Annotated in this window: 92 protein-coding genes and 1 tRNA gene (1 of these 93 running past the window's edge); 28 read left to right on the plus strand and 65 right to left on the minus strand. The window is 40.8% G+C overall.

Features of this window, described 5'->3' with window-relative positions:
* The 6 genes from H8B21_RS14065 to xerD form a co-directional block, all read right to left on the minus strand.
* Positions 1-409, minus strand: partial view of a M16 family metallopeptidase gene (locus H8B21_RS14065; protein ID WP_190314400.1) — the start only. 2,444 nt of this gene lie to the left of the window's left edge; only the first 409 of its 2,853 coding nucleotides appear in the window; the start codon lies at positions 407-409; its stop codon lies off the left edge, out of view.
* 194 nt (positions 410-603) lie between these two features.
* A tRNA-Arg gene (locus tag H8B21_RS14070) sits at positions 604-675 on the minus strand.
* Between the two features lie 73 nt (positions 676-748).
* The gene (locus tag H8B21_RS14075; RefSeq protein ID WP_190314401.1) at positions 749-1,393 is read right to left on the minus strand and encodes a hypothetical protein; all 645 of its coding nucleotides are present in this window, start codon (positions 1,391-1,393) and stop codon (positions 749-751) included.
* 13 nt (positions 1,394-1,406) lie between these two features.
* Entirely contained in the window at positions 1,407-3,518 is a 2,112-nt protein-coding gene (locus H8B21_RS14080) for a TonB-dependent receptor (RefSeq protein WP_190314402.1), read from the minus strand.
* A 46-nt stretch (positions 3,519-3,564) separates the two neighbouring features.
* Positions 3,565-3,888 carry a hypothetical protein gene (locus tag H8B21_RS14085; protein WP_190314403.1) on the minus strand — a complete coding sequence of 108 codons (324 nt, stop codon included), beginning with the start codon at positions 3,886-3,888 and terminating at the stop codon, positions 3,565-3,567.
* Positions 3,889-3,962: 74 nt separating this feature from the next.
* On the minus strand, positions 3,963-4,856 hold the full coding sequence (gene xerD, locus H8B21_RS14090) for a site-specific tyrosine recombinase XerD (RefSeq protein ID WP_190314404.1): 894 nt from the start codon (positions 4,854-4,856) through the stop codon (positions 3,963-3,965).
* A 49-nt stretch (positions 4,857-4,905) separates the two neighbouring features.
* On the opposite strand from xerD, the gene nhaA reads away from it, so the two are divergent.
* On the plus strand, positions 4,906-6,081 hold the full coding sequence (gene nhaA, locus H8B21_RS14095; RefSeq protein ID WP_190314405.1) for a Na+/H+ antiporter NhaA: 1,176 nt from the start codon (positions 4,906-4,908) through the stop codon (positions 6,079-6,081).
* A 56-nt stretch (positions 6,082-6,137) separates the two neighbouring features.
* Here nhaA and H8B21_RS14100 read toward each other — a convergent pair whose 3' ends face one another.
* The 4 genes from H8B21_RS14100 to H8B21_RS14115 all read right to left on the minus strand — a co-directional run bounded on the left by H8B21_RS14100 (position 6,138) and on the right by H8B21_RS14115 (position 10,170).
* Complete coding sequence (locus H8B21_RS14100) at positions 6,138-7,049, minus strand: OmpA/MotB family protein (RefSeq protein ID WP_190314406.1); 912 nt, start codon at positions 7,047-7,049, stop codon at positions 6,138-6,140.
* A gap of 75 nt (positions 7,050-7,124) precedes the next feature.
* Positions 7,125-7,766, minus strand: coding sequence for an outer membrane beta-barrel protein (locus tag H8B21_RS14105; RefSeq protein WP_190314407.1), 642 nt, complete (start codon positions 7,764-7,766; stop codon positions 7,125-7,127).
* 21 nt (positions 7,767-7,787) lie between these two features.
* Positions 7,788-8,774 carry a Kelch repeat-containing protein gene (locus H8B21_RS14110; protein WP_190314408.1) on the minus strand — a complete coding sequence of 329 codons (987 nt, stop codon included), beginning with the start codon at positions 8,772-8,774 and terminating at the stop codon, positions 7,788-7,790.
* A gap of 13 nt (positions 8,775-8,787) precedes the next feature.
* A complete protein-coding gene (locus tag H8B21_RS14115; protein ID WP_223815038.1) occupies positions 8,788-10,170 on the minus strand; it encodes a DUF4270 family protein in 1,383 nt (460 codons plus the stop codon).
* Between the two features lie 310 nt (positions 10,171-10,480).
* On the opposite strand from H8B21_RS14115, the gene H8B21_RS14120 reads away from it, so the two are divergent.
* The 10 genes from H8B21_RS14120 (at position 10,481) to H8B21_RS14165 (ending at position 22,686) form a co-directional block, all read left to right on the plus strand.
* Complete coding sequence (locus tag H8B21_RS14120) at positions 10,481-12,001, plus strand: sensor histidine kinase (RefSeq protein ID WP_190314410.1); 1,521 nt, start codon at positions 10,481-10,483, stop codon at positions 11,999-12,001.
* Complete coding sequence (locus H8B21_RS14125) at positions 11,998-12,669, plus strand: response regulator transcription factor (protein ID WP_190314411.1); 672 nt, start codon at positions 11,998-12,000, stop codon at positions 12,667-12,669. Before H8B21_RS14120 ends, H8B21_RS14125 begins: the two co-directional genes overlap by 4 nt.
* 84 nt (positions 12,670-12,753) lie before the next feature.
* Positions 12,754-14,280, plus strand: a complete 1,527-nt coding sequence (locus tag H8B21_RS14130; protein ID WP_190314412.1) for an NAD(P)H-hydrate dehydratase — start codon at positions 12,754-12,756, stop codon at positions 14,278-14,280.
* A gap of 77 nt (positions 14,281-14,357) precedes the next feature.
* On the plus strand, positions 14,358-16,022 hold the full coding sequence (locus tag H8B21_RS14135) for a M1 family metallopeptidase (RefSeq protein WP_223815039.1): 1,665 nt from the start codon (positions 14,358-14,360) through the stop codon (positions 16,020-16,022).
* A 62-nt stretch (positions 16,023-16,084) separates the two neighbouring features.
* On the plus strand, positions 16,085-17,107 hold the full coding sequence (locus H8B21_RS14140; protein WP_105716189.1) for a rod shape-determining protein: 1,023 nt from the start codon (positions 16,085-16,087) through the stop codon (positions 17,105-17,107).
* Positions 17,108-17,268: 161 nt separating this feature from the next.
* Positions 17,269-18,105 (plus strand): rod shape-determining protein MreC, encoded by an 837-nt coding sequence (gene mreC, locus H8B21_RS14145; RefSeq protein WP_190314413.1) that lies wholly within the window; start codon positions 17,269-17,271, stop codon positions 18,103-18,105.
* The gene (locus H8B21_RS14150; RefSeq protein ID WP_190314414.1) at positions 18,098-18,625 is read left to right on the plus strand and encodes a rod shape-determining protein MreD; all 528 of its coding nucleotides are present in this window, start codon (positions 18,098-18,100) and stop codon (positions 18,623-18,625) included. Before mreC ends, H8B21_RS14150 begins: the two co-directional genes overlap by 8 nt.
* 17 nt (positions 18,626-18,642) lie before the next feature.
* On the plus strand, positions 18,643-20,616 hold the full coding sequence (gene mrdA, locus H8B21_RS14155; protein ID WP_190314415.1) for a penicillin-binding protein 2: 1,974 nt from the start codon (positions 18,643-18,645) through the stop codon (positions 20,614-20,616).
* 1 nt (position 20,617) lies between these two features.
* Positions 20,618-21,880 carry a rod shape-determining protein RodA gene (rodA, locus tag H8B21_RS14160; protein WP_223815040.1) on the plus strand — a complete coding sequence of 421 codons (1,263 nt, stop codon included), beginning with the start codon at positions 20,618-20,620 and terminating at the stop codon, positions 21,878-21,880.
* A 107-nt stretch (positions 21,881-21,987) separates the two neighbouring features.
* Positions 21,988-22,686 (plus strand): hypothetical protein, encoded by a 699-nt coding sequence (locus H8B21_RS14165; RefSeq protein ID WP_190314416.1) that lies wholly within the window; start codon positions 21,988-21,990, stop codon positions 22,684-22,686.
* Positions 22,687-22,696: 10 nt separating this feature from the next.
* Here the strand turns inward: H8B21_RS14165 and H8B21_RS14170 are convergent, their stop codons facing one another.
* Genes H8B21_RS14170 through H8B21_RS14180 form a run of 3 tightly spaced genes read right to left on the minus strand, consistent with a single transcriptional unit; the run spans position 22,697 to position 25,016 of the window.
* The gene (locus H8B21_RS14170; RefSeq protein ID WP_190314417.1) at positions 22,697-23,548 is read right to left on the minus strand and encodes a nucleoside phosphorylase; all 852 of its coding nucleotides are present in this window, start codon (positions 23,546-23,548) and stop codon (positions 22,697-22,699) included.
* The gene (locus H8B21_RS14175) at positions 23,545-24,162 is read right to left on the minus strand and encodes an IMPACT family protein (RefSeq protein ID WP_190314418.1); all 618 of its coding nucleotides are present in this window, start codon (positions 24,160-24,162) and stop codon (positions 23,545-23,547) included. The genes H8B21_RS14170 and H8B21_RS14175 overlap by 4 nt, the downstream gene beginning before the upstream one ends.
* A complete protein-coding gene (locus H8B21_RS14180; RefSeq protein ID WP_190314419.1) occupies positions 24,159-25,016 on the minus strand; it encodes a DMT family transporter in 858 nt (285 codons plus the stop codon). Before H8B21_RS14180 ends, H8B21_RS14175 begins: the two co-directional genes overlap by 4 nt.
* Positions 25,017-25,633: 617 nt before the next feature.
* Here H8B21_RS14180 and H8B21_RS14185 point away from each other — a divergent pair.
* The 4 genes from H8B21_RS14185 to aroC are packed head-to-tail and all read left to right on the plus strand — an operon-like array spanning position 25,634 to position 29,970.
* Positions 25,634-26,461 carry a prephenate dehydratase gene (locus H8B21_RS14185; protein ID WP_190314420.1) on the plus strand — a complete coding sequence of 276 codons (828 nt, stop codon included), beginning with the start codon at positions 25,634-25,636 and terminating at the stop codon, positions 26,459-26,461.
* 24 nt (positions 26,462-26,485) lie between these two features.
* Complete coding sequence (locus H8B21_RS14190; protein ID WP_190314421.1) at positions 26,486-27,592, plus strand: chorismate mutase; 1,107 nt, start codon at positions 26,486-26,488, stop codon at positions 27,590-27,592.
* The gene (aroA, locus tag H8B21_RS14195) at positions 27,593-28,849 is read left to right on the plus strand and encodes a 3-phosphoshikimate 1-carboxyvinyltransferase (protein WP_190314422.1); all 1,257 of its coding nucleotides are present in this window, start codon (positions 27,593-27,595) and stop codon (positions 28,847-28,849) included.
* A 32-nt stretch (positions 28,850-28,881) separates the two neighbouring features.
* Positions 28,882-29,970, plus strand: coding sequence for a chorismate synthase (aroC, locus tag H8B21_RS14200; protein ID WP_190314423.1), 1,089 nt, complete (start codon positions 28,882-28,884; stop codon positions 29,968-29,970).
* A 39-nt stretch (positions 29,971-30,009) separates the two neighbouring features.
* Here the strand turns inward: aroC and H8B21_RS14205 are convergent, their stop codons facing one another.
* Positions 30,010-32,427: an alpha-ketoacid dehydrogenase subunit alpha/beta gene (locus H8B21_RS14205; protein WP_190314424.1), complete on the minus strand. Its 2,418-nt coding sequence runs from the start codon at positions 32,425-32,427 to the stop codon at positions 30,010-30,012.
* Positions 32,428-32,563: 136 nt separating this feature from the next.
* On the opposite strand from H8B21_RS14205, the gene purL reads away from it, so the two are divergent.
* The gene (gene purL, locus H8B21_RS14210) at positions 32,564-36,274 is read left to right on the plus strand and encodes a phosphoribosylformylglycinamidine synthase (protein ID WP_190314425.1); all 3,711 of its coding nucleotides are present in this window, start codon (positions 32,564-32,566) and stop codon (positions 36,272-36,274) included.
* Positions 36,275-36,328: 54 nt separating this feature from the next.
* Here purL and H8B21_RS14215 read toward each other — a convergent pair whose 3' ends face one another.
* Both H8B21_RS14215 and H8B21_RS14220 read right to left on the minus strand, forming a co-directional pair.
* Entirely contained in the window at positions 36,329-37,240 is a 912-nt protein-coding gene (locus H8B21_RS14215) for a sugar phosphate isomerase/epimerase family protein (RefSeq protein WP_223815042.1), read from the minus strand.
* 3 nt (positions 37,241-37,243) lie between these two features.
* The gene (locus H8B21_RS14220; protein WP_190314426.1) at positions 37,244-38,566 is read right to left on the minus strand and encodes a Gfo/Idh/MocA family protein; all 1,323 of its coding nucleotides are present in this window, start codon (positions 38,564-38,566) and stop codon (positions 37,244-37,246) included.
* Between the two features lie 338 nt (positions 38,567-38,904).
* Here H8B21_RS14220 and H8B21_RS14225 point away from each other — a divergent pair, with 338 nt between their 5' ends.
* Positions 38,905-39,933 (plus strand): serine hydrolase domain-containing protein, encoded by a 1,029-nt coding sequence (locus H8B21_RS14225; RefSeq protein ID WP_317170399.1) that lies wholly within the window; start codon positions 38,905-38,907, stop codon positions 39,931-39,933.
* 15 nt (positions 39,934-39,948) lie between these two features.
* Here H8B21_RS14225 and H8B21_RS14230 read toward each other — a convergent pair whose 3' ends face one another.
* The 3 genes from H8B21_RS14230 to H8B21_RS14240 all read right to left on the minus strand — a co-directional run bounded on the left by H8B21_RS14230 (position 39,949) and on the right by H8B21_RS14240 (position 43,810).
* Entirely contained in the window at positions 39,949-40,896 is a 948-nt protein-coding gene (locus tag H8B21_RS14230) for a Na/Pi cotransporter family protein (RefSeq protein WP_190314428.1), read from the minus strand.
* A 48-nt stretch (positions 40,897-40,944) separates the two neighbouring features.
* On the minus strand, positions 40,945-41,955 hold the full coding sequence (locus H8B21_RS14235) for a 1-acyl-sn-glycerol-3-phosphate acyltransferase (RefSeq protein ID WP_190314429.1): 1,011 nt from the start codon (positions 41,953-41,955) through the stop codon (positions 40,945-40,947).
* A gap of 64 nt (positions 41,956-42,019) precedes the next feature.
* Entirely contained in the window at positions 42,020-43,810 is a 1,791-nt protein-coding gene (locus H8B21_RS14240; protein ID WP_223815043.1) for an ABC transporter ATP-binding protein, read from the minus strand.
* Positions 43,811-43,975: 165 nt separating this feature from the next.
* On the opposite strand from H8B21_RS14240, the gene kdsB reads away from it, so the two are divergent.
* The 3 genes from kdsB to H8B21_RS14255 are packed head-to-tail and all read left to right on the plus strand — an operon-like array spanning position 43,976 to position 46,164.
* Positions 43,976-44,719 (plus strand): 3-deoxy-manno-octulosonate cytidylyltransferase, encoded by a 744-nt coding sequence (gene kdsB, locus H8B21_RS14245; protein ID WP_190314430.1) that lies wholly within the window; start codon positions 43,976-43,978, stop codon positions 44,717-44,719.
* 17 nt (positions 44,720-44,736) lie between these two features.
* Positions 44,737-45,396 (plus strand): HAD family hydrolase, encoded by a 660-nt coding sequence (locus H8B21_RS14250; protein ID WP_190314431.1) that lies wholly within the window; start codon positions 44,737-44,739, stop codon positions 45,394-45,396.
* A 3-nt stretch (positions 45,397-45,399) separates the two neighbouring features.
* Complete coding sequence (locus H8B21_RS14255) at positions 45,400-46,164, plus strand: sulfite exporter TauE/SafE family protein (RefSeq protein WP_190314432.1); 765 nt, start codon at positions 45,400-45,402, stop codon at positions 46,162-46,164.
* Between the two features lie 65 nt (positions 46,165-46,229).
* Here the strand turns inward: H8B21_RS14255 and H8B21_RS14260 are convergent, their stop codons facing one another.
* Positions 46,230-46,502: a GNAT family N-acetyltransferase gene (locus H8B21_RS14260; protein ID WP_190314433.1), complete on the minus strand. Its 273-nt coding sequence runs from the start codon at positions 46,500-46,502 to the stop codon at positions 46,230-46,232.
* A gap of 130 nt (positions 46,503-46,632) precedes the next feature.
* On the opposite strand from H8B21_RS14260, the gene H8B21_RS14265 reads away from it, so the two are divergent.
* From H8B21_RS14265 to H8B21_RS14275, 3 genes are all read left to right on the plus strand, one after another.
* A complete protein-coding gene (locus H8B21_RS14265) occupies positions 46,633-47,754 on the plus strand; it encodes a CofH family radical SAM protein (RefSeq protein ID WP_190314806.1) in 1,122 nt (373 codons plus the stop codon).
* An 11-nt stretch (positions 47,755-47,765) separates the two neighbouring features.
* On the plus strand, positions 47,766-48,326 hold the full coding sequence (gene scpB, locus H8B21_RS14270; RefSeq protein WP_190314434.1) for an SMC-Scp complex subunit ScpB: 561 nt from the start codon (positions 47,766-47,768) through the stop codon (positions 48,324-48,326).
* Positions 48,327-48,457: 131 nt separating this feature from the next.
* Positions 48,458-48,619 carry a hypothetical protein gene (locus H8B21_RS14275; protein ID WP_165293271.1) on the plus strand — a complete coding sequence of 54 codons (162 nt, stop codon included), beginning with the start codon at positions 48,458-48,460 and terminating at the stop codon, positions 48,617-48,619.
* A gap of 74 nt (positions 48,620-48,693) precedes the next feature.
* Here the strand turns inward: H8B21_RS14275 and H8B21_RS14280 are convergent, their stop codons facing one another.
* The 12 genes from H8B21_RS14280 to H8B21_RS14335 all read right to left on the minus strand — a co-directional run bounded on the left by H8B21_RS14280 (position 48,694) and on the right by H8B21_RS14335 (position 63,025).
* Positions 48,694-49,902: an FISUMP domain-containing protein gene (locus H8B21_RS14280; protein ID WP_190314435.1), complete on the minus strand. Its 1,209-nt coding sequence runs from the start codon at positions 49,900-49,902 to the stop codon at positions 48,694-48,696.
* The gene (locus H8B21_RS14285; protein WP_190314436.1) at positions 49,902-50,924 is read right to left on the minus strand and encodes a DUF6528 family protein; all 1,023 of its coding nucleotides are present in this window, start codon (positions 50,922-50,924) and stop codon (positions 49,902-49,904) included. The genes H8B21_RS14280 and H8B21_RS14285 overlap by 1 nt, the downstream gene beginning before the upstream one ends.
* Before the next feature lie 19 nt (positions 50,925-50,943).
* Positions 50,944-52,527 (minus strand): RagB/SusD family nutrient uptake outer membrane protein, encoded by a 1,584-nt coding sequence (locus H8B21_RS14290; RefSeq protein ID WP_190314437.1) that lies wholly within the window; start codon positions 52,525-52,527, stop codon positions 50,944-50,946.
* 10 nt (positions 52,528-52,537) lie between these two features.
* The gene (locus H8B21_RS14295; RefSeq protein ID WP_223815044.1) at positions 52,538-55,918 is read right to left on the minus strand and encodes a TonB-dependent receptor; all 3,381 of its coding nucleotides are present in this window, start codon (positions 55,916-55,918) and stop codon (positions 52,538-52,540) included.
* A gap of 202 nt (positions 55,919-56,120) precedes the next feature.
* The gene (locus H8B21_RS14300) at positions 56,121-57,233 is read right to left on the minus strand and encodes a FecR family protein (RefSeq protein ID WP_190314438.1); all 1,113 of its coding nucleotides are present in this window, start codon (positions 57,231-57,233) and stop codon (positions 56,121-56,123) included.
* 59 nt (positions 57,234-57,292) lie between these two features.
* Positions 57,293-57,889: an RNA polymerase sigma factor gene (locus tag H8B21_RS14305; protein ID WP_190314439.1), complete on the minus strand. Its 597-nt coding sequence runs from the start codon at positions 57,887-57,889 to the stop codon at positions 57,293-57,295.
* A 131-nt stretch (positions 57,890-58,020) separates the two neighbouring features.
* On the minus strand, positions 58,021-58,350 hold the full coding sequence (locus H8B21_RS14310) for a helix-turn-helix domain-containing protein (RefSeq protein ID WP_190314440.1): 330 nt from the start codon (positions 58,348-58,350) through the stop codon (positions 58,021-58,023).
* A gap of 92 nt (positions 58,351-58,442) precedes the next feature.
* Positions 58,443-59,813 (minus strand): Mur ligase domain-containing protein, encoded by a 1,371-nt coding sequence (locus H8B21_RS14315; RefSeq protein WP_190314441.1) that lies wholly within the window; start codon positions 59,811-59,813, stop codon positions 58,443-58,445.
* Between the two features lie 61 nt (positions 59,814-59,874).
* Positions 59,875-60,714, minus strand: a complete 840-nt coding sequence (gene prmA / locus H8B21_RS14320) for a 50S ribosomal protein L11 methyltransferase (RefSeq protein ID WP_190314442.1) — start codon at positions 60,712-60,714, stop codon at positions 59,875-59,877.
* Entirely contained in the window at positions 60,714-61,484 is a 771-nt protein-coding gene (gene tpiA / locus H8B21_RS14325; RefSeq protein ID WP_190314443.1) for a triose-phosphate isomerase, read from the minus strand. Before tpiA ends, prmA begins: the two co-directional genes overlap by 1 nt.
* A 12-nt stretch (positions 61,485-61,496) precedes the next feature.
* On the minus strand, positions 61,497-62,693 hold the full coding sequence (locus H8B21_RS14330; protein ID WP_223815045.1) for a putative sugar nucleotidyl transferase: 1,197 nt from the start codon (positions 62,691-62,693) through the stop codon (positions 61,497-61,499).
* An 86-nt stretch (positions 62,694-62,779) separates the two neighbouring features.
* A complete protein-coding gene (locus tag H8B21_RS14335; protein ID WP_130139794.1) occupies positions 62,780-63,025 on the minus strand; it encodes a type B 50S ribosomal protein L31 in 246 nt (81 codons plus the stop codon).
* A gap of 133 nt (positions 63,026-63,158) precedes the next feature.
* Between H8B21_RS14335 and lysS the strand changes: the two genes are divergently transcribed.
* A complete protein-coding gene (gene lysS / locus H8B21_RS14340; protein WP_190314445.1) occupies positions 63,159-64,865 on the plus strand; it encodes a lysine--tRNA ligase in 1,707 nt (568 codons plus the stop codon).
* 29 nt (positions 64,866-64,894) lie between these two features.
* On the opposite strand, the gene kdsA is transcribed toward lysS, so the two are convergent.
* Complete coding sequence (kdsA, locus tag H8B21_RS14345; protein ID WP_190314446.1) at positions 64,895-65,710, minus strand: 3-deoxy-8-phosphooctulonate synthase; 816 nt, start codon at positions 65,708-65,710, stop codon at positions 64,895-64,897.
* A 10-nt stretch (positions 65,711-65,720) separates the two neighbouring features.
* Positions 65,721-67,910 carry a DNA helicase RecQ gene (recQ, locus tag H8B21_RS14350; RefSeq protein WP_190314447.1) on the minus strand — a complete coding sequence of 730 codons (2,190 nt, stop codon included), beginning with the start codon at positions 67,908-67,910 and terminating at the stop codon, positions 65,721-65,723.
* Positions 67,911-68,007: 97 nt separating this feature from the next.
* Here recQ and H8B21_RS14355 point away from each other — a divergent pair, with 97 nt between their 5' ends.
* From H8B21_RS14355 to H8B21_RS14365, 3 genes are all read left to right on the plus strand, one after another.
* Positions 68,008-68,970 carry a KpsF/GutQ family sugar-phosphate isomerase gene (locus tag H8B21_RS14355; protein ID WP_380907440.1) on the plus strand — a complete coding sequence of 321 codons (963 nt, stop codon included), beginning with the start codon at positions 68,008-68,010 and terminating at the stop codon, positions 68,968-68,970.
* Between the two features lie 115 nt (positions 68,971-69,085).
* A complete protein-coding gene (locus tag H8B21_RS14360; protein ID WP_190314449.1) occupies positions 69,086-69,463 on the plus strand; it encodes a DUF1573 domain-containing protein in 378 nt (125 codons plus the stop codon).
* A gap of 99 nt (positions 69,464-69,562) precedes the next feature.
* A complete protein-coding gene (locus H8B21_RS14365) occupies positions 69,563-70,765 on the plus strand; it encodes a pyridoxal phosphate-dependent aminotransferase (protein ID WP_190314450.1) in 1,203 nt (400 codons plus the stop codon).
* Between the two features lie 54 nt (positions 70,766-70,819).
* Here H8B21_RS14365 and H8B21_RS14370 read toward each other — a convergent pair whose 3' ends face one another.
* From H8B21_RS14370 to H8B21_RS14520, 31 genes are all read right to left on the minus strand, one after another.
* Positions 70,820-71,596 (minus strand): glucosamine-6-phosphate deaminase, encoded by a 777-nt coding sequence (locus H8B21_RS14370; RefSeq protein WP_190314451.1) that lies wholly within the window; start codon positions 71,594-71,596, stop codon positions 70,820-70,822.
* A 95-nt stretch (positions 71,597-71,691) separates the two neighbouring features.
* Complete coding sequence (locus H8B21_RS14375; protein WP_190314452.1) at positions 71,692-72,756, minus strand: LacI family DNA-binding transcriptional regulator; 1,065 nt, start codon at positions 72,754-72,756, stop codon at positions 71,692-71,694.
* A 196-nt stretch (positions 72,757-72,952) separates the two neighbouring features.
* A complete protein-coding gene (locus H8B21_RS14380) occupies positions 72,953-74,659 on the minus strand; it encodes a GMC oxidoreductase (RefSeq protein ID WP_190314453.1) in 1,707 nt (568 codons plus the stop codon).
* Between the two features lie 101 nt (positions 74,660-74,760).
* Positions 74,761-75,957, minus strand: a complete 1,197-nt coding sequence (locus H8B21_RS14385; RefSeq protein ID WP_190314454.1) for a M20 metallopeptidase family protein — start codon at positions 75,955-75,957, stop codon at positions 74,761-74,763.
* Between the two features lie 14 nt (positions 75,958-75,971).
* Positions 75,972-77,042 carry a dihydrodipicolinate synthase family protein gene (locus H8B21_RS14390; protein ID WP_190314808.1) on the minus strand — a complete coding sequence of 357 codons (1,071 nt, stop codon included), beginning with the start codon at positions 77,040-77,042 and terminating at the stop codon, positions 75,972-75,974.
* A complete protein-coding gene (locus tag H8B21_RS14395) occupies positions 77,042-78,064 on the minus strand; it encodes an NAD-dependent epimerase/dehydratase family protein (RefSeq protein ID WP_190314455.1) in 1,023 nt (340 codons plus the stop codon). Before H8B21_RS14395 ends, H8B21_RS14390 begins: the two co-directional genes overlap by 1 nt.
* A gap of 2 nt (positions 78,065-78,066) precedes the next feature.
* Positions 78,067-79,269, minus strand: a complete 1,203-nt coding sequence (locus H8B21_RS14400) for an Nramp family divalent metal transporter (protein WP_190314456.1) — start codon at positions 79,267-79,269, stop codon at positions 78,067-78,069.
* Positions 79,270-80,802 (minus strand): PQQ-dependent sugar dehydrogenase, encoded by a 1,533-nt coding sequence (locus tag H8B21_RS14405; protein ID WP_223815047.1) that lies wholly within the window; start codon positions 80,800-80,802, stop codon positions 79,270-79,272.
* 35 nt (positions 80,803-80,837) lie between these two features.
* Positions 80,838-82,556 carry a RagB/SusD family nutrient uptake outer membrane protein gene (locus H8B21_RS14410; protein WP_165293290.1) on the minus strand — a complete coding sequence of 573 codons (1,719 nt, stop codon included), beginning with the start codon at positions 82,554-82,556 and terminating at the stop codon, positions 80,838-80,840.
* An 8-nt stretch (positions 82,557-82,564) separates the two neighbouring features.
* Positions 82,565-85,840 (minus strand): SusC/RagA family TonB-linked outer membrane protein, encoded by a 3,276-nt coding sequence (locus H8B21_RS14415; protein ID WP_190314457.1) that lies wholly within the window; start codon positions 85,838-85,840, stop codon positions 82,565-82,567.
* Positions 85,841-86,148: 308 nt separating this feature from the next.
* Entirely contained in the window at positions 86,149-87,219 is a 1,071-nt protein-coding gene (locus H8B21_RS14420; protein ID WP_190314458.1) for a LacI family DNA-binding transcriptional regulator, read from the minus strand.
* A 70-nt stretch (positions 87,220-87,289) separates the two neighbouring features.
* Positions 87,290-88,447: an alpha/beta hydrolase family protein gene (locus tag H8B21_RS14425; protein WP_165293293.1), complete on the minus strand. Its 1,158-nt coding sequence runs from the start codon at positions 88,445-88,447 to the stop codon at positions 87,290-87,292.
* Between the two features lie 35 nt (positions 88,448-88,482).
* Complete coding sequence (locus tag H8B21_RS14430) at positions 88,483-89,970, minus strand: PQQ-dependent sugar dehydrogenase (RefSeq protein ID WP_190314459.1); 1,488 nt, start codon at positions 89,968-89,970, stop codon at positions 88,483-88,485.
* Entirely contained in the window at positions 89,970-91,100 is a 1,131-nt protein-coding gene (locus H8B21_RS14435) for a plastocyanin/azurin family copper-binding protein (protein ID WP_190314460.1), read from the minus strand. The genes H8B21_RS14430 and H8B21_RS14435 overlap by 1 nt, the downstream gene beginning before the upstream one ends.
* Entirely contained in the window at positions 91,097-92,395 is a 1,299-nt protein-coding gene (locus H8B21_RS14440; protein ID WP_190314461.1) for an enolase C-terminal domain-like protein, read from the minus strand. The genes H8B21_RS14435 and H8B21_RS14440 overlap by 4 nt, the downstream gene beginning before the upstream one ends.
* A 102-nt stretch (positions 92,396-92,497) precedes the next feature.
* Complete coding sequence (locus H8B21_RS14445; protein ID WP_190314462.1) at positions 92,498-93,919, minus strand: acetylxylan esterase; 1,422 nt, start codon at positions 93,917-93,919, stop codon at positions 92,498-92,500.
* A 94-nt stretch (positions 93,920-94,013) separates the two neighbouring features.
* Positions 94,014-96,200: a TonB-dependent receptor gene (locus tag H8B21_RS14450; protein WP_190314463.1), complete on the minus strand. Its 2,187-nt coding sequence runs from the start codon at positions 96,198-96,200 to the stop codon at positions 94,014-94,016.
* A 33-nt stretch (positions 96,201-96,233) separates the two neighbouring features.
* Positions 96,234-97,349, minus strand: a complete 1,116-nt coding sequence (locus tag H8B21_RS14455; protein ID WP_190314464.1) for a dienelactone hydrolase family protein — start codon at positions 97,347-97,349, stop codon at positions 96,234-96,236.
* Between the two features lie 184 nt (positions 97,350-97,533).
* A complete protein-coding gene (locus H8B21_RS14460) occupies positions 97,534-98,325 on the minus strand; it encodes a sialate O-acetylesterase (protein WP_190314465.1) in 792 nt (263 codons plus the stop codon).
* The gene (locus H8B21_RS14465; protein WP_190314466.1) at positions 98,315-100,690 is read right to left on the minus strand and encodes a hypothetical protein; all 2,376 of its coding nucleotides are present in this window, start codon (positions 100,688-100,690) and stop codon (positions 98,315-98,317) included. The genes H8B21_RS14460 and H8B21_RS14465 overlap by 11 nt, the downstream gene beginning before the upstream one ends.
* 39 nt (positions 100,691-100,729) lie before the next feature.
* On the minus strand, positions 100,730-102,589 hold the full coding sequence (locus H8B21_RS14470) for a hypothetical protein (protein WP_190314467.1): 1,860 nt from the start codon (positions 102,587-102,589) through the stop codon (positions 100,730-100,732).
* 285 nt (positions 102,590-102,874) lie between these two features.
* Positions 102,875-103,708, minus strand: a complete 834-nt coding sequence (locus H8B21_RS14475; RefSeq protein ID WP_190314468.1) for a DUF5040 domain-containing protein — start codon at positions 103,706-103,708, stop codon at positions 102,875-102,877.
* A 102-nt stretch (positions 103,709-103,810) separates the two neighbouring features.
* Positions 103,811-105,046, minus strand: a complete 1,236-nt coding sequence (locus H8B21_RS14480) for a hypothetical protein (protein ID WP_190314469.1) — start codon at positions 105,044-105,046, stop codon at positions 103,811-103,813.
* Positions 105,047-105,084: 38 nt separating this feature from the next.
* Positions 105,085-106,263, minus strand: coding sequence for a DUF4998 domain-containing protein (locus H8B21_RS20655; protein ID WP_223815048.1), 1,179 nt, complete (start codon positions 106,261-106,263; stop codon positions 105,085-105,087).
* Between the two features lie 17 nt (positions 106,264-106,280).
* The gene (locus tag H8B21_RS14490) at positions 106,281-107,468 is read right to left on the minus strand and encodes a DUF5000 domain-containing lipoprotein (protein ID WP_190314470.1); all 1,188 of its coding nucleotides are present in this window, start codon (positions 107,466-107,468) and stop codon (positions 106,281-106,283) included.
* A 16-nt stretch (positions 107,469-107,484) separates the two neighbouring features.
* Positions 107,485-109,380 carry a RagB/SusD family nutrient uptake outer membrane protein gene (locus H8B21_RS14495; protein ID WP_190314471.1) on the minus strand — a complete coding sequence of 632 codons (1,896 nt, stop codon included), beginning with the start codon at positions 109,378-109,380 and terminating at the stop codon, positions 107,485-107,487.
* Positions 109,381-109,384: 4 nt separating this feature from the next.
* Positions 109,385-112,600, minus strand: coding sequence for a SusC/RagA family TonB-linked outer membrane protein (locus tag H8B21_RS14500; RefSeq protein ID WP_190314472.1), 3,216 nt, complete (start codon positions 112,598-112,600; stop codon positions 109,385-109,387).
* A gap of 424 nt (positions 112,601-113,024) precedes the next feature.
* On the minus strand, positions 113,025-113,186 hold the full coding sequence (locus H8B21_RS14505; RefSeq protein WP_190314473.1) for a hypothetical protein: 162 nt from the start codon (positions 113,184-113,186) through the stop codon (positions 113,025-113,027).
* Positions 113,179-113,376 (minus strand): hypothetical protein, encoded by a 198-nt coding sequence (locus tag H8B21_RS14510; protein ID WP_190314474.1) that lies wholly within the window; start codon positions 113,374-113,376, stop codon positions 113,179-113,181. Before H8B21_RS14510 ends, H8B21_RS14505 begins: the two co-directional genes overlap by 8 nt.
* Positions 113,377-113,412: 36 nt before the next feature.
* Positions 113,413-113,859: a DUF5675 family protein gene (locus H8B21_RS14515; RefSeq protein ID WP_190314475.1), complete on the minus strand. Its 447-nt coding sequence runs from the start codon at positions 113,857-113,859 to the stop codon at positions 113,413-113,415.
* A gap of 18 nt (positions 113,860-113,877) precedes the next feature.
* A complete protein-coding gene (locus tag H8B21_RS14520) occupies positions 113,878-114,510 on the minus strand; it encodes a fibronectin type III domain-containing protein (protein WP_190314476.1) in 633 nt (210 codons plus the stop codon).
* Between the two features lie 150 nt (positions 114,511-114,660).
* On the opposite strand from H8B21_RS14520, the gene H8B21_RS14525 reads away from it, so the two are divergent.
* Complete coding sequence (locus H8B21_RS14525; protein WP_190314477.1) at positions 114,661-114,951, plus strand: hypothetical protein; 291 nt, start codon at positions 114,661-114,663, stop codon at positions 114,949-114,951.
* Positions 114,952-115,343: the final 392 nt, after the last annotated feature.

Raw genomic sequence — 115,343 nt, forward strand, 5'->3', positions numbered from 1 at the left:
CAAAGCCCGTATACGCGTTGAGATCACTTCCGAAGCGCACACCGGCACTTTGTAAATAGTTTACCAACTCATTTTTAGGAAAATGCTTTAAACCATTGAAATTCATGTGCTCCATAAAATGGGCCAAACCCAATTCTTGTTCTGATTCTAAAATAGAACCGACTTTGGTTGCTAAATACATCGTAACTCGATCTTTAGGCTCCGCATTTTTTCGTATGAAATATTGAAAGCCATTTTCCAGTTTACCCGTTTTGACTTCGTGATCAAAAGGCAAAGGAGCCTCCCAAGACAGCGTATCGGCACGGAGAATACTACGTGATTCTTCAAACATCGTCGTTGGGGCAGCTTGACTGAGCTGACATAATCCGGGCAATAAAAATGCTATTGCGATAGGTTTTAATAGATTCATTCGTAATTTAATTTGTTGTTTATAATAACCGAATAGCGTAAACCTACAAAATTTCTACGGTTTTTTCGCATATGTTTCCGCAATATTTCGAATGCAGCATTATATAAAGAATATTATTTGTTATGGAATACATAATTTCAGAAAAGAAAAACAGCGTTTTCGTATTATGAAAACGCTGTTGTTGAAGTTTTTTGTGTCCCCGACGAGATTCGAACTCATATCTTCAGAACCGGAATCTGAAATTCTATCCATTGAACTACGGAGACTGCGCTGGCAAAAATACTATTTTTTACATTACTTTAAAATCGAAATGAGAAATATAAATGCCAACTGCTTTTTTTAATGATCATGCTCGTGCTCATCATCAACTAAATGCACTTCCACTTTTAAATCCAGATCATTCGCTCCGGTAAACTGCGTGAAGTTCGGATTGCTCCAATCGTCAGCAGTAATACTCTCTTTTACACCCGGATTCAAATGGCGTAACACATAACGTAATACGAATGTCTCGGTTTTCTCAACAACGGTCAGATAACCTGTGACACCCACATTCACCCTATTATTGTCTGCAGCTCTATCCGCATATACATATTCCAGCGTTCCCTCAAGACTTGTTGTAGGATTCTTTAGAATAAACGCTTGGTGAATATCATGTCGATCAATAAACGTTTGCCGTGTCTCGCGACCGGCAAAGTCTGTTGCAAACAATTCCAGTCTGTAGGTTTTTCCGACATCCAAGTGCAAGTGTGTTCCTTCCTTCGGAAGCATCTTTTCACCTTCGAATATAGCTTCTACTACTTCTGGGTTGTTAATATCCTTATAATCATAATGGTCGCCGTGTGCCTCACGCTCCACTTCGGTAAAAACCAATTTAGCCGTACCCACTTCCTCTTGATCTTCTTCTGGTGTGGGATCGTCTTTTGAACAAGACGGGGCAAAGAAAAGTATGCTGATTGCTAAAATAAAAAGATTAATCTGTTTCATGATTTTGATAATTTTAAAATTGATAAGAAATTTTTACGTTTACATTTCTACCCATTTGATGGGCGAAATACCGAAAACGATCCATATAGTCCTTGTAGGAACTATTGAATAGATTTTCTACAGACAGCATCACATTCCAGGATGTGTCGGTATTTTTATTCGTTTTGATCTGCTTATTTACCACGACATCAAACAAATGATAAGCAGGCGGCGGCGCCACATAATCCATGCCTTCCTCATATTGCGTTTGTTTTGCCACAAAGCGATGGGCAAATTTGAGGTAGCTCTCCGATTCAGATTCGCCCAGATAAGACAAAGAAAGTGCTTGTTGAAGACGTGCTGATGGAATATAAGGGAGATAACTATCCAATTCTACATTACGGGCACGAACCAGAGATGCGCTTGCGTCATAATGTAATCTATTCAGAAACGCATAGCGTAAACGTAAATCAGCTCCATAAAAGAAAGCATCGTGCTGCTGATAAGCGAACAGCGGAAACGTACCTCGAATCGTTTGACGAACAGCATCTGGGTTGGGTTGTGCATAGATATAACCATACAACATCTGTGCGTACACATCTATCGTTGCCTGGAGACGTTCATCACTCCATATAAAAGCATTTATCCATTTCAGTCCTTTTTCACTGCGGAGATCAGGATTTCCCAATTCATAGGTCGCGCTTCCATGATGCACACCGTCGCTATATAATTCATTGACGGAAGGTGCTCGCCACGCGAGTCCAATATTACTTTTCCAACTTAGTTTTGGCGAAAAATGATAAAGGGTACCGGCTGTCCCTGAAGCGTTGTGAAACCTGCGCGTATCCGTTAGGAGATATTGCTCGATCGTTCCATCGTCCGCAATTATGCTCCGCCGATAACGATACCCTGCGATATCCAAATATTTAAAGTCATAGCGACCACCTATTTCCGCATGCCATCTATCTATATGGAATTGATGTACTGCAAATATTCCTGCTGCGTAGCTATCGAAGTTGGGAATAATAGGCGTCGTACCTGTACCCGGTGTATTATTATTAACCTGTATCAAAGATTGTACGCCTATCGAACTATGCCCTTGCTTCACAACGACATCCAAGCTTTGTGTTGTCAATACCATATCCGCCATGGGGATATCGTCCGATTCTACCCTCCGCAAATCATATTCCCGACGATGGTTCCGTTGCAATCCATATTGCACCTCCAATTTACGGTCGGCCTGAAACCGATGCTCCCAAGAGGCTTTAACTAAATCGTGTGTTACTTTTTGTCGGGGTGCCTCGATCTGATAACTAAAATCGTACGTTTCAAAAGGACGTCCGTAATCTATACGCGCTTGGATATCTTCAACCGTACCAATATGTGCACCCCGAAAGATACCTAACTGTGTCCCAAAATGACTAAAATATAACTCCAGTTGATTTTTGTCCCGTTTATATTGCAGTGTCCCCGCATAATTCAGTTCCTCTATACCCGTGTTACCCAAAAAGTAATCGGCTGTTTTATAATTCCCCAGCTTTTTACCACTTGCCTGCAGGCGCCAACCTAGCCCAGGAAGCACTTTTACGGCACCTTCAAAACGCGCATTTATCGCTCCTCCACGTCCGTTCGACTGCCCTACTAGATCTATATTCCCCATCCATTTCCGGTCTAAATCAATATCGTTTGCCGAGGCTAATATAACACCACCTAAAGCATCTGCTCCATACCGGACACCTTGTGCGCCTTTTACCACCTCCAATTGGTTTGCGGTAAAAGGGTCTATTTCAGGCGCATGTTCGATCCCCCATTGCTGTCCTTCTTGGCGAACACCATTGTTCAAGATGAGAATCCGATTGCTATGGAGCCCATTGATGACGGGCTTCACGATACTGCTTCCCATGCCTATAGTGGATACGCCAGAAATATCCGTTAGTGATTCCGCCAGCGTTTTCCCTTTATTTTCCTGCACTTCTTGCGCAGAAAGACGGTGTACGCTATGGGATAATTCACCGCGACGGCCGATAACTTCCACATCCTGCAAATGGATGGAATCCTGTTTTTTTATCGGGTGTTCCTGTTGCCCGTTACACAAGTTGATAAAAAGCCATAGCATCCCTAATAGGGCTAAGCATTTGTATTGCATTTATTCAAAAAATTTTATGAATGATATAAATCTGAAATTCGTGGATTTATATATATCGGGGCGGGTCTTTGTTCTGCTGCAGACGCTCTGCACCATCCTGACAGGACAAATAGTATAGGCCATTAAACAGGCTTGTGCGCTCTTTTACCGCGACATCGGGTAATAAAGTCTCAAACACAAAATGATGGCTTATTTGATGTAAAACAAACCAACAAAGCGCACATTCATCTGCCTCATGATGTTCTTGATGATCCGAAGACGAACAATCATGATGGTGTGTAATGTCGTGCGTATAGTGAAGCCCACTGCTTGTTGATAAAACAACCAATGTCATGATCACACCTATAAACCGTCCTATCTTTGCTATCATAAGATGGGCACAAAGATACATCAAATGCAATTGTATTGCAAATTAAAATTTACCTAGTTGCATTAAGCTGATATTTATGATCTCGGATGGTATTGCGTAATGACCGATTGTAAATAATCTTTATCGATATGCGTATAAATTTCGGTAGTCGTAATGCTCTCATGGCCGAGCATATCTTGTACCGCACGCAAATCCGCCCCACCTTCTACTAAATGGGAAGCAAACGAATGACGAAAAGTATGCGGACTGATCACTTTTGTCAAGCCGATTTTTTTTACCAGATCTTTGATAATAAGAAATACCATAACACGTGTCAGCTGTTTTCCCCGCCTATTTAGAAATACAATATCTTCATGTCCCATTTGTACCGGGATATGCGGGCGCACCTCTTCAAGATATATTTTCAAGTATTTAATAGCTTGTTGCCCAATAGGGATAAGCCTTTCCTTACTGCCTTTCCCTTCTACTTTGAGAAACTCGACATCTAAGTAAAGGTTGGAAATTTTTAGCGTAACCAATTCAGAAACACGCAGGCCACATCCGTATAATACTTCCAAGATGGCTTTATTGCGCATTCCTTCTAATGTAGATAAATCAATAGCCGCAATCAGTGCATCTATCTCTTCGATATTCAGCACGCTGGGAATTTTACGGTTTAATCTAGGGGACTCCAATAATTCAGTAGGGTTATCTTTTCTGTCATATTCGATCTGGAGAAATGCGAAAAACGTCCTCAATCCCGAAAGGAGCCGAGCCTGTGTAAAAGCTGAAATATTAAAGTCATTGATAAAAACGAGAAATTGTTGTATGAAACGGGTATCTATCTGGCTCAGTTCCGCTTTCTTAAAGCTGCAATATGCTTCCAATTTTTGTACATCATTCAAATAAGCATCTATCGAATGGTTTGATAGATTACGTTCCAATTGCAAGTAGCGCTTGAAATCTTTTTTCACGACGTCCCATTTCATACTCTCAAAGGTACTGAAAACAAATAATTTTCAATAACTTCGCTGCGTTATGGCAAAATTAATCAACCGAAAAGCCCTTAAAGACTTTTTAGATTCAAGTACAGGAGGAGGCATATTATTATTTTTATGCCTTATTTTATCACTAATCATTGCGAACAGTCCATTATCTGAGGCGTTTAATAATTTGCTTGGCACCCATTTGGGATTTGAGAACTCCAGCATCCAGCTCCGATATAGCGTAGCCGATTGGATAAATGATGGGCTGATGGTGATTTTCTTTTTATTGGTAGGGCTAGAGATAAAACGCGAGTTGGTGGAAGGTGAATTATCTTCTCCACGCCAAGCCGCCCTGCCTATATTATCTGCTATCGGAGGCGCTTTGGTTCCTGCACTCATCTACACGTTGTTCAATGCTGGCACGGAAACCCATCACGGTTGGGGTATTCCGATGGCAACGGACATTGCTTTTGCACTTGCTGTTATTTCTATGTTGGGTAAGCGAGTGCCCACAAGCCTCAAGGTTTTCTTAGCTGCTCTGGCTATCGTAGATGACTTACTGGCAATTCTGGTTATTGCTGTTTTCTATTCTACCGAACTTCACTTTACTTATTTACTATATGCAGGCGCCATTTTATTACTTCTCGTAGCATTTAATCGCTTTGGTGTACGAAATTTATGGCTATATCTCGTTCCCGGCATCTTTATTTGGTATTTCATTCATCACTCGGGCATTCATGCTACTATTGCCGGCGTCCTGGTCGCCATGACTATCCCAACTAACGATAGCGATGTTGAATCTCCACTTGAAAAACTAGAGCATGCCATTGCCAAACCGGTCAACTTTATTATTGTTCCCTTATTTGCCATCGCCAATACCGCCATCACCTTCCAAAGTGAGATGATTGGTGGATTGACGTCGAATATGGGTCTCGGCATTATGGTTGGACTTTTTGTTGGTAAAACAATTGGCATCTTTAGCACTTCCTTTGTATGTATAAAATCTGGTCTTGCTCAATTGCCTGATAAAGCAACGTGGGCACATATTGTGGGAGTAGGCATGTTAGCTGGGATCGGTTTTACCATGTCTATTTTTGTCTCACTACTTTCATTTAGTGACCCGTTAAATGTTGAAGAAGCAAAGCTAGCCGTTTTATTAGGATCGTTAGTATCTGGACTCTGCGGTTATTTATTTTTAAAAGCTTTGAGCAAACGACAACAGGTATAAATATAAAACAGGCAAGTTTAACACTTGCCTGTTTTATATTCCAAAAAATCTATTTTTTAAAAACCCGCAGGTTCTACCGGTTCGCCCTGGGCAGGCATTTCCGGTTCTTTGCTTGATTCCGGCGCTTTATCGATCAACTCCATAAACTGATCCAGTTTTGGCGTAATGATAATTTGTGTACGGCGGTTTCTTGCTTTTCCATCAGGTGTTGTATTATCGGCAACAGGATTGTACTCTCCTCGCCCTCCTGCTGTCAGACGTTTCGGTTCAACACCATATTGGTTCTGTAACGCTTGTACAACAGACGAAGCCCGTAATACACTTAAATCCCAGTTGTTTCGAATGTTCTTCTGTGAAATTGGATCGGTGTCTGTGTTACCCTCGATCAACACGTCATATTCTCTGTAATCTTGAATGATCTTCGCAATTTTACTAAGTGTCTCTCCAGCTCTATCAGAGATTTCGTAGCTACCCGAACGGTAAAGCATATTATCAGATAGTGATATATATACCACACCTTTTAATACTTTCACGTCTACGTCCCGCAACTCTTCTCGGCTCAATGAGCGGGTCAAGTTATTTGTCAGCACCATATTAAGCGAATCACTTTTGTTTTTGGTATTCACTAAATGCTGAATGTATCTATTTGACGCATTAATTTCGTCAACCAATTTTGAGATATTGACGTTTCCCTGCGTATTTTGGTTAATACTCATGTCCAACGTTCCCTGCAAACGCTGTAATGCTTCGCGCAAGGATGTGTTGTTTTTGCGCTCGATTTCCAATAACTCTTCTAAATTTTTAACTTTCGTGCGGCTCTCCGCCAGCTCCATCTGGCTTTGTTGATAACGTTCGGTCAAATCCTGATGCTGCATTTGTAATGCGGCATATCTTTTCTTTCCCCCACAGCTAGCGAGGAATAAACCAGAAAGTAGGACGGCCATGATGATTATTCTTCTATTTATCATAAGTTGACAATTTTGTTTCCTAGTATCAAGCCTTGCAAAAGTGATGCCTAAAAAAAATGGAAATAGGGTGTCTCCTTAAAATTCATATCCAATTCCGACCGTATAGGCACGATTTCGTTGCTCATAAGCTGCCTGGCCAGGAGCTAGATCCCTTAACCCACGCTGGTATCCCAGATTTATCAAGTATCCGGATCGAAGCTTGTAACCAAAGCTAACGTTCCAACCAAAATCGACACCTTTTTGGGTACCGCTATCACCGAAAGAAAAACCCTGCTTAGCAGAGCCACTGTAGCTATCCGGAATATAATTTTTGCCGAATAAACCAAACCCCGCATACCCACCTGCTTTCAGAAAAAAGTTACTGGTATCCCGTAAAGGAAGCTTAGCGACTAAATTAACCGGAACCTGAAGCCAATAGGTGTGCTGTCGGACCTCCCGACTACCAAATTCCGATTGGTTAAGCACCGCGCCTAATCCCGTTATAGCCAATCCGCCCTCCGCACCAACGTATTTATTGGGGGATATCATCGCCCAACCCGACACCTGACCATTGTATGTTTTAGAAGCAGATCGTCCCACCCCACTGCTGATGTTTTCCAACAGATAGATGGAGTTGGTGGCGCCCGCGGAAACGCCGTAGTTCAGTTTCCACTCTTGCCCAGCGGCTATATCTAGAAGCGCCGACAGGAAAAAACATAGGGTATATATTTTTTTCATCTTTGATCGTGTTTATTTACATTACCAAGGGTTAGGAATAAACCGCCACATGTCATAAAAAGGTGAAGTACCGCTACGACCTGTCACCACATAAGCCGCTCCATCATGAACAAAAGACACGGCCTGATGTCTCGCCGAGCCTCCAAACGTCTGATGTTCTTCCCAGTAATCTCCCGATACGACGTATCTCCATGTAGAAGTTGTTGGCGAACCATTGTTTGCAGACAACCCTCCGGATATATAGGCATGTCCGTTTAAAACAAATACTGCCGGACTCAATCTTGTCAGATTATAGGTATAATCATCATCACGCCCAGAAAGATCCTCTTTCGGTGTCCATGTCGTTCCATCAAATGAATAGAATGTGGATACGTTCTGGTTATTGCTAGTCCCACCGCCAAGATAAACCAAATCGTTCAGCACAAAAGTGAAAGCGAACGAGCGCTTATTAGGTGTACTTGCAATTTTTGTCCAGGTTCCTCCATTAACATCCGGCGTATAACTATAAAAATCGTTAAAATCCTGTCCATCCATATCTTTTCCGGTACCTACATAACCGACATCCCTCAATGTAAATGCGACCGCACCGTAACGTGCTTCGCCGGCAAAGTCTGTAACCTGTGTCCATTTATCTTCCACAGGATCATACGCATAAAAGTCCTTGAACATCACGTTGGAATTCGTTCCCAATCCCACATAACCCTTTCCGTTCATTACAAAAGATACAGCGTTGTTACGCGCCGAACCAGGGAAGTCTGCCACACGGGTCCAATTTTGCTGCGTAGGGTTAAAACGCCAGGTATCCACAAATCTATTTGAACTTGTGCCGTAACCGGTAGTTAGATACGTATAACCATCTATGGTAAAACTGGCAGCGCCACTTCTTGGAAGCCCCTCAAAATCTGCTCCTTTTGTCCATTCATCAGGGTCATCATCGTCATCAGACGAACATGCCGCACCGGCAAATAACACAACAGTTAGTAAAAGTAATTTAATTAACCAATTCATATTTATTTAGTTTTTAGAATTTTACGTAAAATAATTGCAATTTAATAGCAGGTTTACCATCCCTTACAGCGATTTTCAAATGATCAACAGCGGATAGGAGGCTCGTCGTTGGCAAGGAAAGCAAGAGACTTTCCGCTTCATCATCTACTGTATACCGCAGTTCATTCATGTAACCTGTAAGATCAAACACATATTGCCCGTTTGCTGCACCTCCGGATTGACTACCAACCTGGTAATAGGCTGTCTGCGTATCGCTCTGAAAGCTATTGGGTAAGATGGCAACCGGCGTACCGTATCGATTTGCCCGCATGAGTATAAGCGCATTAGGCGGTGGGAAAATAGATTCTTTTGACTGATCTGTTTCGATAATAAGCTGAGCCTTACTTACCGCCGTTATACCATCGTTAACAAATAGTCTCGCAGAAGGAAACCTTAAACGCGTAACTACCCCAGTAACCCCCTGTACATAAGTGCGGTTTCCGGTTAATGAAGAAGCAAGATTATTGTTTTGATCAGATAAATCAGTCAACGGCGTTCCTTGCCTATCCGTTATAATATGATTAAATTGGTGGGTACTCGCCCCAATAGGAAAGCTGATTACCCCTTCCTCCCGCATGCCGTCACTTTGTCTTTCATGGGAATAATGAACTTCAAATACAATGGAGTCTCTAAATCCTAAAACTACGCCTTCGCTCTCATCGGCTGGCACCAATACCATTCCTTTCAGAAAATTGACAAAATCATCGTTCACCGTCAACCTCGTATCTTCGTTCACCGCCATATCGAACAGCGTCTGCCCCAGTTCGTCATTTAATTTCATCGTTACGACAGTATCTTCCGGGGTATTCGGGCGAGGCCGAAAGGATACCGAGCCCAGTGATTCGCTATCGTACGCAAATTCACGATTGGCTAATAAAGTCGTACCACCACTGGCAAATACCGGATATTCATCGTCTTCCAATGCGATCGGAAATTCGTAAGGCTCTATATCTTCGATAACGCGATGCAAATTTAGCCGAATATATTTCGTGGTATCACCATAAGAATAACCGTTATAAAAAAACCTTACAGATAAGGAATCATAACGTGAATTTTCCGGCAGGCTGCTTAAAGCCAGCTGCTCGTTTGATAACCTAAAGTATGACCGCGATTCCATGCGACCAAAATCCTCGTCGTGTATACGACCAACCAATAATAAACCTTGACCAGTGGTAGGCAATGGATCTAAGAGGAAAGTACTCGCTTCAACGGTCAATGTATCGGCCGCATTAACACCGACTGATTCGTTCGAAAGTCCGATATTCAGTCCATCACCTTTGCAAGCATTAAAAAACTGTACAACAACCAAAACAAGTATCCAAATACTATAGTGATAAACTTCTCTAAGACCGCTCATATTATACTGATTCATCTCTGCTACAAAACTGTAGATATTTAATGTTAACTAAGGTTTCATAGGGTTAAATATGGTTAAATCGAAATACCGAAAGAATTACATTAGAACAAAGACATTAAACACTAACTATCAATAAATTAAGACGGAAAATAAAATCTAAACAAGCTGTTATGCATGCGATATATAGGGATGATAGCGTTAGCACATTCTAAACTTTTTCGTTTTTTTACAACAAAAATGAAGAGCGTGGAATGTCCGGAAGAGAAAATCAAGTGGTCGACAACAGAACCTATAAATATGGAGCGGCATAATGAAACACAGGCTTAGATTATTATTTATCCCACTGATGGCATCGGGAGCCGGCATTGTATGGCTCCTAAGTTCGTGGCTGTATGGCAGCTATAATCAATACATTGAAAATACGGCTTCTACTGCAGAAAGGCAGTTGTTTGACGCTATCCAGGAGTATGTACAAGCGGCATATCATGAAGACAAACAGATTATTAATAAACCTACGTTTCTTTTTGAGAAAGCATTACACGAAGAACTCATTAAAACGTATCCGAACGTATCTGCAGATTCGCTTTCTGAAATCATGGAAAGAATAAAAGACAAGATACTTCCGTCTGAAATTCAACACGATAAACAGCAGAATAGATCAATGCATTTTCCACCAGAATCCAGGAGAACCGCTTTTCCTAAAGGAGATATGCGCATGCCTCCCCGTCCTCACCAACTTCTCCCCGGATTCCTGTTCAGCCACGTGAATTTCGATAGCACATCCTATAACATTTTATATGATCGGTTACGTGGATTACTAAACGAAAACGATTTGAAGATAAATTTTGAACTTGCCATTTTATCTGCAAAAGATGGAAAGTTTATAACGAAAGATGGCAGGATAATATTGCCTGCAGCCGTTAGAACACCCGTAAGATCCCTTTCGGGCACTATCCTGACCACACGTCCCTTACTCATTGATGCTCAACAGCACCAATTTATTACATTGACCCTAACATTGCCATGGCGACAGGCTATATACAGCTTGAGTTGGCAGTTAAGCCTTGCAGTTATTTTAGTACTCACGATCCTGGGATGTTTTGTGTATCTATTTCGAACTATTTTTAAACAAGATAAACTAGCGGAACTTAGAAAAGCATTTGTCAACCAAATGACTCATGAATTAAGGACACCCGTATCTACCGTTTATGCAGCCGTCCAAGCATTGCAAAACTTCACCGAAAAAGAGGATATCGAAAAACGAGCTATGTTTCAGTCCATTGCGCGGGAAGAGCTGGAACATTTATCCGATATGATTGATAACGTGTTGCAAGTCGCTGAGGACGATCATACGACCAGAAAGCAATTACATTACGAACATATCCATATAGAGCAACTCATTTCCAAATGCATCACGCGGGTTAGCGTAGGAAGCTCGATGCAGGACATTCAATTTGATTATGAAAATTTTGTCACGGGACTTCTATACGCTGATAAACTCCATCTGGGTAACGTTATCACCAACCTGTTTGACAACGCTATCAAATATGGCGCAAAAATTATAAAAGTTACTACCCAGGACGTCCGAGGAGGAGAATTTATAGCGATCACCGTTTCAGACGATGGAATCGGAATACCTGACACATACCATGAACTTATATTCGATCCCTTTTTCAGAGTACCGCGAGACGATAATCAACGGGGATTTGGATTAGGGCTAGCTTATGTTAAACAGATTGTCCGGCAACATAAAGGCACGATAAAACTAAAGAGCAAAAAAAATAGCGGAACCACTTTTATTATCAAAATTCCAAAAAACTACCACTTATGATCGACGTCTTACTTGTTGAGGATGAAATTAAACTTGCACAAATCATCATGTTGAGTTTAGAAATAAAAGAGTTTAATGTTCGGTTTGCGTCGACAGCTACCGATGCATTAGATTTATTTCATAAAAAAAAGCCGGATATCATTGTTTTAGATGTCATGATGCCTGGTATGAACGGATTTGCCCTAACTTCAAAAATAAGGGAAGAGGATAATGCTACGCCGATCCTATTTTTGACCGCCTTGACGTCGACCGATGATTTGCTCAACGGTTATAAAGTCGGGGGCAACGATTATCTAAAAAAACCATTTGTTATGGAAGAATTGGTTGCGCGGATTGGCGCGTTAGCTAACATGAAAATGAGAAATATAGCTGCGGATTGCACGAACATCGGCAAGTATGTACTGAATACGAGGCGACAAACACTGCATTTTGGGAATGAAACAATCGACCTATCGTACCGGCAAAGTGTATTGCTCAAAATGCTTTACGAACATCGGAATACCGTGCTTGATCGGGATGTTGTTATAAAAGAGCTCTGGAGTAAAAAACCGGCTAGCCCCAGCCGCAGTCTAGACGTTTTGATATGTCGGCTAAGAAAGAATCTTATAAAAGATCCCCACATACAAATTAAAAATATCAGGGGAATTGGATATAAAATGATGCTATAATCTTCCGCTTTTATATAAGTGTTCATTTGGATCCGATAATAATTGCATGTCAAAGCAAATTTATCTAAGTTTAAATAAAAAACGATGAAGATCCTTTCTACCTCAGCTATGTACAAATGGGAACAAGCCACTATAACGAGCCAAAATCTTGTACCTGCTGACTTAATGGAACGTGCTGCGGGCGCGTTATTTCAAGCGATACAACAATATATTGGCGAACGGCAGGCTTCTTTTTTAATCTTATGTGGTTTCGGTAATAACGGTGGAGACGGATTAGCTGTTGGGAGGATGTTACACGCCGCAGGACATGCCGTTAAAATCTATCTACTTAAACATACATCTTACAGCGCCGAAAGCCAAATCAACCAAGAGCGTCTGCGCGAGATCGGCATACCTATTTATACATTAACAACGGAAAGCCAGCTGGAATTTCCAAAAAAAAGTATAATTATCGATGCTTTATTCGGATACGGTTTGTCCCGTCAGCTGGATAATAGTTGGGAAGAACTTATTAATCAAATCAACACTGCCTCCAATCCTGTTTTATCCGTCGATATCCCTTCGGGACTCTATGCAAATAAGCCTACACCCCTAGAAGCACCGATTATACAAGCAGATATAACATATACTTTTGCCTGTCCCAAACTTAGCCTCTTGTTTCCAAAATATGCCGCGTTTACAGGTAATTTTCAAATATTAGACATTGGTTTAGACAAAAACATATTAGACACGTTACCAACGACTTACCAATATACACAAAAAGAATGCATTCAGCTATTAATACATCCGCTAAAAAAGTTCTCCCATAAGGGGACTTATGGTCATACTTACATCGTTGGAGGACGCTATGGTAGTATCGGAGCTATTATTTTAGCAAGCAAAGCGGCATTAAAAGCAGGGTGCGGATTGGTAACAACCTATATTCCCGCCTGCGGTTATTCCATATTGCAGAGTGCTTTTCCCGAAGCGCAGGTACAAACAGACCCTCTCGAAACCCATATCAGCTTGTTTCCGGAACAACTTGCGGATTATAGCGCCATCGGTATGGGTATGGGCATGGGAACACATCAAGATACGGAAAACGCTTTACGTCAACTATTTGAGCGATTTAAATTAATGTCCGAAACACCCACTTTACTATTCGATGCAGATGCTATAAATATCTTAGCAAAAAATCCTGACTGGCATACCCTCCTCCCATCGAATAGTATTTTGACTCCCCACCCCAAAGAATTGGAGCGTCTAATTGGTTCATGGGAGGATGACTTTGAAAAAATCGAAAAAGTTCGTGATTGGACCATTCGTTATCAACAGATTGTTGTCGTAAAAGGTGCAAATAGTGCTATTGTTTTACCAGACGGCAGCGTACATTTTAATTCTACAGGTAACCCGGGAATGGCTACCGCCGGTAGCGGCGATGTCCTTTCTGGTATTATTGCCTCTTTACTGGCACAACGCTATGCTCCTACAGAAGCCGCCCTGTTAGGTGTATACCTACACGGTCTGGCCGGCGACATTGCCGCAATGTCTATCCATGAAAAAAGTATTACAGCTAGTGACATTGTCGCCCATTTATCGGGTGCTTGGCAACATATTTCTTGTGAACCATGATTTGTGACTTGTGGCTCATGGTGTGTAATTTTCTTAAAATCTTTATCTTTGGAATTCACAAATCCCACTTATCATTGATGAAACTAAACATGCAATACGCTTTATTTCTCCTTCTATTTTTTATTGCCAACGACGGAGCGAAAGCACAGTTAATGAAAGCAAAAGAAATATTTACCAAAGCAGATTCCCTTCGCGGCACACTAACACCTTTTCGGACATGTTATGATATTAAATATTATCATCTAGACGTTAAAGTAGACATAAACAATCGCTTTATATCAGGAAGCAATTTCTTTAGATTTGAATCTGTTGAAGATTTCAAAAGACTACAATTTGATCTTTTTGAAAACCTTTCGGTAGACCGTGTGGAATATCAAGGGAAAGAGCTACCTTTTGAGCGGTCCTACAATGCTGTTTTTGTAGACTTTCCCGACATTATCCAGAAAGGAAAGATCGACTCTTTTAAAGTCTATTATTCCGGCACCCCTATTGCCGCTACCCGCGCACCTTGGGATGGCGGGTTCGATTGGAAAACAGATAGTAAAGGAAAACCTTGGGTAGCTACTGCCTGTCAGGGTCTAGGTGCTAGCGTATGGTGGCCAAATAAAGATCACCAATCAGACGAGGTAGATAGTATGCTGATTTCTGTTGCCGTTCCAAACGAAGTCATGAATGTCTCTAACGGCAGACTAATAAAAACTGAAAAGGTAGATAAATATTACACCAAATACCACTGGAAAGTGTGCAATCCGATAAATAACTACAACGTTGCATTGAATATTGGAGATTACGCCCATGTTACAGAGACTTATGCCGGAGAAAGAGGACCACTTTCTATCGACTACTATGTACTGAAGGAAAACCGAAGCAAGATCAAGCATTTACAAAGAAATGCTAAAGAAACGCTAGAAGCTTTCGAGTATTGGTTTGGACCTTATCCATTTTATGAAGATGGTTATAAATTGGTAGAAACGGCACATCTGGGTATGGAGCATCAAAGTGCCATTGCCTATGGCAATAAATTCCAAAACGGGTATCTGGGTGAAGATAGTTCAGATACGGGCTGGGGTTTAAAATGGGATTTCATTATCGTTCATGAATCCGGTCATGAATGGTTTGGTAACAACATAACAGCAAAGGACCTGGCCGACATGTGGATACACGAGAGTTTCACCAATTATTCCGAAGCACTTTTTATTGATTATCACTATGGAAAAGAGGCTAGTCAAGCATATATAAACGGTAACCGGCAAGGCATTTCGAATGACAAACCGTTGCAGGGTCCTTATGGTGTTAATAAAGAAGGCTCCGGTGATATGTATCTTAAAGGCGGTGTGTTACATAACATGATTCGAACCATCATTGACGATGATGATGCCTGGCGTTCTATTCTTCGCGGACTGAACAATAAATTTTACCATCAAACGGTAGATTATAAAGATATTTTAACCTATCTAAATAGCGAATCGGACATCAACTTTACAAAAGTATTTGAACAATATGTTCAGCATAAAAGCATCCCGGTATTGGAAATCATACAGCGAAATAACGGCAACCTTTTTTGTCGGTGGATCGCTGAAACGCCGGGCTTTAAAATGCCTGTCCATATCGGAAAAAAAGGACAGCCCAAAACACGTTATGAGATCAGTTCTACCTTCCAGACCTTACCCATAAAAGCCGATAGCATAGACGAGTTGGAAATTGATACATTTAATTATTATATAGGGGTGTTGGGGTTGTAGATAAAACCATTTTTTTTACTTAGGTTTGCATTTAAATTTGAAAACAAGATAATATATACTTCATGGGGTTATTTAACTGGTTTACGCAAGAAGTTGCTATCGATTTAGGGACAGCAAACACCCTAATTATACATAATGACAAAGTAGTAGTGGACGAACCTTCTATCGTTGCTTTTGACCGTACCACCAACAAGGTGATTGCTATCGGAAGACAAGCGATGCAGATGGAGGGAAAGACCCACGATAATATAAAAACAGTAAGACCATTGCGCGATGGTGTAATAGCGGATTTCACAGCTGCTGAGCATTTAATCCGCGGGATGGTAAAATTAGTGAACAAAGGCAAGTCTTGGTTTTTTCCTTCCCTGAGAATGGTAGTTTGTATTCCTTCAGGCATTACGGAAGTAGAAAAACGCGCCGTCCGCGATTCAGCTGAAATTGCAGGGGCTAAAGAGGTCTACTTGATTCATGAACCGATGGCGGCGGCCGTTGGCATAGGGATCGATGTTGAAGAGCCGGTCGGCAACATGATCATCGATATTGGTGGCGGTACCACAGAAATTGCTGTTATCGCTCTTTCTGGTATTGTTTGCGACCAATCTATCCGCGTAGCGGGAGACAATTTTGATTCAGACATCGTGCAATACATCCGTCGTCAACATAACATCATGATTGGAGAACGCACGGCAGAGAAAATCAAGATAGAAGTGGGCGCAGCGCTTCCGGAACTGACAGATCCACCAGCAGACTTCGCGGTACAAGGCCGGGATCTCATGACAGGGATTCCAAAACAGATCACCGTATCGTATACGGAGATTGCGCATTGTTTGGATAAATCAATTTCGAAAATCGAGGAGGCTATCCTAAAAGCATTAGAAATTACACCTCCCGAATTATCAGCAGATATATATCAAACTGGTATATACCTCACAGGAGGGGGCGCGTTATTACGAGGTTTAGATAAACGTATACAGGCAAAAACAAAACTTCCAGTGCATGTAGCCGAAGATCCACTACGTGCCGTAGTTAGAGGTACAGGCATAGCGTTGAAAAACATTGGAAGATTTAAATTTTTAATGCAGTAGAAGCATTATAATTCATTGAGGCTGAATTGTATTTAGAACTATAGCCTGTGTCATACTGAGGTCTATCGAAGTATATCAACACTTGCTTATAACACATGTTGTAGATACTTCACAGCGTTTTCTACCTCTTGTTGACAGCTAAATAATAGAAACCAAAACACATGAGAAACCTTTGGCTATTTCTGGTTAGATATAATGCTATATTTTGGTTTATTCTCTTTTTTGTAATATCCATTATCTTAGTTGTGCGTAACAACAATTTCCAACGATCTTCTTTTATCAATTCATCTCATGTTATCATTGGTTCATATTATGAACAAGTGAACTCCTGGAAAAGTTACCTCTCCTTAAATGAAACGAATGAGGAATTGGCTGCTGAAAATGTGTTGTTGAGGCAACAGATCCAAAATCTCCTCCAGGCTGATACTTCTGCAGACACGGTTCATATTGTAGATTCCATCGAACAGGGACGATATGCTTTTATTGTAGCGAATGTTGCCAACAATAGTATCCATAGAAAGAATAATTACCTCACGCTCGACAAGGGATCTGCTGATGGTATAGAGAAAGGTATGGGTGTTATCACCTCCAATGGGGTGGTCGGCGTGGTGCTTCAAACCTCTCCTCATTTCAGTTCTGTTCAGTCGTTATTGCATCCGGACACTAGAATTTCTGTTACGTTGGATAGCTCCGAAGTAATCGGCTCATTGGTCTGGGGAAGCAGCATAGATCCCCGTTACGGAATGGTAAGAGATATCCCGAATCACGTTCAGGTTAAGAAAGGCGAAAAAGTATATACTTCTGGGTTTTCTTTATTTCCGGCAGGCATCCAGGTGGGAAAAATCGTAGAAACAGGCATAACATCTGGAGAGAGCTTTTTAGATTTAAAGATAGAGCTATCTACAAATTTCAGCAATTTACATCATGTATATGTGGTAAAAGATTTATTAATTAAAGAAAAAGAAGAATTAGAAGCTGACAGCCAAGACAATGGGTAGAGTAATCATCATAAATATTGTCCGATTTATTATCATGGTATTGTTACAGGTAGCCTTATTTAAAAATATCGGCTACTACAACGTAGCGACCACTTATCCATATATCTTTTTCATCTTTCTTTTGCCAATAGGATTACCAAATTTATTACTGTTTCTAATTTCCTTTTTAACGGGATTAACCATAGATGCTTTTTACGATTCCGTTGGCGTACATGCTGCAGCATGCGTGGGATTAGCGCTATTTCGCATATTTTTCCATAAGATTACCATAGAAGTCGAACTGAAAGAGTCTTTTAACACACCTTCCTTAGGGATAATGGGCACTAAATGGTTCCTATCCTACGTATTTTTTGGTACATTTGTGCATCATTTCTTTCTTTTTCTTATAGAAACGTTTACGTTCTCTAATTTTCTATATACACTGGCAAGTACTATTTTAAGTAGTATATTTACAACTTGTATCATCCTATTGATGAGTCTGCTGGTCTATAAAAGAAAGTCACGCATTGGTAGCATTTAAATAAGGGCTTTACGTTCATGAATAGTTTTTTCGCTCGTAAATTTGTTATTCAGGGAATTTTTATCACTATAGCGATTGTTATAGTAGCTCGCCTGTTCTATATTCAAGTTATTGACAAAACTTACTTATTGTCAGCTAATAACAATGTATTACGTAAAGTAGTAGTATATCCTGCAAGAGGTGTGGTTTATGACCGAAACGGAAAAGTTCTGGTACAAAACGAACCGGTGTACGATTTGCTGGTGACCCCTATTGAAGCAAAAGAAATTGACACGGCACTTTTATGTCAGTTGATCGACATCGACCGCGAGGGATTCCAAACAAGAATGGATAAAGCTCGTACACATTCACCTTACCGTCCTTCCATATTTGAAAAACAGTTATCTGCAGCAACCTATGCACAGTTGCAAGAGCACTTATACAAATTCCGCGGATTCTATGTACAGAACCGGACAGTTAGAAGTTATCCGGACAGCATTGCACCACAACTTTTAGGATATATCCAAGAGGTAAATGACAAAGATATTGAACGATCCGAAGGCTTTTATCGTCCGGGCGATTATATTGGTGCGACTGGTATTGAGCGTTCTTACGAAGAACTTCTACGTGGACAGCGAGGTGTAAAAAATCAGATGGTAGATGCGCTCAATAGGCCAAAAGGCTCTTTTATGGAGGGTAAGTACGACACGCTTGCAGTGGCAGGAGATGGTTTGGTTTCGACTATTGACCACGATCTACAAATACTGGCGGAAAAGCTCATGAAAAACAAAATGGGCTCCGTTGTCGCCATTGAGCCGGCTACTGGAGAAATCTTAACTTTTGTCAGTGCGCCATCCTACGATCCGAACATGATGGTGGGAAGACAACGTGGCAACAACTACATGAAACTCTTACGGGACGAGACTCGCCCCATGTTTATCCGTCCCATTCAAGCCTCCTATCCTCCCGGATCGGTTTTTAAGGTCGTTGCTGCACTAACGGCACAACAAGCGGGTGTTATCGATGAAAAAACAGTATTTTATTGCCCTGGAGGATATCGTTACGGAGGAGGAAGGGCGATTATGCGATGTACTCACGTAGACGGCGCTACCAGTCTGGTAAAGTCAATACAGACATCCTGCAATACATACTACGGATACACGTACGCACGGATGATCGACTCTCGGGGCATGTCCGGCCCGAAGGCTTACGACCTTTGGCGTGAAGCATTGGGTAAATTTGGTCTAGGTCATACATTGGGCATAGACCTCCCGGGTGAAAAACCAGGTTTAATACCTACTTCCGATTTTTACACCAAGCGTTATGGCAATGATAAATGGCGTTCCAGTTTTAACATTTCCTTATCCATCGGGCAAGGTGAGATGGGCATTACCCCGCTGCAAATGGCTAACATTATGGCTATCGTCGCTAACCGTGGTTTTTATTACCGTCCGCATCTCGTTAAGGCAATTGGTGAAAAAGGAATCGTAAAAGATGAATTTAAGGAAAAAATAAGTGCCGGCGTAGAGGCTAAATACTATGAGCCTGTTATCGAAGGAATGCGTCGCGCTGTGAATGTTCCGGGTGGAACAGGATACCGGGTACGCGTTCCGGGTGTGGAAATGTGTGGAAAGACGGGAACAGTGCAAAATCCACATGGTGAAAACCATGCGGTATTTTTTGCTTTTGCTCCGCGTGAAAACCCTAAAATAGCCATTGCGGTGTTTGTAGAAAATGCCGGGTATGGTGGCGTATGGGCAGGTCCCATTGCCAATATGCTCGTCGAAAAATACCTCAAGGATACGATCTCTTTGCCCAAATACGAGCAAGACCGCATCTTTAATGCCAATTTCCTTCCTAAACCGAAGACTAAAAAGGAAGAGGAATTGAACAAAAGTACCTCAAACAGTAAGAAGCAAACAAGACAACCTGGTACATCAGGAACGCAGGCTACAGAACCGAGACGTGAGCTTTTTGTACATCACAGTCAGATAAGAAAGGGACATCAGTAAAATGAGAGAAAAAAGTTTTTTTGGCCGTATCGACTGGTTCACTATTCTATTGTGGTTCGCTCTTTGCTTAATTGGATGGTTTAATATTTATGCCGCCGTTTACGATCCGGAACAGCCCAGTATTTTTAGTATGGCGACAAACTATGGTAAACAATCTATTTACATTTTCACTGCCCTGATTATTGGATTCAGCATTTTGATTATTGATGCCAAGTTTTTTATTTCGACGTCTCCATTAATCTATATTGTGGTTATTTTATTGTTGATCTTGGTATTGATTATCGGTCGGAATGTCGGCGGGAATCAAGCATGGATACCGCTGGGTAGCTTCCGCTTACAACCTTCCGAGTTTGGTAAATTGGCCACATGTTTACTTCTAGCGTCCTATCTTAGCTCTCAAACAAATAAAAATCCGAATATCAAAACACTCCTTATAGGTGCGTTGATTGTTCTCCTACCTGTCGCATTGGTCATGCTCCAACCCGACACAGGTTCTGCTCTGGCTTTCTTCGCCTTGATTTTTGTCTTTTATCGCGAAGGTTACGTCGGAAACACACTCTTGCTGTTAGGTGGATTAGCTATTCTGTTGTTCATATCTGCACTTCTGGTCAATCAATGGGTGATTATTGGCATCTTGGCACTAATTGCGGGATTGCTGATCTACTCGCTACGAAAAAAAAGAAAATATATTATCAACGTCGGCATACTCTTTCTTGCATGTAGCGTATATGTACTTTGTGTAGACTATGCTTATGAACATGTTTTACAATCACATCAACGTAATCGAATTGATGTTATTTTAGGAAAAATGCACGATCCCCGTGGAGAAGGATACAATCTCAATCAGTCCAAGATAGCCATCGGTTCGGGACAGCTGCTGGGCAAGGGTTTTCTACAAGGGACACAAACTAAATACAAATTCGTTCCAGAACAAAGTACCGATTTTATTTTCTGTACCATCGGAGAAGAATGGGGATTTGTAGGCTCTACCGTACTTATAGCCATCTATCTTACATTGTTGCTTCGTTTAGTAAACATCGCGGAGCGCCAACGAACGGCTTTTGCACGCATTTATGCCTACGGTGTAGCCTCTATTCTATTTTTCCATTTCTTTATCAATATCGGCATGACGATCGGTATAGTCCCCGTTATCGGTATTCCACTACCCTTCATCAGTTACGGAGGTTCTTCTTTATGGAGTTTTACTATTCTCTTATTTATCCTATTGCGATTTGATTCAAGTCGTAAAGGGTTAAACGGGTAATCGTAAAAAAGCCGATTGCGCTCGATCCATTTATGCTATACAATGGGCTAGCTTCTATTTCTTAAATAAATTCGATAACTTTAACGAACGGTACAGCAAAGCACGATATGATAAAAACAATTGTTAAAGAACACCCATTAAAAGATATCACACTCGATTTTGATGACGAAATTACTCCCCCTCCATTTGAGCAGGAAGCGTTACGATCCTATTATGAGGCACATGATAAAACTTGGGAAATCAAAGAGCACGTATCGAAAATAGAAACCGAATTAAAAGATGTAGATGACACCATTGAAGACTTATCATTTCGACGTTTAGGCATTGAACAGGAGCTGGAAATACTAGAAGATTGGCTTGGTGTTACAGAATTGGAGGATAAAGAACTTTTTGACGGTGAAATCACCATTGATATCGGTACCTTTTTTATTACCTGTGATAAACACAACGTGGATATACAAAATCTCTACGAAAAAGTGGTCGACCTGACGGGGATATATAACCGTGATATAGAAAATATATACGAAGATGATGCAGTAATCGAACCTAAATATTTCAATGCACTCGACGAGGTCTACCCTCGCTATGAGGAGGTATCCGTCCATACGGTATCGTTAGATGATGATCATCAAGCGTTTCTAGAGGAATACGGCAAAGTAGAAGAACTTTTCTTTCATTACACTGAGTTAGCGAGAGAGATATTTGACAAATACAAAAACCTAGTTGAAACAACTCAAGTTGTCTATCGTCGGGTCGAGGTAATAGATCAGTTAATAAGAGATAAATTAAAAAGAGAAGGGAAGTAATCAAACCTAGTTAAATCCTTTCCAGCACAAACCGTATAGCCTTGTCTATAACCTCTTTCGGATTATCCAAAAAAGCATCGTGTAGTCTACTTGCAAGAATAGCGTTAATAGAAAGTGCATGGTGTCCAAACATATTTGCTAAAGCATAAACACCTGCCGTTTCCATTTCCAGATTCGTAATAGATCTTCCTTGTAGCTGAAATGCGTTTGCTTTTCGTATAAGATCAGGATACGCATTTCTTGTTCTCATTGACCGGCCTTGCCCATAAAATCCCGGTGTGGTCATTGTTATACCTTTTGGAAGATCCCGAGCTATGCGATTGATCAGTCTTTTACTGGCACTGCCAACATAAGGGGTACAGCCCAATGTGCCAAAATGGTTCATCACGGCATGTTGGATAACTTTTTCTTCTTCCGAATAATTTTTCACATAATACTGCATCAACGCGTCAAGGCCTATCGCATATTCGCTAGCCAAGATAGTCCCCATCCGAATATCACCTTGTATCGAACCGGAGGTTCCGATACGGATAATGTCCAGACTGATTAATTGTTCTTTTAACGTACGTGTTTCAAAGTCAATATTGACCAATGCATCAATTTCATTGAAAACGATATCAATATTATCCGTACCAATCCCGGACGAGATAACAGAGATACGCTTATTTCGCAACACACCTGTATGGGTAATAAATTCACGCTTACCTTTTTTTACATCGATTCGGTCAAAATAACGAGATACTTCTCCCACTCTATCGGGATCGCCCACTAAAACAATAGTGGGTGCCAAATCCTCTGGCAACAGATTAAGGTGATAAATACTTCCGTCGGCATTAAGTATTAGTTCTGAATCAGTTATCATAAAGTATGAAGATATGCATATTGAACACCATCTAACTTGTCGAGTTTCTGGACAACCTGGTTAACTAGTAACTTCCTCACTTCAACATCCATAGAACAGTTGTTATCGAACTCTTGTTTTAAAATAGGCAAATTTTCTTCCTTAACCAAACGCATAACATCATTCATCTGCAAATAATCAAAAGTAATGCGATAAACATCGTTAACTGTTTTCTCCACAATTTCAGCAGCATCCAACGCTTCTTGTGTAGCTGTTTTATAAGCGTTTATCAATCCCGGAACGCCCAATAATGTACCGCCGAAATAACGTACCACCACAACCAATACATTCGTGACATCCTTCGATAATAAGGTGTTTAAAATGGGACGACCTGCGGTTCCCGATGGTTCTCCATCATCGTTCAATCGAAAAATAGAACGATCTGGCGTTAAGCGGTACGCCCAGCAATGATGGCGTGCCTTGGGGTGTAGCGCCTTTAATTCAGCAATGATATCTTTTAGTGTATCTTCATTTTTAAAAGGGTAAGCATAAGCAATGAACTTGCTACCTCTATCCCTAAACAATCCTTCACTTGGCTTTTCAATGGTTAAATATGTATCTTCAAACAAACTCACAGATATGCAATGATTAAAACGGAAATAACAGCTAATAATAACCCTATCTTGTTCAATCGTGTCAGACGTTCACCAAAAAAACCGACACCAACAATCGCTCCTAACAAAATAACACCAATGTTCATCCCAGTAAAGACGACAGACGGACTGTTCGATAATGCTTGATGGGCCTTCATGTAAAACAAGATATTACCAAAGTTAAACAATCCCAAAAGGATTCCCCAAATGACAGACTTAAATTGTATACGTTCTTTCTTGATTGCAATGCGGTAAGTGAGTAAAAGAAAAGAAACGACGATAGCCAAAATAAATATCAGCAACATGGAGTAAGTATAAGGGACTTGTTTATAAAGTGCTACCTTTTTGAATAAAATATCAATAATCCCCATTCCAAAAAAAACCGCCACCGCATAACCCCACGTTCCCTTGCGTTTAACTATACCACCTTTTTTCCATCCAATGGAGCATAGGATAGCCGCAATCCCCACTGCTATACCCAACAATTTGGACACACCTATAGTTTCATGAAAAATAAAAAATGAAGCTAACAATGGGATAAACAACGAAAGACGTTGTGCAATTTCCGTTTTGACTATACCACTGTATTGAATAGCGTACGCAATGCATAAAAATATCAATGGTAGAAGTACCGCTAACGACAAATATAATCCCCATGGTAATGTACTTAACACAACCGTAGTCGCCCCCGGCTTTAAAAACAATAAAGTCGCCAATGCCGCCACGGGATAGTTCCAAACAATTAAATGGAGATGCTGTATCCCACGCTGTTTAGCCAGTTTAATAACAATCGACACCGTGACACTGCACATAACGCTAATGAGTACGTATAACATAGAAAAAACAAAGGAATGAAATTATGTATTCTTCTCCAAACCGGACTAGATCTCAAATATAAACCGGCACCCTAGCCTCATTAAGAGCAGCTTATTTTCAATAATACACATCAATTTACACTTAATAATATATTAAAATAAACCTATTTTTTTCACAAAAAATTAGATATAAAATATCATAAAAAAACGATAAAAAATAAATAATTTTATATAAAATTAAAGTAAAAAAAACACACAATATACTATATAACAAACATTTTAAAAAAAACAATGACACAAAAACAAACATAAAAAACACCATTATTTTTAAGAAAAAATAATCAAAATTTTAACTAAAAAATACTTATTTTTTATATCAAATTCACAGTAAAAAAGCATTTATTTTTAAATTTATTTTGCATATATAAAATAATAATTCTACTTTTGGATTGTAGAATTTGAGACATGATGATACACAACACATACTTTTATTTTGGCAACTTTTACTTTAAAACGTAAAGCCGGGATTTTATGTGTTTGTGTGAATAGACAAAAAGTCCCGGATGATGTTCGGGACTTTTTTTGTAGGACGAGCTCATTGATATCTGAAACACTTAACTCATCAATATAATAATTGGATGAAAACAAAAATTGCAATACAGGGCGTTAAAGCCTCCTTTCACGAAGAAGCCGCTCATAAATATTTCGGCGATGAGGATATCGAAATTTTGGAGTGCGAATCTTTCAAAAAGACCTGTGAGATGCTTAAACATGGCAAAGCGGATTATGTCGTTATGGCCATAGAAAATGCTATTGCGGGCAGCATTTTGCCTAATTACAATCTACTTCGTGATTATAAATTTCACATCATTGGCGAAGTACACTTAAATATACAACAAAACTTGCTGGCATTACCTGGCGCAAAACTTTCAGATATAAAATTCGTTGAATCACACCCGATTGCTATCCGTCAATGCGATGAATTTTTAAGTGAACATCCGGATTGGACAATAAAGGAGGGAATGGATACTGCCGCCTGTGCCAAAAGCATTATCGAAAATAAGCTCACCAATACCGCGGCAATTGCTAGTGTCGCGGCGGCCGAATTATATGGTTTAGAAATCTTGGAAAAAAGAATAGAAACCAATAAGAAAAATGCGACACGTTTTTTAATCTTGTCGAATGAGATCATCGAACAAAAAAATGCAAACAAAGCCTCCCTATCCTTTCAAACAGGAAATGCGGTAGGTGCTTTAGCTAATGTGCTACAATGTTTCTCGGAGCAAAATGTAAATCTAAGCAAAATCCAATCTATGCCTGTAATAGGTCGTCGAAACGAATACGATTTCTATGTAGATGTAGAATGGAAAAAGCAAAGCGACTACGATGCAGCTATCCGCAAAGTATTGAAACACACCATAAATTTCACCATTATGGGGGAATACGTAAAAAACGAAAAAGTATAATATAAAAAGATTAAGTATAAAAATATGAAACATACATTAGATATCGTTCCTTTAAAATCTTGGATAGATACAGGCGATAAACCGTTAATTATTGCAGGGCCGTGCAGTGCGGAGACAGAAGAACAAGTAGTCTCTACCGCACATCTATTGGCAAACACAGGAAAAGTAAACGTGTTACGGGCAGGAATCTGGAAACCCCGTACCCGCCCAGGCGAGTTTGAAGGAATAGGGAACGTAGGTTTGGAATGGCTAAAAAGAGCCAAAGCAGAAACAGGTCTATTGACCGCGACAGAAGTAGCCACAGCTAAACATGTAGAAGAAGCGTTGGCTGCTGGTGTAGACATCCTATGGGTGGGCGCACGTTCTACAGCAAATCCATTTACTGTACAGGAAATTGCCGATGCATTACAAGGTGTTGATGTACCTGTATTAGTTAAAAATCCCGTTAACCCAGACCTTTCTTTATGGATTGGCGCATTAGAACGCATCAACCGCGCCGGTATTAAAAAACTAGGAGCTATCCACCGTGGATTCTCTTCTTTTGAGAAAACTGCTTTCCGTAACGAACCGATGTGGGATTTAGCCGTCCAGTTGAAATCAGCGTGTCCTGAGCTTCCTATCATCAATGACCCTAGCCACATCTGTGGAAATCGCGAACTGCTCCCTTACATTGCACAAAAGGCAATGGATATGGACCAACAGGGTTTGATTGTAGAATCACATATCGATCCTTCGGTAGCGTGGACTGATGCAAAACAACAAGTAACTCCTGCTGCATTAGCAGACTTGATCGACCACTTATCGGTTCGCCATCCAGAATCCAACAATCCAGTTTTCGATGATAAACTTGCCGAATTGCGTCAGCAAATAGATAAGTTAGACGACGCAATCCTAAAGCAAATTGGCGACCGCATGAAAATTGCTGAAAAAATCGGAGAGTACAAACGTGATAATAACGTAACTATCCTACAGGTTAGTCGTTGGGATGAAATCGTAGAAAAAAGAGTTCAACTTGCGAAAGCATTGTCACTTAGCGAAGACTTTGCAACTAAATACCTGGAATTGTTGCACAACGAGTCTATTCGCAAGCAAAATGAAGTGATGAACGCAAAATCTGTGGCGGAGGCATAAATGAGTTCGATACCACTTACACTTCGTCGTCCGTCGAAAGTAATACAAGGCACGGTTCAACTTACTGGTTCCAAATCAGAGAGTAACCGTGCTCTTATTATAAAAGCGCTAAGCCGAGGAGCAGTTAAAGTAGAAAATCTATCCGCTGCCGCTGATACTGTCATTATGAAAAAGGCGCTCACATTGGCGGACACGTCCCGTGAAACGGGAGAATCCGTCACGGTGGATATTGGTCCTGCGGGAACAGCTATGCGTTTCCTTACCTCTTACCTGAATCTGGTAGAAGGCAATTTTATCCTTACCGGTACGGAACGCATGCAACAGCGTCCTATCGGCATCTTGGTAGATGCATTGAAAACACTCGGTGCAAACATTGAATATGAGAAAAAGAGCGGCTTTCCTCCATTGGAAATCAAAGGCGGAATGGTGCAGAAAAAACAGAGCGTCCATATTAAAGGAAATGTCAGTAGTCAATACCTATCGTCTCTCCTCCTTATAGCCGCTTCTCTAAAACAAGGGCTTGTGTTGGAAATTGAAGGAGAACTGACATCTAGGCCTTATGTCACTATGACCTTGGACATGTTGCAGGAAGCTGGAATATCCCATACTTGGATAGACAATACTATTGAAATAGCACCACAGGAATTTAAACCGACAACAATTTATGTTGAACCGGATTGGAGTGCGGCGTCCTATTGGTATGCTATAGTAGCTTTATCTAAAAAAGGAGAAGTCGTGTTACCAGGTTTAAAAGCACACAGCTTACAAGGTGACATCGCCATTGTGGATATCATGACACACTTTGGGGTAGCTAGCTCTTTTCAGGAGGACGGATTACATATTGCAAAGGTTAACGAAGGCACTGATAAGGTACTATTTGATTTTAAGGCGTGTCCGGATTTGGCGCAAACAATCGTCGCATTGGCAGCCGCTATTCGTCGCGATATCTCCATAACGGGTGTGGAAACCTTGAAAATAAAAGAAACAGACCGATTGGCCGCGTTGAAAAACGAAATAGAAAAGTTTGGTGCTACGATAGTCGCTGATGGCGAAACCTATCATATCAAAGCAAAGGAAGCTTACGCGCCAAAACAAGTTACATTTGACACGTATGAAGACCATCGGATGGCCATGGCATTCGCGCCATTGGCATTGATTTTTGACGAAGTAACGATTAACGACCCGGTGGTGGTGGAGAAGTCTTACCCCAATTTTTGGGAACACCTGCAACAACAGGGCTTCACCATCGAGCAATAGGTAAACAGTTAAACAACTAGAAAAATTACATCATGGCAGGAAATTCATTTGGTCACCTTTTTAAGATAACAACCTTTGGCGAATCGCATGGAAAAGCGATTGGTGTTATTATCGATGGTTGCCCCCCCAACATCGATATAGACGAAGATTTCATACAATCGGAGCTGGATAAGCGGAAGCCAGGACAATCTAAAATTACAACGCAACGTAAGGAAAGCGATGTCGCTCAAATCCTATCTGGTGTTTTCGAAGGAAAATCAACAGGTACACCTATTGCCGTTCTGATACCGAATGAAGATCAACGATCTAAAGACTATTCCCATATTGCGGATAAATACCGTCCATCGCATGCCGACTACACCTATCAACAGAAGTATGGTATCCGGGATTATCGTGGTGGTGGACGATCTTCCGCAAGGGAAACAGCGGCACGGGTCGCAGCAGGCGCTATAGCCAAACTATACCTCAAGAGCCAGGGTATTGAAATTTTTGCTCATGTTTCAGCTGTGGGTACGTTGGAAGCTCCCAATTTGGACACCACTAATTTGTCAGCACTACTCGACATACGGGAAAGCAACATTGCCCGCTGTGCAGATCCTGCAACAGCAAATGAAATGATTGCCCTTATTGATTCGATAAGAAAAGCAGGAGACACCATCGGTGGAAAAATATCAACTGTAGTACGCGGCGTACCCGTTGGGCTTGGCGAACCTGTCTTCGATAAATTACATGCGGATCTAGGAAAGGCTATGTTGAGCATTAACGCTGTTCATGGGTTTGAATACGGTTCGGGATTCAGCGGTTCGGAGATGCAAGGTTCCGAACACAACGATATATTCGTAAAAGAAGAAGAACAGGTACGCACCCGCACCAATTTCTCGGGTGGTATCCAAGGCGGTATTTCCAATGGTATGGATATTATGTTCCGTACAGCTTTTAAACCGGTTGCTACGATTATGCGCGATCAGGAAACATTAAACGAGGCTGGTGATAGCACCACTATTTCAGGCAAAGGACGTCACGATCCCTGTGTTGTCTCACGTGCGGTTATTATCGTCGAAGCGATGACAGCATTGGTATTAGCTGACCACCTTCTACGATTTAAAGCCTATAAAGATTAACTGTAGAGACGCCGATACTGCGTCTCTACATAGTTATAATTAAAACAATCTCGGGAATACACTTTCGTTATATTCACTCATCATTTCGTATGCTAATTCAACGACATCATCTACAGATGGTTTTGTAAAATAATCCCCATCAGATCCATACGGTGGACGGTTAGGTTTCGCTGAAAGCGTCCGAGGTTGTCCGTCCAACAGATAATAGCCATTTTGCTTTTCCAATATCTCCTGCATAATAAATGCTGCTGCGCCACCCGGCATATCTTCGTCTACCACCAATAATTTATTGGTTTTCTCTAATGATTGACGGCAAATTTCTGTTCGATCGAAAGGTTGTAAACATTGTGCATCGATAATCTCTAAAGAAATTCCTAGTTTCTCCAGTTCGATGGCTGCTTCCTGCACAACACGCAACGTAGCGCCATAAGACACGACGGTAATATCCCTCCCTTCGCGTATCTGTTCCGCTATCCCAATTGGGACCATAAAATCACCAACATTAGCAGGCATCTTTTCCTTTAATCGGTAGCCGTTGAGACATTCTATTACCAGCGCAGGTTCATCAGATCGCAAAAGTGTATTATACATACCAGCCGCCTGTGTCATATTGCGCGGTACACAAATATGCAAACCACGAAGTCCTCCAAGCAGTACAGTCATAGGTGAGCCAGAATGCCAGATACCCTCTAATCGATGGCCTCGAGTACGGATAATGACAGGTGCTTTCTGCGTTCCTTTCGTGCGATAACTCAAACACGCCAAATCATCACTCAATACCGGCATGGCATAGATCAAATAATCAAGATATTGGATTTCAGCGATGGGGCGTAAACCACGCAATGCCAAGCCAATACCCTTTCCGATAATAGCAGATTCACGGATACCGGTATCAAAAATACGTAATTCGCCAAACTGTTCTTGCAACCCGGCAAAACCTTGGTTAACATCCCCTATTTTTCCAACATCTTCACCAAACGCTACAATACGTTCATCACGCCTAAAATTGGCATCAAAACAAGCATTCAATACCTCTCTACCATCCACAATAGAAACGTCTTCTTCATAATGGGCAGAGATCCCATCTTTTTTTAATGGAGAATCGAGCGTTTCAGAAAATAACTTATCGTTATACCGGCCAAAATTTTGCTCCTGTTTTTGGGTATACCAAGCCATCAATACATCTTTCTCAGACGAATATATCCCCCTTAAATCTCGAATTGCCCTTCTTACATTGGCATAAACTTCTTTCAAAGATGGTTCTGCCAACGACTGTAAGGTCTTTAGTGGCACTTCTGTTATTGGATTTTCAATATCCGATAGCAACGCTATTGCTTCATCTAAATCAACTTGAAGCGTTTTGTGATAATCCGCCCATGCACGTCGCTGTTCCTGACGGACGAATTCTTTGGCTTCTTTTTCCAAATCTTTCAATTCCTCTTCTTGTGCAATACCCGATTGCAACAACCAATCCCGCATCTTCAGATTACAGTCGAATGCATCTTCCCATTCTAGTCGTTCGGCCGATTTATAGCGTTCGTGTGATCCAGATGTAGAATGCCCTTGCGGCTGTGTCAACTCCGTAACATGAACGACGCATGGTACATGCTCCTCTCGGGCGTAACGAGCCGCTTGTTCGTAAACTTCGCATAAAGCTGGATAATCCCAGCCACGCACTTTAAATATCTCAATGCCGTTGCTATCGTTTTCACGTTGAAAACCTTTTAGCACTTCAGATATATCGGCTTTCGCCGTTTGTACCTCATTCGGGACGGATATCCCATAGCCATCATCCCAAACGGAAATAACAACCGGAATTTGCTTTACTGCCGCAGCATTAAGTGTTTCCCAAAAAACGCCTTCTGATGTAGAAGCATTCCCAATGGTACAAAAAACAACTTCTCTTCCTTGGCGCGAAAAGTAGGTCAGATAATCCAGGTTTCGATTTTCCTTATATAATTTAGATGCTAGACCCAGTCCCATAACACGCGCCATCTGTCCGCCCGTTGTCGAAATATCGGAAGCGGAGTTCTTCTGCTCCGTCTGATTTAACCAATTTCCTTCCTTATCAAGCAGTTGTGTAGAAAAATGACAGTTCATTTGCCGTCCGCCGGAGGATATATCAGCTTCCAGATCAGGATTGGCATATAGTTGTGAAAAGAAATGATAAATACTAGATATACCCAAAGCAAAGGCAAATGTTTGATCCCGGTAATAGCCAGAGCGCCAGTCGCCAGGCTGGAATACTTTAGCCAACGCAATTTGCGCGATCTCCTTACCATCACCAAATACTCCGAATTTTGCCTTTCCAGTTAATACCTCCTTGCGACCCGACAGGCTTGCAATCCGGCTTTCAACCGCTAATCTATAATCTTTTAAAATGATTTCACGAAAATCGTCAAAACTGATTTTTGACGTTTCAAAATCACTGTTTATATTCATGGTGATATTAGACATATTTAACCAATGGTTTCAACAAAAGTAATAAAAATATACGTGTTATCGGAAATAGCAGTTAAGATACGCTACATTACTAAAATACTCCGTATATTTGTACTTTGATTTGAAGAACGTTCAAAATACACCATTAGTAATGATTCATTTCTTTATGAACCCAAGCCGCACCGTGTATGGTGTGCAAACCCAAAACGACTTATCGGCAGAAGATGTTTCCAGATTAAACTGGCTCTTCGGAAACGCAAAAAAGCTCGACGAACAGACGTTAGACGACTATTATGTCGGTCCTCGCGCTGCGATGGTAACCCCTTGGAGTACCAATGCTGTTGAAATTACGCAAAACATGGGTATTCAAGGCATTATCCGCATTGAAGAATTTCATCCGGTAGACGAAAACTTCACGGATTTCGACCCGATGATTTCGCAAAAATATGCCGTACTGACACAAGACATGTACACTATCGATATCCAGCCAGAACCTATTCTGGAAATTGACAATATTGATGCATACAATAACTCGGAGGGTTTAGCTTTGAGTCCCGAAGAAGTGGAATATTTAAACAACCTTTCCGAGAAACTCGGACGTAAGCTGACGGACTCCGAAGTTTTTGCGTTTTCACAGGCAAATTCTGAACACTGCCGTCACAAAATATTCAACGGAACCTTTATCATTGACGGTGAAGAGCAACCATGGTCCCTATTCAAGCTGATCAGAAAAACATCTGAAACCAATCCAAATGAAATTGTTTCGGCTTATAAAGATAACGTAGCATTCGTTAAAGGACCAAAGGTTACCCAGTTTGCGCCTAAATCGGCAGACAAGCCGGACTTTTACGAAGAAAAAGCATTTGAATCTGTACTATCGCTTAAAGCCGAAACACATAACTTTCCCACAACCGTAGAGCCATTTGCCGGTGCCGCTACAGGCTCGGGTGGTGAAATCCGTGACCGGTTGGCAGGAGGTCAAGGAGCGTTGCCTTTGGCGGGTACTGCTGTGTATATGACCGCTTACTCACGCCTTGAGTCAGTTTCTACAGAAGACAGATCCTTCGGTTCCGCTCAGGACAGGCCGTGGGAAAATGGCATGAAAGAACGTCCGTGGTTGTATCAAACACCCATGGACATCCTTATTAAGGCATCCAATGGAGCTTCTGACTTTGGCAATAAATTCGGACAGCCTTTGATCGCGGGTTCTGTACTAACCTTTGAACATGAAGAAGGAGGCCGGAAATTAGGCTATGACAAAGTCATCATGCAAGCCGGTGGTGTCGGCTATGGTAAAGCAGACCAAGCGAAAAAACATACACCAAAAACAGGTGATAAAATTGTAATTCTCGGTGGCGAAAACTACCGTATCGGTATGGGGGGTGCGGCGGTATCTTCTGCCGACACAGGTGCTTTCGGTTCGGGTATCGAATTGAACGCCATCCAACGTTCTAATCCCGAAATGCAAAAACGGGCGGCAAATGCTATCCGTGCCTTCGTAGAATCGGACAATAACCCGATCGTTTCGATTCATGACCACGGTGCAGGCGGACACCTCAACTGTTTGTCAGAACTGGTGGAAGAAACCGGCGGGTTAATCGATATGGATAGATTGCCTGTAGGCGACCCTACCCTATCAGCAAAAGAAATCATCGGCAATGAATCCCAAGAGCGCATGGGTTTGGTCATTGCCGACAAAGATATTGAAATACTGAAAAAAGTAGCGGATCGTGAACGTGCACCAATGTATACCGTAGGTGACGTTACGGGAGACCACCGATTTACTTTCCAGTCGAAATCAACTGGAGAAAAACCAATGGATTACGATTTGGCGGACTTCTTTGGTTCTTCTCCAAAAACAGTGATGAAAGACAGCAAGATCGACCGTCAATATGCAGATCTCTCTTACGATGTGAACGAAATTTCCACCTATTTAAGACAGATATTGCAATTGGAAGCTGTTGCTTCTAAAGATTGGTTGACGAACAAAGTAGATCGTTGTGTGGGCGGTCGCGTTGCCAAACAACAATGTGCAGGTCCTTTACAACTTCCATTGAACAACGTGGGTGTTATGGCATTGGACTACAACTCAACAGAAGGTATTGCAACCAGCATCGGCCATTCACCGTTGACGGCTCTGGTTGATCCTGTTGCGGGTTCTCGCAATGCCATTGCTGAAGCCTTGTCGAATTTAGTGTTCGCGCCTATCAAAAATGGTTTAGCTGGTGTATCACTCTCAGCAAACTGGATGTGGCCGTGTAACAACGAAGGGGAAGATGCCCGTTTGTATGAAGCTGTAAAAGGCTGTTCTGACTTTGCCATCGCTTTGGGCATCAATATCCCTACAGGAAAGGACTCGCTATCGATGAAACAAAAATACCCGAATGGCGAAAATGTAATCGCTCCGGGGACATTGATTATCTCTGCCGCAGGTAACTGTACCGATATCAATAAAGTAATTGAGCCGGTATTGTCAAGAAATGCAGGATCTATTTACTATATCAATCTAGCGCAAGATACCTTCAAGCTGGGAGGTTCTTCTTTTGCACAGATAAATAATAAAATCGGTAAGGAAGCACCAACCGTTCAGGATGCTAATTATTTTAAAAAGGCATTCAACGCCATACAGGAAGCCATTCTATCAGGCTATGTAGCTGCAGGACATGATGTAGGATCAGGCGGGCTGATTACGACCTTATTGGAGATGACGTTTGCTGACGTTAACTTGGGTGCACAATACGATTTAAGTGGATTAGGTGAAGCAGATACAGTTAAAGCATTATTCAACGAAAATATCGCTGTTGTATTACAGGCGAAAAATGACACTGCTCTTGAAACGGCGTTATCCCAAGCGGGCATACAGGCCGTGAAAATCGGAAAAGCTATTAACGGAACAGCTGTATCCTTCCAAAATAATGCAGATGAATTTACATTCGACGTAGCGGAAACACGCGATAGCTGGTTTAAAACATCGTTTTTGTTGGACAGTAAACAGTCTAAAAACGGTATGGCCCAAGAGCGTTACAACAACTATAAAAACCAACCACTGAACTATGTATTTCCATCCCAATTTAATGGTAAAAAGCCTACATGTTCAGCAGACCGGACAAAAAGACCAAAAGCAGCCATTATCCGCGAGAAAGGTTCAAACTCCGAAAGAGAGATGGCCAACGCTATGTATCTAGCGGGTTTTGATGTAAAAGATGTTCACATGACCGACTTAATTTCAGGTCGCGAAACGCTAGAAGACATTCAATTTATCGGTACGGTAGGCGGTTTCTCTAATTCCGATGTTTTGGGTTCAGCAAAAGGTTGGGCCGGAGCTTTTCTTTACAACGAGAAAGCGAAAAAGGCATTGGAAAACTTCTTTGCGCGTCCGGATACCATGTCTGTCGGCATCTGTAACGGTTGCCAGTTATTCATGGAATTGGAACTTATCAATCCGGATCACGACGTTCATGGAAAAATGCTCCATAATACATCTCAAAAACACGAATCTAGTTTTGCTTCGGTAAAAATACAAAATAACAACTCCATTATGTTGTCTACTTTGGCAGGCAGCACATTGGGTGTATGGATTTCACACGGCGAAGGTAAGTTTAACCTCCCCCACAGCGAAGATCAATACAACATCGTGGCTAAATATGCTTACGAACAATATCCGCATAATCCAAATGGATCGGATTTCAACACCGCTATGCTTTGTGATAAGACCGGGCGTCACCTCGTGACCATGCCCCATATCGAACGTTCTATCTTCCAGTGGAATTGGGCACATTATCCTGCTGACAGACAGGATGAGGTAAGCCCTTGGTTGGAAGCCTTTGTGAATGCACGCAAATGGTGTGAAAACAATAAATAATAAAAGACCCGCTAGTTGGCGGGTCTTTTTTGTATACTAGAAAAATATATTATATTAATAATACTCCAGTATCTTATCCATTTGCTTCGAAATTTTTTGCAAGTGTTCTCGATCACCCCCACCGACTTCAGCAGTTAACCATTGTCCTTTGTAATTGACCTCTTTTACCGCTTTCATCACTACAGGCCAGTTAATGCTTCCCTCTGTTAGCTCAACATCAAACCCTTTCCAAAGACCTTCTTTATTCATTTTCTCCACGCTAAATTCTTTGATGTGCAATTTGATAATTCGCTTGTTGAGTGTTTCAATCCAATGTTCTGCCCACCCATATCGAAAAATATTACCGATGTCAAAATACCAACCTATAAGTGGATGATCTATTTTGTCAACAAAATCACGTGCTTCGATAGGGCTTAGAATAAAATTGTTCCAAACATTTTCCAGACCTATTTTAATTCCGGTCTTTTCGACGTATGGAATGAGTTTGCGAACGGAATCTATCGCATTATTGTACGCCTTTTCGTAACTTACCTTCTCATTGACGACGCCGGGTACTACCAATACGGTATCCCCACCGAGCTCTTTAGTCTCTTCTAGGGATTTCTTTACTGAATCGATAGTAAATTGGCGGACAGCAGGATCTGGATCAGACAATGGCTTAGACCAGTGATCTTTGTTAATCGTACTGGGAATTTCAATACCAGATTGTGTTTTCGCCTGCAAAAGCTCCTTGATCTCAAATGGCACCGGACTATTGAGTTCGATGCCGTCAAACCCTAGATCTTTTACAAGTTTAAACTTGTCGACCAGTGAGAGTTCTTCTTTAATCATACCAAACTGTAACCCCTTTTTCAACCTTAAGGCTTCGGTAGGGTGCAACGTTTTGGACAACCCAGCTAGAGGAGCCAGTGCCGCACCTCCAACTAGGAATGATAAGGATGTTATAAAATCTTTTCTAATCATCATGTATTAAATTGCAGGGTTAATGCCAGGGATAGCGATGGGTATGTTATACTGGGTATCCCAAGAAAGGTTATTCGGAAATAATACAATATCGGAATTGAGGACTTCTTGAACCGATACCGTTTGCCCAGTGTATCCAGCCATTCTACCAGCAAGAGCCACTTGGTTGGATTTGAACATCCAATCGCCGTCATATTTAGGCTTATTGTTTCGAATGGAGGCGAAAAGCTCATCGTGTTCTTGTTGGTACATGCTTCTAGAAGCTGATTTTTCATAAGCTTTATCATCTGTAAACTTGGTTTCATCGTCATATTTCCAAGGATTCTTGCCACTGATAATATGCTCTCCTGTACGACAATCCACCAGACATTTTCCTTGATCACCAATAAGTTCAACCGCATAAGAAGGAGCCGTGTCATTCTGTTGTCGACAAGAAAAATAGCTCTTCATACCATTTTCATATTCATATATGACAGCAAAGTGATCATACACATTCCCGAATTTGGGATCTGTTCTTTTTTGTCTTCCGCCGCTACCAGTGACTTTGACAGGAAGCTGATCACCAAGAGCCCACTGCATCATATCCAAGCTATGAATAGCCTGTTCCACAATATGATCTCCAGATAACCAGTTGTAATAAAGCCAGTTTCGAAGTTGATATTCAAAGTCACTCCATCCACTTTGTCTCTCTTTATACCATAACTCTCCTGTATTGTAGGAGCTTTCAGCCATTAAGATATTCCCGATTTGTCCGTCAAGAACTTTTCCAAAGGTTTCACGCTTTGGTAAATGATATCGCCAACAAAAACCAGACACCAAAGCAAGCTTTTTTTCCTTGGCTTTTTGTGCACTAGCGATGACGCTCCTAAGTCCAGGGCCATCTACAGCAAAAGGCTTTTCACAGAAGATATGCTTTCCCGCGTTCACTGCTGCTTCCAGATGCGCCGGACGAAAAGCAGGGGGAGCAGCCAATAGAACAACGTCAACATCAGCGTTAATGAGTTTCTGATATGCATCTAGACCGACATATTTATGGTCTTGGGAAACTTGTACCTTATCCCCCATTTTTTCTTGAAGCGTACGGTAGGATTTCTCTAGGTGATCATCGAAAGCATCGGCCATTGCCGTTAGAATGACGTTAGGGTCTGCTAATAAGGCTTCTACTGCCGCCGCCGTTCCTCGTCCGCCACAGCCAACGAGTCCAATTTTAAGGGTATTGCTATTATTTTTCCAAATCCTCTCAGAACCAAAGACCTGGTTTGTGGCTAAGATTCCGCTAGCTGCCGTCATGCCGGCTAATTGTAAAAATTGTCTTCTCGAATAGTTCATTTGTTTTCTGTTTTATGGTTTACCAACTGGGGTTATTTTCCAAATTAGGTTTAAGATTAATATTTTTTTATGGGATAGGCCATAGCAAATCACGTTCATGAATACCTGATTGTAGTAGCTGTTTACCAAAAAAAATATCCTCCTCTCCTGCCTTACTAATCATAAACTTCCATAATGATATCAAATTCTACTATGATATACAAGAATTTCGCTTTTTTTGTATATTAAAAGACTTAATATATAAACTTCGAATAGATTTTATGAAAAGTACTGCCAAAATCATATGTTTTCTGCTTTTATGCGTTGTCTTTTTTCAATCGTGCAAGCTAGGGAGATTCGTGTTCTATAACTTCGCCAATATCACTGATTATAAAATATTCCCCTACCGAACGATAGAAACTTCTTCCTCACCCTTCATCTTTCCCGAGGCGCGACATCCAAAACTGCCGGAAGATATCGAGACCGATAACAATAATGAACCTTTTGATGCTTATTTGGATCGCACCAAAACAGTTGCGTTTTTGGTTATACAAGATGACAGCATACAATATGAAAGATATTTCAACAAATACGCTAAAGAATCCATCGTAGCATCTTTCTCGATGGCAAAATCCATTACATCTATGCTCATCGGTATTGCCATTGAAGAAGGAAAAATCCAATCGGTAAATGAGCCTGTCACCAACTACATTCCGGAATTAAAACCGAACGGGTTTGGCACTGTCACCATAAAACATTTGCTACAAATGACATCGGGGCTGGATTTTAACGAAAGCTACACAAATCCGTTTGGACACGCAGCTACTTTTTATTATGGCACTAACCTCCGAAAAGCAATTAATAAGCTGAAACTAAAAGACGCACCTGGTGAAAAATTTGACTATACCAGTGGAACAACCCAACTTCTCGGGCTCGTACTAGAAAGAGCTCTAAGAACCCAAACGATCAGTTCTTATCTGGAAGAAAAGATTTGGAAACCGCTAGGGATGGAATATGATGCCACGTGGAGTCTCGATCGAAAAAAAGATGGCCTGGAAAAAACGTTCTGTTGCCTAAATGCCCGCGCAAGAGATTTTGCTAAATTGGGAAGGTTATATCTGCGCAACGGGAATTGGGATGGCACACAAATCATTCCTGAACAATGGGTAAAAGCATCTACTAAATTAGATACGGCTGAACATAGCGCCCCTTTCTACCAGTATCAATGGTGGCTGACAAAAAACGCAGAGCAGTTTTACGCACAGGGTATTTTAGGGCAATACATTTTTGTTGATCCTCATAAAAATCTTATTATCGTTCGATTAGGCGAGAAAACAAGCAAAGTAAACTGGCCGAGGCTCATTGCTCAGGTTGCCAACTCGTATTAAAGCAGCTACATCTGTCTACTCCAAGTCCATTGTTGCTTCCTTATACCAACGGTGGTTTCGAAGAATGGCCATCGTAGGACTTAAAAACACATAGAAGAACAGTGACGTTACGGTATTCGAAATCGTAAAGGCTATGGCTACCTGCAATGCAGGTATAGAAGAAAAAGATATTGCTACATTTTCCAGTACTCCGAAAAACGGAAACATAAGCAACACGCCCACAACGTTAAACAAGGATGCCGATAACGCCACCAATCTAGACATGGGTGAAAACCGTAGACTGATGATCAATGCCGTGGAGGTTGTGCCAATATTGGCTCCGATAACTATTGGAATAGCGGCAGACAGATCGATTGTTCCTTGGCTGATCAAAACGATCACCAATCCAACTACAACCGAACTGGATTGTACGATAACCGTAATAACAATACCGTAAAAAATTCCCATTATAGGGCTGCTCGCTTTCGCCAGGATATCAACTAATACTGGATCATCCTTTACCGGTTGCATGGCATCCCCGATAAGTGCTAAAGCAAAGAAAATAAATCCGAAATAAAAGATAGATTTTCCTGCAACGGCGACTTTCCCGGGAATCATGCTGACCAGCGTACCCAACACGATGAAAAAAGGACCTAACAAAGACGATTGAAAAGACACAATCCAAGCAGTCGCTGTTGTACCTATATTTGTTCCCAAGAGGATAAGCAAACTATCCCGAAAGGTAATAATCCCCGTATTCACTAATGAAACAGTCAACGATGAAACAAAGGTACTCGATTGGATAATCCCCGTAACTACGGCGCCCAAAGCAAAACTTCCAAATTTCCATTTAGTTAGTTTTCCAATCCACTTAGAAAGTTTCTCCTCTCCAAAATGTTCAATCTCCTTACTGAAACTTTGCAGCCCGTAAATAAATAACGCAATGGCGGAAATAATCACCATCAACGTTTGTAGCTCTTCCATTTAATGCTAGGTTAAACAACAAAAATACAAAAGTTCCCTATCTTTTCTTTAAACGGAATCTTCCATATTCTCGTTCGGTTCCGTTGTCTCATTCCATGAATTTCGCTTGGGAATATTCGTCTCCGTTTCTGTTACCGCTCGTTGATATCTTACCATGGCGTAAGCCGTTGTAGGCAAAAAAGCAAAGACAAAAAAACCAATCCAAAAACCTGTAAACTTTCCTATTAGAACACTACATAACAAAACAAATATGGGATACGAAAACAATAAAACTGAAAAGAGTAAAGAATCATAGAATATAGTGCCTTCAGTTTTCTTTTTAACGTAATCCCGCCATACACGATAAAACCAGAATTGCGTGTAATATCCTATTTTGGCCGGGATATGCCAAAACCGGCTGTTTTTGGCTTGAGTAAGACCGTCAACCAAAGGACTAGCGACCAGCGCTCCACGGAGATTATGCCGTACATCTCGGATAATATCTGCTGTTCGTACTTGATGCCCGGCTATATATTCGGTCGTATCCAAAGGCGGTAATGCCTCCAATTCTATCGCTTTCGGTACATGTCGGAAAGAATTATAATTTAAAATATAGGTCTGAATTTGCAACGGCAACTCTGCCCTGTAAGAGCGTTCCAATAGCGACGTTAATCCACCGTTCATAAAAGGCTGCAATTCCCAGAGGTTTCGGGATCTGCCTTCGGGAAATATCAGCACATGCTGCCCTGCTGCCAATCGTCGCATGCACTCATCAAATGTAAAATCATTCTTCACCGCAAAGTCTTCGTCGTCGTTCCGTTTATAGACAGGTAACATATATAGCCATCGCAAAATTACATTCGCTATCGGATGTTTAAAAATATCTCCTCTTGCGAGAAAGCAAATTTTTACCGGCGCATACGCTGCAATCACCAAGGCATCAAAAAAAGAGTTAGGGTGATTTGCTATAACAATGGTGGGATAGTTATATAAAGCCAGTTGCAAGTTCTTGGCCTTCAGTTCGGGAGCATACCATTTTAATCCCAAGCGAATAAACAATCGTAATACGGAATAAAACATATCGTTAAAGATATACTTATGTTGTCACCTTTTTCATTGTTTTACAGCAAAAAATAGACCTAAATCATTGCTCCTGCATAGATTTCGTAATTTTCGCGATATTCAGACTATTTGCCATTGCAGTAAAGATACGGTGGTACACGCTGTGGTTGGGGTACAATTCTTCGTGTGTACCGTCTTCTACGATCTGTCCTTTTTCCATCACAACAATATGTTCGGCATCAATAATTTGCGAAATACTGTGCGAAACGATAATCACCGTACGACCTGTTTTAATTGCATCTAAACTATTTTTTATCTGCTCCGTAGCAATCGCGTCTAGATTTGCTGTGGGTTCGTCTAAGAAAATAATAGGTGGATCTTTCAAAAAAAGACGCGCAATGGCAATGCGTTGTTGTTGTCCGCCGGATAATAAATGAGCATCCGAATCATATCCATTGGGTAAATCCAGAATCTGCTCGTGTATATATGCTTTTTTTGCTGCATCTATAATTTCATCCGTAGTCGCATCCGTTTTTCCGTAGCGTATATTTTCCGCAATGCTTCCTTTAAAGATATGATTCTTCTGCAACACTAAGCCGACATGCTCACGCAAATAAGCCGTGTCATAGTCTGCCAAATCTACGCCGTCCAACAGGATCTGTCCTCTAGTCGGGCTGTAGAACTTATCCAACAAATTGATGACTGTGCTTTTCCCTGCCCCAGACAATCCGACCAGCGCGGTATTCTGATTAGGTTGAACCACCATGCTTACATCTTTTAAAGCCTGTAGGCCATTAGGGTAATGAAAATCCACGTTTCTTATTTCAATTAATCCTTTAATTTTTTGCGGACGGTAGTTGCCTGTTGGTTCACGTTGTTCTTCCTCTTCCAAAATACTAAAGAAACCTTCAGAATAGATTAGGGCATCATTGACCTCATCATAAATCCGATGAAGCTGGCGAATAGGTGCGGAAACATTATTAAAAAGAAGAATATGGAACATGATTGCACCGAGACTCATTTGCTCATTCAATACAAAATAGGCAGTTAGTATAATGACAAGCACCACGCCAATCTGTTCAATAAAACTCTTCACACTTTCAAACAGATAGCTTGTCTTGCGTGTCGCCATTTGGTTTTCTGTCATATCGTACTGGATTTTCCGATGCCGCTCGGCTTCAATTTTCTCCCTACCAAATGATTTTATAACAAGAATAGATTCGATCAGATTTATAATCTGGTTGCTCTTGTTTTCACGATACTTACGCATGCTCCTTCGGAAACCAGATAACTTGCGTGCCTGTAATTGGGATACGTAGAAATATACGGGTACAAGTAGCAAACCGACCAGTCCCACATAAAAATTGGCGAGAAACATACAGATCAACGCTACGATTGCATTGCTGAACAGCGGAAGAATATCGATAAAAAAGTTTTGCACTAATCTGGTGAGGCTGCTTATCCCCGAATCAATACGCGTTTGCAACTTACCTGATTCATTTTCCGGTGAGGTAAAAAATGCCATTCGATACGTAAGTATTTTTTCGATAATAGCCTGCGAAAAGTCGCGGGCTATTTCAATCCTCAGTTTCTCCCCATAAAATTTTTGCCCGAATTGCACGGCTGCATATATAACTTCTTTTCCTAATAACACAGCAGCAATAACACCTAGCAGATAAAAGCCTTGAGAAAGTGGTCGATTGTCGACCAGAAGCTCACTAATCGTATCTACGGTATACTTTAGTATAAAGGCATTTACCTGTGCTGCAAAAGAACCAACCAACGTCAATAACAGCGTATAAGCTATTAAGTTCTTATAAGGCTTGGTAAAAGGCAGTATTTTCTTAAATAATTGTGATATGGTCATTACCATTTAAACATATTTTTTGGGAAAAAGTTTAATCATGTTTTCTAGGCTTCTATTCTTCGTGGCTATGTAAAGTTAAGGTATAACAAGGTTAAGAAGTTGATTAATCTCTTGTTAATATAAATTTTGATTATTTTTTTGAGGTAAACAAAGTAATCACTTACTTTGGATATGAGAACAATCGGAATTATCCCGGCAAGATATGAATCATCCCGTTTTCCGGGAAAGCCATTAGTTGATATTGGCGGTAAATCCATGATACAACGTGTTTACGAACAGGTGAAAGGTTGTGCTGGTCTTTCGGAAGTTATTGTCGCTACGGATGACGCCAGAATTGAGGAGCACGTGCGTTCATTTGCCGGAAATGTGATCATGACATCTTCAACCCACCAATCGGGAACAGATCGTTGTGCTGAGGTTGTCTCGAAAATAAGCGGTTTTGATGTAGCTATTAATATTCAAGGCGACGAACCTTTTATAAGTCCGTTGCAAATTGAGCTGTTAAGTAACCTTTTTCAAGATACAGCCACCGAAATAGGAACCTTGATCAAGAAAATCGATAATCCCGATGACCTGTTTAATGAAAGTACGCCGAAAGTGGTGGTCAACTCCAAAAAAGAGGCCATGTATTTTTCGCGACATACTATCCCCTTTCAACGCGGTGCGAAGCAGAACGACTGGATAAATAACTATACCTATTTTAAACATATAGGTATCTATGGTTATCGAGTCGACGTACTAAAGGAGATTACGAAACTTCCTGTGTCTTCCTACGAAAAAGCAGAAGGTTTGGAGCAATTACGGTGGCTAGAAAATGGTTATAAGATCAAAATAGCAGAGACCGAATTTGACACCATCGCCGTCGACCATCCCGAAGATGTCGAGCTTATCAAAAAGAAGTTTTTTAGCCTTTAAAACCGTATCTTTGCCGCATGGATCCATTTGCAGTTATTTTTGACATGGACGGGGTCATCTGTCATACGAATCCCTACCATGCTAAAGCTTTTGAACAATTTTTTGATAAATATAAAATCCCTTATACAGAAAAGGAGTTTGAGGAACATATGTATGGAAAGCATAATAGCTATATTATGACACATTTCTTCAAAAGAGAGATTATAGGGAAAGAATTACAACAATTGGAAGAAGAAAAAGAATCTCTTTTCCGGGAAATCTACCAACAAGAAGTCGTTCCATTACCTCATTATTTGCCATTTCTGGACGACTTAAAATCCGCGGGATTTAAAACAGGTGTGGCGACCTCAGCACCTTTGGCAAATCTAAAATTGATTTTGGATAGCTTACAGATCGACGCCAAGATGGATTCGTTAATGGCAAGTGAAGACGTCTCCCAACATAAACCTCATCCCGAAGTTTATCTAAAATCTGCTGAAAAACTGGGTGTATCACCAAATGCTTGTGTTGTATTTGAAGATTCTTTTTCCGGTGTAACCGCTGCATTAAATGCAGGAATGAAGGTGGTGGGTGTATTGAGTTCCCACAGCCGGGAGGAATTGCCTCCATGTTCTTTATACATCAATGATTATCGCGAAATAAACGCAACGCGCGTATTGAACTTATTACAGCACTAGTTTATGGGCGAAGCACTACAACTTATTTCCTCCTCTTGGGGATGGGTCTTATATTTTGTATGTGCCGTGCTAATAGGTATGTCAAAAACAGGCATCCAGAATATCGGCACGTTGGCCGTTCCTCTATTCGCCTTTCTATTTGGCGCAAAATACTCTACGGGCATCGTACTCATCCTCCTTTGTATTGCAGACTTGGTTGCCGTTATCTATTATAGAAAAGAATTTCTGTGGAAAGAAATAAAGAAATTATTACCCGCTGCACTGTTTGGACTTGTTGTCGGTTTACTCCTCGGGAATTATATTAACGATAAATTATTTAAACTGCTGATTGGTGCATGTATCATTGTGGGAGTAGGTATTATGATCTGGTTGGAAAAGACCTCCCAACAGACGCAAGACAGGCTGACAAAAAATCGATGGTATTCGCCTATTTTCGGGTTCATCCTCGGTTTTTCTACCATGATAGGTAATGCCGCCGGCCCTGCTCTTTCTGTTTATATGCTCTCGAAACGACTGAACAAGATCAGTTTCGCTGCTACCTCCGCCTGGTTTATTATGCTTTTAAATTTCACCAAAATTCCGTTACAGGCGTTTATTTGGCATAACCTTACTTGGTCAGGTTTTTATCTGAACTTATTCGCTATCCCTTTCATTCTTTTAGGAGGCTTCGTAGGTATAAAAATTGTCAAGATCCTTCCAGAGAAGGAATTTCGCATACTTATTATGACACTGGTTGTTATTTCAGCTATACTGCTGATTGTTTTGTGATATCCATGATTCGCTGTTCGTGGTTCGTAACCAGTCACGATTTACGACTCACCGGTTACGAATTATTATGCTAAGACATCCTGTTCGTCCGGATATCGTTCAAATACTGTTTTTGCAAACGAACATGCGGGAACTACTTTCCATTCGTTTTCCCGTGCCTGACGAATAGCCGCCAAAACAAGTTCTTCTGCAATTTTATTACCGCGGTAAAAAGGTTCAACCTCCGCGTGTGAGATCGTCATTACATTATCCTCTACTTGATAAATTAATTCACCAATCTGTACTTCATCATTTAGAGCAAGCCATCTGCCGCTATCTGCTACATGTGTTAATTCCATAATATCAATGTTTTTTAAGATAGTTTACTATATGTTTTCAATTAAATATAACAAAATTTTGGAATAATAGTTCATTAGCTACATAAAGCTTACATTAAAAAAATAAAAATCCTATGTATCTTTGTTGATGATGAATGTAGACAAATTACTTGAGCGTGCACTTAATTTCGAATTCCTATCTAAGGACGAGGGTATTTATCTATACCAACATGCTGCGACAGCAGATTTGACCTATGTTGCCAATACGTTAAGGAAAATACAAGTTCCTCATGGCAAAGTTACTTGGCAAATAGACCGCAATGTCAATACAACCAATGTTTGTATTGCGAACTGTAAATTCTGTAATTTCTTTCGCCGTCCTGGTCATGAAGAAAGCTATATTACCGACATTGGAACATATAAACAGAAAATCGAAGAAACATTTCGATATGGAGGTGACCAATTGCTTTTACAGGGTGGTCATCATCCTGATTTAGGCCTTGAGTTTTACACGACCTTATTCAAGCAACTTAAAGACCTCTACCCTACCCTCAAACTACATTCACTCGGACCACCTGAAGTTGCCCACGTCGCAAAACTAGAAGGACTTCCCCATATTGAAGTACTTCGTGCATTGAAAGAATCAGGATTGGATTCGCTTCCTGGTGCGGGAGCCGAAATACTGAACGACCGGGTGCGCCGGTTAATTTCAAAAGGTAAATGTGGCGGACAGGAGTGGCTGGATGTAATGCGTGCGGCCCATCAAATCAATTTGCCTACATCGGCTACTATGATGTTTGGTCATATTGAAACGATAGAAGAGCGTTTTGAACATCTGGTATGGATTCGCGAAGTTCAACACGAAAAGCCTGTCGATGCTTACGGGTTCATTGCATTTATACCGTGGCCTTTTCAAGATGACGGCACGTTGCTAAAGCGCTTACGGGGCATCACCAATAATGTAAGTAGCGAAGAATATATCCGAATGATTGCATTGAGCCGTATCATGTTACCTAATATTAAGAACATACAAGCCTCGTGGCTTACTGTGGGGAAGAAAACTGCACAACTTTGTTTACATGCGGGAGCCAATGATTTCGGCTCTATTATGATAGAGGAAAATGTAGTTTCCGCTGCAGGTGCACCACATAGATTCACTTCCACGTCTATACAGGAAGCTATCCTAGAAGCTGGGTTCGAACCACAATTACGTACCCAAAAATATGAATTCAGAGAGCTGCCGCAGATGGAAGAACAAGTCATTAACTACTAAAGTATATCGCCGTGAAGGATATATTGCTAAATATAGAGGCTATTATTTTTGCATCCGAAGAGGGCGTCAATGCCAATGACCTAAAACAGGTACTCAAAGATGCATTAGCCATTGATATCAATAAACAAGAGGTATTAGACCTGTTAAAGAAGATAGAGGAAAAATACGACGACGAAGAGCATATCTTCAGTCTTAAAGTTTTCAACAAACATTACCAGTTTTTAACTAAAGAAAAGTACCACGAAGTTGTCAATCAACTTCAAGCACATAAGGACAAAAAGAAACTTAGCCAAGCTGCTTTGGAAACATTGTCCATCATCGCCTATCGACAACCTATCACCAAATTGGAAGTAGAACAAATTCGAGGCGTGAACTGTGATTATTCTATTCAACGGCTGCTGGAAAAAAATCTAATCGAAATTGCCGGGAAAGCGGAAACCATCGGTAAACCTCTCTTATATGCGACCAGCGGGCAATTTATGCAGCACTTCGGTATTAAGTCGGTTAAAGACTTACCCCAGCTAAAAGACATTATCACAGAGGATAATAGTATAGGAAAAGCTGCAAAATAGCTTGCACGCATTTTAACTTGCTGGCTGACAAGCGATAAAAAAACAAAAAAAATTTCAAGTTAGAAGATTCTTGATTATTTTTACGGTCGGTAACAAACAGTAGATTTATCATTTATTAACACGACAAGACTATGATGGCAGCGGCAGAAAAAGAGGTTTTGGTTGAAGAAATTATCAACTTTAACGGTCCGGAGGATGATGCGGATGATGTCTATGATGACGATTTCGAATTAGATGAGATTGATTCTATCGGAGAGTTCGATGATTTCGACGATGACGACGATGATTTTTAATACATGATCACGTAAAGTTGGTGAGAGAGATTAAAAAAGCAGGGTTTTATAAACCCTGCTTTTTTATTTTATGTTTAATAATTTGCTACGCAGCGTAAGCAATGTGCATCCAACGGATTAGCGAGCCCATTGGAAAAGTTCGCATTGCCCGAACCGACCGTTAGTCGCAACGGGTTATTGGGATTAGCTATACCTCTATAAGCTACCCAGTGGTACGAGTACAAACCTTCATCGTTAAAGACACCCGCCGCAGTTCTTCTACCACTCGGCAAGATATTAAACTCAATTTCACTACTCTTATCTTTATATAATGGATAAGCACCACTAGGAAATACGGCGTTCCCTCCGTAACTAAATGTCGTACCTCCCTGCCACAAACCGCCTGCGCTCGTAGGGGCACTTCCCTTTAGATAAGGCCCGACAATTCCCCAATTGGTAAGATTCATTGCATTCACTACGCCCGTTTCTCTGCCCCAAGCGATAATGTACCCCTCCTTGGTATTTGCTACGTCGGCAATAGTATTACCGGCAATACCATATTCCTGTTTGATAGCCACCATTAAATCATACCAGTCGTTCATATTTGGAATGTGCCAACCTTCCGGGCAAGCTCCACGTATTTGTATATTGTACGAATTAGCATAAGTTCCATCTATTACATAAGGATTACCTGCATCATCTACCCCACTACTACCCCATGTATATGGATTTTGTGCTGCTGTAGCATTTGGGATGCCAGTCATCGCTTCATGCCAAGTGTAATTGCGACCGTATAGCGCTCCCTTTTGCGGATCATTGTTATAAATAACACCTAGATTACCCTCCTCTCCAGCTTCATTCAAATTTTCTATCATCCATGTTTTGGCACCATAACGTTTTGTTCTGTAATTCGGTAAGGTGGGCGGAGGCGTAAGGATAGCTATTTCTTTGTATAGCCAACGTGTATAGCTTCTCTTTCCTGTACGTTCAGCCGTAACACCGATACGTTTCACAGGAATATTTCCTCCCTCCTCATGGCCAACAACCGTGATACGACTTGTACCTTCTCCTGCTTTTATGATCAATAAATCCGGTAAAGTCCAGTCGTACGTAACCCCCGGTTCATCGTCCGGAACAAATAAATCAAATTCCACACCTCCGTCAATGGACATAGAGGAAGGAAGCGATGTCTGGATGAAATCTGGTTGTAATACATCCGTAACTTCATCTTTTTCACAGGACAAACTGATCAATAAGACAGTTATGCCCATAATTCCTAAAAATATTTTTTTGGTATTCATCATTATTTGCTTTGTCTATAGGGGTGATCATTTGGATAACTAAATGGATTGTCTATAAACCAACGTGCTTTATACATCCTATAGCCATCCTTGAAGAAAACACTGCTGCCCACCACATTCGTTACCCGATTAGTCCAATACGAATTATTGGGCTCGATAATCAGCGTACCAAAATCTGCGGGACCATCCGATACGGATTTAACATTGCGCTTTGAATAAGGGTGACGCTCAAAGGTCTTAGATGCTATATCAAAGATAAAAATATGGCTTGCAGTGGTGAGATATAACTTATTTTGTCCATATACAGGAGATAGATCGTGGGGAGAAACATCTGGTAATGGGTAAAACTCGGAGTTGACAATTAGTTCCGGATTCTCTGGATCAGTATTGTTATAAGTGTACGTGTACAGATTTTGATCGTCCGTTGCCCATAGGATCTCTCTTTCTTTGTCCCATACCACATTATGTCCAAACGTTAGATTATATCGTTTAATTTCCTTATCCACATATGGATTTGCAGAGTCAACCCGATATAATTTCAGAGCATCTCCATCTGGTGTTCCGGTGGTACTACAGGCAACGACTATGTTGCCGTCCGGCAAGACTTCCGCAGAATGGGGACTGCCTTTTGCGTTGGTGTAAAACATTATTTTTTTGTCCGATATACGTATCAACGCAGCTCCACCACTTGAAGCCGTAAGTAAGATATACTCTTGGTTGTATACCGCTTTTGCCTCGTCTATGTCCCTAAACCAAGCTGCTTGACTACTATTTAGATGTTCGTAAGCTTTCCATTGCCACATGATTCCTTTACTTAACGAATCGACAATTAACGCTTGACTTTCCGATTGTTCACTGATCAATATAGGACGTTCACTGTCCTCCAAGTTAGGTACGGGGTGTTCGTTATCTGCACTATCCCCAAATGGATCAGAAAAATCCAAAAGCGGAAGTTCTTCTCCTTTACAGGATATTAACAACAGTGATAATACGATTAAAAAGCCTTTATTTACTATATTTTTCATGTTCATGATACTTACATATTTATTCGCCCCATCCAGGGTTATTAGGTCTAAGATTAGGGTTCAGTTCCATTTGTGTGGTCGAAACCGGCCACCAATAGTCTCTTCCGGCATCAAACGTACGAGAGATAATGTTTGTACCATCATGTTTCTGTATGGAACCTAACATCACTGCTTCTGCGGTCTTCCAACGACGAATATCGTTGTAATAATACCCTTCTCCGGCGAACTCGATACGTCTTTCATAGCGGATATGTTCGCGTAAGACACCGATATCGTTACTTGGGTAACCTAACGCGGAAGCAGCCGAAAAGCCTGCACGTCTTCGTATTTCACGTATTGTATTATTCCAGATATCCTCTGTTAACTCCCCCAATTCATTTTTAGCTTCCGCATACATCAATAATACATCGGCATAACGTAAAATCATATAGTTGATTTCGGACATATTATCACCGATCTGCGCTTGGGCGGTGGATACAGGTGCCTCATCATAAATACTATATTTCTTGAACGTAAATCCCGTTTGGGGTGTCTTGAAGAGTGTGTTATTACCATCTGCTCTTACAATCTCTCCCATAAAAGTAGCACCCGGATAGACGATCGTCATTTTAAAACGAGGATCCATATTTTCATAAACAGGCGATCCAGCATAGATCGAATTATTACGAGGCCGACCATCTATCATCCAATAGCTATCGATTAAATCCTTTATCGGTGCAGCATTATTGAACTGTCTCAATGTGATATCAAAACTACTTCCCATATTAGGTTCGTTAATATATTGCACATCGAATATACTTTCGACGCCGTTTTCTGCCGATGCAGAAAATAGACTGCGATAATTGCCGTGCAAACTGTAAACACCTAAATCTATAACGTCCTTCGCAGCCGCCGCGGCAGCTTGCCATTTGTTCTCGACACCTTCCGGATTGAGTAATGGGGATGCTTCAAAAAGCAGAAGGCGAGCTTTTAGTGCAAGTGCAGCACCTCGAGTAGGACGACCAAAATCATTTCTGTTGCTATAGCGTGTCGGTAGTAATGTTGCAACTTCATCTAGTTCTTTTATAATAAATTCGACTACTTCTTCGTGTGCTATACGCGGCAGGTTATTTTGTTCCAATTGCGGTTCAGAAAGTATCAAGGGTACATCTTTATAATAGGTAACCAGTATTTGATAGTACAATGCTCTCAAGAACCTAGCTTCTGCTTTCATCTGTGCTATTTCATTACTGGAAAGCAATGTATTCTTGTCGATATTATCCAGTAATGCGTTGCATCTACCGATTCCCCTGTATGCAGCAGTCCATCTACTATTGATAATAGATAAATCAGTCGTATGTGTCCCCAGAGAAATGGCATTCCATCCCATGCGGTTATCATAATTATATGCATTGGGAGAAGCGGATTCTTCCCACAAAATAGATGCGTTACCGTATAAAGATGCTTCACTAAGTACGGCATAGCAACCTGTTAGGCCAGCTCTGGCCGTTTTCTCTCCCAACCAGAAATTTTCTTGGTCGTATCGATCTGTAGGCACTACCGTCAAATTACACGAGGTAGATAATATGGCTGCTATAAGTGAATATAAAATTATCTTCTTCATCGTTGTTTCATTAAAAAGTTAAATTCAAACCCACACTATAGCTTTTCAAATTAGGATATTCATACAAATCTCCTCGGGTGATAGTCATCTCAGGATCCCACATCTTAAAGTTGCTGATTGTCCATAAATTCTGACCACTTAAATAAACCGCCAATTTACTTCCACCCCATCTTTTTAGCCATTCATCAGGTAGGTTAAAGGTTAAAGAAATATTTTTCATTCTTAAATAAGAAGCGTCCCGCAACCAAAAGGTTGAGTTGATAAAGTTCTCGTTGGCATCCGTATAGGTTGTTAACAACGGCAACGTCGAGTTAGGGTTACTTGGCGTCCAAGATTCACGTGCCCAATCATAAGTTACGCCCGCACCGTTATTAAACGGAAAAGCCACGTTTCCGGTAGGATAAACATCGACGTTGGCAACACCTTGAAACTGTGCTTCCAACGAAACGTTTTTATAACCGAATCTCGCACCAAAACCATACGTGTAATCTGGGATCGTACTGCCGGTGACAATTTTATCCTCATCATCAATATAGTTGTCGCCATTATGATTAGCATACTTAATATAGCCAGGTCTTAGCTTAGAACGTGTGCCATATACTGCTTGCGCGTTATCGATTTCTTCCTGTGTTTGATAGTAACCTATTGCGTCGTATAGAAAATAGGAATTGATAGAATATCCTTCTTTAATGATATGTCGACCTGAAATTACCTGTTGCCCATCAATGTCCACGACTTTGTTTTTGACATAACTAACGGAGCCATTTACACTATAGTGAAAATGTCCCTTACTATCTTGGAAATTAGCACCCAGTTCCCATCCTCGGTTATCCACTTTTCCCAAGTTTACAGTTGGCCCTGTCAGACCGCCAACTTGACTTGGGATAGAGATAGCTCGCAAAATATCGAACGTACGTTTATAAAAATAATCTGCTGTAATATTCAATTTATGATCCAACACGCTCATATCGACTCCAGCGTTGTAAGAAAGGGTAGATTCCCATCGTATACTGCGATCTGTCAACGCGGTGATGGCTGCACCGCCAGCAATATTACCTCCAAAGCTATAGTTGTAACTATTGCTTAAGTTCACTACACTATTATAGGCAAATCGACTTACCGCTTGGTTGCCTAGCTTTCCGACAGAGCCTCTGAACTTCAACATATTGATGCTGTTACTCTTGAAGAAGTTTTCCTTGCTGATCATCCAACCAGCAGATAAAGATGGAAAAAAAGACCATTGATTGCCCGATGCGAACATAGACGAGCCGTCATATCGCAAACTACCCTCAAACATATATTTACCTTGATAATCGTAACTTACACGTGAATATATGGATGCCAATTTATCGAGTGTAGAAGTTCCTGTTGCCTGAGCATTTGTTTGGTCTGACAGGGCATTGAGTTCATAGAGCGAATTATCATAGAATCCCCAATTATAAGCTTGGAAATTACGCCCATCATTAACTTGATATTCTTGCCCTACCATGGCATGCACCCTATGATCGCTAAATTGTTGTTCATAATCCAGCCGATGTGACAATGTAAATTGTTTCAATAAAGAATCCCAATCCTTCACACGTGGTGCCGACGCATTGAAATTTCTAACGTCTCCCGTTTTGGGATCTACAGTATACATCTGTGGCAAAAAGTCTTTACTAAAATGGTCTACCCGCCTATATCCCATTGTATTATGGTAGGTAATATTGAAGGGTAGCTTATACTCTAGGTTCAGATTGGTTAAGGTCTCCTGATAATCTCGATAGGTAAACCCCTGCTCCACCTGCATCCGAGGGTTCTCGATATTATTACGTCCCGGTGTATACAACCACGTAGAGCCATAATAATTGTTACGGTGATAATCGGACATAATCGGCAAACCGCGCATGATCGTATTCATCACGGTACCTGTGCCGTAACCGACTTCATTATATTCACGCAAGTTTCCAATAATCCCGGCATTAATTTTCAATCTGGGAGTGGCCTGTGCCGAAACTTTAACGTCAAAAGAATAGCGTTTAGCATCATCGTTATCTCTAAATACTCCTTTCTGATACATGTAACCTCCACCCACAGTAAAATTAAACTGTTCGCTACCGCCTGTTATTCTAGCGTTATGTTGTTGCAACCAACCGTTGCCCATTGTAATATCAAACCAGTTAGATGACGGATAAATAGATGGGTCCTCTGCCATGCCCGCCCTATATTCATCAATTTGTTCCTGAGTATAGCTAATCGCTGTTTTTCCGGAATTTACTTCCGCCCTATTTCGCATTTGCATATATAGAATGGGATCATCCACAACGTCGGGTAAGAAACTGGCCTGCTGCATTCCTCCGTGACTGCGAATATCTACTTTCGTTTTTCCTGCTTTCCCTTTTTTGGACGTAATTAAAACAACGCCATTGGACGCTCTGGAACCGTAGATGGCGGCCGATGCATCCTTTAGTACCGTAATGCTCTCGATGTCCGCGGGATCTATCTCACTCATGTTGTACTCAATTCCGTCTAAGAGTACCAATGGATTAGCATTACTTAACGTATTTACCCCACGGATACGTATAGTTGTCGCATCGCCTCCGGGTTTAGCCCCCGCTTGATTTATCCAGACACCACTTGTACCATACAAAGCCTGCGAAGCATGCGTAATTGTCTGTCTTTCTTTATCCTCCATTTTGACTACCGCGACCGAACCTGTTAAATCACTCCGACGCTGCGTACCATAACCCACAACCACGACCTCGTCTAAATCAGAGAGTTGTTCTTTCAACGTGACCGCAATTTCTCTTTTTCCATTTACTGGAATTTCCTGTGAAGCGAACCCCATATAATTGAATACCAGGACACGCTGTCCATTAGGGATCTCAATCGTATAAGTCCCGTTGGTAGTGGTGGTCGTCCCTATACTGGTGCCTTTCACCGTTATACTAACACCAGAAAGAGGTTCACCATTTTCGTTAGTCACACGCCCACTAACTTTTTGTTCCTGCAGTATTGATGCCCGTTCTGTTTGCAGAACAGTTTTTCTGTCCTGTGGAATACGTTTTATCGCAATAGACTTCCCCTTGATATGATATTCCAAAGGCTTTCCACGCAAAAGTATATTCAAAGCTTCCGATACGTTTAACTCTTTAATCGTTATTGAAACGGGAGTCAAAGCCGATAAATCTTTTTCATCATAGATAAAAGTATAACCGGATTGTTTACTGATATCGACCAGTACTCTCTTTAATTGAGCCTTTTGATGGTCGAGACTCACACGCTGTCCATGCACATTCCCCAAGGAAACCATCATAGAGGCAAAAAATATAACGACAGTCAGTTTCATAGCTAAATAAACATGTGACGGTATTCGATATTTGAATTGATTTCGATGTTTAATGATGTTCATTTTTTATTCATGAACAATACTTCCTTAATAAACAAACGGCACTCCAAAGCATGTTGTTTCCATTCGAGATAATCATTAAGTTTGTATTGTTGGTACATAACTTTGTTAGCTAACACTATTTCTAAAGTTATCCGACATATTTAACTGTTGGGATGTTACGAGCATCTCAACAGTCCTTTGCGGATAACTGCATACATTACTCTTATTTCTTTGCCGTTACCCTCCTTCCTTCTATTATAAATTTGACACCTGTTTTCAGTTCGATAGCCTGCAATACTTCCGATAACTTGGCGTCTCTCGGAATAATAGCGGACAAACGTTTCTTGCCATGAGGCTTCATATTCACTTCAACATCATACCAGCGTTCGATCTTTCGAGCGTACAGTTCCAACGGCTCATCATTCACAATATACAATCCATCTTTCCAGGATGATATTTCTTCTGTATCCACTCTTTTCACCTCTATAGCCTTATTATCCCTCACTACTGCTTGTTGCCCCGTATGAAGTTCTACTTGATTTCCAAATTTGTTGTGCTGCAATCGAATAGTTCCTTCCACTAAAGTCGTTAAAGTCTGCCCTCTATCGCCATAGGCATCAATATTAAAGCTTGTACCCAGCACCTCTATACGTTGTTCACCACTTAAAACGATAAATGGTTTCTGAGCATCGTGAACAACTTCCAGATATACTTCCCCTGAAGTCTCTATCTGACGTTCAGCACCTGTGAACACAGTGGGATATCGAATGGATGAGAACGCATTAAGCCAAGCCTTCGTTCCATCTGGTAACGTTATTTGATACTGACCAGCGACGGGTGTGCGCAATGTCGCCATTTGTACTTTTTCTACTTCTTTTAGCGGCGTGCCATCAGCATAGACAATCGCATTCCCATCATTAATAAGCCCTTCCTGATGACTATTTAATTCAATTTCATCTTGGTCGTCAAAAGATAGGGTTGCACGGTTTGTCCCAGGCATGAAGTCCTGTTCGACAGCAACGACTGGCGTGTTTAGTAACTGTTCTTCCGATATCTTTTTACTCCATAAGATCAAACCAGCTATCAGCACCACGAAAACTATAGCTGCGACGGCACGAATGTATGTTTTGAAAGCTGTTTTTTGTTTAGGTATAGTTAATAAACGATTTTGTAGCGCATACAAATCTTCCTTCACTTCTTTGCTTGTCAACTCGTTCACACTATTATCAATTGACAAATACCAATCTTCAACCCAAGCTTTTTCTTCTTCGGTACAATTTCCTTCCAGATACTTCCTCAAAAGAGTTCTTACTTTTATATGATGTTGGTCAGCCATGATACTTTTCGTTATTTACTGTATAAGACGGATGAAAAGCATCGAGGGGGGTGTCGATTTTAAAGAAACTTGCAATATATGAGGAACAGTATCCACGGAAATGATCCCAGTTTCATGCGTAAGGCGCGCAATGCATCTTTGATATAGCTACGTACACTCTGCTCCGAAAGATTAAGTCTTTGGGAGATTTCTTTATGACTGAGGTATTGTTTGCGGCTCAATTCAAAAATTTCACGTATCCGGGGCGGAAGTTGCAAAAGTACATTTTCAATCTGTTCCTCGAGCATTTTTTCCCGTACACGATGATCTGTGGCTTCATATTGGCTCTCCATTCTCTGGGTTAAAGATTCCAGATAATTAGCCTTCGATTGTTCTTTCGAAATATAATCCAAGATTCTATTCCGTACACTAGCATATAAATAAGACGATAACTTCCCAGTAATCGTCAATGATTCTCTCTTCTGCCATATACCTGCAAAAAGATCATGCACAATGTCTTTTGCTGTTTCCCGATCTCGTAATTTGTTATAAGCATGTAGATATAGAACACCATAATATTGATTGTAAATCTGCCGAAACGCCGATTCATCCCCTTTCTGCAACTCGTGCAGCAGTGTTTTTTCTTCGTTTAAAACATATAGTTTATCTATGGTCATTCACACAATGATAACAAAATATTACAATATGAACAAAGCTAGGGTTTATATATTAATAGCATATTAAGAAATTATGAATCAAAAAAAGAGAGCATAGGTCTATGCTCTCTTTTTTTGATTCAAATACTAAATTATTTTTTATGAAGCTGTTCGTAGAGCTCGATCACTTTCTTTTGTAATTCTATCACCTCAACTTCCCGAGCTTGTAATTTATTATTCAGCTCATCAATTTCGTCTTGTACTTGTCTTTCTTCTTCCGAATCGGATGTAGACAATAACTGAACCAATGACATACCAAATAGTTTAGAAATCTGGTTCAATCTGGATAAGTTCACATCGGTAATCCCCGTTTCAATCTTCGAAAAGGCTGGGATTGAAATGTCTAAACGTTTTGCCACGTCTTCTTGACTCCAGCCTTTTTGATGTCTTAACAGACGAATTTTCTTTCCTAGTGCATTCATTTTGGGTAATTGCTATCTTATTCTGTTAGATAATTCTCTCTTCTTTCAAAAGTAATAAAAAGATACTAAAGAGACTGCATTTTACAGAATAATTAATAATTTTTAAGGAATTTATCTGCAAAACTGACAATATCCATACTATTATGATGAGGCGAAACCATAAATAAAAGATTGAAACCTAACGATTTAAATTTATCTAAATAAACCTCTAAGGAAGGAATATCCGTCAAGAATGTAAAATTTTTATGATTAAAAACTTGCTGAATTTCGGACGATAAATTACTTATTAATATATTTTTCTCCTTTATGGCGTCTTTGTTGATCAAAACCACAGCATAATCGGATTCATCCATGGACTCTCGATAAGTATCCAAAAAACTCCGATTTATAACATCATAGGGATTCAATTCAATGATAGCTACAAGCCCTTGGCTTGGGAATTGCTCCTTAACCGCATGGATACTCGTCCTGAGCTTATACGGCGAATGAAGAAAGTCTTGATATACCACACTTTCATTGTCGCTAGCTACGAACTCTAAATAGCGGATAGAGCTTCTAAAATCTTTGATCGCTTCATAGAAATCAACCCGCTTTACGCCTAACCACTCACAGACTGTATATGCCCCGGCTATATTTGATAGGTTCAATTTCCCAAACACTTGCAAAGGAATACGCTCTTCTCCTAGATGGAGATATGTCACACCTTTGTTAATGGAATATTCAGGTAGTTTATAACCGTGTCGGTTAATATTGCAGTCCGAAGTTGCCTCTACTATCTCTACCAAATTTTGATTATCCTTGTTGTAAATTAACGTACCTTTTGGCACGATAGTATCAATAAATGTCTCAAATTGCTTAAAATACTCTTCCTGTGCCATATTTGCCCTACTCTCATTCCACTCCACCCCACTGATTAAAGCTATGTTAGGGTTAAAAAGATGAAATTTTGAACGGTGATCTATTGGAGATGCGTAATATTCATCTCCTTCTAATAGAATGATCTTGTTATGGGTGGTTAATTTCACTAGCGAATCGAAGCCCTCCAATTGTGCGCCGACAAGATAATCAAAATCCCGTCCCAGTTTCTTGAGCACGTGCATAACCATACTCATGATAGTCGTCTTACCATACGTTCCGGCAATAACTACCCGAGTTTTATCCATGCTTTGTTCATAGATAAATTCAGGAAAAGAGTAAATCTTAATATTTAGCTCTTGCGCACGAAGCAACTCAGGATTCTCACTTTCCGCGTGCATGCCCAAAATTACGGCGTCGATATCCTCTGTTATCTTCTCTGGAAACCAACCCATCGTTTTAGGTAAAAGCCCCGCATTTTTCAATCTGGACTTTGATGGCTCAACAACTTGATCATCAGATCCACTCACTTGATGTCCCTGCTCGGCCAATGAAATGGCTAAGTTGTGCATCACCGCACCGCCAATTGCTATAAAATGAACTCGCATACTTCTTAAAAATAAAAAGTCAAAATCCCACCCATCGGTTTAGGCATTCTCGTCTGTGCAATCATTTCCTAACAAACTTCGCTGCACACCATCTATCCTGCATTTTTTTATGCTGATAGTCAAATCCAACAGATTGTGCTCTTTCTATCAGCATTTCCAGATCTTCCCCATCATAGAAACCGCTAATATACAATTCTCCACCAGACTTCGTGCTTAAACTATATTGCTCCAGTTGTTCCATTAAGATATTACGGTTGATATTGGCAAGAATAACATCAAACACCTTACCTTTCATACGTTCCTCCGATCCTAACTCAGCATCAATAGATCCGATATTATTCCGTATTTTATTCTCGTTTACACTATCTACACAAACTTCATCATAGTCTACTGCCAGAGCGTGTTTTGCTCCACGCATGACAGCCAATATAGCAAGAATCCCCGTACCGCATCCCATATCTAACACTTCCTTACCTTTGAAGTCATTCTCTAAAATATAGGAAAGCATCATCGATGTAGTTTGATGATGCCCAGTTCCAAATGACATTTTAGGATCGATAATAATCTCGTAAGGCATACTGGGTTTCGGTTCATGAAAGGTCGCCCGTACATAACATCTATCATCCACCGTAATCGGCTGAAAGTTACTTTCCCATAGCTCATTCCAATTCTGATCTTCTATTTCTTGGATCATATAACTGATATCAAAGCCTTCCGTTTCGCGTAATAACAACGTCTCTAATGCCTGTAAATCCAAGTTGGCCGTCGGAATGTAAGCTATAAACCCTTGCTCTACATATTCGAAGGTGTCATAGCCAACCGCTCCTAGTGAATCAATCAGCAGGTCTCTCTGCCAATCTTCCATAGTTGGAGAAGTAAACGTAACCGAAGAATACTTCATTATTTCGTATTAAAAACCTTTACAATTTCTAAGAAGTCGCGTGATTTCAAGGATGCTCCCCCGATCAATCCACCATCGATATCCTTTTGTGAAAACAATTCATTTGCATTTGCGGGATTACAACTTCCTCCGTATAGGATGGTCGTTTCATCTGCAATTTTCTGCGTATAATGATTAGCAACCGTTTCACGTATAAAAGCGTGTACCTCTTGGGCTTGCTCGGGAGAAGCAGTTAACCCAGTTCCAATAGCCCATACCGGTTCGTATGCCAACACTACTTTTTCAAAATCTTCACTAGATAAGTGGAACACGCCCTTTTCCAGTTGTGTTTTAATAACATCGAAAACCTGTCCTCCCTCGCGTTCATCTTTCGTTTCTCCAATACAGAAAATAGGTTTTAAACCATTAGCTAGCGCAGCATCTACTTTTTGTGCTAATAAAGCGTCTGTTTCACCGAAATACGCTCTACGCTCTGAGTGACCTAAGATAACATAATCTGCACCTGTAGATTTTACCTGCGCTCCGGATATTTCACCGGTATATGCTCCGGATTCAGCCTGGTGGATATTCTGAGCTCCGACAGCAACGTTGCTTACTGGTTCCGCTAACTTTGCAATGCTGTGCAAATGGATAGCGGGACTACATACTATGACTTCTTGATCGCCCACTACCTCATCTTTCACCATGTTAACAATTTCCGAGAACAAGCTTACACCTTTCTCGTAATCCAAATTCATCTTCCAGTTTCCTGCTACAATGTTTTTTCTCATCGTTTTTTATTGTTATCTATTTTGTATATTAAATTCTTCTCGCCTTGTTAAACAATAAACCTCCCATAGTATACGAAGGTCTGTTTCCTGTACTTCTTCATTTATCATTCTCCCCCGCTCTTTCAACATATCTTCAAATTTATTCCAAACATATGTTTCCTGTTTCTCATCTGTCACCCAAGAAAAGTCCGGCACAAACTTCGGAATAATATTTGACATAGACAGCTGTACACCTACACCTATTACGGCACCTGTTGTAATGGAAGAGTTGATACCGCACATCGAGAAATCACCCATAAAAGTTCCCACTTTTTTTCGTTCTGTTTTCCGCCAATCACCAAGTTTATAATCATACAACTTAATCGCCTGCCAATTGTTTTGAAGATTAGAATTACTTGTACCTGCGCCTAAATTACATCCAGCTCCAATTACAGCGCAACCTAGATACCCATCATGCCCTTTTGCGCTATTTTCCCACATGACCGTATTGTTAACTTCTCCTCCAATAGTAGCTTTTGGCCCCACACTCACATTTGGATACAAACGGCTACCCATCTTCACCCTTGCTCCTTTGCCGATCGCTATCGGGCCTCTCAAATGACTCCCTTGCTCTAACAAGACATCATCTGCAATATAAACAGGACCATCCAACGTATTAAATGTACAACCGAATGCTTCTACATTTGTTCCTACATAGAGGTTATCCCCTATTACCACATTGGAAGGATGCAGTGCTGAGGAAGTTTTATCTTTTGTAAGCAGATTAAAATCAAAGACAATTTGTTTGGCATTTTCTAGATAAATATCTTCTAAAAAGTGAATACTTCGCAGCTCGCCTTCAAAATTATGCACTTTTAACATACTTCTCTCCGGTTGTGGATTCCACTTGCTGACCTTATAGGCTATCCAGTCGCCATCCTTTTCCAACATACACCCATCTTCCAATGTGGTTAGGATATTGATTAAGTCTATTGTGGGACAAAGGTTGGCACGCAAGACTAAATAGGATGCGGGCGATGAGGGTCCATGAAATTTTACCTGAAGGTAGGATTCTGTATAAAAGCTAACTGGAACTCCCAACAGCAATTGCCATTTCTCTTGTAGTGTCAGAATTCCAATTCGAAAAGCTCCCACTGGTCTTGTGAAAGCCATAGGCAATAAATGTTCTCGCCATGGGGCTCGATCATGTAATACGACTTCTAACAGCATAATCCGATAAATTTACATAAAAAAATCCCGACAAGAAGAACCTATCGGGATGAAAGTTATTTATGACCGAAGCCTGTCGCCTAAAATTACTTTTGGTAACGGCTACGGAATTTGTCGATACGTCCAGCAGTATCAACTAATTTCATTTTACCGGTATAGAATGGATGAGAGGTGTGCGAAATCTCCAATTTCACCAATGGATACTCATTACCATCTTCCCAAGTAATAGTTTCTTTTGTGTCTACACATGATTTAGTTACAAAAGAATAGTCGTTAGACATATCTTTGAAAACAACTAATCTGTAGTTTGATGGATGCAGATCTTTTTTCATTTTATCTTATGATTATTATATATTCAACAATTTGAGGTGCAAAGATAATCTATTTCTCCAAATAAAACAAAAGAATATTTTATAGATTTTTTCCTACTTTTGCATTCTCATTTAGCACTTTGAATCATTGAACATGAGCACTGTATTATCGGAACAGGAACAACAGCGTAGACTAAACCTCCAAGCCCTTATCGACTTAGGTATTAACCCTTATCCAGCGGATGAGTTTAAAGTAAATGTCTCCGCTGCAGATATTTTGGAAAATTACGAAAGAGATAAACTAAATTATAAAAATATCCGCTTTGCGGGACGAATGATGAGCCGCCGTATCATGGGGAGTGCCTCATTTATGGAATTGCAGGATGCTACCGGGCGAATCCAGGCTTACGTCAAACGCGATGACATTTGTCCTGGTGAAGACAAGACCTTATATAATACTGTTTTTAAGAAACTGTTGGATATCGGCGATATCATCGGTGTTGACGGGTATGTTTTTACGACACAGACGGGGGAAATCTCGATCCATGTCGAAAAACTCACGGTATTAACAAAATCTCTACGTCCGCTACCTATTGTCAAGGAAGCAGACGGCAAAACGTATGATGCCTTTACCGATCCGGAACAACGTTACCGCATGCGCTATGTAGACTTGATCGTTAATCCGCAAAACCGGGAAATATTCGTCAAACGCACGAAATTATTTAATGCTATGCGGACATTTTTTAATGACGCCGGTTATATGGAAGTAGAGACGCCTATCCTTCAATCCATTCCCGGAGGTGCTGCTGCACGTCCGTTTATGACGCATCATAACGCATTGGATATTCCGTTGTATTTACGTATTGCAAACGAGCTTTATTTAAAGCGCCTTATTGTAGGTGGCTACGATGGCGTATATGAATTTTCGAAAAACTTTCGTAATGAGGGAATGGATCGCACGCATAACCCGGAGTTTACCGCGATGGAAATATATGTAGCGTACAAGGACTATAACTGGATGATGAGCTTTACGGAGCGTTTACTCGAACATTGTGCGCTTGCTGTCAATGGAACAACGAAAGCAACTTTCGGAGAAAACGAAATCGACTTCAAGGCTCCTTACAAACGGGTAACCATGGCCGATGCCATCAAGGAGTTTACGGGTTTTGATATCTTAGGTAAATCGGAATCGGAAATCCGCGAAGCAGCTAAAAATATGGGTATTGCCGTGGACGACACCATGGGAAAAGGTAAGCTGATTGATGAGATTTTCGGAGAGAAATGTGAAGGCAATTATATCCAGCCCACGTTTATCACGGATTATCCTATCGAAATGTCACCGTTGACTAAAAAACACCGGGATAATCCGGAATTGACGGAACGTTTTGAACTCATGGTATGCGGAAAGGAAATTGCCAACGCTTATTCAGAGTTAAATGACCCCATAGATCAACGTGAACGTTTTGAAGAGCAGCTTCGTCTTTCTGAAAAAGGCGATGATGAAGCGATGTTCATCGACCAAGATTTTTTACGCGCGTTGGAATATGGTATGCCTCCTACTTCGGGACTTGGCATTGGGATGGATCGTTTGATTATGTTCCTGACCAACAACGCTTCCATTCAGGAAGTACTCTTTTTCCCGCAGATGCGTCCGGAGAAAAAAGAAATCGTCGTCGAATTGACCGACGATGAAAAACTTCTATTGGCGCAACTTCAGGAAGAACGCAATATCTTAGCTGACGTGAAACAAGCGACAGGATTGAGTGGAAAAAAATGGGATGCTGCGACAAAAAGTTTACGTCAAAAAGATCTGATTAATATTGTTGTTGAAGGAGATAATAAGTTTATCATAAAAAATTAGAGATGTGGAATTCCACATCTTTAATTTTTTTATAAAATCGCTTTGCGGATACGTACTAATTTTTCGAGCAAACTTTCCAACAAATCGAGATGCAACATATTGGCTCCATCCGATTTTGCATTAGCCGGATCAGGATGTGTTTCTATAAATAGACCGTCGGCTCCTACAGCAATAGCTGCCTTGGCAATTGTTCCAATAAGCTCCGGTTTCCCTCCTGTGACGCCCGACGTTTGATTAGGTTGTTGTAGTGAATGTGTGCAATCCATCACCGTTGGCACACCAAAAGCACGCATTTCCGGCAATCCTCGAAAATCTACAATTAGATCCTGATACCCAAATGTATTACCTCTATCTGTTAAAAACACTTTGTCATTTCCGGCATCTTTTACTTTATCTATCGCAAATTTCATCGAAGCGGCAGACAGGAATTGTCCTTTTTTGATATTGACTACTTTTCCCGTTTCCGCAGCCGCCACTAGTAATTCCGTTTGTCTGCACAGAAACGCCGGTATCTGCAATATATCAACATAAGCCGCGGCAACAGCAGCTTCGTGGCTTTCATGTATATCCGTTACTGTCGGCACACCGAACGTCTTACCTACCTTTTCCAGTATCTTTAATGCCTTCTCATCCCCTATGCCCGTAAAAGAATCCGAACGCGAACGGTTGGCTTTTCGATAGGATCCTTTAAAGATATATGGAATCCCATATTTATCTGTAACCGTTACAATCCGTTCGGCAATACGCAAAGCTATTTCCTCTCCTTCAATAGCACAAGGTCCCGCCATTAGAAAAAAAAGCGGGGACTCCCCGTGTTTCATAGCAGGTAAATATTGTTGAATCATATTCTGATTGTTAATTTCCTAATTCAGACATGAATTTAATCCGCATCAACTGGATATCTTCATATGTATAATCATCTTCTCCAAGCTCTTTCAATGCTTCCTGGATAGAATCTACCTCGGCTGTTCGGAAGTAATCGTAAACCTCTTCTTGACGGTCGCTATCAATCATCTCATCCACAAAATACCCGATATTCAGTTTTGTACCGGAATTTACAATAGATTCCACTTCTTTAAGTAAATTTTCATAACTAATCCCCTTAGCGGAAGCGATATCCTCCAAACCAATTTTCCGGTCGATATTCTGTATGATGGAAACTTTCAACGCCGACTTATTCGCGGTACTCTTAATCACAAGATCTAAAGGTCTGTCGATATCGTTGTCGTCGACATACTGTTTAATCAGCTCGACAAATGGTTTCCCAAACTTGAGGGCTTTTCCAGCTCCAACACCATGCATTTGCTTGAGTTCATCCAAACTAACCGGATAATGCGTACACATTTCGTCAAGCGAAGGGTCTTGAAATATCACAAAAGGCGGCAGGGATTTCTGCTTTGCTATTTTCTTTCTTAGATCTTTCAACATCTTCAACAGATCCGTATCCAGCGTTCCTGTACCTTGTACGACTTCTTCGGAACCATCTTCATCCGCTTTTTCCATTATTCTGTTTAGAATAAATTTGATTCCGTATGGATTCGCCAAATATCTTCTGCCATGTTCAGTAAGTGTCAGTAAGCCATAGTGATCAATATCCTTTTTTAGAAAGTCGTTTAATTCTGCTTGTCGGATCAGCGATTTCCAATAATTAACCCCTAAGCTTTTACCTTTTCCGAACAAAGGATGGAGATCATGTTTATACGAAGATACCGGTTGATTGTTTTGTCCAATCATGACATTAATGATATGATGGTCATCAAACTTCTCTCCTTCTTTCTCTATAAAACGCAACACCTCCATTAGATTTTCTTCGGCATCAAAATACGTTTTCGGTGCACGACAGTTATCGCACATATTATTACAGCCTGTCTCGTCAAACTGTTCGCCGAAATAATGCAGGATTTGTTTCCGGCGGCATACCGACGACTCGGAGTAATCAATAACTTCTTTTAGTATCTGCGTCCCTATTTCTCTTTCGGAGACAGGTTTGTCTTTCATGAACTTCGTTAGCTTCTCAATATCCTTTTCAGAATAGAAAGCTAAACAAATACCCTCACCTCCATCACGGCCCGCACGGCCCGTTTCCTGATAATACCCCTCCATCGATTTGGGGATATCATGATGAATTACATACCGAACGTCTGGCTTATCTATCCCCATTCCAAAGGCAATAGTTGCGACGATAACTTCGACATCTTCCATCAAGAACTTATCTTGTGTATCTGCTCGAGTCTTCGCATCTAAACCTGCATGGTAAGGTAACGCCTTTATTCCGTTAATATTAAGCACTTCGGCAATTTCCTCTACCTTTTTGCGGCTGAGACAATATATAATGCCTGTTTTTGCGGCATTGTTCCGGATGAACTTTACGATTTCCTTAACGACATTCTTCTTGGGTCGAACCTCGTAGTATAAATTCGGCCGGTTGAAGGATGACTTAAACAATGTCGCATTGTTCATCTGCAAATTCTTGCGAATATCCGATTGTACTTTTGGCGTAGCAGTTGCTGTCAATGCGATAATAGGAATATTCTCGCCGATCCCGTTAATGACTTGCCTTATTTTACGGTATTCCGGGCGAAAGTCGTGTCCCCATTCTGATATACAATGGGCTTCGTCCACAGCGACGAAAGAAACCTTGATATGCCTTAAAAAATGTGCGTTTTCCTCTTTTGCCAACGACTCCGGCGCCACATAGAGCAACTTTGTTTTGCCTTCTGTCACATCCTTTTTAACTTTTGTTATCTCCCCTTTGTTAAGCGAAGAGTTTAAAAAATGTGCAATGCTGTCATTCCCCCCGAAAGCCCGTAACTGATCTACTTGATTCTTCATGAGCGCTATAAGCGGAGAAATGACAATAGCCGTGCCCTCGCTCATCAGTGCAGGCAATTGATAACAGATGGATTTCCCCCCTCCCGTGGGCATAATAACAAACGTATCTTTCTTATTCAAGATATTCGTTATAATGGCTTCTTGATCTCCTTTAAAGGTATCAAAGCCGAAAAACTCCTGCAAATTGTCAAATAGTGATTTTTCTATTTCCATTGACCTCAAACAAAAATTAGATGGATCCGTGGCTCATTTGAGCGCTAAATAACCTACTTTTGTAGTTATTAAAATAAAATTAACTATTTTTTCTGTGATACACAACATCGATATCAAAAAGACTGCAATAGAAACATTGGAATTGGAGGCTACAGCAATTCAGAAACTAACGCAATTCATTGATGACGATTTTATTAAGGTTGTCAATCAAATATTGGATCTACCAGGCAGGATTATCGTAACGGGCATTGGGAAGAGTGCAATAATTGCACAAAAAATAGTCGCTACCCTAAATTCTACCGGTACTCCCGCCATTTTTATGCATGCAGCAGATGCCGTTCATGGTGATCTGGGCATCATCCAGGAGTACGATCTTATTATTGCACTCTCTAAAAGTGGCAATACCCCCGAAATTAAGGTATTGGTCCCTTTTTTGAAGCAAACGGGCAACACGCTGGTGGCTATGGTGGGTAATATGAATTCTTTTTTAGCACAACATGCAAACTTTATCTTGAATACTTCTGTGGAGCGGGAAGCTTGTCCAAATAACCTGGCTCCTACTACAAGTACAACAGCGCAGTTGGCCATGGGAGACGCTTTAGCCGTGTGTTTACAAACATGTAGACAATTTTCAGATCGTGATTTTGCTAAATATCATCCCGGCGGAGCACTTGGCAAGCAGTTGTATTTAAAAGTTAGCGATCTGTCGGACAACAATGGCAAGCCCGAAGTTTCCCCATCTGCAAGCGTACGCGAAGTGCTTATTACAATCACGAAATATCGTTTAGGTGCTACAGCTGTCATTGATGCTGGAAATATCAAAGGTATCATTACGGACGGCGATATCCGCCGGATGCTGGAAAAATATGAGGACGTATCACATTTAACGGCCAACGACATCATGTCACAAAATCCGAAAGAGATAAAACGGGAAGAATTAGCTGCCGACGCACTCCATACTATGCGCCAGCATAACATATCACAGCTCTTGGTTACCCAAGAGGGGCATTACGAAGGCATAATACACCTACAGGATCTATTAAAAGAAGGCATTATTTAATTATTTCTGTAATATTTTTGTCTATTTCGGGGAATTTGAGCCCCATGCTTTGCTCTATTTGTAATTTTGGCGTATCTTTTGATAATTAATCAGAGAGGTTAAAAGTAATAGTAAGATGAAGAAAAGAACATTAGGAATATTGGCAACGTTTATAGCCGTCATTGGTTTCACGTCCTTGACAGTGGCTATTGGTGAATTCAAATTTGAAAAAGAAACCCACGATTTTGGGAACATCCCCCATAATAAGCCGGCGTCGTACAACTTTAAATTTACCAATACCGGCGACGCCCCTATCATTATCAGCGAGGTAAAACCTTCTTGTGGGTGCTCGGTAGCTGAATTCACGAAGACCCCAGTTAAACCCGGGGAAGGAGGTACTGTAACGGTAACATATAACGCTGCCGCCAAAGGACCTTTTACGAAACAATTTACGATTAAGTCCAACACAAAGACGCCTGTAAAAACATTGACAATTAAAGGAAATGTAGAATAATCCTCTCTTCCCAGAGAAGGAGATATAGATTAAGCAAAAGGCCGTCGATTGACGGCTTTTTTTATTAATTTTGTAATATACTTAAAAACGTAAACGGTAATGCCAGAAATTTCAAAAAGAGGTCGGGATATGCCGGCTTCACCAATTAGGAAGCTTACACCTTTTGCTGAGCAGGCAAAAAAAGAAGGAAAAAAAGTATATCATTTAAATATTGGACAACCCGATATCGAGACGCCCGAAGTTATGCTAAATGCTTTAAAAAACATCGATTTCAGCATATGGGCCTACACACCATCGGAAGGCATTGCTTCCTATCGGGAAAAGTTGGCAACGTATTATAACAAATTGGATTACTCCGTCGCTCCAACGGACATCTTAGTGACCAACGGGGGCTCAGAGGCGCTTACTATCGCCATGCAAAGTTGCCTCAGCCCGGGTGATGAGATTATTATTCCCGAACCATTTTATGCAAACTATAACGGATTTGCCTGTGCAGCAGATGCCGTAGTAAGACCTATTCTATCTTACATAGAAACTGGCTTCGCTTTACCCCCGATAGCGGAATTTGAAAAATTGATTACTGATAAGACGCGCGCAATTGCAATTTGTAATCCTAATAATCCTACAGGCTATCTCTATTCGCGCGAAGAATTGGAATCCTTGAAAGCATTGTGCCTGAAATATGATCTTTACCTATTTGCAGATGAAGCTTATCGTGAATTTTGCTATGATGGTAATACATTTGTTTCGCCCATGCATTTGAAAGGGCTTGAACAGCATGTGGTCGTTATCGACACTGTATCCAAACGATACTCTGCATGCGGCGCGCGGATAGGTTGCATAATTACCAAAAACAAAGAGTTATATCAGACCGCCCTCAAATTTGCCCAAACACGTTTGAGCCCTTCCCTTGAAGGACAGATTGCTGCCGAAGCAGCGATAGATACGCCAGACAGCTACTTTGAAGCTGTGTCTAAAGAATATACTGCCCGCCGGAATACACTTGTTGAGGGATTAAATAAGATAGAAGGTGTCTTTTGCCCTGTTCCGGGTGGAGCATTTTATGTCGTAGCTAAACTTCCTATTGATAATGCCGACAGATTTTGTCAGTGGATATTGGAAGAATTTTCGTACAACAACGAAACGGTTATGATGGCCCCCGCTACCGGCTTTTATAGCACACCAAATGTGGGTGCTGACCAAGTACGTTTGGCATATGTACTTAAGCAAGAAGATTTACGCAACGCGTTGGTTTGTTTAGAGAAAGCTCTGAAGGAATATCCAGGCCGCGTAACACCATAGTAAGAAACATTACCTTTTCCAAAGATTCGAACTTTGGAAAAGGTAATGTTGTTTTCAAACGGACTTCTGGAGATATTGTGCACTCTCTCTATCAATAAATAAGTGCGCATTTTGATGCGTCCGCAATATAGTGGAAGGATACCGAGAGTCTACTCCTTCATAAAGCGTCTGATAGACTGCTCTAGCTTTATTCTTACCGGGTACCATACAATACAAAAATTTCCCCTGCAATAATGCCGGAACGGTCAATGTAATGGCGTGGGTCGGCACGTCATCAAAGGAGTTAAAGCACCCATCATTTACTTGTTGCTGGCGACTTTTATCATCCAAGTCAACGATTTTCACCCAATAAGGGTCATCAAAATTCGCAACATGAGGATCGTTAAACGCAATATGTGTATTTTCTCCGATTCCCATACATACAATATCTACGGCATATGTTCTTAAGAGTTGCTCGTATCGCTCACATTCTTTTTCGATATTGCTTGAATCCCCTTGTATATAATGCACATGATGAATCGGTACTTTATCAAACAAGTTTTCCTTTAGGAAATATCCGAAACTCTGCGGATGGGCTAAATTTAAACCGATATATTCGTCCATATGGAACGCAACGACTTTCTTCCAGTCTATATTTGTGGCTTTCGCTAACGTTTCCAAAAACTCGTTTTGCGAGGGTGCAGAAGCAAATATGATATATACATAGTCCTTGTCCTGTTGCAATTCCTGAATTTTTTTGCTGACCATTTCCGCAGCATCTTTTCCAAGCTGTGTACGGTCATCATATGTTCTGACCAACAATTGCTCTATTTTATTTTCTTCGACTTCCATTATTTATTTTTTTATTGTTCTGATTAAAAAACAGCCTTAAAGTATCATTGTGTAGGTACACGTTATTTATTAAAAAAAAGGTATATATGATATACCTAATTACGATAGAATCTCTGGTTCTCACGATGGATAATATCAATAGGCATAAAATATTCCTTCTCTTGTTTGTCTTCAAACATAAGATAACGATATAATGCCTTTACTCCTCGATAAGCCTGTTCCTGTGGTTTTTCACAGATTAAAAAATCAATCACGCCTTTATTAAGAAAATCAATATTTCGATCTAGGAAATCATACCCTACTAAAAGTATATCTTGCCTTTTCTTTTCGAGAAGATATTGTGCCACCAAAGAAACACGCGAGTTTGTTACAAAAATGAGTTTAATATCCGGATAATTTTTCAAAATAGCCGCCATCGTTTTCTTCACCGATGGATAATCTGTTTCGTAAAGATTCTGCTTCAGTATCCTATTAGGATTTCTCGTTGTGAAATATTCGCTAAATCCTTCTTCTTTTCTTAAGATATGATAATCTGAGTCAATATCCTTGGCGATATTCATAAGTAATATTCGTTCGGGCTCGCTAACAAGGTAGTCTACCAAATGAGCTGCCGTATAGCCACTATTAAAAAGGTCAGGCCCAAAATAGCTGAGGTTCTTACGGTTTGGAATATTGGAGTTAATGAACACGAAAGGAATTTTTCTTTTTTGACAAACATCCGTAAATGAAATTGCTTCCTCTATAAACGCTGGTGCTAACAGCACACCATCAACGGATTCTGCTTGAAGAATCACTTCCGTTTGCTTCACGAAAGAGTCCTTATCGTTCATATCATAAAACAGTTTTTCGATTTTGACATTGTAAAGCATAATCTCATTTTCTGCCTGTATAATACCTTGTAAGGGTACCGACCAGTAATCTGTTTCTTCTGAAACCTCCGGTATCAGTGTGTAAAGGTGCATTGTTTTAGATGAAGCTAAACGCCTAGCTAAAATATTAGGCTTATAGTCCAGTTCTTTGATAATGTCGTTGATCTTTTGTTTGGTCTTTTCCGAAACACCCGTACGATTATGCAATACCCTATCCACCGTCGCGATAGAGACATTCGCCCGGCGTGCAATTTCTTTTACGCCGACCAGTTCCTTTTCATTTTTCTTCATATAAAAACGTTACATCCCCCCTTACAGAATACAAAAATAACGAATATGTAGCACTCTCAAATCATCTTACAACGCTTTACTTTATTAATAATTTGGGAAGCGTTAATTGTGTACGTTACCGAAGATAAGCCAAACTTTCTTTAATCCAAAATATTTTTTTAAATAAGCTATAATATTTGGTTCGTTCTATTTTGTGTCATAGCTTCTTCTCTTGTATTAGATCCATAGCGTGGTTTGCCGCCCGGGCTGTAAGTGCCATAAACGTAAGTGACGGATTTTGGTTTCCTATACTGGTCATACACGCACCATCGGTTACAAAAACATTCTCACAAAGATGTAGTTGATTATATCTATTCAACAGTGATGTATTTGGGTCATTTCCCATTCGAACACCACCTACTTCATGCACTTCTAATCCCGGTTGCCTCCCGAATACTTCGTGTTGATCTAATGTACGGATATTTTCTGCACCTGCCTGGGCCAACATTTCCGTTCCTTCCTTAAAGAAATCTTCCATCATCATCATATCATTAGTACTATAATCCACAGAAGTAATTAATTGGGGTAAGCCATATTTATCGACCTTGTCTGGACTCAACCGTACATGATTATCAAACGATGGGAGTACTTCACCTTGCATCATCATCGAGATTTTCCAATCGCCCGGTTCGAGCAAATTATCCTTAAAATCAGCTCCTAAACCTTCTGTTATGCTTCCTCTAACCCACGAATCACGATAAGCAGCAAAAGCGATAAGATAAGACCCCTTAAAAGTCTGCTCTACCCGATGAATGTTTTTGAACGCAGGAATAAAAACCTGGGTAGGACGCCTACCGTAATAATACGAGTTTTCATACCCAGGAAAGTCGGCCGTAATACGACCCCGATAATTATGAAATGTAATATATCTTCCCATCAGCCCGTTATCATTCCCTAATCCATTCGGAAACCGATCCGATTTCGAGTTCAATAGTATTAAATTAGAGTTAAGGGTCGACGCATTTAGAAAAACTACACGTGATTTAAAGATTTTTTTAACTTTTGTTTTGGTGTCAATAGTCTGTACACCGATTGCTTTCTTCGTTTTGTCGTCATACAAAACCGATTCTACAATAGTATCCGTTATAATCGTTAAGTTTCCCGTTTTCTCCGCATAAGGTATGGTAGAAGAATTCGAGCTAAAATATGCTCCAAAAGGACAACCCCGCTCACATAACGAACGAGCCATACATCTGCTTCGCCCCTGTGCAATTTGCTCTTCTTTTATTCCCGCGAGGTTTGCACAGCGTCCAATAATCGCTTTCCTGTCCGAATAACGCTGCGCAATACTATTTGCAATGGCTTGTTCCACTTGATTCATTTCAAAAGCACCGACCACTTCATTATCTGGCATATTGGGGATACCATCTTTTGTCCCTGCAATACCGACAAATCGTTCTACATGCGCATACCAAGGTGCCATATCCTGATAACGTATCGGCCAATCAACCGCATACCTGTACTTCCGAGGTGCTTCAAATTCAAAATCACTCCACCGCTGTGTTTGCCGAGCCCATAGCAGCGACTTACCGCCCACCTGGTAGCCCCTAACCCAATCAAAGGGTTTTTCTTGAATGTATTCCTGTTCCTCGTCGTTGATGTAAAAATGCCGGGTAGCTTCTGAATAAGCGTAGTGTCTGCTAATCCATTTGTTCCGCGTTAGATCATCCCGCGTTCTCTGGCCCCGATGTTCAAACTCCCATGTATCCGTATATGCCGTAGGATAATCCTGAATATGCTTGACCATCCGGCCCCGTTCGATCAACAGTGTTTTAAATCCTCTTTCGGTAAATTCTTTGACCGCCCAACCGCCACTGATTCCGGATCCCACCACAATGATATCAAAATCTCTCTCTCTATCCATACTATAACTTATAAGGTAAATATAGTATTTTTCGGTAACGTAACCATTATGTAACAAAAACAATGCATATCATGTTGTTTTGACCTTTCGTAAACCATTCCTTATGGAGCTTTCTCAAAAAGTTTCAAGGTAGTGTACACCATTCCCCCTATCGCATAGTCAAACGCATCTTCATCAATCTGAAATGTTGGTGTATGTAATGCAGAACCGATTTCTTTATCAGGATTCGCTATTCCAACCAGATAAAAAAGTGAGGGATATTGATGTGAATAGTAGGCAAAATCTTCCGCTGCCATCCAAATACCTGTGGATTCAACGTTATCAGGTGCAACAAACTCTTTTAAATAAGTGGAAACGGTACCCGCCAGCTCGGGGTCGTTAATTAATACCGGGTAACCTCTTCGTATCTCTAATTCTACAGTAGCCCCGTATATACCTGGTAGCTCTTTGACATGTTTTGCAATTAGTTCAAGCGCTTGGGAACGCCAATGTTCGTCCATCGTCCGAAAAGTCCCTTCAACATATACTTCACCCGGAATCACATTGGTTGCCCCGCTTGCAATCACTTTGCCAAAGGAAAGTACAGATGGAATAGAAGGGTTGGCGAATCTGGATACAATTTGCTGTAGCGACAATATCAATTGTGCCGTAATTACTACGGGGTCAATATTTAAGTGAGGTTGGGCTCCGTGCCCTCCCTTACCTTTAATCGTAAAATAAATTTCATCACTTGAGGCCATGAAATTGCCTGATCTGAGTCCAATTTTCCCAACTTTCAAATCAGGCGAAACATGAAGACCGATCACACCTTTTATACTTTGATGTGGGATAGGCAGCTTTTGAGAAGCCAAAACCGAAACCGCACCACCGGGTATTTTTTCCTCCGCCGGCTGAAATATCCCAATAACTGTTCCTGTGAAGTCATGTTCCAGCACTTTCAATATTTTGAGTACCGCCAACAGGTTTGCAGTATGAAAATCATGACCACAAGCATGCATGACGCCTATATGCTGAGATGTATAATCTGTTACATTTTCTTCCGTAATGGGTAATGCATCTATATCCGCCCGTAAGATTACAGTCTGCTCACTATTCGCTTTTTTTCCTACTACCTTCGCGATAACACCTGTTTCAGCTACCTCTTCGAAAGAAATATCATAGGTCTGCAGTAATTCTTTTATATATCGACAGGTATTGTATTCCTGAAATGATAACTCAGGAAACTTATGAAAATATTGTCTATTAAAACTGGCTTCGTCCTTAACCTCCGAGACCAGTTGTTTTATTTTTTCAATCATGCAAACAACCAGTTTTATATTTTCATCAAATTCTGATTCAAAAACTCCGCCACAAATTGATCATCATTTAACTCCGGATAGGCTGCATATATTCTTGATATTTCTTCATATTGTCCCGGTGACAATACCTCATCTGGGTTAAGGCACCAGATACCTTTCATCAATCTCTGACGTCTCAGCACCTCGTGTATCCCTGGTATACATCCGTGAAAATTGTTCGCTGTATCGAATAATGCTGCATTCGCATCAGTCGTTTGGTTCGACAATATCTGTAACTCCTTCCATTTAGTAAACGATGGATTATCCTTATAATCTTTGACTTTAGTCAATAATGCTACGGCTTTATGGGTCCATACCGCCCAATGTCCTAACAAACCTCCTCGGAACTCTATTTCTATATCTTTGCCATTTACATTAAATCGATAAATTGACAACAAGTCCTGCACAATATTATCATCATTACCTGTATATAAAGCAATTTGGTCCCGTCTGGAGGAATTGGCAATCGCGCGGACTACATCCAAGGTCTGGTAACGGTTAAAGGAAGCACATTTTATGGCTTCTACGTTATCTATCTCCACAAATTTAGACCAGAAATCATACGAAAAAACCCGCCCGCCAACCGAAGGCTGTAAATAAAATCCAAACACGGGAATCACCTTGGCAACTTCCTCTGTACGTTCGAGTATTTGCTTTTCACTCAAACCCTGCAGCCCCCCCATGCTTAACAGCCCCATATCATATCCGTAATCCACTGCAATCCGCGCTTCCCGAACAGCTTGTTCGGAGAGACCACATATTCCCGCGATTTTTACAAATGGACGATCCAGTTTGCACTTATCAATAACATCAGCCGTCACCCCTAAAACTTTCTCAAAGAGATTATATTTAGGTAAGCGGATCTCGAACTGCGTCGAATGCACCGCCACAGCTATTCCTCCAACACCGCTTTGGATATAGTATTGCGTCAATAGTTTTTGGTTTTCCTCATCAAAATTACGAAACTCGTCCAGCGCTAGCGGGTGGGCAGGAATGACTGTACCTTCCATGAGCAAAGACTTTAATACACGATCTAATCTTTTCATTAAAACTTCCCTCCCCTCTCCTGGAAATGTGTATCCTTCCCGAACTCCCCACCGTCTTGCAATATCCATTGTGCCGTAATGGCAATAATATCCAATATACCTACTTTAGGGTAACCAAATATCCTATGGCATTCCGACGCATTATTTAATAATGCTGTCTGTTCAGGTTCGTGTACAAACAAGGGTTTCTTTCCCAGTATTTCCCCAAGCTTTTCGGCAACCCATTTTATAGACAATATCTCCGGTCCCGTTACATTCAGCACCTTCGCCGGGCTTTCGACATGCAATAAGCTACGGATAGCTATTTCATTGGCATCACTTTGCCAGATTACATTAACATTATTTGTACGTATATCAATAGGTCGTTGGTGATAAACCTGTTTTGCAATTTCTCTAATCACACCATATCGGAAATCCACAGCGTAATTTAATCTATACAACAATATCGGCGTACCGTTTTTCTTACTGAAATAAGTAAAAATCCGTTCACGTCCTAATGTACTTTGGGCATATTCTCCTATCGGTTCCGGAAGGACTGATTCATCTACGCCACCCGATCGAACGTCGACAAAAGGTAACACGTTACCGGACGAAAATGCGACGATACGCGAATCCTTATACTTCTCCGCTATACGACCCGGCAAATAAGTGTTCATCGCCCAAGTAAAATCTTCCTTTCCTGTCGCACCGAATTTAAAACCCGCCAAATAGATAACGTTTTTTGCATAAGGAAGCGATTGTAAGGTTTCTTCATCCAACAAGTCACAAACGATGGTTTCCACACCTAAATTTTCCAGATATTGTCGGCTGCTATCATCTGAAAAGCGTGAAACACCATACACCTTTCGGGAAACACCAATTTGGTGCAAGCCGTCCAACAGCAATTTTGCCATGCTTGGCCCCATTTTCCCCCCAATACCCAGAAATATAAAATCACCATCAATCTGCGCAAGATCTTCGAGAAATACTGCGGACGGTTGGGTAAATTTGTGCTCTAATTCTACTAAAACCTGATTCTCCATTTTTATTTTAAAAACATATCATAAACATTACTAACCATTAATATACAGATGACGATTAGGCCTAATGCCCCCGCTATCTTATAAAAGAGATTGTTAGCTTTATCTCCCATAATTGATTTATTGTTTGCAATCAAATAAATAGACACGCCGATAAAAGGCACCAAAAATATGGTCACACTTTGAGCCAATACGATAAGTTCCAGTGGTAACCTCCCAAAAGAGATCGCGACCACGCAGCCCAAAATCATAACGACAGAAATTAAGATTTTCACTTTTTTGGAATTTAAACTGCTTCCAAATCCTAACGCATCCCCTAGTAACGCTCCACCTACCGTCGCATTACCGACCAATGAAGAGAAGGCCGCACCAAACAACCCAACAAAAAACAGTGAACTAGCATGTTTCCCAAATAATGGTTCCAATGCTTTACCCATTTCAGCAGCACTACCCACATGTATGCCTTTCGGGAATAGTACTGCCGCTGCACAAATCATAACCGCGGCGCTCATAAACCCCAAAATCGCTACGCCCGTAAACGCCCCTCTTTCTGAATCCTTAATATTCACCGCGTTTTGTGTTAGTTTCCTACGTTCCTGAATTAAATAGGTCTGATAAAACGCCCCCACAAGCGAAAAACAAGAGGCGGTAAATGCAATTAACAGTCCTAGAGAACCATCTGGGATAGTTGGTACAAATCCAGCAAATAATTTATTAAACTGGATATCGGCCAGAAATAATGTCGCAATAAAACATGCCAACATCACTAATATCAGTGCTAGCATCAACTTCTCCATAACTTTATAGAAAGAAGGAAAAAACAACAAAGCAATAGCTATTGCAGTAAAGACAATGATCCAGACATACATAGGTGTTCCGGTTGCTTCACCTATGGCAATACCTACACCAATACTATTGCCTGCTTGAAAAGACGTCGCCACCAAAAATATACCTACACCTATGGCGACACCGATGCCCTTGCCAAAGCGTTCTTTTATCAAAGTCAATAAAGATTTGTCATGAACCACTCCTATGCGAGAACACATTGCTGTATATATCCCCATAAAAAACAGCGCCACCAAGACAATCCATAACAGTGAATATTCGTAGTCTGCCCCCATTTTTGAGGTAATGGTCATCTTGCTGGGGCCAAACACAAGTGCGGCTGTGATAATTCCGGGACCTAAGATGTTTAATAGTCTCTTCATCTATTTTCTTTTTTTCTTAACATTATCGCCACTTATTTGCTCTCCGTCACCAAACTCTTTCTTGACATAATTGATAATAGCTGCCAATTCCTCATCCTTTAAAAAGGAGAAGCTGGCCATACCCTGTTCGTAGAAGACGCCATCTATCGTATCCTTACCTTTGCTACCGTTTAACAAGATATCGATAAAAGCATCGTTGTCCTGTACCCTCGCAGCATTCTTCAGAGGGGGAAAAGTACCCTTAACCCCAAGACCATCTTCTTTATGACATGAAGCACAAAAGCTGGCGTAAAGCTGTTTTCCATTATGCTTTTTAGATTCGGTTTCTAGGACATCTTCCTTCAGATAATTATCCGGCGTCTCCGTAGTTCTTCTTAGTCTTAGTATCCTATCGTCGGTCGGCAGCGGAAATCCCGGCTGTGGGTTCCAATCTCTATTGCTGGTTGACAAATAGATATCGCCATTAGGTGTCACCAACACGGCTCGCATTCTTCCATATTTTTTAGAAAAATACACCTTCTCCCGTTTCACTTGTTGATTTTTATCATCCAAATGCAGTACCCTTAATGATTGCGATTTGAGCGTAACGAGCAAGAGTGTGTTCTCCCATTCCGGAATATCGCTTTCTCCGTAATATGCTAAACCGGCGGGTGCTACCACAGGTGTCCACGACCAAATAGGTTCTGTTCGTGAGGAGTGCTTAGCTATTTCTATCTCATCAGGTGTATCGTGCATACCCTCTATAGCGGGCCAGCCATAATTGTTCAACGGTTTGATCAGATTGATCTCGTCTTCAATCGCGTCACCATGTTCAGATGTAAATATATTCCCTCGATCATCTATGGTTAACCCCTGCATATTACGAAATCCCCAAGCATACACAAAGCTGTTTGGTATAGGATTATCGGGGGGAATTTCGCCGTTTATCGTCATCCTCAGAATCTTACCATTCAATGTAGTTGAATCTTGCGCTTCTGTATTATCTGCCACATCACCCGTTGCCCAATATAGCATATTTTTGCTGTCCAGCATTAGTCTGGCGCCATTATGTCCGTTTGCACCTCTGACCGTCAACAGATCGACCGGGTTAATCAATGTATCTTTTTGATAAGTGTATCGCACCAATTTAGAAATGATACGATCATTCTCTTTAGCCGTATAGTTAATAATAACATAGGGATTATCTTTTACATCTTTCTGTACGACAATATCCAGTAAACCCGGAGTTGTCCTTGTAAATACATCCGGCACACGCAGGAGTGTAGAAACTTGACCGGTCGACAGATCTAGTTGTTTAACATTTCCGATAATTTCCGTAAACAAAATTTTATTATCAAAAAATGTCATTCCCCACGGCACCTGCAAACTATCTGCTACCGTAGCTACCTCCAAAAATGAATCATCAAGTTTGACATAGTCGAGCACTTCTGTGACATAATCATGTGGATGTCGATTACATGACTGGCATGACATCATACATAACCACGCCGATATCCCCATTACCCAAAACACGAGCTTTCTTTTTCCAGACATTATAGCTTCCTTTCGAGATCCTCCATATATTATTATCACCAACCTGGATTTTGTGTCAGGTTTTCTGGATTTAAAACAATCTGGCTTTCGGGAATAGGATCCAGGTAATCCCTGTTCAATTTAAAGCCGTACCCTGACGGCATCGCTTTTTGATAAGGATCCATAAATCCATTTTCGTCTTCATGAAAGGGATTCTTTGTGATTTGGCTTGCTTTAAATCCTTTGGGCCTTTTTCCAACGATCAATTCATCTGCTGCAGCCCAACGTGCTATATCATCCCATCTAAAACCTTCTCCAATCAACTCTATCCGGCGCTCCCTGCGGATTTCGTTAATTAAAGGCGTTAGCGCCGGAAAATCCCAATCGGGATCCGTTGCGATTGATTCTATATTGATTTTCGGCATTCCCACACGATCACGAAGGAGCTTAACAGTCTTATCGATATCGCCTTGTGTAATATCACCCAATTCCGCTTTTGCTTCGATATAATTTAGCAATACTTCCGCATACCGAAAGAGAATAGATGGTTCCTCTCCATATTGCTGTACATGATAGGTGACCTGTGGATCATATCCTTTTTGGATCATGTAACCTGTTGGAGCGTTGAGGTCAGCATTATCATTCAACCTCGAAAATACAGAAGACCAATTTTCTACGTTTCCGTTAGCCTGTATTTTCCATACTTGATCGGGAGAAGCGACCGTCTGTCTAAACCTAGGATCTCTGTTTTCCATTTCCTGTACGATGGTTGTATATCCTTGAAAGAGTGGGTTTCCTGTAATTGCCCGCCCATCGGTACAAAGATAATCGTCGATAACACTTTTGGAAATAGAGCGTCCAAGTGGTTGCGACATCCTAAAGTTCCTGTCATTGGTAAATGCCCCATCTCCCCGGGAGAGATTATTGTCATATTTACGCCAGAACATGACTTCACTATTGGCTGAATAATCTCGTTGGATAAAGAGATTTCTATAGTCTTCATCTGGATTATTGTTATTATATATTGCATACAGCCCCGACTCCATAATTTGCTCGGCAGCTTCTACTGCTTTCGAAAGGTATTTATTCGGATCCGCATTTTCGACTCCAAATGGTGTACCATTATGATATTTCTGCCATGTACCTTCATACAACGCCACACGGCTTTGCATCAGCAATGCAATCCATTTATTGATACGCTCATATCCGTTGGTCTTGTCTGCTGTCAGATACATGGCGGCTGTATCTAGACAACTGATGATGCGATCTGCCACAATCTGTCTGGGTGTGCGTGGATTGTATAGTTCAGGAGAAGATGTACCTAAATCTATATCCAACCATTGGATATCGCCATAACTTTTCAGTAGATTAAAATAGGTAACCGCCTTAAAATAGTAGGCTTCACCTACATATTGCTTATAACTGTCAAATTCGTGAAATTCTTCAATTTTTTTATAATGTGTCATAAAATAATTGACGCTCCGCACGTTTCCAAACCCAATGCTCCCTGTGGTCACGACCGGTCTTGTACCTTGTAAACGCGTATTTACGGTAGGCCCTACCAAGTCATCACTATCATAATCGTTTCCATGGTTAGCATACTTAGGAAAAAAAGTCGTGTTATAATATTGATTTACATACGTTTCCAAATCTTTAGGTTTTTCAAAAAACCTATCAGATGCTACTTGATCTAATGGAGGACGATCTAAAAAGTCGTCATTGCAAGCCATTAAGAAAAACAAGGGAATCAGTCCTATTATTATTAAATTTTTCATAATCACAATTATTTTAGTGTGAGATTAAGACCAAAAGAAAACACCTTACTCATTGGGTATATCACGCCGTTAGTGAGATATCCGTCTTCCCGGCTATCCGAGGCAATCGCTGTCTCCGGGTCAAACACTTTCGGCAGACTTGAAAAGGTCAATAAATTCTCTCCTGAGAAATAAACACGTGCTTTACTAAATATGTTCCCTACCGCAGAAGACGGCAGCGTGTAACCGACTTGTACATTTTTGAGGCGTATAAATCCCGCATTCTGTAAATAGCGTGTCTGCACCTGTCTATTCTTATTTGTTTCTGCCGTAAAATAAGGTTTAGGTAGGTAAGCTCCTGTATTTGGTCCTAAGATGTTGGGCTCATCCGCTGGTCGCCAATAATCTAGTGCTGGCGAATCCTTGTAAAGACCCGAACCGGCCCAAGCACTTGTCAGACCCCAGAACAACGGTGAAGTCGTTTCCGGATAAAATTCCCGTTTTAGAATACCTTGCCAGAACATATTGAAGTCAATACCTTTCCAGCTGGCACCTGCGTTGATACCGATGTTATAACGCGGACTGGTATTCCCGATCACTTTCAAATCACCATGACTATCCAATGTGCGATTTCCTTCATCAATAACATTATCATCGTTCTGATTTACGTATTTGATATCCCCCGGTTCCCAATTCGCATGGTATCGCTGTTGCATCTCCGACACAGCCTGCGCTTCTTCGGCCGTTTGGATAATCCCACCGGTCTCAAATCCCCAGATTTCACCATATTCTTTTCCAGCATACCAACCATCTATTCTATTTGTAGGATTCCAGTATCTCGTTATCATTGTTCTGCTATCTCCTAATGCCAGTTTGACGTTATAGCTAAAATCTTGCGATATTTGGTCATTCCAGTTAACAACCAACTCAAATCCCTTTGTGGATAAATCCGCATTGTTCGTAATTGGTGTGGTTGCGCCCAACACATAGGGCAATTCATAAGCAGCACCCCACATATCTAGCGTCTTCCGATTATACCAATCAAAGGTAATTCCTAGACGGGAGTTAAGGAGATTCATTTCCATCCCTACATTAAATGTATTAATTGTTTCCCAGGTCATATTATCACTCACTAAAACAGGTGCAGTGGCATACGGCGGTCGCAGGTTTCCCATAATCCAGGGTGCTTCGGGATATACATTCAGCTTATCATAAAACCAATAGGGCTCTGCGGCGCTCGGGTCAATATTTTGGTTGCCTAATGAGCCGTAAGACGTTCTTAGTTTAAGGTAGTTGATATAGGGCTGTACAGATTCCCAAAACGGTTCATTAGATATGGTATACCCCACAGATGCCGAAGGAAAGAATCCGAAACGGTTTTCTTTTGGAAACCGCGAAGAGCCACTGTAACGCCCACTTATTTCGACTAGATACTTTTCTTGATAATTATAATTCAATCGACCAAAAGCACCTCTGGTTGCCCAGTGTGACATATTATCTGTTGCAATTACACCTCCCAAAGATGTTCTAATGGAAGGATAATCGTCCACTACCGGCGATGTTCCTGTAGCCGTTAATCCCGTTGTCAATGCTTCTTCCTGCTCGAAACCCAACATAATATTAAAAAAATGATCGTCTATTTGCGATTCATAAGATGTCACCGCACTGAGCAGTTTATAAACTCTTTCTGAATAATTTGATATATAGGTAGATTCCGGTTTTCCAATATTACCCACCGAACCATCTCCCAGTTCTACCATAACCGGTTTGGGATTAGCTTCTGCCTTTGTATTCCGGATGTTATAATTATAATTGAGTGTGGTTCTCCAGCCCTTGATAGGTTCGATTTCGGCTCCAATATTGGCTAAAAAATCTGCTCGCTTATTTCTGTCCCGTCCAGAATCTTGTAATAAGCGTACCAATGGACTTTGAACCGTACCATTGATATTATAATGTGGCATCATTGGGGCAAACATCAACATCTCACGAAACGTGTGCTCCCGTCCCACCGTCGTTTCTCCCATCGGATAATCGGTATCGGATGATGCCCATTTCAAACTGGAATTTAGCCGTAACCAATCCGTCACTTCCGTCGACACATTAGACAAAAGGTTATATCGTTGATAATGATCGCGGCCAAACGCATAGGTCCCGTTCTGTCTGGAATAACCAGCAGACAGAAAATATTGCGTACGTTCTGATCCGCCCGAGACGTTTAAACTATGCTTGTGGCTAAGTTCATTGTTCCCCATCAAAATATGTGGCCAGTCATTGTTCGCATTCCCATTACGTCTACCGGCCCAGATATTGTCAATCGGATTCTCCGGATCGTATTCATAAGGAAAAGTACCATCAATATAACCTTTTATTCTTTCCATCTGTTCATCAGAATAAACAGGGGCAAGTCCTGCATTGGCATTTGCCTGGTTATAGGCGGTTGCCCAGGTATACGAGTCGATAAAATGTGGTAAACGGAGAAGCGAGGATAGCGAGAGATTATTAGAATAATCAACTTTCACACCTTCCGTCTTGCTTCCTTTTTTTGTCGTGATAAGAATTACACCATAAGGAGCGCGTGAGCCATATACTGCCGAGGCCGAAGCATCTTTAAGTACAGACACGCTTTCTATCGTTTCGGGATCTACGCTGTTGATATCTACCTCTACTCCATCTACCAATACAAGAGGGGCACTACCTCCATTTAATGACCCTACACCTCGAATATTCCAACCACTTGCTGCTCCCGGCTCACCGCCCCGCATGCCCATATTAATATTCATATTCGGTGATGCCCCTTTAATAAGGTCAGCCACGTTCGCAGACGGACGGTTAGCCAACGCGTCGCCTGAAACCACGTCAACAGCTGCTGTCATATGAGCACGTTTCTGTGTACCATAGCCAACAACCACTACCTCTTCCAACGTCGAGTCCTGTCCTTCCAAAACTATATCGAAGGACGTTTTATTGCCAACACTCATTTTTTGAGTTACGTACCCGATATAAGATATGACTAAAACATCGGAAGAACTCAATCCCGACGCCGACAGGTTGAAAACTCCGTTTTCGTCTGTAGAGACACTTGATTGTGTCCTAACAAGGGTCACCGTTGCTCCTACAATAGGCTCCCCATTTGCATTACGTACGGAACCTTTTATCTCACTTTGATTATACGGGCTGGTATTTAGCATCATTCCTTCATCCAGCTCAGATGAGTAAGCTGCTGCATAACCGCTTCCTATAAAGAATGCAGTTATTCCTATCCCGCATATCCTGACCAAAGGATATAGTCGTCCCCGTTTTTGCATTCTACCCCTAGGATAAAATAAAAAAGAGTTGTTCTTTGTCACCATAATTAGTCTTATAATTTTAACTCCGCTGTATTTTAATTTGATGTTCTATTTTATACAATTTATAGTTATTTAGATATTTTCTCGTTAACGTTACCGAAAACTATGCTAAAAAAAGGCAACATGCCTTATTAGTTAAAAAAGTAACTGTAAATTTTCTATGGAAATTCTTTTCATCACGTTAGTCTTTGTATAATATCAACTAATTTATTGCTTATAATATGATCCAAGGTAGAATATAAACATTAAAAAAACAAATATTTTTTTCAATTTTCGTAAAACATATAATTTTCAATGGTAATAATATCAATTGGCATGGGTTTAAAATTCGTGACATTCTCCTTTAGCAAAAAGAATCTATACAGGTAGTTTAACGCAAAATATCCCTGTTTATCCGGACGCTGACAGATTAAGAAATCTACAATCCCCTTTGAGAGATAGTCTACGTTGGCTTCCAAAAAGTCAAATCCTATAATATAGGGTTTCTTTATCTCCTGATGATCATGAAAAAAACGTCCTACAACAGAAACCCTGGAATTCGTAACAAATAATACATCAGGAGTAGACTTTCTAATACTGGTCCACAACTCCTTTTCTACCTCTGTATATTCATTATAGGGAATATCGACAACTTCTATTCTAAAATTTTTATTCAGATTATTAAGATACGTTCTGTAGCCCTCAATTTTTGTATCTAAATACTTATAGTTTTCCAAGCCTTTCGCAATGTTCAAAATAAGTATCTTGGCATTCGTTCCCACTAAATAAGAAGTCAGGTTTCCCGCCAGTCTTCCCGTACTGTTCAAATCCGGGCCAATATAACCTAATGTTGATTTAGTTGGAATATCGGAATTTATATATATCGTCTGCAGTTTTTTCCGATGGCATTTTTTCACAAAAGCTTCCGTTTCTTCAATGAATATCGGCGCTATGACGACAGCATTAAAGTGAGACTTTATCGTTTTTTCCGAAACTTCTAAAAAAGTGTGAACATCCTCTTGATCATAAAGAAACACCTCGGTCTGTATACCAAAGGGTTCCAGCTCCTGTATACCTTTGCTAATACCATCTAAACACAATTGCCAATAACCTGTCTGTAAAGATGTCTTAGGTATAATAACGGAAATCTTAATATTATTTTTAACGGATAGTGATCTCGCGTAAAGATTAGGCTGATAATTGTATTCTTTTATGATATCCTTAACCTTTTTCCGGGTTGCTTCGGAGACGTCCTTTCTATTGTTAAGTACACGATCTACCGTTCCGATAGAAACATTGGCAAGTTTGGCAATATCTTTAATCCCAAAACGTTTTTTTTCCTTGTCATCAGACATCATACTTCCCTAATAAAGTTAGTCTACGATAAATTTACGTTAAATTTTCCAAATATCCATCGTCGCGCCCGACCTATCGTTTCAAAAAATAATCAAAAAATAAGAATGCCTGTTCATTGGAAGTGCTATCTGGTGAATGTGCTACGCGATTTGTCATCGCTACCCGGTTTTCAAACCCCAACAATTCATTCACTGCAATAGTATGGTTCAGTGGTATCCATCTTTCCAAGGGGTCCGAAGATCCACCTGAAACCAAAAAGGGACGTGGTGCCATTAATGCATGTAACTCGTGTAGATCATATCCCTCTTCAATTAGTTTTGGATATAGCCCCTTTGCATCTGCTCCCATTCCTGTTTTTCGCCATGTGTTTTTCCAGGGTGGAGGATAATAACCAAGATACCAGGGCTCCCAATAATTCACACCGCTTCCTTTGGTTTCGTCAAAAACAATACCTGGGTCGGACCATACCCCACAGGCGTATTTATCATATAGAGCAGAGGCAAACATCGCCCATTTGCCACCATAAGAGTGCCCCATAATTCCGATGCGGGTTTCATCAACCTCTGGATATTTCGCCAATGCCTCCCAAGCATTCGCCCCAGCATATGCCAGCATAGACAAGGGTTGCACTGTAGCATTATCTATTGACGGATAATAAAGCGAATAGGTTCTGTTGGCAGATGTCTCTTTCGTGCCGATGGATAATGTTACAAACCCACGTTTTGTTAATTGCAAAGCAAAATCGCGATGTGGTTTTCCCGCACCTGTTGCTGTTTCTGGTTCATAGAAAACCGTTACCACTGCTGGTTTTTTGCCTTTTGTTTCGGGTACTAAAAGATATCCCGTTGTTTCTTCGTTCGGCAACCATTTAAAAGTCACCGTATATTGTGTGTACCCCTCTTTCTGAATAGAGTCCAATATGTTTAAGGTCTGATCTTCTATTATATCAGGCCACTCCCCCATCATGTCGTGCCATTTTTCTCTAATTTCTGTCCTCCGTTCTTCCCAATCTTCCTTTGTTTTTACTACCCTGCCATCATAAAAGTTCAAAGGGGAACGATATTCACCTAATTCTTGTTTAAATTGTTCGGGTGGTACAAAATACCGCTCTATCTTATCCCATATTTCTTCTTTGGACACTTTCATGGTTTGTCCGTGAGTGACTAAGGTGCCTAACATAAATACTGCCGTGCTCCAAAGTGCCATATGCTTCTTTCGTCTGCTTTTCATATTAAATCGTGTGCTTTTTCTATTAAAACAAATCATTATAAAGTTTCCTTGACCGTATATACCACTAGCTTATTCAGCAAGGTATCTGTCCTTTGTTTATTAAAAACCGAATCTAGCGTGATTTCATAGAGATAATCTTTCTCCATTTCACCGAGGTCTATCTGCAATCTCTTTCCTCGATTCGATATTTTCCATTCGTGTACCGACATCTGTTTAAGATTTACTTCTGGCGAACCATATTTTTGATGGTATAGATAGTTATAGCGACGAACTCGGATAGCTTTGGCTATATTAATGCTATCTCCCAGATCGATAGGTTGTGTAAAATACATTTCAAACCCGTTTTTAAGAAGATGTATGTCCGCTACATCAAACGGCGTTTTGCCGGTAAACGAAATGCGTTGGATTCCCCTATCTCCTAACCAGCCATGATCTGATTGGCCTACCCACAGACTACCATCCGGCGCAAAAACTAACCTGTTGTTTCCTTTTCGTAGCCCCTGACCATCTATAAACGGTGTCACTGCACCTTGGACCACTCCGTTTACATCTTCTAGCATAATACGAACTAGGCGTTCTTGATTCATCTCGCCTACAATAAACTGTCCCTCAAATGGCTTTAGCATTTTATTATGTCTAATTTGAACAGGTTGGGTAGGTGAATTTGCGATGACGTTATGTGGAAAAATCACAGCAGGCTTCTCCCGCATTGCATTTAATGTATCCGCATTCAGTTCAAATGGGTTGCCTCTATTCCATCCCTTCGTCCATACCAAGCTTGCCGGATGTCCGTAAAATTTACCTTCCTGGACATAGTGCAAGGGGCTCGATCCTACCCAATCTCCTTGGTTATCGGTAACAAACAGCCTTCCTTTTGCATCAAGCCCTAATCCATTAGGCGAACGAAAACCCGAAGCAAACGGCAAAATCTCTCCGTTTTTTTTCATTTTCATCACCCAACCTCTATAGGGTACAATGGAAAACATAGGTTTACCTTCCCGACTCTTGCCGTCCATCAACGTATCTCCTCGAAGCTCAGCAGATATCCCTCCTCCCGCTGAGGAAGAATTCAAGGCAAAATACAAATTGCCGTCGCTGTCTTCCACGGGGCCATAGGTAAATTCATGATAGTTTCCCGTCATACCAAATCCGTCATATACCGTTTCATACATATCCGCCTTTCCATCGCCATCGGTATCCTTGATCCGTGTTAGTTCGGGTAATTGCATGACCAGCATCTCACGGTCATTAATAACCTTTAAACCAAGCGGTTCGTGCAGACCTGTTGCAAAAACACGCCATTCCTTCGTATCCGGTTCGTAAATCATCACCTCTCCCCGCATAAAAGCCGCAACCAACCGACCATCTGCTAAAAAATCCAATGCGGCTACTTCTGCTGTCAACCCACGAGGTGTTTCAATAGTATCTATTTGAAAAGATGCACCCTCACTGACTAGAACATCGCCTTGACAAGCCGCTAAAGCTATCGACGCGCCTAAAAAATATGTAATCGCCGTTCTCATTATTTCTCTATTCTAAACTCCACACTAAATTGCTTTCCGTTTTTTTTATCCAAGACAAGCGGCCCAGCCGGTAATGGTACGCCATTATAATAACAGGTTATTTTTTTTTCTTCTGTATGGTGAAAAACAACATTATCATCTAATGTTGGAATCCGAAAATGACGTACAATCCCATTTTTATTTTCCAATTCTCTTATCGTTTCAAAAATCTCGATACCTTCTACGATATAACAAAATTCTAAATAACCACCATCCGTTACCCGATATCCTTTAAATTTAGGCGGATTCTTGTTTGTATTTTGTTCGCCGATCGTTAGTACGGCCGGCCGGGTTTCGCGGTACACAATTGTCCCTTCTATCTTCGCTTTCGCATCTTTATGGCCTTTCCACAACTCCGTATTATCGACAAACCCGTCTTTCCATACAAATCTCATCTGACACGGGGTTGCATCCCAACAAAAGGATATGTTTCCAGGTAAGTGGACAGCAATTGCTGCTGGGCTTGCGCCATCAATATATAGTCGATAATAATAAGGAGGTACCAATTCATAAGGATGATTTTTGGTTTCTGCATGAACATGTACTTTATTCTTAACATGGTGTGGCACTGCTTTATCCTCTGTCAACACGGGCATTTCACCAGATTCATTCACATACATCGCTCCGTACATGACATGTCCGTGTCCTGGTAGAGTACAAACATACGGATATACCCCCTCTTTTGATGGTGCTGTGAAAGACAATGTTTCTGTTTGATCTGCATGTAAAACAGACGTATGCCACATCACGTCATCAGTTTCGGGAATATAACTTTTTGCTACTCCTTCTGCCCCCAATTTGGCGGCGAGATTTACCACCTTTTCTCGAGATTTCGGCCGGATAACCAAGAGGTTATGATCCATATCGTCTGTATTCGTAAAACGAAGGACGACCTGTTGCCCTGGAACAACATGAAATCTAGGTAGACTAAACTGCAATCCGGGTAATACCGATATGTTAATTTCCTTAGGTGGTTCTTTTTGGGTTAAATATCCCTCTTTGTAACCCAAAATACCGATAACTATCAAAAAAGCAAAAGCTACGGCAACCAGCTTCTTAACCGTTGGCGTTGTTTTTAATATTGTCTTCATAATCCCTGCCTCGCAATCCCCATCATTTGTTGGTAATATGTTGAAATGGAAAAAATACCACCTGCAGTGTCATAAAAATTTTGGTCTAATGTAAATATGCCGTTTACCACCCGCGTCCATTTAGCGTCCGCAAGCGGATGTCTCTTCTTCATATTTTCCCAATTCACATAGTTCATATCACCATTGGTTTCCATCAATCCCATCCCAATTGTAGGAAAAGGAGCCAGTGTAGCAGCAACATTCTTGTTCCACTCCATCAAAATTGGATTGACTGTCAAATCTGCGCACAAACATGGTATATCATTTTCATGGGCTATCTTAGCAATCTTAACGGTCTGACTTAATGTCTTTGCTATACCTTTCAAGATAAATGATTTATATCCCAACGCAATCTTACGACGGGCATCCTCTTCGCTGTGAATACTCTCGTCGGCTCCGATAATTACTCCGAGATCCGAAACGTCTTCATTGTCACTCTCCCCAAAAGGTTCTTCATATAATAGGATATGTTCAAATGCGCCAATTTCTTTTGCGTAATCCAGATACTTTCGCAATGTTTCCTTTTTTTCATAGCGTCCATTGGCATCCATCGTATAATAGATTCTGTTTATCCTTTTATTCCTTTCCCTATTAAGGATATCATGGATCTCTTTTAATCTCGCTTTATCCTGTTGCAACATCTTTTCTTGCTCACCAGGACTTCCCGTTTTTATCTTAAATACAAAATATCCTTCTTCAGCTGCCTTTTTAATATCTGCCAGTGGCATGTCATAAGAAATCTGAAACATAACAGCGATCTTATCATTTTTGTGACTAAACGCTTGACGATAAGTCGAAGGTATAAGTTCGGTAAATGTTGAGATACCGTTCTCTTCTGCATATAACATCCACATTGCATTATCGATACTAACCAAGGCATTGTATACAAAATTTATATTAAGATTAGGATATCCTGTTAGTTTTTTACCTTCTTCGATCAACCAAGGTAGCATTTCGTCAAACAGCTTTATCGGGCTATCTAATGATCGTCCTTCTATCCATTTTAACGCTTTATTTGTTAGCACAAACATATTTGCATTTCCGTTGGATTCAGAGGTAGAGGCAAATATCTCCGCATCGCCATATAGGACACTCTGCGTAGCTAATCCCAGTCCCTGTTTTCTCTTATCGTTCTCGAGCAAAACGACTATTTGCCATAATTCGCTGAGATATGCTCCTTTAAATCCAAAAGGAAACCGGAGCTTCTCTCTTTCAAAATCTGACTTTGTTTTTATGATTGTTGATTGATTTATCATTTCTAACTTTCTACCCGTGTTTGCATTTCCTATCTTTATTCTTGTTGAAGCCCATAAAATAGCAGAACTTGTCAAGAAATATCTACGATCCATTGCTATCTTTTATGTTCCACTTTGGCTACTTGCTTTATTTTTCCTCAAATTATCCATTAACCAATTGTAGGTTTTCTGTCGCTGTGGAGGATATATCTTATGTTCCCCTTCAGGGATGATAAAAGTTTGTTTTGGTGCTTGCACCATGTTATATGCCGCATAGAAGGAGGTGGGTGGTGTGGTGGCATCGTTAAAACCCCAAGAAAAGAAACCCGGTACATTGATATGTGCGGCAAAATTGACCACATCGTAATAAGACAATGCTTCTAATACTTCCTTTTCCTTACCTTCATATAATTCTGGGCGCAGAAAAAAATGTGGCCATCCCCCTGCCCGCTCATATAAATAGCCTGAAAAATCACACATGGCGGGACATAACGCGACAAAATAATCGATACGCTTATCTAATGAGGTAGTGATGATGGAAAGCGCTCCTCCTTGGCTTGATCCCCAAGCACCCAAATTTTCGCCATCGAAGTTGGGCAGGTCATAAATTAGATCGACGGCACGCGTACAACCTAAGAGTACATTATGGTAATAAAAAGAATCTCGGTTGTCTATACCTTTATACATATAGTCCTTAAGCTCATTGTTCTTCAAATCCTCATAATATGCTTGACTTTCTGTAACGGGTTTACTATGTATATACAAATCGAGCGTGATGAATCCCTTCGCGGAATTTGCCTTATCGCCTGACAATGGAGCCCAACCTGCTCCGGGAAATCGTATAATCGCAGGATACTTCCCTTCCTTTTCCGGAATACAGAGTACGGCATAAAATTTTTCGACGTTTTCACTCAGAAATTCATATTCAACCTGATAAACATTAACGTCCTCTGTGGTTCTGTTTTCCAATAAGGTTAGCTTTTTATGGAGAGGCACAGATTTAGACTTTTGAATCGCTGTGTGCCAAAAAACGGAAAAATCCTTAGGTTGCTTAACCGTTGGTTTAATTTCCTCCGGTGCGAATGCTGCCGTTGCCCGAGCGTTATAAGGGTGTCCGTCGACATCCATTTTCACGTCGCACCTTAAAAAACCGGGCTTCTGCATTGTCCCGCCAGAGATCAATGCTTCCCCGCCTTTTATCTCCACTTCACCACGTTTCGTAAGCTGCATCTTTTCGGGGCCTATTTCAAATTGGATTTTTTCATTGTCGCAAGCCACACCGTTTTTGTATGCCTTTACGACAAAGACAGCTTCCTCTCCTATATCATATATCCAATCTTGCTTTTCCAATACCACGGCAATTTCAACCGCCGTGGTGGTTTTCTTTTTCTCGGATACGACGTCTATACCTTTTAGATCTTGTGCCTGTGCTCGCCAAAATACACCGCTTAAAAATATAAAAGCTATTGAGCAGAAAGCAAAAGCCTTACAAGCGTTAACGTACCCGGAAAGAACACCAAATTTTGAATAAATATTTCTTATCATCTCTTTTCTTATTGGAAGTTTCAGATTTATAGTATAAACGAATTTAGAAACATTATTTATTACATCCAAGTTTTTTCACAAACTATCAACGAATTTAGTTAACTTCCTTTTTACCCGAATTTCCTACAAAACTAGTTTTGATAGTTAAACCATACATTCGTGGCTCCGCTAAATGTACTGCTCCAAAATCATAAGCATAATCAATATATGTTTTATTCATCAGATTGGATACCCATAAAGCTGCTTCCATTCTTTTATACTGAAAGCCTAAACGGAAATTTAGCAGATTATACGCATCTTGCTGGATTGTATTCGCCAGATTAAAATACTGTTTTCCGATATTTCTGTGCTCCAGCCTCGCAAATAATTTAGAATTTGTATTTGAAGCCAAACTTCGGGTATATTGTAATGACAAAAACGAAGTTGTTTGGGGTGTAAAGATCTGTTTATTACCACTTAAATCTTTATTTTCTCCATCATCTGCAATAATCAGTTCTCTATAAGAAGCATTGGTATAGCCAAAAGTATAGGTAAATTCAAGCCCCTTAACAGGAAGGCCAGAGAGTTCTAATTCTACACCTTTGCTCTCCAACTTTGCCGCATTGCGAATTAATGTCAGTGCTTCCGGCATAATTAGAACAGGGATCTGTCCGTTTTTTATCCGGGTATAAAATAAAGTAGCATTCAACCTTAATCTTTTGCCTGCAAACATATTTTTGCTTCCTATTTCAAAGTTGTCACTATATTCCGAATCGTACGGAACAAGAGGTGGCGCTGAAGGGTCAGAAGACAATTGACTGATACCTCCGGCTCTAAATCCTTTACTATATATTCCATAAAAATTATGTTCTTTGGACAAGCTGTAATTCAATGCAATTTTCGGGCTAAAGTTTCCGTACGCTTCAGAAGCTGACGTATCCGTCCTTGTAATGACTGCTTCTCCGCCATCTGGGAGAAATACGCCTTCTATCTTCTGTTTCTTATGCTCATAATCGTATCTCAATCCAACAATTAAAGATAATGATGAAGATAGTAGATAATCTATTTGTCCGAAACCTGCGAAACCGTAGCCCGTAAGGTTATTGATATTGATGTCAGTAAAATTGGTTATCGGAGAACCGTACATTTCTGCGTCATCGCCATAATAAGTCCCCTGTTTAACTGGATTTTCCTGTATAAAACCGTAAATACCCGTATTCCATCTTAATTTGGATATGGAATGTAAAGGAGACGAAAGCCGGATCTCATGCATAAAAACTTTACTTCTGTTCCATTTTTCACCATAGTTATTCACAACGGCTACAATATCGTAATTGGAAAAATCACCATCTATCGGGTCTTCGTAAAAACGATAGTTGTCCTGGTAGGAAGTCTGGGAGTTCAATACATAATTGTCATGCTGATATGTGGCAGCCAAAGAAAGATTGAAAGTCTTATCCCTCATTCTGGATATCCTGTTTTGGTTTAATGTATACGGGTTTTCAAAAGCCTCTTGCACACCAGAGACCAATGGGAAAGCTCCGCTGTTCAATTGTAATTGGTGTTTTAGATTAACCAAAAACGTCAGCCGCTTGTTAGTTTGGTATTTCAAAAAGTAATTTCCCTGGCTCATATTCAGATCATCGTAAGATGAACCCGTAAATTCGTTTAGAGAAAATCCATCTTTGAGCTGGAACAGACCTGTTGCTCCAGCAAATAATTTATCGGTAATGACGGGAATCCCTATACCTGCAGTATAACGCTGCAAGCCAAAATTTCCATAATCTATTCCGGCAAAACCCCGTATCTGATTATCCGGCTGCTTAGTTATTATATTAATAACTCCTCCACTGGCGTTTCTACCATACAGTGTGCCTTGTGGCCCCCTTAAAACTTCTATTCTTTCTATGTCGTTCAACTGTGAGATATAGGTATCCAAACTGAATTGGTTTACGCCGTCGACATAAACAGCCACAGCAGGTTCGTATGAAGAAGTTGTTACCCCCCTTATACTGACAACGCTTCTGAGATCGCCGGGATGTGCTGCATACAGATTGGGAACAACTGCGGACAGATCCTTCACATCCCATATCCGGATATCATTGATTTCTTTAGCATTTAAAACACTGAGGCTTAGCGGGGTTTTCTGCATATCCGTTTCCGTTTTATCCGCTGTTACTATTACTTCAGTTAACTGATATCCAGATCTTTCATCGATGTCTTGGCGGCTAGTCCGATCCTGCGATCGACTATAGTTGAGTAAACCACACAAAAGAAATGAGATTGTATATACTATTCTCATACAATAAATAAGGTCGGTGTGTTAATAATTATTTTATCGAGCCAACCATTTCTTAAAAAAAGCTACGCCTGGTTCTACTATAGCTTCATGCCCACCTTCGTGCATAACCATATCAATCTGATTTTCTATTCCTAACTTCTGGTAGTGTATCTTTGCTCGTTCATATTCCTCCATGACCTGTGGCCAGTGCGCGATCCTATCTTTCTTACCATGTTGTATTTGCAAGGGTCTCGGTGCTATCATGGAAACGACATCATCATCTGAAAATTCTTCCAACCAACCCGGAACATATACATAATCTTCCTTGGTAATAATAAAGGCTGAATACCGTTCATCCGGCACAACCATCTTATTTCTTCGTTCGTTAAACCAAGCCGAAACAATTCCTGCTTTAATTCGGGGTTCTAATGGCATCCAAAACATCGTTGCCATTCCACCTAAGGAGACTCCCCACATGCCGATACGATTTCCGTCTATCCTTTCATCTTCCAATACGACGTCTAATAGATGTTGCATGCGTGAAAATTCAATACCTGGAATGCTAGTCTTCGCTAAACGGGCGTAACGCTCTATATTATTACGTCGTTCTATCGACCTTAAATTCATTGGTGCCAAGACCGCAAACCCAGCTTCTAACAAACCCTTTGCATAAGCGTGATAGCTTTTCCCATTTTCAAAAGGTGTCTCCGGCCCACTTCCAATACCATGTTGTGCAATGATGAGAGGCACTGGGTTATCCTTACTTGCCTCTTTTGGAAACGCCAAAATTCCTTCAGCGACAATAGCTCCGAGGGGCAAGGTAACCCATTCGGTTCGAATACCGTTTACTTCGTAGGGAACCTTTTTCATCGCACCCGTTTTTTCTAAAATGGGAGGATGAAGAACCTGTTTCCACCTTCTACGATTAGGTTCAACACTCCTCTCCAGCGCATAACCGCTGCTATAATCTCTGTTCCAAAGTCGACTGGATCGTTCCTCATACCCATCAACTAGGTATTGGACTAAATAATCTTTTAGTTGTCGTTCGTAGCTATCGATACGTGCATCGTCTTCTTCTTTAGTCAACGTCTTTTCCTGCCCTTTAAGAGAAGAGGAAATAATTATTAAAAATAAAAGCAGCAAGTTGCTATTTCGTGTGTTTTTAATCATAAGTCTAATAGTATGTGTTTAACTCGATGGCTTATTAACCATCTAGAGATCTCTTTTTTTAAGCTCACCGATTCCAATCAAGCCGTTTAACCTCTGTATAAGGGCTTTCCTGTTCTTTGTCGAAACAAAAAATATCAATATCTGAATAAGGAGAAAAACACGTATGCAATACCCAATATTCATTTCATAATTTTTTTTTATTTAACAATGGTTTCATCGCTTCTGCCATACGCATGCCATTTTCTCTTTGTGCGGCGCTATTAAAATGGAGACTATCTCCAATATGACCGAGTTTACTGGCTTCAGAATATGCGGCATTCCCTAATATATCGACCGCCTCCTTCATGGCCTGATTGATTTGTTCTGCTCTATTTGATTTCAAGAAATCCCCGAGTCCGCCAATCACAATGGGTAGGTTGGGAGATTCTAAATCTCTTCTGAAAGCATGCATAAGTGCTATCAGCCTTTCTTTATATAATAATGCGTCATTGGTATTGGCATCCGATTCACCTTGTTGCCAAAGTAAACCTTTTAACGTTCCTCGTTCTTTTGCAACTCTTGCTTTTCGAAGCGCTTCTTTATATAGACCTCTCTCTCCAGTAGGTTCCCAATAGGAAATCTTAGTTCCTCCCACTGCTGCCGGAATTAACCCGATACTAGCATTTCTCTGATATTTCGCCATGTTTTTGGCAAATGCCAAGCCTGGTCCTACACCTCGATTCGCTTTATCATAGTGTAAAGGCTCTTTTGCAACACTCCATTCATCGCTTGCGTTTAGTACATATATATTCGGATGAGCCAGTGTATCTTCATAATCTAGAAATCCTCTTCCCGCCATATTAGATTGACCAACCAATAGATACAAATCGAGCTGCTTGCCTGTTCTTCTTGTAGATCCATGACTGGCACAACTACTGATCCACCATAAAAGAAATGCGCAACCAATTCCGATATAGACTTTTTGTTTATTCTCCATCTTTAAATTCATAATTTTGCATGAGTTTTTGAATGAAATTCTTTTTTAGTTTTATTCCATTTTCTCTCATCGCGTTTAATGTTCGATGATCAAACATGGTGTGCAAATGATTATATTTAACAATACCATTCAATTCTACAAAGTTTATTAAATTTAACATTTCGATAGCGGGTTTTCCGTTTATTAGTGGGGCAGACAGACGACAATTAACGAAGCTTGTTCCTTCGCTTGAATTTAACATAAATACGTTTTGTGTATCCTGTAAATCTGTACGCGGCTCAAACGTACAATCCCAACAACTGATCTTGCCAAGAAGCTTATCCGACGAACAGATTAATTGATTCACCACACTATGCCGGACATCAATATCCAGCTTTGCAGCATCAAAGGAAGCCGCCAGTCCGTTGCAACGAGCAATATATAACTGCAAGTATAGCTCCTCTTCAACGAAAGAAGTATCGTTGGCTATAAACTGCATATTTGCTTCCATTTGCTGTGTGTCCCTATTATCCACATACTCGAGATCGATATCCTCTAGCAATAATTGGCTATTGGCATACCCGTTATTGTTCGGCCTGTCCCGGACAATAAAATGTTGTGGGTTTGTTAATTTCATAATCCTCACCCCCTTACGCCCTCCTCTGACACGGATGTTCTTTAATGTGATATCACGAGGAAAGAATAATCTGTCGCCTTTGTTTGTTCTTGAAAATGACGGAGCATATATTATCCAACATGGTGATAACGAAGTGTCTTCCAATTGTTCAATATGGAGATTCTCTATGGAAATACTATGTGCTATACCAATAGGGTATCCGTATTCAAAATTCTGTGGCATAAAATACATCACCGCAGTTAGAGGTGATATTGGTGGAGTAAATTTACATTGGATTATCCGAACGTCTCCATCCCACTTTGCACCGTAATCGCTTCTAAAATTAACAAAAAAGCGAGAGCTACATACAGTATTTTCGATAGTGAGTTGACCTCCCCCAGACACAGAAATACCGCGATACCCAATCCTAGAATCTTTTATATGAATATTCCAAGCATGGAAATGCACATCTATACGATTTAGATGACATCTGTTTACATATAGGTCTTTCATCAAGTTTGTACCAAATACGCCCCAATGAACTGCTCCTCCTTCAGCCATAATATTATTAAAACAGCTTTTTAACACGCGAGCACCGCTAATGCCATAAGTACCTGCCGGTACATCTCGCTCGGTTCCTTCACGGTCTTGCTCCCAAGGTATCAAACGTATATTTTCTAATGTAATATCATAAACACGACTAAAGTTATAAAAGCCTGTTCGTGGATTCATGGAAGTATCTACCATATCTTTTTCCATCCCCACCCATTGGTTTCGTATAATAGTACGGCTCCTTGTAATCGTAAAACCATTATGTTGGTACCCTTTCGCGTCTCTTACAGGCCCTTCACCGGATATATAGAATGTTCCTCCATTTACAACCAAATAGCTTTCTTCTGCCGGATAAGCCGTCAGGTGGGTATAATCCTCAAATGACCAGGCAATGTCTCCTATTATTCTCCCGTGTTCTTCTACATAAAAAAAATCCTCTCTTGCCCAAGAGTGTCCACCGTAACGGGTTCCTGCACGGTAACCAATACGATCATTATCGTCCCGGACAAAAATCAAGGTATTTTTATAAGGTGATAGTTCTTCAAACTGCTGAATACCGGGTTTAAGCTTTTCTAGAAATTTCTGTTTGATCTCGTTACTCCAGATAATATCTTCGGGCTGTTGGTAACTTCTAATGACAAAACGAGCATTGTTCTTTGTATTATCCTTTTCCGAGATATGAAAAATAGTCGCGCCCCATTCTACATTAGTACATATATGTATGGTATGTGAGGCGCTCAACCAATACTCTCCGCCGACGTTTACCACAGGAAGCCTATGCATATTTGCGAAATCATGTGCCTGTTTAATGTATACGCCATCATCGTCAATTCCATTCCCTCTTGCACCAAACATGGCATAACTTACTACCTGCACTACAATTAATCGGGCTACCAGATTCGTTTCCAGCTTCCATTCACCAAGTTGTGCGTCCTTATTTTCCATACTTGGATACAGTCTATACGTAGCACCTCCCCCATCTCCCGCCTCATAATAACCTAACGTATGAACAACCATATTATCTTTCAGCTGCTTATCCACGATCATCTCCATTAGACTGTCTTTAATAACCAAGTCCGAAGTTGAAAAACTTTTATGTGTATCTTCCTCTGATTGCTTCTCTGGTAAGGCGTATCCTTTTTTGTGAAATAACGATACACTTCCCACACTCAAAAGCCCTAGAATTTGCCGCCGGTTCATATTTGGCTTCTTATTCATATACAAGTTATATTTATATATTGACAAACTATACTCCAATTAATTGGTAATACGGACACGGAATAATCTAGAGTGTGTTGCGTAATATAGATATCCATCTTCCTTTACCTTAGCGGTCCGCGCTCCTACTAACGACTCATGTTCTTCCACAATATTCAACTCATTCTTTGCAGGATCCACCTGCAATAATCTTCCATTGCGAGTGTCTATACCATAAATTAATCCATCGGCAGCGAGCGTATCGCTTAAACTAATCCTCATAGCATTGCCACTTGGATTATCCACAGACATGGTGGTTACCATTTCCTTTTTTATGGGATCAAACACAAACAAACTGTTTCGACCAGTTCCATATATCAAGCCATTATTGCCGCGTACAGCTCCTTCGTAAACGGACGCACCTTTTATCGGTTTCCCCTGATAGGTCGTTTTTTTACTGACGGGATCCCATACGACGATGACCGCTTCTTTTTCGGTTGGTTTAGCACTTGAACCTCCACGAACAGATGATGTTAACAGCAATTCTCCAGTTTCCGGTATTGGTGTAACAGACATTAGGCTTTGGTTAGGGACAATATCCCTAAAGACCTCTACCTCCAAATCTTTGGGGTTTATTCGCACCAACGTCCCTCCCAGATAGCCTTTAATCGGTACCGTCGGACAATATATATAACCATCTGGTGCCAACTGCAGTTCCAGTAGGCGTTCCTGTTTTGCCAAACTGTGCAAATGAGCCACAGCTTCGCGGTTAGAAGGCTTATTATCTTCATCTAGGGTAAATACATCTATGAATCCGCCCGTGTAACTCGTCATAAACAGACGATTCTTATGAGCCAAAATATCATATGCTTGCACCCGGCCTCGTGTTAATATACCCAAATCATCGATTTCTCCCGATTGTATGTCATAAGTAAAGATATTACCCGGTTTCATTCCGCTTCCGTATAGCTTACCGTTATAGACATCACCAATCGTCAATACTTCACGCGCCGCGGGTTTAAAGGTGCTTGCTATGATCGATCTCTTTTTACTTTTGTTGTTTTCGACAACCAGATTGCCGTCTCTGTTGAGATATAATGCTCGCATGTTCCCATATAGGTTATCCAGTGTCTTGACAGCGGCTTCTTCAGCCTCTTTCGTAACGATATGTGCTTCTGTACACAGAAAAGTTGTCTTTCCTTTTTTGCCGTAAACATGTCCGTCGGACGCTCGCCAGATTTGCGGTGCACCATACGTCATCAGATTTTCTGGAAGAATTTGCTTCTTTTGTCCTGTTTTAGTGTTATAAGACCATAGTTCTCCATGCTGCATACCGGTAGCAAAGTAAACGACGCCATCGATATCAGCTTCGGGATTAATCACATATTCACTTCCTTTAGAGGAAGATATACGGTCGATAATGGTTACCTCTTCTGTCTTCGGATTCAGTACAGAAACTGCTACTCGAGGATATGTACCTACATAGATTAAACCTTCAGAAGAAATAGTATAGCTATTCTTCATCCAATATTGTGCTTTACTCGTTTCCCCGATGGTTTCAAGCTTGTTCAGGCGAACATCGTATTTAAAAAAACGTCCCGGCTTTCCCGAATACAAGTAAATATAGCGATCAGAGTCTTTAAACAACAGCAGGGCGTTCGCTTTCCCAAATTTTGCCAAGTCCACTTCGATAAGCCGACCGTCCTCCATATGCACCCCTACCAGCGCATTCCTCTCCGCATCAGTAAATGCGCCCCAAGCAATTGGCCCTATTTCCTGATCTCTTGTCACAAACTCAATCGTCAACGGTATTTTAATCGGCTGTCCTAATTCTTCAAATTCATATATTTTCTGCTGTGCAATACATAAACTCCATGAACCTAAAACAAACAAACAGATATAAATGATTCCTTTTTTCATTCTATTTTTTTGTTTCTGTATCTCCCATTCTATATCATTAAATATTTACGGGTGCGTACCCGAAAATATGTGATAAAAAGAGATTATTCCTTTTTTTAAAATTTTTGTTTTTTGTTTATAATACTTTGATATTATTATAAAATAACGTAATAATGTTTAGAGTTACAAACATTCTAATTAGTCTTATCATATTGTAACGAGTGTTTTACTATTTTTCTCGGGTGTGTAATACATCGTCATTAACTAACAATCAATGCTTTTTAATGGCTGTTCAATTTTTAGTAATTAGTAACCTTTGTTCATACATCTATTCAAAGACAATATACTTCGCATGGCATCTACAAAGATGACACTCATCCGCTGCTGGATATATTCATCATGTCCTCGCAAAGGATGCCATCCGAAGGTCTCTCCATTTATCGTTTGTGTATCTTTCGCATACAGCAAGCTCGTTTGTCTCCCTGTGACAGGATGCGGCGCGTTCTTAGAAAACCCTATATGCTTATCAAACTCTACTAAAGGAAAACCCCATTTTTCAGCCAGTTTTCGGATACTCGAATTATATTTTGTGCGTCCGTCATGCCAGTCGGTGCATAAAATAATAAGAGCCGGTTTACCGTGCTTCTTTCCATAATATTTAGATTCTTTATTAAATTTTAGATTATAGCACGCTGTCTGATGTCTTTTAATCACATAATCAAAAGCCATAGCATAATTGCTCCTATCAAAAGGAATCTCATAATGTGTATATTTTTCTCTGAGTTCTGTTTCATCGAATACATCTCGATCTACAGCATGCATGAGTACTAATGCATCTATTTCCTCTAGTTCTTTCGCACTATAAAGGCTATCATGAGCCATTTGGTTGGCCAAATCGGCAATGGCCGTCCCCCCTTTTGCTCGATTTATCCCTTCTATATTGAGTTCTTCACAACTTAATTCAAACCAACCATTTACATTAGCTGCAAAAGATGCGCCCGACAAAAGCAAAGTATACGGCTTTTCAGTAAGTTCTTGCCCGTAACTTAAATAAGGAATTAGAAAGGAAACCAAAAACAGTAGAAACGAAATAACGTTGCTAATAATTTTATTCTTTATGACATTTTTTATTATTAACATATTATAAGTTTGTTTGCGTTTCCCCCGATGAATTTTTTCAAAAACTTTTGCGGTAACAGGAACTCCCGTTTATCCTATACGTTTTAGATATCCTTCCATAACTCATGGCTCCCAGTCAAAAGGTTCGCTCTGTGTGCCGATCGTTGCCGTAATATCTCCGTCACCTACCCATCCTTTGCTAGCTGCCCCATAGTTTACCCTTATTGACATAGCAAATTGCCTAGTTATGCGGGACGAAAAGCTATTGCCATGCATCCGGATCTTATCGGTATCAATGCCAAAATTATCCCTCAATAGTTGCTTCTTTTGAAGTGTCGTTCCCGATTGCAAGATACGCCCTTCATCTCGCGTCAAAAGATAATCCCATTCTGGTGGAGAAAAACCCGAATGATAAAACGCGAGTGCATTGGTTGTTGTATTATATGTCGCATTTGTAAACTCATTATCTACAATAACATGATTTGATGTAAAATATTCATCTCCTACTGGAGGACGACTGTTAAATTGAGGCCAAGCAATAAACATATTGCCAGTAAAGTCATTAGAGCTTTTTAAGAAAACACAATTTTTGACAATACCATAATCGCTACCTGCTCGATACCGCACGTAATCACCCATACAATCTTCAAAATGGCAATCGAAAATATAGATATGTGATGTGCCATAGGCATTATAAATCATATGGGCTGAACTAGCGACACCAATACGTTTAAAGGTCACATTTTGATAGGTAATATGACTTGTCTCTTCATAAGAACATCCGGACGCCCCATAAACTATGCCCTTCATATCTATAAAAGAACTATTTTTTAAAACGATATTTTTCGTCGGAAGGGATTTATCCGCTATTCTTGTAAATCGCACTACATAATTAATAGATCCATTTCCCGTAAAATGAAATCCGTCTATTTCAATATTTTGAGCACCTCTGAAATCAATAATATATGATTTGGTTCTTTCACCTTCTTTAAGTGGAAAAAGTACATTATTCCCACCTTTCAATACCAATTTATTTTCAGGATGACCTATTCGTTCAAAAACAAGCCCGTGTTCTAAGTAAGCCCTCTGATACTCGCCATCCACAAACTGAACTTCCACCGATTCCGACAAAAGCTGTTTGCGTATTTCATTCCAAAAATTAGCTGCTAAAAAATCCGCGGCATCTGTCTCTGAACTTCCATCACCCGCGCCACGAGCTACGGGAGCAACATAATAACGGGTATCAATGATTTCTTCCGATTCTTCCTCATCAGGATTGATTATATCCTGTTCTTCTTTAGAACACCCTACTAATAGTAGCACACTAAGGAATAAAATATAAAAATTTATTGTCTTCATAATTTTTAGCTTTTAATACGTTATAAAATCTCGCGTTTCTAATTCAATGGCCCACTAATTCCCCAAGTAACCAAAGATTGATCTCGCAATCCTGTATTTCCTCTAAATGTAATCCTTCCCGAAGATCCAAGAACAGCAACATCCCGATCAGTTTCGCCGACAACCACGATATTAACGTCTTTGCCCTCAATACCTAGTTCCATACCGTTTAGAACTGTCTTTACCAACACATCTTCAATCATCCAATTTCTTGGGTTACCAGCATCCGGAAGATAGGTATATCTAAACGCTATATATATTGGCTTATTCGGTTCCATATAAGCTTCTAGCTCCTTGATTCCTGATGTCGTGAAATCATCTCCTCCGCTGGAGAGGGTAAATTCCTCAGTAATATCCGTCCAGGTAGCGGCATTTATATCTTCCTTTTCATAAACACCATTAAAATCTGTCGAAACTAAAATAGCAAGTTGATTATCTTGTGTCCCGTAAACCATTCGCGTTTTAAAGGAAAGCTCAAGTGGATTCTCCACGAAAGCGAATTCCTCTGTTTCAAATAATTCAAAGTCTGTATAAAAGGTATCTAAAGCCAACGAGTCAGGTTTGAATGCAGATCGCATTTCGTAACTCCCCCCATTTGGAAAATTAAGCAATGTATCAATTTCGACATTCGGAATAATACGATGGCTAGTCAGTTCATCATTGATATCGAGATATCTAACCTCTGAATACAGTAGTGTTTCCTCTGCTAATCCCATCGTCAACTCCAACTGGTCACCCCGAAGTACCTTACTGTTGCCAATAAGGCGATTCAGCAGCGATCCCCTATAACGAGGTCCATATACCCTAGCCACAATCGATGACAATACCGAAGTACGCCCTTCATTATCGAAAAGAAACACTTGGAATTCATGAGTTTCTTCTGTGAGGTTGTCGATAATCACTTTCACCGTATCGACGTTCTCCGTTTTTGTTAATTCACCGGATAGAGAATCCTGCCTATTATTCCAATATATCTTATAGGAAGAGACTGAAGGATCGGACATTAAAAGCCACGAAAGCTCCGCTCTTTGATCCCCTCCTCTGATATGTAATGAATCCGCTTTACCAACGTATTTAATTTCTCCATCTCCAACAAATTGCCTATAATTATCGTCCAGTTTTTTACAACCAGATACGACGAACACAAAGGCAAGTAATATCCAAAATAATCTTCTCATTTTTTCATTTTTAAATGTTAATTCACTGCCTGTCCCCATAAGGTAATTTCCAGTAAACAGAAATTCAATGTATTACCCCATGTCTCATTCACTTTATAACGAATGTAACGGTAGGATTGGTCCGTTAAATCAAATTCAAAATCCTCTCCATCCACCAACTGTTTCTCATCATCGTCCGTAAGTGGTTCACCCACGCCCCTTCCAGAGGGTCTCGTAGATTCAAATTCGCCCAGTAATGTCCAATTATCCCAATTTGTCGTTGCCTCGTTACTACCCCATACTTCGAAACGTCTCGGTGAACACGAACCATACTTCCATGTATTTGCATGCCTTACCATATGCGTTTTCATACGCCCGAGAAGATATTCCCGTCCCAAATCTATTGTTACCCAAGTAGGCATGCCGGCTTTTTCTGGATAGTCTCGAGCATTTTGGAAAAAATAGGTTCGCTCACCGGGTGTCCATAGCTGATATAGCGGTGAGTATAACGGTTCATTAAAATCATCCATCAACGCTGCATCTTTCCACAGATCCTTATTCAGTTCCTCTTCATATAAAGGTGTAAGTGTATGATAGAGTGTATCCGATCGGTTTTGCCATTTGTCTTGTAGATAAAAGGCAAATTCAGTAGGTGTGGCCTCCAGTCCACGCACAGCGAAGAGAATGTTCTCTGTTTCTGCGCCAGAATAATATCGGTCATATTCAGTCCATCTGCCATCTTCGTCTTTTATCAGCGTATAAAACACATAATCCAGTTTAAACTCATTTTTAAAGTTCAATAATACCCCCCCAAACGTATGTGTCGCTTCCACCGTATTCGCGGAAAGCTGTATCGGGGGAGTAGTCGGACTTATATTCACCTTAACAGGAGCAGAACGTTGTTCTGATTTACTAACGGAATACACCTCCACATCGTAATCTCTTGCCTTTCCAAATCCTTCTAATAACACATAATTTTTGAAACCGGAAGATTTAACCACTTTCCTCAAGCCCCTGTCGTCCGTAAACTCAGCTGCTACATATGACATGCCTGGATCACTCGGTAGGGTATACGTTAAACGAGCTGCACCTGGTAAATTTTCGACTTTAACATTTCTAACCTCCGCTGGAGGACCGAAACTATCTACCAATGGTTCATTTTGTTTCTGTTCACATGAATACACCAGCAAAATGGATATTATCACTAAAAATTTTATATTTTTCATAATTTTCCTTTCTTTTTTACCATCCAGGGTTCTGAACCAAGTTTTTATTAACGATTAGATCTTGTTGTTGTATCGGCCAAAAGTAATCCTTTACCCTAAACTGCTGATCAAAAAGTACACGTTCTCTGTAAAACCCTATTGTATTATTTTGATCCACATCCCAACCTGTAATGGGTTGATTCAGTTCGTCGGGAGCAGTTCGCCAGCGCCGTAAATCCCAAAAACGTTCTCCTTCAAACGCCATATCAATGGCTCGTTCCCGCTGTATAATCTCTCTTAAACCTTCTTTTGTTTGTGGTTTATCTGGTATTCTGGAGAATCCCTGCCAGGCGTCTAAAACACCTAGCAAGCCTGCTTTAGAACGAATCCTATCTAAATAATCATAAACCTCCGCAGTCGGTCCATTCAATTCATTCAACGCTTCTGCATACAGCAGGTAAAGATCTCCTAAGCGGAGTATTACCCAAGGATAATTAACCGCATTGTAAGTCGAGTTTGCCGAATTAGAATTCGTATAATGCACTAACTTTTTTGCATAGTATCCCGTAACGGAATGCCAGCCAGCCTGCTGTTTCCCACCGAATTCGCCTATCATTAGTCGCAACCAATAGGGTTCTTCCTGATTGAAGTTTCCCTGTCCATACCAGATACCTCTATCAAAACCCAACGATCCATAGAAACGAGGCTCTCTATCAAAGTTGAACGCAACTGTTGTTTCTCCTTGCTTAATATAGTACCTATCTTCGAACTCGGCAACCTTCAAGCCATAACGGTTGTTATAATCCCACGTTCTATCTTCATCTATCGGAACACCATTCTCCGTATAAAATAAACTGGCTATCTTTAACGGAACACCTGTACTTCCATTAGGTGTGGAATAGACACGTTGCTCCTCACTCAACGCTTTGGGCTGTATCCATGTTTGCAACTGAGTAGTGGAACTATTGTGTCCCCATATAATTTCTCGGTTCCATTGATCGGTCACCGTGCCTCTATTTGTTAACCCCAAATGTAGGCTATCGGGAATGTTCTGGGTCTGCTGATTCAGTGGAAATTCATACAATTGATAACCTTGAAGATGAGCCACCATAATGGCCTGTTCCAGTGCATCTACAGCTTGTTTCCATTTTTCCTCACTGTACTCTATATTGAATAAAACAGTTCCATCGTGATTGGCAAAATTGGCATAAGTACTGTTGCCGTTGAATAACGGACTCGCAGCATAGGTCAAAATTTTTGCTTTGTAACCCAATGCGATAGGCAATGTAATGCGACCGTATTCCGAATTCTCGTTCATCAACTGCAGCGGCAAATCCTCTTCTGCTTCGGTAATCAATTCCACAATATACTCGAACACCTCATCTACCGGCCGACGGAACACCCTTACCTCTTCCCCCGATGCCGATATCGGTATATTCTCGCGCATAATTGGAATAGGGCCATAGGATCTTAAGAGTAGGAAATGATAATATGCTTTCAGAAATTTTACTTCCGCAGCCCATTGTCTCTTCTCATAATTATCCATATCCGGTACAATACCAATATGTTCGAGAAAAATATTACATTCGCTGATTGCTTCCCATAAATCGGTCCCCCCGCTTCCGCCCGTCCAATAGTTAATTAACGGAGACGATACACTTTGCTGACCACGAGCGATATTCCAGTTTGTCCAAGTAGCCTTATCACTAGATAACCAAAATTCATCAGCCCCGTAAAGCCCCGGGTTATAATACATACTCCCAAAATTGGGTATATAAGAATAACATCCCGCCATATATCGCTCCGCAGTACTCCGCATCCGAAAGGCATATTCTAAACTCGCGACATTATCAGGTACGACATCTATCCATTTATTACAACCTACAGATACAGCGATGATACAAGCTATTATTGTTGTTTTTAAATACTTCATTACATTAGAAAGTTACATTTATGCCTAAATTAAATACCCTTTGAAGTGGATAACCCAATCCGTCACCGCCCATTTCCGAATCCCACAACTTGAAATGGCTAAGATTAAACAGATTTGTCCCGCTCACGTAAAAACGTGCTGTCTTCGCGTGGAGTCTACGTCGCATATTCTCAGGCAATGAAAACCCTATTTCAGCCTGCTTTAGCCGTAGGAAGTCACCGTTATGCAGCCACCAGGTACTACGGACGACATTGTTGTTATGATTGTTTATGCTTAAACGTGGCCACAATGCGTATACGTCTGGGTTATTTAAAGAAAAATGATCGTCTGCAAAAGCTTGCAAGATCTGCTTTCCGTCAACAAATGGCTGGACAGCGACCGGATCTACGAAAAAAGAAGAGTAGGCAGATCCTTGAAAAAAAGCAGACAGGTCTAATGCTTTCCACCCAAACGAAAAGCCTACGCCATAAATAATTTGTGGAACTGTTGGAAAACCGATAGGCACCTCATCTAAACTATTAATGATACCGTCGTTGTTAATATCTTTATATTTAATATCACCCGCGATATTTGGCTGCCCAGTAAAATCCTGAAACGGAGAATTCTGAACCTCATCATCATCTATAAAGAGGCGTTCGGCAAGATACCCCCTAGGCTGATTGAGTGGTTGCCCGATTCTGGATTTCCACCATTCCTTATCGTAAGTCGGTTCCTCATACACGCGATACTTATTAGTTGCATAGGTAAAGTTGCCCCTTGCCTGTAGCCACATCTGATTGTTAAAACTATGTGAGAAATCCACTGACATATCCATTCCCTGACCGGACACTTCCCCTACATTTGCACTCACATCAGCAGTCAATCCCATCGTCGTCGGAATATCCGCCCTATTCATTAAAATATTCTTTCTGATTTCAGAAAAGAAGTCGGCTTGGATTTCAACCTTATTAAACAAACCCAGTTCGACCGCCAGATTTTTTTTGTAAGCAGTTTCCCAAGTGATACCAGGGTTAGCATATCGACGCACATTGATACCACTCAACGTACGCCTGCTTTGTTGTCCAAACGTATAACTACGTCCCCCTGAGCTCATATCTACTTCAGAAATATAAAAGAAACGATCTGTCGCCGATCCGATCTGGTCATTCCCTACAAGACCATACGTTCCACGCACACGAAAATTATGAATTTTCTCCTTCCATGGTTCCCAGAATTTTTCATTGGACACACTCCATGCTAAACCAAATGAAGGGAAGAAACCAAAACGATGACTTTCATGAAAACGTTCCGAACCGTTGTAACCGAAGTTAAATTCCGCGTAATACCGGCTATCATAGGAATATGTACCTCTTCCTGAAACACCGACATTTCTTGATGGAAGTGAAACTTGTAAATTTGTCGCATGTGCGTCAATACTAGATCGAATAATATTCACCAATAAACCACTAACAGAGTGTTTGTCATTGAATACCCTACTATAATCTATTGCAGACTCCATATAAAATATTGAATTCTGGACCCTTACACCGTCACCTCCTGGCACATTATAATCTAAGTATTCCGTCCCTGATGATTCATTAAAAACTTCCAAGGTATAATCTCCCGTCCTACGATCTGACGATGTTATCCCGTAATAAAAGGGATTATATGAACGTCTGATTTCAAATCGGGATGTACGATTGGTATTAAACATCGACCGAAACCGTAGCCCAGGAGTTATAAAACCTAAGTCCTGTTTCAGTTCCATCTGCGCCATCATAACCGAACGGGTATAATCTCTATAGCCGCTAACCATATCGGCATAAGGATTGATAAAAGATCTTTCCGCATCCCCCGGCCGCCCAAACATGATATGCTGGACATATTCATGATCTGCGTCTTTTGGATATGTGGGCAAAAACTCGACGGGACTGCTTCTAACCACTTTTTCAAAAAGAGATTTTCCTCCTTCTATGGGACCATTATAATCGTCAAATATACCATTCAGACGCACGATAAGTTCTGTCGATTTTGTTACGTCCACATTCACGTTAGCACGGAGTGTATAACTCTTTAGATCTATATTATTATTAAAATTGTTGACCGGATCAACCTTTAATAAGCCGTTATCCTGTGCATAAGAGCCCGCCACGTAATATCGAGCCACTTTACCTCCACCTCGAATATTCAGATTATGTCTATGATTGATCGTATGTGTTTTAAATAATTCTTCTCGCCAGTCCACCTGTGGAAAAAGAATTGGATAATTCCCTTCTTCTGTCGCATCAATATATTCGCGTGTAAAATATGGTCTTTCAAGTGGTGAGCGTGACTGGAGCGCGTCATTGTACAAATTCATGTATGTTATTGGATCTGCTAATTCCACGTTACGAGTAGGCGCAGAATACGATGCTTCACTACGGAAGGAGATACTTGCGGGTCCTTCTTTACCTTGCTTTGTCGTTACATAAATAACCCCATTTGCACCGCGAGCACCGTATAAAGCCGTTGAAGTGGCATCCTTCATAATCGTGAAGCTCTCTATATCATCCGGACGCAAACGCGCCATCTCAGTGACACCTACCTCAACACCGTCTATTAAGATCAACGGATCTACCTTACCCGTTCCAAAAGACGTCACACCACGGATAAAAAAGTCAGCATTGTCCATACCGGGTTCCCCACTACGCTGATACGCAATGATACCAGCAGCCTGTCCAGCTAAAGCCGTTGTGAGGTTACTAGATGGTATTCGCAGATTCTCAGGTTTAACTTGTGTAACAGAACCAACCATATCCGTTCGCTTTTGCTGTCCAAATGCCACAACTACCACCTCTTCCAAGGCTGCTGGATCTTCTTGCAATATGATTTCGATTTTGGTTTGGTCTGCTAACTTAATCTCCTGCGCCAAATAACCTGTATATGTTACCACCAGCACGCTGCCTTTTTCCAAATTCGGAAACGTAAATTCGCCATACCGATCAGTCTGTGTTCCTACAGATGTACCTTTGATAGTCACAGTCGCACCCTCTAATGGCTTCCCATCTTTGTCTTTCACTATGCCTTTTACATTTTGGTCAATATCTGCCGTGGTTGCGACGTTGGCTAATAAGACTGGTGAGAAACCGCAGTTCAATAATAAAAAAGAGAAAAAAAGACAAGATACCTTTATACCTGTGCATCGAGCTTTTGGTATCTGATCAGAGAAAAATAGAAATAATCTACAAAGTTTACTTTTCATAATGTATATGATATGTTAGTTATTATACTACGTTTACGTTACCGTAACTATTTTTTAAGTTTTATTGGATTTCACAATTTAATATTCATTCTTCAAAAAGTTATGAAATTAACCTTATATGAAATCTCTCTCTTTTTTTTCCGCGATTCATGGAATCGCCAACTTTTTATTATTGATATTTTCGGTTCACAAATTTTACGGTTACGTTACCGCAATTGAACATAAACATGTTAGTTTGAAACAATAATAATGAATATATTTTAAAAACAAAAAAAAATTGCTTTTTATTTACGACAATGTTGGATCTAATAATCGATTTTAAGAAACTAACCTCTGGTATTGTTTAGGATTCGGCAAAAAAACACTATCCCCGAGAAGATTTCCTCTTCCCGGGGTATGGTATAATTCAATCGTTACGTTCTAATCAACGTCTTCGTCGACCACCATCCAGCAGGCGGCTGACCAGATAGCTAACTGTTGCACCTATTGCTGCTACCGCAGCCGTATGCACCATATTTCCCCAGTCGAAACTGTTCCATACTGAACAGATTGTACCGCCGAGCGTACCGAATTGCACATTACTCATTATCCGCATCACTTCCCTCCTTTCTTTCTGTTTTTGTCAGATCATCCTCTTCCCCATCCAATACCTTCTCCATGATCCCGAGCCCAACAGCGATATACTTTAGTAGGCTTAATGCCTTTTCGGGCAATTTTATCGGTGCAAGCAATACGACCTGTACCGCCTGGCTGATTTTCTTAATTATTGTTTTCATTTTTTCTGTTTGTTGAGATAGTTGGTATTAATCCTATTAATACCTGACTTTAATAAATACCTCTCCTTTTTCCATCAAGGCACTCAACCGTTTGTAGACGGTTTTATAGGCCTTTTGAGATTGATGAACTTCATAATCACCAAAGTTCTTGTCATATCGCATGGTGTTACCGACCAGTAGGCAACCCGCCGTATTTGCATGGGTATTTCCTTTGTGGATATAGACATAAGAGAAGTTCGGAATTCCTTTCAGTTCGATCATGCCCTTGTGGAATTTTGGATACCAGCGCTGATAGCGACCATTCATGGCACCATACCGATTGTACTCGAGTTTATAGCGACCCGCCGGAATGGCGGTGCTACCTGGAATCTTCTCATCCCGGATCGAATCCTCTAACACATAGCAAATAAATTCATCGTTGATATAAAGTTCAGACAGGGTAGTATTCTTTCCCTGTCTGCTAAGTTTTACGCGTATTTCCATGCTACCCATAACTTATTACTATCTAGCAATCAGGGATACCGCTTCACTCCAATCACCAGTTCCCTTACCGTTGCGTGCGCGCACGCGTGCATAGACACGTTCACCGGGTGTTAGATTCTGGATATAGTTCAAGCGAGAATCTGTCGTAAGCAAGATATCTTCCCATTCCGGCGTACCGTCCTCCCCCAAACGCGTTGCATAGCAATACTCATATTCCCAAGCTGCACGCAGGGCATTGAAGACAAATCGCATCTCTCCACTTACATTCCCGTCCAGTAGGCGAGCATTACCTGGGATACCCGGAACCTTGGACGATCTTGGATCCGGAACCAACTCAAAGCCCGAACTTGCCAACATCTCCCGGTTACCATTTGCTATCCTGTTCACATAAAACGCCAGCTCCTTCATGGCTCCGGCTAATACGATCTTCGCGTTGTCCCGTGCTTCCTTTTGAAAACGGCTGCCGCCGTTGCTCGCTATTTCATGTTTCTCCCGATAGTCGTTTACCAGCCGCGAATATTCATCTATATCGGGACGGGGGTCCGGAAAGTTAGCATTGTCCGTCATAGATGTTAACGTGCGTCCGGCGAGTGTTGATAAGGAATGGTCTCCCCATTTCTCATACGCTATATATACTGTTGCTTTTCTCATTTTTTCTGTTATTTATATTTATATTAGTGCTTAATTCTTCAAACATGCTGCCCAGCTCACGAAGGAAGCAGTCATATCTGGTCACCATCATTTTTCGTACTTTTATTGGTGGTCCTCTAGGAAGCCTTTTTTTATGTTGCATGCCCAAATATGGTTGGGAAAAAATGCCTAGAAGAGAAAACACGCAACGCCGTACAACAAACAACAAGAACATACAGTATCTTACAAAAACACACGAGGATATTATCCGCGCATAAGGCATCCGATCGATCCAAAACAGGAAATTCTCTACCAGACAACGATTACTACCATATAGAAACCGTTAGCTTCTGCGCTGTAGTAAATTACTTCCACGCAGAAGCAATTTACTGCAACGCGGAAACACGTCTTTTGGAGGCAGAAGTAGGTGGTTGTGGATATATCTTGGTTACTTCACGATAGGAATAACCTACTTCGAGATAAAAGTATATCGCTCCGGGACAAAAAGCAATTTACTACAGTACGGTAGTATACATTTTCGGAAGCGAATTAGACGGATTAGGAAGAAGGTCTGGAAACTTCAGGATAGCCATATAAGACTTCGCTGTGGAAGCCAACTATTTCGGGGAGTAACCTGCAAACTGTAGAACAGGGATATTATACTTCTACGCGGAAGTAAACTACTTCCGGAAAACATTTGGGAAATGCGTGGTAGAAGTTGCTTTTCTTCCGGAAAGATGTAAACTGTTTCCAAACTGTGCAGGAATATTCCGGGGCAAAAGTGGATTTATCTGAGACAGACGTAAGCTATAGCGGCACAGAGGCTATTAGCTTCGGTACAGAAGTATACTACC

It is taken from the genome of Sphingobacterium chuzhouense, from assembly GCF_014692525.1.
In the GTDB taxonomy this organism is placed as follows: domain Bacteria; phylum Bacteroidota; class Bacteroidia; order Sphingobacteriales; family Sphingobacteriaceae; genus Sphingobacterium; species Sphingobacterium chuzhouense.

Coding starts and splice junctions, on each gene's coding strand:
- H8B21_RS14075 (WP_190314401.1), bottom strand. CDS start 1,393: ATGAAACAGATTAATCTTTTTATTTTAGCAATCAGCATACTTTTCTTT.
- H8B21_RS14080 (WP_190314402.1), bottom strand. CDS start 3,518: ATGCAATACAAATGCTTAGCCCTATTAGGGATGCTATGGCTTTTTATC.
- H8B21_RS14085 (WP_190314403.1), bottom strand. CDS start 3,888: ATGATAGCAAAGATAGGACGGTTTATAGGTGTGATCATGACATTGGTT.
- xerD (WP_190314404.1), bottom strand. CDS start 4,856: ATGAAATGGGACGTCGTGAAAAAAGATTTCAAGCGCTACTTGCAATTG.
- nhaA (WP_190314405.1), top strand. CDS start 4,906: ATGGCAAAATTAATCAACCGAAAAGCCCTTAAAGACTTTTTAGATTCA.
- H8B21_RS14100 (WP_190314406.1), bottom strand. CDS start 7,049: ATGATAAATAGAAGAATAATCATCATGGCCGTCCTACTTTCTGGTTTA.
- H8B21_RS14105 (WP_190314407.1), bottom strand. CDS start 7,766: ATGAAAAAAATATATACCCTATGTTTTTTCCTGTCGGCGCTTCTAGAT.
- H8B21_RS14110 (WP_190314408.1), bottom strand. CDS start 8,774: ATGAATTGGTTAATTAAATTACTTTTACTAACTGTTGTGTTATTTGCC.
- H8B21_RS14115 (WP_223815038.1), bottom strand. CDS start 10,170: ATGAGCGGTCTTAGAGAAGTTTATCACTATAGTATTTGGATACTTGTT.
- H8B21_RS14120 (WP_190314410.1), top strand. CDS start 10,481: ATGAAACACAGGCTTAGATTATTATTTATCCCACTGATGGCATCGGGA.
- H8B21_RS14125 (WP_190314411.1), top strand. CDS start 11,998: ATGATCGACGTCTTACTTGTTGAGGATGAAATTAAACTTGCACAAATC.
- H8B21_RS14130 (WP_190314412.1), top strand. CDS start 12,754: ATGAAGATCCTTTCTACCTCAGCTATGTACAAATGGGAACAAGCCACT.
- H8B21_RS14135 (WP_223815039.1), top strand. CDS start 14,358: ATGAAACTAAACATGCAATACGCTTTATTTCTCCTTCTATTTTTTATT.
- H8B21_RS14140 (WP_105716189.1), top strand. CDS start 16,085: ATGGGGTTATTTAACTGGTTTACGCAAGAAGTTGCTATCGATTTAGGG.
- mreC (WP_190314413.1), top strand. CDS start 17,269: ATGAGAAACCTTTGGCTATTTCTGGTTAGATATAATGCTATATTTTGG.
- H8B21_RS14150 (WP_190314414.1), top strand. CDS start 18,098: ATGGGTAGAGTAATCATCATAAATATTGTCCGATTTATTATCATGGTA.
- mrdA (WP_190314415.1), top strand. CDS start 18,643: ATGAATAGTTTTTTCGCTCGTAAATTTGTTATTCAGGGAATTTTTATC.
- rodA (WP_223815040.1), top strand. CDS start 20,618: ATGAGAGAAAAAAGTTTTTTTGGCCGTATCGACTGGTTCACTATTCTA.
- H8B21_RS14165 (WP_190314416.1), top strand. CDS start 21,988: ATGATAAAAACAATTGTTAAAGAACACCCATTAAAAGATATCACACTC.
- H8B21_RS14170 (WP_190314417.1), bottom strand. CDS start 23,548: ATGATAACTGATTCAGAACTAATACTTAATGCCGACGGAAGTATTTAT.
- H8B21_RS14180 (WP_190314419.1), bottom strand. CDS start 25,016: ATGTTATACGTACTCATTAGCGTTATGTGCAGTGTCACGGTGTCGATT.
- H8B21_RS14185 (WP_190314420.1), top strand. CDS start 25,634: ATGAAAACAAAAATTGCAATACAGGGCGTTAAAGCCTCCTTTCACGAA.
- H8B21_RS14190 (WP_190314421.1), top strand. CDS start 26,486: ATGAAACATACATTAGATATCGTTCCTTTAAAATCTTGGATAGATACA.
- aroA (WP_190314422.1), top strand. CDS start 27,593: ATGAGTTCGATACCACTTACACTTCGTCGTCCGTCGAAAGTAATACAA.
- aroC (WP_190314423.1), top strand. CDS start 28,882: ATGGCAGGAAATTCATTTGGTCACCTTTTTAAGATAACAACCTTTGGC.
- H8B21_RS14205 (WP_190314424.1), bottom strand. CDS start 32,427: ATGTCTAATATCACCATGAATATAAACAGTGATTTTGAAACGTCAAAA.
- purL (WP_190314425.1), top strand. CDS start 32,564: ATGATTCATTTCTTTATGAACCCAAGCCGCACCGTGTATGGTGTGCAA.
- H8B21_RS14215 (WP_223815042.1), bottom strand. CDS start 37,240: ATGATGATTAGAAAAGATTTTATAACATCCTTATCATTCCTAGTTGGA.
- H8B21_RS14220 (WP_190314426.1), bottom strand. CDS start 38,566: ATGAACTATTCGAGAAGACAATTTTTACAATTAGCCGGCATGACGGCA.
- H8B21_RS14230 (WP_190314428.1), bottom strand. CDS start 40,896: ATGGAAGAGCTACAAACGTTGATGGTGATTATTTCCGCCATTGCGTTA.
- H8B21_RS14235 (WP_190314429.1), bottom strand. CDS start 41,955: ATGTTTTATTCCGTATTACGATTGTTTATTCGCTTGGGATTAAAATGG.
- H8B21_RS14240 (WP_223815043.1), bottom strand. CDS start 43,810: ATGGTAATGACCATATCACAATTATTTAAGAAAATACTGCCTTTTACC.
- kdsB (WP_190314430.1), top strand. CDS start 43,976: ATGAGAACAATCGGAATTATCCCGGCAAGATATGAATCATCCCGTTTT.
- H8B21_RS14250 (WP_190314431.1), top strand. CDS start 44,737: ATGGATCCATTTGCAGTTATTTTTGACATGGACGGGGTCATCTGTCAT.
- H8B21_RS14255 (WP_190314432.1), top strand. CDS start 45,400: ATGGGCGAAGCACTACAACTTATTTCCTCCTCTTGGGGATGGGTCTTA.
- H8B21_RS14260 (WP_190314433.1), bottom strand. CDS start 46,502: ATGGAATTAACACATGTAGCAGATAGCGGCAGATGGCTTGCTCTAAAT.
- H8B21_RS14265 (WP_190314806.1), top strand. CDS start 46,633: ATGAATGTAGACAAATTACTTGAGCGTGCACTTAATTTCGAATTCCTA.
- H8B21_RS14275 (WP_165293271.1), top strand. CDS start 48,458: ATGATGGCAGCGGCAGAAAAAGAGGTTTTGGTTGAAGAAATTATCAAC.
- H8B21_RS14280 (WP_190314435.1), bottom strand. CDS start 49,902: ATGATGAATACCAAAAAAATATTTTTAGGAATTATGGGCATAACTGTC.
- H8B21_RS14285 (WP_190314436.1), bottom strand. CDS start 50,924: ATGAAAAATATAGTAAATAAAGGCTTTTTAATCGTATTATCACTGTTG.
- H8B21_RS14290 (WP_190314437.1), bottom strand. CDS start 52,527: ATGAAGAAGATAATTTTATATTCACTTATAGCAGCCATATTATCTACC.
- H8B21_RS14295 (WP_223815044.1), bottom strand. CDS start 55,918: ATGAACATCATTAAACATCGAAATCAATTCAAATATCGAATACCGTCA.
- H8B21_RS14300 (WP_190314438.1), bottom strand. CDS start 57,233: ATGGCTGACCAACATCATATAAAAGTAAGAACTCTTTTGAGGAAGTAT.
- H8B21_RS14305 (WP_190314439.1), bottom strand. CDS start 57,889: ATGACCATAGATAAACTATATGTTTTAAACGAAGAAAAAACACTGCTG.
- H8B21_RS14310 (WP_190314440.1), bottom strand. CDS start 58,350: ATGAATGCACTAGGAAAGAAAATTCGTCTGTTAAGACATCAAAAAGGC.
- H8B21_RS14315 (WP_190314441.1), bottom strand. CDS start 59,813: ATGCGAGTTCATTTTATAGCAATTGGCGGTGCGGTGATGCACAACTTA.
- prmA (WP_190314442.1), bottom strand. CDS start 60,714: ATGAAGTATTCTTCGGTTACGTTTACTTCTCCAACTATGGAAGATTGG.
- tpiA (WP_190314443.1), bottom strand. CDS start 61,484: ATGAGAAAAAACATTGTAGCAGGAAACTGGAAGATGAATTTGGATTAC.
- H8B21_RS14330 (WP_223815045.1), bottom strand. CDS start 62,693: ATGCTGTTAGAAGTCGTATTACATGATCGAGCCCCATGGCGAGAACAT.
- H8B21_RS14335 (WP_130139794.1), bottom strand. CDS start 63,025: ATGAAAAAAGATCTGCATCCATCAAACTACAGATTAGTTGTTTTCAAA.
- lysS (WP_190314445.1), top strand. CDS start 63,159: ATGAGCACTGTATTATCGGAACAGGAACAACAGCGTAGACTAAACCTC.
- kdsA (WP_190314446.1), bottom strand. CDS start 65,710: ATGATTCAACAATATTTACCTGCTATGAAACACGGGGAGTCCCCGCTT.
- recQ (WP_190314447.1), bottom strand. CDS start 67,910: ATGGAAATAGAAAAATCACTATTTGACAATTTGCAGGAGTTTTTCGGC.
- H8B21_RS14360 (WP_190314449.1), top strand. CDS start 69,086: ATGAAGAAAAGAACATTAGGAATATTGGCAACGTTTATAGCCGTCATT.
- H8B21_RS14365 (WP_190314450.1), top strand. CDS start 69,563: ATGCCAGAAATTTCAAAAAGAGGTCGGGATATGCCGGCTTCACCAATT.
- H8B21_RS14370 (WP_190314451.1), bottom strand. CDS start 71,596: ATGGAAGTCGAAGAAAATAAAATAGAGCAATTGTTGGTCAGAACATAT.
- H8B21_RS14375 (WP_190314452.1), bottom strand. CDS start 72,756: ATGAAGAAAAATGAAAAGGAACTGGTCGGCGTAAAAGAAATTGCACGC.
- H8B21_RS14380 (WP_190314453.1), bottom strand. CDS start 74,659: ATGGATAGAGAGAGAGATTTTGATATCATTGTGGTGGGATCCGGAATC.
- H8B21_RS14385 (WP_190314454.1), bottom strand. CDS start 75,957: ATGATTGAAAAAATAAAACAACTGGTCTCGGAGGTTAAGGACGAAGCC.
- H8B21_RS14390 (WP_190314808.1), bottom strand. CDS start 77,042: ATGAAAAGATTAGATCGTGTATTAAAGTCTTTGCTCATGGAAGGTACA.
- H8B21_RS14395 (WP_190314455.1), bottom strand. CDS start 78,064: ATGGAGAATCAGGTTTTAGTAGAATTAGAGCACAAATTTACCCAACCG.
- H8B21_RS14400 (WP_190314456.1), bottom strand. CDS start 79,269: ATGAAGAGACTATTAAACATCTTAGGTCCCGGAATTATCACAGCCGCA.
- H8B21_RS14405 (WP_223815047.1), bottom strand. CDS start 80,802: ATGTCTGGAAAAAGAAAGCTCGTGTTTTGGGTAATGGGGATATCGGCG.
- H8B21_RS14410 (WP_165293290.1), bottom strand. CDS start 82,556: ATGAAAAATTTAATAATAATAGGACTGATTCCCTTGTTTTTCTTAATG.
- H8B21_RS14415 (WP_190314457.1), bottom strand. CDS start 85,840: ATGCAAAAACGGGGACGACTATATCCTTTGGTCAGGATATGCGGGATA.
- H8B21_RS14420 (WP_190314458.1), bottom strand. CDS start 87,219: ATGATGTCTGATGACAAGGAAAAAAAACGTTTTGGGATTAAAGATATT.
- H8B21_RS14425 (WP_165293293.1), bottom strand. CDS start 88,447: ATGAAAAGCAGACGAAAGAAGCATATGGCACTTTGGAGCACGGCAGTA.
- H8B21_RS14430 (WP_190314459.1), bottom strand. CDS start 89,970: ATGAGAACGGCGATTACATATTTTTTAGGCGCGTCGATAGCTTTAGCG.
- H8B21_RS14435 (WP_190314460.1), bottom strand. CDS start 91,100: ATGAAGACAATATTAAAAACAACGCCAACGGTTAAGAAGCTGGTTGCC.
- H8B21_RS14440 (WP_190314461.1), bottom strand. CDS start 92,395: ATGATAAATCAATCAACAATCATAAAAACAAAGTCAGATTTTGAAAGA.
- H8B21_RS14445 (WP_190314462.1), bottom strand. CDS start 93,919: ATGATAAGAAATATTTATTCAAAATTTGGTGTTCTTTCCGGGTACGTT.
- H8B21_RS14450 (WP_190314463.1), bottom strand. CDS start 96,200: ATGAGAATAGTATATACAATCTCATTTCTTTTGTGTGGTTTACTCAAC.
- H8B21_RS14455 (WP_190314464.1), bottom strand. CDS start 97,349: ATGATTAAAAACACACGAAATAGCAACTTGCTGCTTTTATTTTTAATA.
- H8B21_RS14460 (WP_190314465.1), bottom strand. CDS start 98,325: ATGGAGAATAAACAAAAAGTCTATATCGGAATTGGTTGCGCATTTCTT.
- H8B21_RS14465 (WP_190314466.1), bottom strand. CDS start 100,690: ATGAATAAGAAGCCAAATATGAACCGGCGGCAAATTCTAGGGCTTTTG.
- H8B21_RS14470 (WP_190314467.1), bottom strand. CDS start 102,589: ATGAAAAAAGGAATCATTTATATCTGTTTGTTTGTTTTAGGTTCATGG.
- H8B21_RS14475 (WP_190314468.1), bottom strand. CDS start 103,708: ATGTTAATAATAAAAAATGTCATAAAGAATAAAATTATTAGCAACGTT.
- H8B21_RS14480 (WP_190314469.1), bottom strand. CDS start 105,046: ATGAAGACAATAAATTTTTATATTTTATTCCTTAGTGTGCTACTATTA.
- H8B21_RS20655 (WP_223815048.1), bottom strand. CDS start 106,263: ATGAGAAGATTATTTTGGATATTACTTGCCTTTGTGTTCGTCGTATCT.
- H8B21_RS14490 (WP_190314470.1), bottom strand. CDS start 107,468: ATGAAAAATATAAAATTTTTAGTGATAATATCCATTTTGCTGGTGTAT.
- H8B21_RS14495 (WP_190314471.1), bottom strand. CDS start 109,380: ATGAAGTATTTAAAAACAACAATAATAGCTTGTATCATCGCTGTATCT.
- H8B21_RS14500 (WP_190314472.1), bottom strand. CDS start 112,600: ATGAAAAGTAAACTTTGTAGATTATTTCTATTTTTCTCTGATCAGATA.
- H8B21_RS14505 (WP_190314473.1), bottom strand. CDS start 113,186: ATGAGTAATGTGCAATTCGGTACGCTCGGCGGTACAATCTGTTCAGTA.
- H8B21_RS14510 (WP_190314474.1), bottom strand. CDS start 113,376: ATGAAAACAATAATTAAGAAAATCAGCCAGGCGGTACAGGTCGTATTG.
- H8B21_RS14515 (WP_190314475.1), bottom strand. CDS start 113,859: ATGGAAATACGCGTAAAACTTAGCAGACAGGGAAAGAATACTACCCTG.
- H8B21_RS14520 (WP_190314476.1), bottom strand. CDS start 114,510: ATGAGAAAAGCAACAGTATATATAGCGTATGAGAAATGGGGAGACCAT.
- H8B21_RS14525 (WP_190314477.1), top strand. CDS start 114,661: ATGGTTGGGAAAAAATGCCTAGAAGAGAAAACACGCAACGCCGTACAA.